General features: G+C 66.3%; 113 protein-coding genes and 1 tRNA gene (2 of these 114 running past the window's edge). 35 read left to right on the plus strand and 79 right to left on the minus strand.

The annotated features are described in order from the left end of the window. The 7 genes from phnC to ACGRVM_RS06415 all read right to left on the minus strand — a co-directional run. Positions 1-63, minus strand: partial view of a phosphonate ABC transporter ATP-binding protein gene (phnC, locus tag ACGRVM_RS06385; RefSeq protein ID WP_377167373.1) — the 5' portion only. 774 nt of this gene lie to the left of the window's left edge; 63 of the gene's 837 nt are visible here — the first part of the coding sequence; the start codon lies at positions 61-63; its stop codon lies off the left edge, out of view. Between the two features lie 107 nt (positions 64-170). Continuing rightward, complete coding sequence (gene arsJ, locus ACGRVM_RS06390) at positions 171-1436, minus strand: organoarsenical effux MFS transporter ArsJ (protein WP_377167370.1); 1266 nt, start codon at positions 1434-1436, stop codon at positions 171-173. Next, positions 1433-2431 (minus strand): ArsJ-associated glyceraldehyde-3-phosphate dehydrogenase, encoded by a 999-nt coding sequence (locus ACGRVM_RS06395; protein ID WP_377167367.1) that lies wholly within the window; start codon positions 2429-2431, stop codon positions 1433-1435. The genes arsJ and ACGRVM_RS06395 overlap by 4 nt, the downstream gene beginning before the upstream one ends. A 7-nt stretch (positions 2432-2438) precedes the next feature. Next, a complete protein-coding gene (locus ACGRVM_RS06400) occupies positions 2439-3281 on the minus strand; it encodes an arsenate reductase/protein-tyrosine-phosphatase family protein (RefSeq protein ID WP_377167364.1) in 843 nt (280 codons plus the stop codon). A 32-nt stretch (positions 3282-3313) separates the two neighbouring features. Next, the gene (locus ACGRVM_RS06405) at positions 3314-3955 is read right to left on the minus strand and encodes a ferric reductase (protein ID WP_377167361.1); all 642 of its coding nucleotides are present in this window, start codon (positions 3953-3955) and stop codon (positions 3314-3316) included. A gap of 34 nt (positions 3956-3989) precedes the next feature. Next, positions 3990-4487, minus strand: coding sequence for a peptidase associated/transthyretin-like domain-containing protein (locus ACGRVM_RS06410; protein ID WP_377167358.1), 498 nt, complete (start codon positions 4485-4487; stop codon positions 3990-3992). Positions 4488-5128: 641 nt separating this feature from the next. Continuing rightward, the gene (locus tag ACGRVM_RS06415) at positions 5129-5353 is read right to left on the minus strand and encodes a DUF1127 domain-containing protein (RefSeq protein ID WP_377167352.1); all 225 of its coding nucleotides are present in this window, start codon (positions 5351-5353) and stop codon (positions 5129-5131) included. A 149-nt stretch (positions 5354-5502) separates the two neighbouring features. On the opposite strand from ACGRVM_RS06415, the gene ACGRVM_RS06420 reads away from it, so the two are divergent. Continuing rightward, complete coding sequence (locus ACGRVM_RS06420) at positions 5503-6453, plus strand: LysR family transcriptional regulator (RefSeq protein WP_394624036.1); 951 nt, start codon at positions 5503-5505, stop codon at positions 6451-6453. On the opposite strand, the gene ACGRVM_RS06425 is transcribed toward ACGRVM_RS06420, so the two are convergent. Together ACGRVM_RS06425 and ACGRVM_RS06430 are read right to left on the minus strand one after the other, a co-directional pair. Continuing rightward, entirely contained in the window at positions 6441-8330 is a 1890-nt protein-coding gene (locus tag ACGRVM_RS06425) for a propionyl-CoA synthetase (RefSeq protein WP_377167346.1), read from the minus strand. The two genes, ACGRVM_RS06420 and ACGRVM_RS06425, sit on opposite strands and share 13 nt — an antisense overlap. A 447-nt stretch (positions 8331-8777) precedes the next feature. Continuing rightward, positions 8778-11054 carry an NADP-dependent malic enzyme gene (locus ACGRVM_RS06430; protein WP_377167343.1) on the minus strand — a complete coding sequence of 759 codons (2277 nt, stop codon included), beginning with the start codon at positions 11052-11054 and terminating at the stop codon, positions 8778-8780. 193 nt (positions 11055-11247) lie between these two features. On the opposite strand from ACGRVM_RS06430, the gene upp reads away from it, so the two are divergent. Next, complete coding sequence (upp, locus tag ACGRVM_RS06435) at positions 11248-11880, plus strand: uracil phosphoribosyltransferase (protein WP_377167340.1); 633 nt, start codon at positions 11248-11250, stop codon at positions 11878-11880. A gap of 78 nt (positions 11881-11958) precedes the next feature. Next, the gene (locus tag ACGRVM_RS06440; RefSeq protein ID WP_394624028.1) at positions 11959-13335 is read left to right on the plus strand and encodes an SPOR domain-containing protein; all 1377 of its coding nucleotides are present in this window, start codon (positions 11959-11961) and stop codon (positions 13333-13335) included. A gap of 72 nt (positions 13336-13407) precedes the next feature. Here ACGRVM_RS06440 and ACGRVM_RS06445 read toward each other — a convergent pair whose 3' ends face one another. Further along, positions 13408-14436, minus strand: a complete 1029-nt coding sequence (locus tag ACGRVM_RS06445; RefSeq protein WP_377172852.1) for a M48 family metalloprotease — start codon at positions 14434-14436, stop codon at positions 13408-13410. Between the two features lie 229 nt (positions 14437-14665). On the opposite strand from ACGRVM_RS06445, the gene ACGRVM_RS06450 reads away from it, so the two are divergent. Then, the gene (locus ACGRVM_RS06450; protein ID WP_377172851.1) at positions 14666-15685 is read left to right on the plus strand and encodes a type I glyceraldehyde-3-phosphate dehydrogenase; all 1020 of its coding nucleotides are present in this window, start codon (positions 14666-14668) and stop codon (positions 15683-15685) included. Here ACGRVM_RS06450 and ACGRVM_RS06455 read toward each other — a convergent pair. Continuing rightward, positions 15669-16352 (minus strand): tyrosine-protein phosphatase, encoded by a 684-nt coding sequence (locus tag ACGRVM_RS06455; RefSeq protein ID WP_377172850.1) that lies wholly within the window; start codon positions 16350-16352, stop codon positions 15669-15671. The two genes, ACGRVM_RS06450 and ACGRVM_RS06455, sit on opposite strands and share 17 nt — an antisense overlap. Positions 16353-16482: 130 nt before the next feature. Here ACGRVM_RS06455 and ACGRVM_RS06460 point away from each other — a divergent pair, with 130 nt between their 5' ends. Next, complete coding sequence (locus ACGRVM_RS06460; protein WP_377172859.1) at positions 16483-17700, plus strand: pyridoxal-phosphate-dependent aminotransferase family protein; 1218 nt, start codon at positions 16483-16485, stop codon at positions 17698-17700. Here ACGRVM_RS06460 and ACGRVM_RS06465 read toward each other — a convergent pair. From ACGRVM_RS06465 to ACGRVM_RS06500, 8 genes are all read right to left on the minus strand, one after another. Further along, positions 17697-18803 (minus strand): pyridoxal phosphate-dependent aminotransferase, encoded by a 1107-nt coding sequence (locus ACGRVM_RS06465; protein WP_377172849.1) that lies wholly within the window; start codon positions 18801-18803, stop codon positions 17697-17699. The two genes, ACGRVM_RS06460 and ACGRVM_RS06465, sit on opposite strands and share 4 nt — an antisense overlap. 40 nt (positions 18804-18843) lie before the next feature. Further along, positions 18844-20019: an amino acid aminotransferase gene (locus ACGRVM_RS06470; protein WP_377172848.1), complete on the minus strand. Its 1176-nt coding sequence runs from the start codon at positions 20017-20019 to the stop codon at positions 18844-18846. A gap of 3 nt (positions 20020-20022) precedes the next feature. Then, a complete protein-coding gene (sseA, locus tag ACGRVM_RS06475) occupies positions 20023-20880 on the minus strand; it encodes a 3-mercaptopyruvate sulfurtransferase (protein WP_377172847.1) in 858 nt (285 codons plus the stop codon). 67 nt (positions 20881-20947) lie between these two features. Further along, positions 20948-21202 carry a hypothetical protein gene (locus tag ACGRVM_RS06480; protein WP_377172846.1) on the minus strand — a complete coding sequence of 85 codons (255 nt, stop codon included), beginning with the start codon at positions 21200-21202 and terminating at the stop codon, positions 20948-20950. After that, on the minus strand, positions 21202-21678 hold the full coding sequence (gene smpB / locus ACGRVM_RS06485) for an SsrA-binding protein SmpB (protein ID WP_377172844.1): 477 nt from the start codon (positions 21676-21678) through the stop codon (positions 21202-21204). The genes ACGRVM_RS06480 and smpB overlap by 1 nt, the downstream gene beginning before the upstream one ends. Positions 21679-21783: 105 nt before the next feature. Beyond that, positions 21784-22605: a carbon-nitrogen hydrolase family protein gene (locus tag ACGRVM_RS06490; RefSeq protein ID WP_377172843.1), complete on the minus strand. Its 822-nt coding sequence runs from the start codon at positions 22603-22605 to the stop codon at positions 21784-21786. 81 nt (positions 22606-22686) lie between these two features. Next, a complete protein-coding gene (locus ACGRVM_RS06495) occupies positions 22687-23874 on the minus strand; it encodes a type III PLP-dependent enzyme (protein WP_377172842.1) in 1188 nt (395 codons plus the stop codon). 246 nt (positions 23875-24120) lie between these two features. Then, positions 24121-24879 (minus strand): DUF1013 domain-containing protein, encoded by a 759-nt coding sequence (locus ACGRVM_RS06500; RefSeq protein ID WP_377172841.1) that lies wholly within the window; start codon positions 24877-24879, stop codon positions 24121-24123. A gap of 153 nt (positions 24880-25032) precedes the next feature. Between ACGRVM_RS06500 and ACGRVM_RS06505 the strand changes: the two genes are divergently transcribed. After that, positions 25033-25665: a ribonuclease T2 family protein gene (locus ACGRVM_RS06505; RefSeq protein ID WP_377172840.1), complete on the plus strand. Its 633-nt coding sequence runs from the start codon at positions 25033-25035 to the stop codon at positions 25663-25665. 123 nt (positions 25666-25788) lie between these two features. On the opposite strand, the gene ACGRVM_RS06510 is transcribed toward ACGRVM_RS06505, so the two are convergent. The 10 genes from ACGRVM_RS06510 to ACGRVM_RS06555 form a co-directional block, all read right to left on the minus strand. Continuing rightward, complete coding sequence (locus tag ACGRVM_RS06510; RefSeq protein ID WP_377172839.1) at positions 25789-26865, minus strand: Hint domain-containing protein; 1077 nt, start codon at positions 26863-26865, stop codon at positions 25789-25791. A gap of 88 nt (positions 26866-26953) precedes the next feature. Continuing rightward, positions 26954-27874 carry a lipid A-modifier LpxR family protein gene (locus ACGRVM_RS06515; RefSeq protein ID WP_377172838.1) on the minus strand — a complete coding sequence of 307 codons (921 nt, stop codon included), beginning with the start codon at positions 27872-27874 and terminating at the stop codon, positions 26954-26956. 153 nt (positions 27875-28027) lie between these two features. Next, positions 28028-28657, minus strand: coding sequence for a GNAT family N-acetyltransferase (locus ACGRVM_RS06520; RefSeq protein WP_377172837.1), 630 nt, complete (start codon positions 28655-28657; stop codon positions 28028-28030). Then, positions 28636-29028, minus strand: coding sequence for a ketosteroid isomerase-related protein (locus ACGRVM_RS06525; protein WP_377172836.1), 393 nt, complete (start codon positions 29026-29028; stop codon positions 28636-28638). Before ACGRVM_RS06525 ends, ACGRVM_RS06520 begins: the two co-directional genes overlap by 22 nt. Beyond that, positions 29025-29504 (minus strand): arsenate-mycothiol transferase ArsC, encoded by a 480-nt coding sequence (locus ACGRVM_RS06530; protein ID WP_377172835.1) that lies wholly within the window; start codon positions 29502-29504, stop codon positions 29025-29027. The genes ACGRVM_RS06525 and ACGRVM_RS06530 overlap by 4 nt, the downstream gene beginning before the upstream one ends. Before the next feature lie 3 nt (positions 29505-29507). Further along, positions 29508-29987, minus strand: coding sequence for a UPF0262 family protein (locus ACGRVM_RS06535; RefSeq protein ID WP_377172834.1), 480 nt, complete (start codon positions 29985-29987; stop codon positions 29508-29510). Between the two features lie 66 nt (positions 29988-30053). Then, positions 30054-31355, minus strand: a complete 1302-nt coding sequence (gene hisD, locus ACGRVM_RS06540; protein ID WP_377172833.1) for a histidinol dehydrogenase — start codon at positions 31353-31355, stop codon at positions 30054-30056. A 42-nt stretch (positions 31356-31397) separates the two neighbouring features. Continuing rightward, positions 31398-31868: a DUF2948 family protein gene (locus ACGRVM_RS06545; RefSeq protein WP_377172832.1), complete on the minus strand. Its 471-nt coding sequence runs from the start codon at positions 31866-31868 to the stop codon at positions 31398-31400. Next, positions 31865-33133 carry a UDP-N-acetylglucosamine 1-carboxyvinyltransferase gene (gene murA, locus ACGRVM_RS06550; RefSeq protein ID WP_377172831.1) on the minus strand — a complete coding sequence of 423 codons (1269 nt, stop codon included), beginning with the start codon at positions 33131-33133 and terminating at the stop codon, positions 31865-31867. Before murA ends, ACGRVM_RS06545 begins: the two co-directional genes overlap by 4 nt. Positions 33134-33139: 6 nt before the next feature. Next, a complete protein-coding gene (locus ACGRVM_RS06555) occupies positions 33140-33316 on the minus strand; it encodes a hypothetical protein (RefSeq protein WP_377172830.1) in 177 nt (58 codons plus the stop codon). A gap of 82 nt (positions 33317-33398) precedes the next feature. Between ACGRVM_RS06555 and ACGRVM_RS06560 the strand changes: the two genes are divergently transcribed. Further along, positions 33399-33473 (plus strand) — tRNA-Thr (locus ACGRVM_RS06560). Here ACGRVM_RS06560 and ACGRVM_RS06565 read toward each other — a convergent pair. Next, positions 33463-33708, minus strand: a complete 246-nt coding sequence (locus ACGRVM_RS06565) for a hypothetical protein (RefSeq protein ID WP_377172829.1) — start codon at positions 33706-33708, stop codon at positions 33463-33465. The two genes, ACGRVM_RS06560 and ACGRVM_RS06565, sit on opposite strands and share 11 nt — an antisense overlap. 26 nt (positions 33709-33734) lie before the next feature. Further along, on the minus strand, positions 33735-34358 hold the full coding sequence (locus ACGRVM_RS06570) for a TetR/AcrR family transcriptional regulator (RefSeq protein WP_377172828.1): 624 nt from the start codon (positions 34356-34358) through the stop codon (positions 33735-33737). Between the two features lie 85 nt (positions 34359-34443). Here ACGRVM_RS06570 and ACGRVM_RS06575 point away from each other — a divergent pair, with 85 nt between their 5' ends. The 3 genes from ACGRVM_RS06575 (at position 34444) to hemN (ending at position 40227) form a co-directional block, all read left to right on the plus strand. After that, the gene (locus ACGRVM_RS06575; RefSeq protein WP_377172827.1) at positions 34444-35595 is read left to right on the plus strand and encodes an efflux RND transporter periplasmic adaptor subunit; all 1152 of its coding nucleotides are present in this window, start codon (positions 34444-34446) and stop codon (positions 35593-35595) included. Then, positions 35583-38702 carry an efflux RND transporter permease subunit gene (locus tag ACGRVM_RS06580; RefSeq protein ID WP_377172826.1) on the plus strand — a complete coding sequence of 1040 codons (3120 nt, stop codon included), beginning with the start codon at positions 35583-35585 and terminating at the stop codon, positions 38700-38702. The genes ACGRVM_RS06575 and ACGRVM_RS06580 overlap by 13 nt, the downstream gene beginning before the upstream one ends. Before the next feature lie 175 nt (positions 38703-38877). Further along, positions 38878-40227: an oxygen-independent coproporphyrinogen III oxidase gene (gene hemN, locus ACGRVM_RS06585; protein ID WP_377172825.1), complete on the plus strand. Its 1350-nt coding sequence runs from the start codon at positions 38878-38880 to the stop codon at positions 40225-40227. A 37-nt stretch (positions 40228-40264) separates the two neighbouring features. Here hemN and ACGRVM_RS06590 read toward each other — a convergent pair whose 3' ends face one another. The 4 genes from ACGRVM_RS06590 to ACGRVM_RS06605 all read right to left on the minus strand — a co-directional run bounded on the left by ACGRVM_RS06590 (position 40265) and on the right by ACGRVM_RS06605 (position 45496). Continuing rightward, complete coding sequence (locus ACGRVM_RS06590) at positions 40265-42241, minus strand: ABC transporter permease (protein ID WP_377172824.1); 1977 nt, start codon at positions 42239-42241, stop codon at positions 40265-40267. Next, positions 42241-43260 (minus strand): quaternary amine ABC transporter ATP-binding protein, encoded by a 1020-nt coding sequence (locus ACGRVM_RS06595; RefSeq protein ID WP_377172823.1) that lies wholly within the window; start codon positions 43258-43260, stop codon positions 42241-42243. The genes ACGRVM_RS06590 and ACGRVM_RS06595 overlap by 1 nt, the downstream gene beginning before the upstream one ends. A 78-nt stretch (positions 43261-43338) precedes the next feature. Continuing rightward, entirely contained in the window at positions 43339-44280 is a 942-nt protein-coding gene (locus ACGRVM_RS06600; RefSeq protein ID WP_377172822.1) for an ABC transporter substrate-binding protein, read from the minus strand. A gap of 274 nt (positions 44281-44554) precedes the next feature. Further along, positions 44555-45496, minus strand: coding sequence for an ABC transporter substrate-binding protein (locus tag ACGRVM_RS06605; RefSeq protein WP_377172821.1), 942 nt, complete (start codon positions 45494-45496; stop codon positions 44555-44557). A gap of 257 nt (positions 45497-45753) precedes the next feature. On the opposite strand from ACGRVM_RS06605, the gene ACGRVM_RS06610 reads away from it, so the two are divergent. Further along, entirely contained in the window at positions 45754-46410 is a 657-nt protein-coding gene (locus ACGRVM_RS06610) for a helix-turn-helix domain-containing protein (RefSeq protein WP_377172820.1), read from the plus strand. A gap of 43 nt (positions 46411-46453) precedes the next feature. On the opposite strand, the gene ACGRVM_RS06615 is transcribed toward ACGRVM_RS06610, so the two are convergent. From ACGRVM_RS06615 to ACGRVM_RS06640, 6 genes are all read right to left on the minus strand, one after another. After that, positions 46454-47521, minus strand: coding sequence for a heme-dependent oxidative N-demethylase family protein (locus ACGRVM_RS06615; protein ID WP_377172819.1), 1068 nt, complete (start codon positions 47519-47521; stop codon positions 46454-46456). Positions 47522-47584: 63 nt separating this feature from the next. Then, the gene (locus ACGRVM_RS06620) at positions 47585-48547 is read right to left on the minus strand and encodes a PDR/VanB family oxidoreductase (RefSeq protein ID WP_377172817.1); all 963 of its coding nucleotides are present in this window, start codon (positions 48545-48547) and stop codon (positions 47585-47587) included. After that, on the minus strand, positions 48544-49140 hold the full coding sequence (locus ACGRVM_RS06625; RefSeq protein ID WP_377172816.1) for a dimethylamine monooxygenase subunit DmmA family protein: 597 nt from the start codon (positions 49138-49140) through the stop codon (positions 48544-48546). Before ACGRVM_RS06625 ends, ACGRVM_RS06620 begins: the two co-directional genes overlap by 4 nt. Before the next feature lie 78 nt (positions 49141-49218). Next, entirely contained in the window at positions 49219-50367 is a 1149-nt protein-coding gene (locus tag ACGRVM_RS06630; RefSeq protein ID WP_377172815.1) for an aminomethyltransferase family protein, read from the minus strand. Positions 50368-50537: 170 nt separating this feature from the next. After that, positions 50538-50711, minus strand: a complete 174-nt coding sequence (locus ACGRVM_RS06635; protein ID WP_377172814.1) for a hypothetical protein — start codon at positions 50709-50711, stop codon at positions 50538-50540. A 34-nt stretch (positions 50712-50745) separates the two neighbouring features. Then, the gene (locus ACGRVM_RS06640; protein WP_377172813.1) at positions 50746-52149 is read right to left on the minus strand and encodes an ammonium transporter; all 1404 of its coding nucleotides are present in this window, start codon (positions 52147-52149) and stop codon (positions 50746-50748) included. 239 nt (positions 52150-52388) lie between these two features. On the opposite strand from ACGRVM_RS06640, the gene ACGRVM_RS06645 reads away from it, so the two are divergent. From ACGRVM_RS06645 to glnT, 4 genes are all read left to right on the plus strand, one after another. Next, entirely contained in the window at positions 52389-53318 is a 930-nt protein-coding gene (locus ACGRVM_RS06645) for a class II glutamine amidotransferase (RefSeq protein WP_377172812.1), read from the plus strand. Further along, positions 53319-53996 (plus strand): GltB/FmdC/FwdC-like GXGXG domain-containing protein, encoded by a 678-nt coding sequence (locus tag ACGRVM_RS06650; protein WP_377172811.1) that lies wholly within the window; start codon positions 53319-53321, stop codon positions 53994-53996. 10 nt (positions 53997-54006) lie between these two features. Then, positions 54007-55350, plus strand: a complete 1344-nt coding sequence (locus ACGRVM_RS06655; RefSeq protein ID WP_377172810.1) for an FMN-binding glutamate synthase family protein — start codon at positions 54007-54009, stop codon at positions 55348-55350. An 87-nt stretch (positions 55351-55437) separates the two neighbouring features. After that, positions 55438-56769 (plus strand): type III glutamate--ammonia ligase, encoded by a 1332-nt coding sequence (gene glnT, locus ACGRVM_RS06660; RefSeq protein ID WP_377172809.1) that lies wholly within the window; start codon positions 55438-55440, stop codon positions 56767-56769. Between the two features lie 65 nt (positions 56770-56834). Here glnT and ACGRVM_RS06665 read toward each other — a convergent pair whose 3' ends face one another. Next, a complete protein-coding gene (locus ACGRVM_RS06665; RefSeq protein WP_394624029.1) occupies positions 56835-57218 on the minus strand; it encodes a rhodanese-like domain-containing protein in 384 nt (127 codons plus the stop codon). A gap of 107 nt (positions 57219-57325) precedes the next feature. On the opposite strand from ACGRVM_RS06665, the gene ACGRVM_RS06670 reads away from it, so the two are divergent. The 3 genes from ACGRVM_RS06670 (at position 57326) to ACGRVM_RS06680 (ending at position 60269) form a co-directional block, all read left to right on the plus strand. Next, positions 57326-58048: a FadR/GntR family transcriptional regulator gene (locus tag ACGRVM_RS06670; RefSeq protein ID WP_377172807.1), complete on the plus strand. Its 723-nt coding sequence runs from the start codon at positions 57326-57328 to the stop codon at positions 58046-58048. A gap of 121 nt (positions 58049-58169) precedes the next feature. After that, entirely contained in the window at positions 58170-59504 is a 1335-nt protein-coding gene (locus ACGRVM_RS06675) for an NAD(P)-binding domain-containing protein (RefSeq protein ID WP_377172806.1), read from the plus strand. 33 nt (positions 59505-59537) lie between these two features. Then, a complete protein-coding gene (locus tag ACGRVM_RS06680) occupies positions 59538-60269 on the plus strand; it encodes a type 1 glutamine amidotransferase (protein WP_377172805.1) in 732 nt (243 codons plus the stop codon). Here ACGRVM_RS06680 and ACGRVM_RS06685 read toward each other — a convergent pair. Beyond that, positions 60258-60683 (minus strand): group II truncated hemoglobin, encoded by a 426-nt coding sequence (locus ACGRVM_RS06685; RefSeq protein WP_377172804.1) that lies wholly within the window; start codon positions 60681-60683, stop codon positions 60258-60260. The genes ACGRVM_RS06680 and ACGRVM_RS06685 overlap by 12 nt on opposite strands. After that, positions 60680-63049 (minus strand): DUF1989 domain-containing protein, encoded by a 2370-nt coding sequence (locus tag ACGRVM_RS06690; RefSeq protein ID WP_377172803.1) that lies wholly within the window; start codon positions 63047-63049, stop codon positions 60680-60682. The genes ACGRVM_RS06685 and ACGRVM_RS06690 overlap by 4 nt, the downstream gene beginning before the upstream one ends. Positions 63050-63101: 52 nt before the next feature. Here ACGRVM_RS06690 and ACGRVM_RS06695 point away from each other — a divergent pair, with 52 nt between their 5' ends. From ACGRVM_RS06695 to ACGRVM_RS06705, 3 genes are all read left to right on the plus strand, one after another. Next, the gene (locus tag ACGRVM_RS06695; RefSeq protein WP_394624030.1) at positions 63102-63317 is read left to right on the plus strand and encodes a cytochrome oxidase subunit III; all 216 of its coding nucleotides are present in this window, start codon (positions 63102-63104) and stop codon (positions 63315-63317) included. Continuing rightward, positions 63317-64159 (plus strand): EamA family transporter, encoded by an 843-nt coding sequence (locus ACGRVM_RS06700; RefSeq protein ID WP_377172801.1) that lies wholly within the window; start codon positions 63317-63319, stop codon positions 64157-64159. Before ACGRVM_RS06695 ends, ACGRVM_RS06700 begins: the two co-directional genes overlap by 1 nt. Before the next feature lie 124 nt (positions 64160-64283). After that, positions 64284-65087 (plus strand): hypothetical protein, encoded by an 804-nt coding sequence (locus ACGRVM_RS06705; RefSeq protein ID WP_377172800.1) that lies wholly within the window; start codon positions 64284-64286, stop codon positions 65085-65087. 72 nt (positions 65088-65159) lie between these two features. Here the strand turns inward: ACGRVM_RS06705 and ACGRVM_RS06710 are convergent, their stop codons facing one another. The 11 genes from ACGRVM_RS06710 to ybgC form a co-directional block, all read right to left on the minus strand. After that, a complete protein-coding gene (locus ACGRVM_RS06710) occupies positions 65160-65750 on the minus strand; it encodes an MOSC domain-containing protein (protein ID WP_377172799.1) in 591 nt (196 codons plus the stop codon). 116 nt (positions 65751-65866) lie between these two features. Beyond that, the gene (locus ACGRVM_RS06715) at positions 65867-66574 is read right to left on the minus strand and encodes a methyltransferase domain-containing protein (protein WP_377172858.1); all 708 of its coding nucleotides are present in this window, start codon (positions 66572-66574) and stop codon (positions 65867-65869) included. A gap of 83 nt (positions 66575-66657) precedes the next feature. Beyond that, positions 66658-68577, minus strand: coding sequence for an ATP-dependent zinc metalloprotease FtsH (ftsH, locus tag ACGRVM_RS06720; protein ID WP_377172798.1), 1920 nt, complete (start codon positions 68575-68577; stop codon positions 66658-66660). 80 nt (positions 68578-68657) lie between these two features. Then, entirely contained in the window at positions 68658-69899 is a 1242-nt protein-coding gene (gene tilS, locus ACGRVM_RS06725) for a tRNA lysidine(34) synthetase TilS (protein ID WP_377172797.1), read from the minus strand. After that, a complete protein-coding gene (locus ACGRVM_RS06730) occupies positions 69896-70777 on the minus strand; it encodes a tetratricopeptide repeat protein (RefSeq protein ID WP_377172796.1) in 882 nt (293 codons plus the stop codon). Before ACGRVM_RS06730 ends, tilS begins: the two co-directional genes overlap by 4 nt. A gap of 68 nt (positions 70778-70845) precedes the next feature. Then, a complete protein-coding gene (gene pal / locus ACGRVM_RS06735; RefSeq protein ID WP_377172795.1) occupies positions 70846-71367 on the minus strand; it encodes a peptidoglycan-associated lipoprotein Pal in 522 nt (173 codons plus the stop codon). A 119-nt stretch (positions 71368-71486) separates the two neighbouring features. After that, on the minus strand, positions 71487-72809 hold the full coding sequence (tolB, locus tag ACGRVM_RS06740; protein WP_377172794.1) for a Tol-Pal system beta propeller repeat protein TolB: 1323 nt from the start codon (positions 72807-72809) through the stop codon (positions 71487-71489). A 174-nt stretch (positions 72810-72983) separates the two neighbouring features. Next, a complete protein-coding gene (locus ACGRVM_RS06745) occupies positions 72984-74123 on the minus strand; it encodes an energy transducer TonB (protein ID WP_377172793.1) in 1140 nt (379 codons plus the stop codon). Between the two features lie 58 nt (positions 74124-74181). Continuing rightward, complete coding sequence (gene tolR / locus ACGRVM_RS06750) at positions 74182-74658, minus strand: protein TolR (RefSeq protein WP_377172792.1); 477 nt, start codon at positions 74656-74658, stop codon at positions 74182-74184. Positions 74659-74661: 3 nt separating this feature from the next. Then, positions 74662-75357 (minus strand): protein TolQ, encoded by a 696-nt coding sequence (gene tolQ, locus ACGRVM_RS06755; RefSeq protein ID WP_377172791.1) that lies wholly within the window; start codon positions 75355-75357, stop codon positions 74662-74664. A 120-nt stretch (positions 75358-75477) separates the two neighbouring features. Beyond that, the gene (gene ybgC, locus ACGRVM_RS06760) at positions 75478-75900 is read right to left on the minus strand and encodes a tol-pal system-associated acyl-CoA thioesterase (protein WP_377172857.1); all 423 of its coding nucleotides are present in this window, start codon (positions 75898-75900) and stop codon (positions 75478-75480) included. Between the two features lie 181 nt (positions 75901-76081). On the opposite strand from ybgC, the gene ACGRVM_RS06765 reads away from it, so the two are divergent. Further along, positions 76082-77317 carry a metal-dependent hydrolase family protein gene (locus tag ACGRVM_RS06765; protein ID WP_377172790.1) on the plus strand — a complete coding sequence of 412 codons (1236 nt, stop codon included), beginning with the start codon at positions 76082-76084 and terminating at the stop codon, positions 77315-77317. A 193-nt stretch (positions 77318-77510) separates the two neighbouring features. Here ACGRVM_RS06765 and ACGRVM_RS06770 read toward each other — a convergent pair whose 3' ends face one another. After that, positions 77511-77861: an ArsR/SmtB family transcription factor gene (locus ACGRVM_RS06770; protein WP_377172789.1), complete on the minus strand. Its 351-nt coding sequence runs from the start codon at positions 77859-77861 to the stop codon at positions 77511-77513. 39 nt (positions 77862-77900) lie between these two features. Here ACGRVM_RS06770 and ACGRVM_RS06775 point away from each other — a divergent pair, with 39 nt between their 5' ends. Continuing rightward, positions 77901-79319 (plus strand): pyridoxal phosphate-dependent decarboxylase family protein, encoded by a 1419-nt coding sequence (locus tag ACGRVM_RS06775; protein ID WP_377172788.1) that lies wholly within the window; start codon positions 77901-77903, stop codon positions 79317-79319. Positions 79320-79321: 2 nt separating this feature from the next. After that, on the plus strand, positions 79322-79939 hold the full coding sequence (locus ACGRVM_RS06780) for a LysE family translocator (RefSeq protein ID WP_377172787.1): 618 nt from the start codon (positions 79322-79324) through the stop codon (positions 79937-79939). Positions 79940-80190: 251 nt separating this feature from the next. Here ACGRVM_RS06780 and ACGRVM_RS06785 read toward each other — a convergent pair whose 3' ends face one another. The 12 genes from ACGRVM_RS06785 to ruvC all read right to left on the minus strand — a co-directional run bounded on the left by ACGRVM_RS06785 (position 80191) and on the right by ruvC (position 90059). Beyond that, positions 80191-80835, minus strand: a complete 645-nt coding sequence (locus ACGRVM_RS06785; protein WP_377172786.1) for an isochorismatase family protein — start codon at positions 80833-80835, stop codon at positions 80191-80193. Positions 80836-80852: 17 nt separating this feature from the next. Then, positions 80853-82163, minus strand: a complete 1311-nt coding sequence (locus ACGRVM_RS06790; protein ID WP_377172785.1) for a TRAP transporter large permease — start codon at positions 82161-82163, stop codon at positions 80853-80855. A gap of 13 nt (positions 82164-82176) precedes the next feature. Beyond that, positions 82177-82704 (minus strand): TRAP transporter small permease, encoded by a 528-nt coding sequence (locus ACGRVM_RS06795; RefSeq protein WP_377172784.1) that lies wholly within the window; start codon positions 82702-82704, stop codon positions 82177-82179. Further along, positions 82701-83372: a TetR/AcrR family transcriptional regulator gene (locus ACGRVM_RS06800; protein WP_377172783.1), complete on the minus strand. Its 672-nt coding sequence runs from the start codon at positions 83370-83372 to the stop codon at positions 82701-82703. Before ACGRVM_RS06800 ends, ACGRVM_RS06795 begins: the two co-directional genes overlap by 4 nt. 5 nt (positions 83373-83377) lie before the next feature. Further along, positions 83378-84517, minus strand: a complete 1140-nt coding sequence (locus tag ACGRVM_RS06805) for a C4-dicarboxylate TRAP transporter substrate-binding protein (protein WP_377172782.1) — start codon at positions 84515-84517, stop codon at positions 83378-83380. A 115-nt stretch (positions 84518-84632) separates the two neighbouring features. Further along, positions 84633-84980, minus strand: a complete 348-nt coding sequence (locus ACGRVM_RS06810; protein ID WP_377172781.1) for a RidA family protein — start codon at positions 84978-84980, stop codon at positions 84633-84635. 27 nt (positions 84981-85007) lie between these two features. Next, positions 85008-86024 (minus strand): ABC transporter substrate-binding protein, encoded by a 1017-nt coding sequence (locus ACGRVM_RS06815; RefSeq protein ID WP_377172780.1) that lies wholly within the window; start codon positions 86022-86024, stop codon positions 85008-85010. Then, a complete protein-coding gene (locus ACGRVM_RS06820) occupies positions 86021-87058 on the minus strand; it encodes a LysM peptidoglycan-binding domain-containing protein (protein ID WP_377172779.1) in 1038 nt (345 codons plus the stop codon). Before ACGRVM_RS06820 ends, ACGRVM_RS06815 begins: the two co-directional genes overlap by 4 nt. 69 nt (positions 87059-87127) lie before the next feature. Beyond that, complete coding sequence (locus ACGRVM_RS06825; protein ID WP_377172778.1) at positions 87128-87760, minus strand: hypothetical protein; 633 nt, start codon at positions 87758-87760, stop codon at positions 87128-87130. Positions 87761-87878: 118 nt separating this feature from the next. After that, a complete protein-coding gene (ruvB, locus tag ACGRVM_RS06830) occupies positions 87879-88901 on the minus strand; it encodes a Holliday junction branch migration DNA helicase RuvB (RefSeq protein ID WP_377172777.1) in 1023 nt (340 codons plus the stop codon). A gap of 4 nt (positions 88902-88905) precedes the next feature. Beyond that, the gene (ruvA, locus tag ACGRVM_RS06835) at positions 88906-89568 is read right to left on the minus strand and encodes a Holliday junction branch migration protein RuvA (RefSeq protein WP_377172776.1); all 663 of its coding nucleotides are present in this window, start codon (positions 89566-89568) and stop codon (positions 88906-88908) included. Then, positions 89565-90059, minus strand: a complete 495-nt coding sequence (gene ruvC / locus ACGRVM_RS06840; RefSeq protein WP_377172775.1) for a crossover junction endodeoxyribonuclease RuvC — start codon at positions 90057-90059, stop codon at positions 89565-89567. Before ruvC ends, ruvA begins: the two co-directional genes overlap by 4 nt. 385 nt (positions 90060-90444) lie before the next feature. Between ruvC and ACGRVM_RS06845 the strand changes: the two genes are divergently transcribed. After that, positions 90445-90642, plus strand: coding sequence for a DUF1127 domain-containing protein (locus ACGRVM_RS06845; protein ID WP_377172774.1), 198 nt, complete (start codon positions 90445-90447; stop codon positions 90640-90642). Between the two features lie 226 nt (positions 90643-90868). On the opposite strand, the gene ACGRVM_RS06850 is transcribed toward ACGRVM_RS06845, so the two are convergent. From ACGRVM_RS06850 to ACGRVM_RS06860, 3 genes are all read right to left on the minus strand, one after another. Next, positions 90869-91225, minus strand: a complete 357-nt coding sequence (locus ACGRVM_RS06850) for a hypothetical protein (RefSeq protein WP_377172773.1) — start codon at positions 91223-91225, stop codon at positions 90869-90871. A 109-nt stretch (positions 91226-91334) separates the two neighbouring features. Next, positions 91335-92207, minus strand: a complete 873-nt coding sequence (locus ACGRVM_RS06855; RefSeq protein ID WP_377172772.1) for a 50S ribosomal protein L11 methyltransferase — start codon at positions 92205-92207, stop codon at positions 91335-91337. 17 nt (positions 92208-92224) lie between these two features. After that, positions 92225-93457, minus strand: a complete 1233-nt coding sequence (locus ACGRVM_RS06860) for an MFS transporter (RefSeq protein ID WP_377172771.1) — start codon at positions 93455-93457, stop codon at positions 92225-92227. A 185-nt stretch (positions 93458-93642) separates the two neighbouring features. On the opposite strand from ACGRVM_RS06860, the gene ACGRVM_RS06865 reads away from it, so the two are divergent. Beyond that, a complete protein-coding gene (locus tag ACGRVM_RS06865; protein ID WP_377172770.1) occupies positions 93643-94245 on the plus strand; it encodes a CatB-related O-acetyltransferase in 603 nt (200 codons plus the stop codon). A 7-nt stretch (positions 94246-94252) separates the two neighbouring features. Here the strand turns inward: ACGRVM_RS06865 and ACGRVM_RS06870 are convergent, their stop codons facing one another. After that, positions 94253-96451 carry a primosomal protein N' gene (locus tag ACGRVM_RS06870; RefSeq protein ID WP_377172769.1) on the minus strand — a complete coding sequence of 733 codons (2199 nt, stop codon included), beginning with the start codon at positions 96449-96451 and terminating at the stop codon, positions 94253-94255. A 93-nt stretch (positions 96452-96544) separates the two neighbouring features. Between ACGRVM_RS06870 and fsa the strand changes: the two genes are divergently transcribed. The 6 genes from fsa to ACGRVM_RS06900 all read left to right on the plus strand — a co-directional run bounded on the left by fsa (position 96545) and on the right by ACGRVM_RS06900 (position 101017). Further along, entirely contained in the window at positions 96545-97198 is a 654-nt protein-coding gene (fsa, locus tag ACGRVM_RS06875; RefSeq protein ID WP_377172768.1) for a fructose-6-phosphate aldolase, read from the plus strand. A gap of 150 nt (positions 97199-97348) precedes the next feature. Continuing rightward, the gene (locus tag ACGRVM_RS06880) at positions 97349-97471 is read left to right on the plus strand and encodes a hypothetical protein (protein WP_377172767.1); all 123 of its coding nucleotides are present in this window, start codon (positions 97349-97351) and stop codon (positions 97469-97471) included. A gap of 142 nt (positions 97472-97613) precedes the next feature. Next, positions 97614-98537 (plus strand): HNH endonuclease, encoded by a 924-nt coding sequence (locus ACGRVM_RS06885; RefSeq protein WP_377172766.1) that lies wholly within the window; start codon positions 97614-97616, stop codon positions 98535-98537. A gap of 115 nt (positions 98538-98652) precedes the next feature. Then, positions 98653-99357, plus strand: a complete 705-nt coding sequence (locus tag ACGRVM_RS06890) for a DUF484 family protein (RefSeq protein WP_377172856.1) — start codon at positions 98653-98655, stop codon at positions 99355-99357. Further along, positions 99354-100268, plus strand: a complete 915-nt coding sequence (locus ACGRVM_RS06895) for a tyrosine recombinase XerC (protein WP_377172765.1) — start codon at positions 99354-99356, stop codon at positions 100266-100268. The genes ACGRVM_RS06890 and ACGRVM_RS06895 overlap by 4 nt, the downstream gene beginning before the upstream one ends. 50 nt (positions 100269-100318) lie before the next feature. Continuing rightward, the gene (locus ACGRVM_RS06900; RefSeq protein WP_377172764.1) at positions 100319-101017 is read left to right on the plus strand and encodes a CDP-alcohol phosphatidyltransferase family protein; all 699 of its coding nucleotides are present in this window, start codon (positions 100319-100321) and stop codon (positions 101015-101017) included. Between the two features lie 83 nt (positions 101018-101100). Here the strand turns inward: ACGRVM_RS06900 and ACGRVM_RS06905 are convergent, their stop codons facing one another. The 4 genes from ACGRVM_RS06905 to trpA all read right to left on the minus strand — a co-directional run bounded on the left by ACGRVM_RS06905 (position 101101) and on the right by trpA (position 104257). Next, complete coding sequence (locus tag ACGRVM_RS06905; RefSeq protein WP_377172763.1) at positions 101101-101895, minus strand: aminoglycoside N(3)-acetyltransferase; 795 nt, start codon at positions 101893-101895, stop codon at positions 101101-101103. Between the two features lie 85 nt (positions 101896-101980). Beyond that, the gene (locus ACGRVM_RS06910) at positions 101981-102784 is read right to left on the minus strand and encodes a sterol desaturase family protein (protein ID WP_377172762.1); all 804 of its coding nucleotides are present in this window, start codon (positions 102782-102784) and stop codon (positions 101981-101983) included. Between the two features lie 222 nt (positions 102785-103006). Beyond that, a complete protein-coding gene (locus ACGRVM_RS06915) occupies positions 103007-103462 on the minus strand; it encodes a methylated-DNA--[protein]-cysteine S-methyltransferase (protein WP_377172761.1) in 456 nt (151 codons plus the stop codon). Positions 103463-103465: 3 nt separating this feature from the next. Beyond that, positions 103466-104257: a tryptophan synthase subunit alpha gene (gene trpA / locus ACGRVM_RS06920; RefSeq protein WP_377172760.1), complete on the minus strand. Its 792-nt coding sequence runs from the start codon at positions 104255-104257 to the stop codon at positions 103466-103468. 121 nt (positions 104258-104378) lie between these two features. Here trpA and ychF point away from each other — a divergent pair, with 121 nt between their 5' ends. The 3 genes from ychF to ACGRVM_RS06935 all read left to right on the plus strand — a co-directional run bounded on the left by ychF (position 104379) and on the right by ACGRVM_RS06935 (position 107768). Further along, a complete protein-coding gene (gene ychF, locus ACGRVM_RS06925) occupies positions 104379-105476 on the plus strand; it encodes a redox-regulated ATPase YchF (RefSeq protein ID WP_377172759.1) in 1098 nt (365 codons plus the stop codon). Positions 105477-105566: 90 nt separating this feature from the next. Then, the gene (locus ACGRVM_RS06930; protein WP_377172758.1) at positions 105567-106499 is read left to right on the plus strand and encodes a glutaminase; all 933 of its coding nucleotides are present in this window, start codon (positions 105567-105569) and stop codon (positions 106497-106499) included. Positions 106500-106559: 60 nt separating this feature from the next. Then, a complete protein-coding gene (locus tag ACGRVM_RS06935) occupies positions 106560-107768 on the plus strand; it encodes a pyridoxal phosphate-dependent aminotransferase (protein WP_377172757.1) in 1209 nt (402 codons plus the stop codon). A 1-nt stretch (position 107769) separates the two neighbouring features. Here ACGRVM_RS06935 and ACGRVM_RS06940 read toward each other — a convergent pair whose 3' ends face one another. The 3 genes in view from ACGRVM_RS06940 to ACGRVM_RS06950 are tightly spaced (at most 57 nt apart) and all read right to left on the minus strand, a layout consistent with a single transcriptional unit that may run on beyond the window. Continuing rightward, a complete protein-coding gene (locus tag ACGRVM_RS06940; RefSeq protein ID WP_377172756.1) occupies positions 107770-108456 on the minus strand; it encodes an SDR family NAD(P)-dependent oxidoreductase in 687 nt (228 codons plus the stop codon). 57 nt (positions 108457-108513) lie between these two features. Beyond that, positions 108514-109992, minus strand: coding sequence for an aldehyde dehydrogenase (locus ACGRVM_RS06945; protein ID WP_377172755.1), 1479 nt, complete (start codon positions 109990-109992; stop codon positions 108514-108516). 8 nt (positions 109993-110000) lie between these two features. Next, positions 110001-110925 carry the 3' portion of an LLM class flavin-dependent oxidoreductase gene (locus ACGRVM_RS06950; protein ID WP_377172754.1) on the minus strand. It continues 110 nt past the right edge of the window, so the window shows 925 of its 1035 coding nt (coding positions 111-1035); its start codon lies off the right edge, out of view — the gene reads right to left on this strand; it ends in the stop codon at positions 110001-110003.

Raw genomic sequence — 110925 nt, forward strand, 5'->3', positions numbered from 1 at the left:
CGTGACGTCATCGACGGCCACATTCCCGCCGAACCGGCGCGTGAGTTTCTCGATCTGAAGCATATCACCCCCATGGTGCGTTGGGGGCGGGTCTAAGGATGGTTCGTGACGCGTAGGCGACGGTTAGGTGAAGAAATTGTAACGCCGCGCCCGAGGGGCGCGGCGCCGGGTCAGACCGGCGCGGGCGCGGGGTCCCCGGCGCTCAGCCGCGTCGCCGCGAGCCAGCTCAGTGCGATCAGGGCCGCCGCCGTGCCGAGGCAGAGCGCGAGGCCGCCGAGCTGATAGGTCAGCCCCGAAAGGAGCGTCCCGACAAGGCGCCCGGCGGCGTTGGCCATGTAGTAGAAGCCCACGTCGAGCGTGACGCGCCGCGCATCGGTGAAGCTGAGAATGAGATACGAATGAAGCGACGAATTGACGGCGAAGATCGCCCCGAAGATCAAAAGGCCCGCCACCACGGCGCCCGTCAGCGCGTCCGACGGCCCCGGCGCCGCCCAGACCAGCGCGGCGAGGGCGGTGGGCGCGATCAGCAATAGCGCCACCCAGCGCCGCGCCTGCCCCGTGAGCTCCGCGGCCGAGCGACCCCGCGCGCGCAGGATGCGCGGCGCCGCGGCCTGCACCGCACCGTAGAGGATGGTCCAGCCCGCCATGAAACTGCCGATCATGAAGAAGGCCGCGCGGTTGCCCGCCTCGCTTCCATCCGAGAGGACCGCGTAGAAATAGATCGGAATGCCGACGACGAACCACACGTCGCGCGCGCCGAAAAGGCAGAGCCGCGCCGCACTCAACCAGTTGATATTCGCGTTTTTCGAGAAGACTTCGGTGAATTTCGCGCCCTTGCGCCCCATCGGCAACCCCGCCGGCATGAAGAGAAGCGCGCCGACGAGGATGAGCGCCAGAAGCCCCGCCATGCCGAGCACCGAAGGCGTGAAACCGACAAGGCCCAGCAGCGCCGCGCCCAGAAGAAAGCCGAAGCCCTTGACCGCATTCTTCGATCCGGTCAGCACCGCGACCCAGCGAAAGAGCGCGCCGCCCTCCTCGGGGGCCAGCACCTTGACCGCGCTTTTCGCGCTCATCTTGGACAGATCCTTGGCCACCCCCGACGCGCCCTGCACCAGCATCACGAAGACGACCGAGGCCGCGACGGTCCAAGCGGGATCGAGCTGCGCCAGCGCGACGAGCGCCGCGACCTGAAGCGCCAGCCCCGCATAGAGCGTCGAGGCAAGCCCGAATCGCGCGGCGATCCAGCCGGCGGACAGGTTCGTCACGACGCCCGCGATCTCGTAGAGCACGAAGAGATAGGCAAGCTGCACCGGCGAGAAGCCGAGCGTGTGAAAATGCAAGAGGACCAGCATCCGCAAGGCGCCGTCGGTCAGCATGAAGGCCCAGTAGGCCGCCGTGACGGTGGCGTAGGCGGCGAAACCCGGAGCGCGCGTCACAGCTTGGCGCCCACCATCAGCGCCACATCGACCAGCCGGTGCGCATAGCCCATCTCGTTGTCATACCACGCATAGACCTTGAGCTGCGTGCCGTTGATCACCATCGTCGACGGCGCATCGACGATCCCGCTGCGCGTGTCGTTGGTATAGTCCGACGACACGAGTGGGCGCGTCTCATAGCCCAGAATGCCCTTGAGCGGGCCGTTCGCGGCGGCCTCGAAGAGCGCGTTGACTTCCTCGGCGCTCGTCTCGCGCGCCATCTCGAAGACGCAATCGGTGATCGACGCGTTCAGGAGCGGCGCGCGCACGGCATGGCCGTTCAGCTTGCCCTTGAGTTCGGGATAGATCAGCGTGATTGCCGTGGCCGAGCCGGTGGTCGTCGGGATGAGATTGGTGAGGGCCGAGCGCGCGCGCCGCAGGTCCTTGGCCGGGCGGTCCACGATCGTCTGAGTGTTGGTCACGTCATGGATCGTCGTGATCGAGCCGTGGCGGATGCCGATCCCCTCCATCAGCACCTTGACCACGGGCGCAAGGCAATTGGTGGTGCAGCTCGCGGCGGTGATGATGCGCTGCGTTTCGGCATCGTAGGTCTCCTGGTTGACGCCGTAGACGATATTGGCCGCGTTGCCGTCCTTCACGGGCGCCGAGACCACGACCTTCTTCACGCCCGCGTCGAAATAGGGGGCGAGCTTCGCCTCGGTCTTGAAGGCGCCGGTGCAGTCGATCACCACATCTACCCCATCGAGCGGCAGCGCCGACAGGTCGCGCTCCGAAATCACGGGAATGCGGCGCCCGTCGATGGTGATCGCACCCTCCTCGGCGGTGATCTCGGCATCCCAGTGCCCGTGAACCGAATCGAATTCGAGCAGGTGGGCATGCATCTGCGCGTCGCCCACCGCGTCGTTGAGAAAGGCGATATCCGCCCCGCGCTCGAGCAGGGGTTTCAGCACGAGCTTGCCGATGCGGCCGAGGCCGTTGATGGCGTAGGTGGTCATTGGGGGGTCATCCTTCGATTGCGGTGTCCATGCCGATCGCGTCGATGCGGCGTTGCAGGGCGGCCCGGCTCAGCTGGTCGAGCGGCAAGGCCGTGAAGGCGGCGATGCGGTTGCGCAGCGCGCCATAGGTCTGCTGAAAGGCGAGGCGCCGCTCGGCCTCGGTGCCGGTCGCGCGCACGGGATCGGGCAGACCCCAATGCCCCGAGACGGGCTGACCCGGCCAGGGCGGGCAATCCTCGTTCGCCGCGCGGTCGCAGACCGTGAAGACGAAATCCATCTGCGGCGCGCCGGGGGTCTGAAATTCCGTGACGTTCTTCGAGCGCAGCGGCGTGATGTCATGTCCCTTCATGTGCAACATCTCGACCGCGAAAGGATCGAGCATCGAGCGCGGCGCGGTGCCCGCCGAGTAGGCGTTGAAGCGGTCCGCGCCAAATTCGCGCAGGATGGTCTCGGCCATGATCGAGCGCGCGGAATTGCCCGAGCAGATGAAGAGCACGTTGAAGCGCGTGTCGCTGCGGGCATCTGCCTTGGGCTCCAATGCGTCCAAGGACGGCGGGCACAGGTCCGCGCGGCCCCGGCAGCAATCCTCGAAAAGCCCTGCGACGACGGCCCGCGCCGCGCCGAGATCCACGGAATAAAGAAGCCGCGTGCCGCTGCGCCGCTGCGCGATAAGACCCGCCTGCGTCAGCGCCGAGAGATAGACGGAGGCGGTGCTGGGCTTGAGCGCCAACACGTTCGCGATCTCGCCAGCAGGCAACGCATCCGGGCAGCGCCGCATGAGAAGGCGGAACACCGCCATCCGCTGAGGATGACTGAGACAGGCGAGACGATCTGTGAGTATATTTTCCATATTTCATGAAATACGGAAATATCAACGTTCGGTCAACCGGTTTTTTGACTTTCGTCCTGAACGTTGGCGCCACGCTGCGAACCCCTTCGCCAGACCCCGAGATCCGCGAAGGCGGCCACCGTCACCACGACGGCCAAAGCGCAGAGCGCGGCCTTCGATATGCTCTCCATTGTGCCGTCGATCAGCATGGCATGGGCCGCGCTCGCGCCGACGGTGAGGCCCGCCAGCGCCGCGTGGACTGGTCGCCAGACCCGGCGCTGCATGCCGAGGCGGCGGCGCAGCGCGACGAGTAGCGCCGCTGCAAGCGCAGCCCACATGGCGATTACGCCCCAGTCGGAAAAGGGCGTGGGCGAGCTGAAGGTGAGCGCGTCCACGACATCCGGCGGGCTCGTGAGCCAGAGCCCGCCCACATGCACCGCGATGGCGGCGATCAGAAGCGCGCCGACGATTCCATGCACCCGGCGCATCCTGTAACGCGAGAGTCCGGGAAGGTATCCGGCGGCCAGAAGCGGCTGGACGGCAAGCAGGCACATCGCGACCACGCCCGCGAAACCGGCGGCGATGTAGATGCCGCTGCGCCATTGCAAGAGCGGGCTGGTGAGCGATAGCCCCGCACTGACGGGGATCACGCAGACAGCAAGCACCCAGAGCGCATTGCGGAAGGCCGGTCTCACCGCCGCTCCGCCTCCTCGCTCGGGCGCGCCATGCTCAAACCGGTTTCAGAACGAAATGGGCTTCGAGGCTCGTCTCGGACGGGCTGGCCATGACGGGTCGCAGAAACACCGTCTCGAACGCATCGTCGTCATAGGCGAGATGGCCATGCGCCTGCCCGAAGGCCGGGACGATCTGCGGCATCTCGAGGCGGAAGACGCCGTTCTCGTCGGTCAGCGTGGCGCCGTGGCTTTGCGGATCGCGCTCATGCCCCTCGGTCGTGTGCGCCCAGATCTGGATGCGCTGGCCCGCGAGGGGCGCGCCGTCCCCGGCGCGGCGGACGGTGCCGCTCATCCAGAAGCCGCCGCCGCCGATCCGCTCGACGATGGGCGCGCCGGGGCGGTAGTTGTTCGCGCCGCCCGGCATCGTGGGCGTCGGCGCGACGGTCGCCGCGCGAAGGGGCGAGGCGAGACCGCCAAGCCCGGTGGCCAGAAGCGCGCCGCCCGTGGCGATCAGGCCGCGGCGCGTGAGTGAGGAATTGACGATTTTCGACATGAATGTTCCTCCAAAAGGGGTGTGCGCTGTCTGCTTGCGGATCGTACATACTCAAAATGACAGAGCCAGCGCACCGATCAAGCAATCCCACGCATTCGTGATGCTGCGCGACACGATCTCGGCAAAAGGCCGTCTCCCAAGTATTCGGGAGGGGCACGAGCAGTGATGTTTAGAGCGCTGCATTCAATGATGAAGTTGATTTAGGCCGGCACCCTCGGGAGGAGGTGAAGGTGCCGGCCCCTGCGCGGGCACGCCGTAGGCCTGCCTGCGCCATGCATGCCGACATCTCCGGGAGGAGGAGAAGACGCTGTCAGCACGTATGTTCAGCGGAGACGGCGGCCAATCGCCGCCCCGCAATTAATGGAGGGCGTCAGACCTGCGGGCCATCTTGCGTGAACAGGCTCGCGGCATATTGCGGGATCTCGGCACGGGTGATCCCGATGCGGGCCAGCTGCGTGTCATTCATCTGGTAAAGGATGGCTGTCACGCGACTAAGCTGCACGGCCTGAATGACAGACGCCGTTCGCTGCCAGACGCGTATCCCGGTTCGTGATGCGATTGCTCCGGCGGACTGGCCCCAAGCGGGCATGGGAAGACGGGGAAGGGCCGAGAGGCGGATCCCATGTGCGAATTCTCTGATGCTAGCGGCCATATGCTGTCTCCCATGCAAGGCGGGTAATGTGGCTGCGCGGAATGCCCAGCTCGGTGAGGTCTCGGTCGGAAAGGTTAGACAGCTCCTTACGGATACGAGTGAAAAGCCTGCGACGTTCGATGGCGATCTTCAAACCGCCTAATTTTTGATCGACGCGAGCGAAAGCGCCTCTCACTCCACCGCTGAAACTCGGAGATATGGTGGTGAATGCCATGATCACTCCTTCGATGTTGCCGCAGCGCGGAATAAATGCTGCAACGCAGAAGTAACCCGCGCTGATAGCGCTCACAACTGGGCGTTCGCGCATAGACGCTATGACGAAATGGCATAGAAGGATCACAACGCATGGACCTTGCCTCGCAGATGATGCTTTTCGTGAAGGTGGTCGATAGCGGCAGCATATCCGCCGCGTCGCGCGCAATGGGCCAAACGCCCTCAGCGGTCTCCAAGCAGATCGGGCTATTGGAAGACCATGTGCGTTTCAGGCTGCTTAGCCGCTCCCGCGCCGGGGTCTCTCCGACCGTGGAGGGGCGCGACTTCTACACTCGGTGCAAGGCCGTGGCCGCCGCGTTCGAGGAAGCCGCCGCCCATATCCAAAATCTGGACGGCATCCCGCGCGGCAAGCTGCGCGTCGCCTCGAGCGTAGCCTTCGGCAAATCGCAATTGATCCCCGCGCTGCCCATGTTTCTCGATCAGAACCCCGAGGTCCAGATCTCGCTCGACCTGACCGACCGCGATATCGACATCGAAGCCGAAGGCTACGACGCGGCGATCTGCTTTGCGGAGCAGCGTCAGGACCCTGACGCCGTGCTGCGCAAATTTCTCAAAAGCCACCGTATTCTCTGCGCCGCCCCCGCGTATCTCGCGCGCGCCGGCACGCCCGAGACATTTGGCGACCTGCCCCGGCACAATTGTTTGCGGATCGCGGGCAACAACGATCGCAATGATTGGATAGGGCCCAACGGCGGACACGGCGAAGCGGCCTGCACGTTCGAGGGTAACAGCACGGATGTCGTCTTTCGCGCCACGCTGGCGGGGATCGGGATCGCCCGCCTGCCTTTTTACCTCGTCGCGTCCAAGCTACGGTCGGGCGAACTGGTGCATCTGCTTCCCGATTACTCGCAAAAGAATGCGGAACTGGCCGTGGTATTCGCCGACAAGCGCAATATGGCCCCACGAACGCGCGCTTTCGTGGATTTTCTGGTCCGGACTTTCCGTGGCGGTCCCGAAGGCTGTACGGAAATGGCCCAAGGGACGGGCGCCGGGGTGGCGGAGCGTGGCAACGCGCCCCGCCCCATAGATCACTTCGGATAGCCGATGGTCTTCAGCGCCGCCGCGATCTCGTCGAGGATCGCGGGATCGTCGATGGTCGCGGGCGGCTTGAACGCCTCGCCGTCCGCGAGGCTCGACATGGTGCGGCGCAGGATCTTGCCCGAGCGGGTCTTGGGCAGGCGGTCCACCACCACGGCCAGCTTGAAGGCGGCGACCGGGCCGATCTTCTCGCGCACGAGCGCGACGCATTCCTTGGCGATGTCGTCGGCGGGGCGGTCAACGCCCTTGGTGAGGCACACGAAACCGATGGGCACCTGGCCCTTCAGATCGTCCTTCGCGCCGAGAACAGCGCATTCGGCGACATCCGGATGGCTCGCCAGCACCTCCTCCATCAGGCCGGTGCTGAGCCTGTGGCCCGCGACGTTGATGACGTCATCGGTGCGCGCCATGATGTAGAGATACCCGTCCTCGTCGATCATGCCCGCATCGCCCGTCTCGTAGTAGCCGGGGAAGGTCGTGAGATAGGATTTGCGAAACCGCGCGTCGCCGTTCCAAAGGCCCGGAAGCGTGCCCGGCGGCAGGGGCAGCTTGACCGCGATTGCCCCCAGCTCGCCCGGCGCCTTGGGGGTGCCGTCCTCGCCGAGGATCTGGATATCATAGCCCGGCATCGCGACGGTGGGCGAGCCGATCTTGACCGGGAGCGTCTCGAGCCCTGCCGGATTGGCGGCGATGGCGCTGCCCGTCTCGGTCTGCCACCAATGGTCGTAGACCGGCTTTTTCAGCATGTCCTGCGCCCAGATGATCGTGTCGGGGTCCGCCCGCTCGCCCGCGAGATAGAGCGCCTTGAGCCGCGACAGATCGTATTTCTTGAGGAACTCGCCATGCGGGTCCTCGCGCTTGACCGCGCGGATGGCGGTGGGCGCGGTGAAGAAGCAGCGCACGTCATGCTCCGCGATCACGCGCCAGAAGGTGCCCGCATCGGGCGTGCCCACGGGCTTGCCCTCGAAGACGACGGTGGTGTTGCCGTGAATGAGGGGCGCGTAGCAGATATAGCTGTGCCCCACGACCCAGCCCACATCCGACGCGGCCCAGAACACATCGCCGGGATCGACGTCATAGATGTTCTTCATCGTCCAGTTGAGCGCGACGAGATGCCCGGCCGTGGCACGGATGACGCCCTTGGGCGCGCCCGTGGTGCCGGAGGTATAAAGGATATAGGCCGGATGATTGCCCTCGACGGGCAGGCACTCGGCCGGCTCGACCCCGTATTGAAAGCCGTGCCAGCTCACGTCGCGGCCCTCGATCAGCTTGGCAACTTCCTGCTCGCGCTGGAAGATGACGCAGAAGTCGGGCTTGTGCGACGCCTGCTCGATCGCGCCGTCGAGAAGCGGCTTGTAATGCACGATGCGGTTCGGCTCGATCCCGCAGGAGGCGGCGATGATCGCCTTCGGGGTGCAATCGTCGATCCGCACCGCCAGCTCGTTGGCAGAAAAGCCGCCGAAGACGACCGAATGGATCGCGCCGATGCGCGTGCAGGCCAGCATGGCCTCGATCGCTTCGGGCACCATCGGCATGTAGATGATGACGCGGTCGCCCTTCTCGATGCCCTTGGCGCGCAGCGCCCCGGCCAGGCTGGCGACGCGTTTCTGAAGCTCGGCATAGGTGATCGTGTGCTTGGTGCCGGTCACCGGGCTGTCGTGGATGATGGCCGCCTGCGCGCCGCGCCCCGCCTTCACGTGCCGGTCGACCGCGTTGTAGCAGGTGTTCACCTTCGCGTCGGCATACCATTCGTAGATGTGGTCGCCCCGATCGAAAAGCGCGCGTGTCGGCGCCTCGTCCCAGTCGATGGACTTGGCCTCGTTCAGCCAATAAGCCTCGGGGTCGGATTTCCATCGTTGATATGTATCGGCGTAGCCCATTCCTGCCCTCCCTTGCAGTCTTTGCCCCTTTTTAGGCCGCAGCCGTACACGGGGGCAAGGTGCCGGCGCATGCCGCGCGCGCAATCTCGGGCAAGATGCACCGGATTCGGCGGCACTTCCTTGCTCCAAGGGCGCTCAAAGCGAAATCTTTGGATCGCAGGCCAGTCTTGGCCGATGGCGCGCACGGATCGGCGCGCTTTGGCCGATGCCTCGTGCCGGGCGCTTAGGGGCGCTGAAAATCCTTGGCAGACTCAGCCCCCGGCATGAGATGCTGAGGGCAGGCCCGGCATGGTGCCGGGCCGACAGAGCGAGGTCTGCCAGATGGCGAACGCACCCAAACCCCAGCCCAAGGAAGCCGGCGGAAAAGCCGGCGGCAAGAAGAAATAATTTGCCGCAAGGCCATGTGAGCATGACGCCGCCCCGGCCCACCGGGACGGCGTTTTCGTCTCAGCCGTAGGTGGCGACGGGCGTGCCCGCGATGGCGGCCATGTTCAGCAGACCCCGCGCCGTGATGGACGGCGAGACGATATGCGCGCGGTTGCCCATCCCCATGAGGATCGGCCCCACCTCGAGCCCGCCGCCCTTCATCTTGAGGATGTTGCGCACGCCCGAGGCGGCGTCGGCATTCGAGAAGATCAGCACGTTCGCCGCCCCCTCCATCCGGTTGTCCGGCAGAAGGCGCGCGCGCAATTCCTCGTCGAGCGCGGTATCGATGTTCATCTCGCCCTCGTAGCAGAAATCGCGCGGCGCCGCGTCCAGAAGCGCGATGGCCGCGCGCAGGCGCTTGCCCGAATCCTCGCCCTGATTGCCGAATTGCGATTGCGAGCAGAAGGCGATCTTGGGCTCGATGCCGAAGCGGCGCACATGGCGCGCGGCGCCCATCGCGGTTTCGGCCAGATCCTCGGGCGAGGGATAGACGCGCACATGCGTGTCCGCGATGAAGAGCGGCCCGTCCTCTAGGATCATCATGCTGAGCGCGCCGTGCGGGTGGTGGTTCTTGTCGCTCAGCACCTGGCTGACATAGTTCAGATGCCAGCGATATTCACCGAACGTGCCGCACAGCAGGCTGTCCGCCTCGCCGCGATGCACCATGACGGCGCCAATGGCCGTGGTGTTGGTGCGCATCACCGCCTTGGCCAGATCGGGCGTGACGCCGCGCCGCTTCATGATCTCGTGATAGCTGCCCCAGTAATCGCGGTAGCGCGGATCGTCCTCGGGATTGACCAGCCGGAAATCGCGGCCGGGGCGGATGTCGAGGCCCATCCGCTCGCAGCGCGCCTCGATCACCGAAGGACGGCCGATGAGGATGGGCTGCTCGCTCGTCTCCTCGAGCACCGCCTGGGCCGCGCGCAGGACGCGTTCGTCCTCGCCCTCGGCGAAGACGATGCGGCGCGCATCCTTCTTCGACGCCTCGAAAACGGGGCGCATGAGCAGCGCGGACTTGAAGACCGACGCGTCGAGCTTGGCCTTGTAGGTGTCCAGGTCCTCGATCGGGCGGGCGGCGACGCCGCTCTCCATCGCGGCGCGGGCGACGGCGGTCGACACGATGCCCGACAGGCGCGGATCGAAGGGTTTCGGGATGAGGTAATCGGCGCCGAAGGTCATCGGCTCGCCCTGATAGGCCGCCGCCGCCTCGGCCGAGGTCGTTGCGCGCGCCAGCTCGGCGATACCGTCGACGCAGGCGATCTGCATGGCATCGTTGATCTGCGTCGCGCCCACATCGAGCGCCCCTCGGAAGATGAAGGGAAAGCAGAGCACGTTATTGACCTGATTGGGAAAGTCGCTGCGCCCCGTGGCGATGATCGCATCCGGCACGGCCTCGCGGGCGAGGTCGGGCATGATCTCGGGCGTGGGGTTGGCGAGGGCGAAGACGATGGGACGCGGCGCCATCTTCTTGACCTGCTCGACGCTGAGCACGCCCGGCCCCGACAGCCCGAGAAAGAGGTCCGCTCCCTCGATCACCTCGTCGAGCGTGCGCAAGTCCGTCTTCTGCGCGAATTCGGCCTTTTGCGGGTTCATGTCCTCGGCCCGGCCCTCGTAGACCAGCCCGTTGATGTCGCAAAGCCAGATGTTGCTGCGCCGCACGCCCAGCTTGACCAGCATGTTGAGGCAGGCGATGCCCGCCGCGCCGCCGCCGGTCGAGACGATCTTGATGTCCTCCCAGCGCTTGCCCGCGACATGGAGCGCGTTCTTGGCCGCCGCGCCGACGACGATGGCGGTACCGTGCTGGTCGTCGTGGAAGACGGGAATGTCCATGCGCTCGCGGCAGATGCGCTCGACGATAAAGCAATCGGGCGCCTTGATGTCCTCGAGGTTGATCGCGCCGAAGGTGGGGCCCATCGCGCAGACGATAGCGGCCAGCTTCTCGGGGTCGGGCTCGTCGAGCTCGATATCGAAACAGTCGATATTGGCGAATTTCTTGAAGAGCACCGCCTTGCCCTCCATCACCGGCTTGGAGGCCAGCGCGCCGATATTGCCGAGGCCCAGAACGGCGGTGCCGTTGGTAACGACGGCGACGAGGTTGCCCCGGCTGGTATAGCGGCTGGCATTGGCCGGATCGGCCTTGATCTCGAGACAGGCCTCGGCCACGCCGGGCGAATAGGCGCGGGCGAGATCGCGGCCATTGGCGAGCGGCTTGGTCGCGCGGATCTCGAGTTTGCCCGGCTTGGGAAATTCGTGGTAATTCAGCGCCGCCATTCTCAGCGTTTCATTCGGATCGCTCATCTCGCGCCTTCTTTCCGGTTGGATAGTTCAATACTAAACCATTTTCCGAGGGCCCTGCCCCGCTCGCCGCAGAGTGCCTCTTTGTCGCGCCCTGCGCAACTCGGCTGTGAGCCCGCGACCCTCGCGCCATCACCATTGCCCTCCGCGCCGCCATCTGAAACATAGAAAGCCAGCCCAATCGCCGGAGGATTCCATGCAGCAGCACCTGACCGTCGTCAAACACCCGCTCGTCCAGCACAAGCTGACCCTCATGCGCGAGAAAAGCACCTCGACCGCCGTGTTCCGCCAACTCCTGCGCGAGATTTCGCAGCTTCTGGCCTATGAGGTCACACGCGAATTGCCGATGACAACGCGCGAGATCGAAACGCCGATGCAGGAGATGGACGCGCCGGTGCTGGCGGGCCGCAAACTGGCGCTGATATCGATCCTGCGCGCCGGGAACGGCCTGCTCGACGGCATGCTCGAGCTGATCCCCTCGGCCCGCGTCGGTTTCGTCGGGCTCTACCGGGACGAGGCGACGCTCAAGCCCGTGCAATACTACTTCAAGGTGCCCGACCAGATGGACAAGCGGCTGGTGATCGCCGTCGATCCGATGCTGGCGACCGGCAATTCCTCGGCCGCCGCGATCGATCTGCTGAAGCAGGCGGGCGCGACGGATATTCGTTTCCTCTGCCTTCTGGCCGCGCCCGAGGGCGTCGCGCGCATGAAGGAAGCGCATCCCGACGTGCCGGTCGTGACCGCCTCGCTCGACGAGCGGCTGAACGACAAGGGCTATATCCTGCCTGGTCTGGGCGATGCCGGAGATCGCATGTTCGGCACGAAATAAGCCTCGACGCCCCGAAGCTTGCCTGTTGCCTCGCTCCCTTAATTGGGGCAAGAATATGGCACATCTTGTGGGGGCACCATGAAACTGACACGCGTGATAGCGATTGCCGTCATCGCCGCATCGGGGGGGCTCGGCATCGCACAGGCCCAATCGCTGAACGATGCGAGCCAGCCGGCCGAATTTCCGCCAAGCTCGTTCACCGGACGCCAATATGTCGATAGCGCGGGCTGCGTCTTCGTTCGCGCCGGCATCGACGGCAACATCACCTGGGTGCCGCGCGTGACGCGCTCGCGCGAGACCATGTGCGGCCAGACGCCGTCGCTGCCCGGCATCGCGCGCGTCGATGACGCCGAGCCTGAAATCATCGCGGCGCCTGCTCAGGCCCCGGCCCCAGCGCCCGCCGCGCGCCCGGCGCCGCAGCCCCAGCCGAGCGCGGTCGCTGCCGCGCCCGCTCCGGCGACGCCGCGCGTGGTGCGCCGCGCGCCGCAGCCCGCTCCGCAACCCGTGCCGCAGCGCGTCGCCACCACGGCGCCCACGCCCGTCACCGTCGCGCCCGTCGCCGTGCCGAAGCCCGCGCCCAAAGCGCAGCCCGTGCGCCGCACCGCGCGCGCTGCCGTCACCGCCTGCCCCGGCGTCACGGGAATTTCCGCGCAATATCTGACCTCGGCGAGCGGTCATGCCGTGCGCTGCGGACCGCAGGCCGAGGATCACGTCACCCGCGTGCAGGGCACCCGCGCGCTGCGCAGCGCCCCGGGCCTCGCCCCGGCGCCCGTCCTCGCCGCGCCGCGCCCGCGCGCCGTGCCCGCCTATGACGACGCCGGAACGCCCACGGTCGTCCAGAAAGGCGGCACGCAGATCGTGCGCGTCGATCCCTACACGACCCGCGTCGCACCCCGCCATGTGGTCAAGAACCAGCAGATCGCGACACGCGGCGTCACCATCCCCGATGGCTACAAGCGCGTCTGGATGGATGGCCGCCTCAATCCGCAGCGCGCGCATCAGACCTTCGCCGGCAAGGCGCAGATGGAAATGATGTGGACCAAGACACTGCCGCGCGAGCTTATCCTGACCGATACCGGGCAGGCGGTGACGCGCGACTATCCGGGCCTCATCTACCCCTATACCAGCTATGAGCAGCAGCGCGCCGCCATGTCCGCCAAGCCGGTCGCGGCGGCGGGCACGCTCTCGACCCGCTCGCGCCAGCCCGAAGCGCAGACATCGGGCGCCACGCGCGGCAGCTACGTGCAGGCGGGCGTCTTCTCGAGCCGTGCACAGGCCGAGGCGGCGGCGCGGCGCCTTGCCGGGACGGGCATGCCCGCACGGCTCGGGACGATGACGCGCGGCGGCACGCGCTACAGCCTCGTGCTGAGCGGCCCCTTCGCCAGCCGCCAGGACGCGCAAGGCGCGCTCCAGCGCGTGCGCGGCGCGGGCTTCGGTAACGCGCGACTGCGCTGACGCCGCATCGACGGAAGGAATTAGGCGCCGGGCTCCGAAAGGGCCCAGCGCTTCGGCTTTTGTAGGCAGGTCTCAGCCGCCGCAGATGCCTTGCAGTCGCAGCCAATCGCCGTCGCTCAGCACCGCGGGCGGCGCTTCGGCAGCGAAGGGATCGGCCTCGATCAGGCCGACCGTGCTCTCGCCCGTCACGTCGAGCGCGTAGGCATAGGGCGCAGAGCGGATCGACCACGTCCTGAACCCCTCGAGCAGCACCTCGTCCGAGACCGGCTGTTGCGGCGCGTCGGCCAGAAGATACTCGGCATAGCTGCGCAGCGCGGCCTCGCCCGGATCGCCCGTCGTGAGCAGCCGGAAGGCCGCACCGAGCCCCGCATGATCGAGCAGCCGGCCGAGCGGATCATGCGCGCGGGCGCGCAGACGCTCGGCCACGACATAACCCGCCACCACGTCCGGCTCCTCGTAATCCTCGACGAGGGAGCGATGGATGAGAATGGTGCCGCCCGGCAGCGTCGCTGTGCCGTCCACCCCGTCCCGCACGACGCTGAGGCCGCCCGTGCCGCGCGTCGAGGGCAGGCGCTGCGCCAGCTTGGCGAGCGATTGCACGCCCCCCGGCGCGCGGCAGGGCGGGCCGGTGACGCTCTGCATCTCGCGCTCGAGCGCGGCGCCGATCTGCGCGCGCTTCACGGGCGGCACGACCCGCAGCGCGTGATCGCGCACCGCCCCCGGCAGCCAGAAGATCGCGAGGCCGCCGATGATGGCCACCGAAGCCAGCAGCATGCCGAGCCGCAGCCGTCCGGGACGGGGGCGATGGCGCGCGATCCCGGTGCGCAGCTTCTCGATCGCGTCGATCATCTGCGCCTCCGAGGCATCGAGTTCGAGCGTCTCACCCTCGTCGCCATCGGGATGGTAGATCGCCGGCATCTCGCCCGGGTTGGCGCGCGTGACGGCCGGAATGGACCAATGGGTCAGAACGCGCTCGCGCAGATCGGTGATGACGATGGTGGCATCGCCCACCGAGACGATCACTTCGGCGCGCTGATCGCCCGGCGCCGCGCGCCAGAGACCCGACGCCTCGAGGCGCTGATATTCGCTGAGTGCCGTCATGCCTGCCGATGCCCCTTTTTCGCGGACAATAGCATGCGCCGCGCGGCGGCGGCAACGCTTGGCGGGCCGCCTCGCGCGCGCCCCGCACCGAGGCTTGCCGCGGAATAAATCTCCGGTTTCGCAGCCTCCCGCCGAAGTATTGTCGGAAAGCTGAAAGGTCCCGCGGCGGGGGGTGGTGCGCCCTTCGGCGATCGGGTAGCGATTGTGCGACGCAAGGCAGGAGCGCGCCATGGATCAGCCGCCAGTCAGGATCGCCATCAACGGGTTCGGCCGCATCGGGCGGGCGATCCTGCGCATCGTTCTCGCAGGGCGCGCGGATGTGGAGCTGGTGCTCATCAACGAGATCGAGCCGCTCGAGACTTGCGCCTATCTCTTCGAATACGACAGCGTCTACGGCACCTATCCCGGCGCGGTCGAGACGCGGCCCGGCGCGCTGGTCGTCGCGGGGCGCACCGTGCCGTTTCACGCGGCCCGCGATCTGCGCGAGCTTGATCTCTCGGGCGTCGATCTGGTGCTGGAATGCACCGGGATGGCCGGCAAGCGCGCGATGGCCGAGCGCGGGATCGAGGCGGGCGCGCGCGCCGTGCTCGTTTCGGGGCCTTCGGCGGAGGCGGATGTGACTCTGGTGCTGGGCGCGAACGAGGAGGCGCTCGCCGGGCAGAGCATCATCTCGAACGCCTCCTGCACGACCAACGCGCTCGCGCCGCTGGCGAAACTTCTCGACGAGGCGTTCGGCATCGTCTCGGGGCAGATGACGACGGTGCACTGCTATACCGGCAGCCAGCCCACGGTGGACAAGCCGCGCGGCGGTCTCGAGCGCAGCCGCGCGGCGGCGCTCTCGATGGTGCCGACGACGACGAGCGCGCATGGACAGATGGCGCGCGTTTTGCCGCATCTGGCGGGCCGGATCGAGGCGCGGGCGATCCGTGTGCCGACGGCGAGCGTCTCCTGCATCGATCTGTCGGTGAGCCTGCGCGATGCGCCGACGCGCGAGGAGGTCAACGCCCTCTTGCGCGGCGCGTCCGAGCGCGGGCCCTACACCTCCGTCTTCGGCTGGACCGAGCGTCCGCTCGTCTCCTCCGATCTGCGGGCGCGGCCCGAGTCGATCATCATGTGCGGGCGCGAGACATCGCGCGCAGAAGGCGGCCTCGTGCGGGTCTTCGGCTGGTACGACAACGAGTGGGGCTTCAGTTGCCGGATGCTCGACATGGCGGCACGGATCGGCGCCGGGCTCAGAACCAGGGCCTGAACTTCGCCTCGAACTCGGCCTGCACGGCGTCGTTGTCGTATTCGTTCATCACCCAATCCTCGAAGCCGATGCCGGTCACGGCGTGGCGCGCTTCGTAGAGATCGAGGATATAGTCGAGCACGCCCGTCCGCGAGCGGCGCACATGCAGATAGCGCAGCCCGAGCATGCGGCGCGCCTCCGAGACGGGGCGCCCCTCCATGACCATGAGATAGATGGCCGAGGCGAAGCCCGCGCGATCCGCGCCCGATTTGCAATGCATGACGAAGGGCCGCTCGATCGTGCGGAAGGCGTGAAGAAGCGCCGCGATATCGCTGCGCGGCGCGGCATAGCGCGCATGCAGCGTCACATCGACCAGCGTCAGGCCGAGGGCCGCGCAGCTTTCCTTTTCGGTCAGGTAATGGGCCGCGCCCGCCGCGCCACGCAGGTTGAGGATCGACTTGATCCCGCGCGCCTTCATCGCGGCAAAGCGCTTGTGCGTCGGATGGTTCGAGCGCCAGACGCCTTTCGCCACCTCGAATTCGTTCGTCCAGATGCCGCGCAGGATCGCGTGGTCGAACCACAGATTGTAGATCCGCGCGCGGCGCCGGTTCTCGGGCGTCGAGAGGTCGGTATTGTAGGATTGGCGCAGGTCACGCTCCCAGGCGGCCAATCGTTTGAACAGGGACATGCGGGCCTCTGGCACTGCGTCGGGAAATCCGGGTGTATCGGCGCGCGCCGCGCATGGCAAGCCGGCCGGTGGATTGACGCCGCGCGCGGGCCCGGTAAAGGTGCGCCGAGTGCAGACCGGGAGGGACATCATGGGCGCATCGGACATTCAGGGCGCGCTGGCGGGCGGGCGATCCTACCTCGCGATTCCCGGCCCCTCGGTGGTGCCGGACCGCGTACAGAACGCGATGCACCGCGCCTCGCCCAATATCTATGCCGGCCCGCTGATCGACATGGTCGAGACGCTGATCCCGGACCTCAAGCGCGTCGCGCGCACGCAGGCGCATGTGGCGATCTACATCGCCAATGGCCACGGCGCGTGGGAGGCGGCCTTCGCCAACACGCTGGCGCCGGGCGACACGGTTCTGGCGCTCATCACCGGGCGCTTCGGCCTCGGCTGGGCCGAAATGGCGCGCGCCATGGGGATCGAGGTCGAGGTGATCGATTTCGGGCGCGCGGCGCCCATCGATCCTTCCCGCGTCGAAGAGGCGCTGCGTGCCGATACGGGGCGCAGGATCAAGGCGGTTCTGGCGACGCATGTGGATACCTCTACCTCGGCCTTGAGCGACATGCCCGCCCTGCGCGCGGCCATCGACGCGGCGGGGCATCCCGCGCTTTTGATGGCCGATTGCATCGCCTCCTTCGCCTGCGACCGGATGGAGATGGATGCCTGGGGCGTCGATATCATCGTGACCGGCAGCCAAAAGGGCCTGATGATGCCGCCGGGCCTCGGCTTCGTCTTCTTCTCGGACAAGGCCGCCGAGGCGCGGCGCCGCCTTGCCCGCGTCAGCCCCTATTGGGACTGGACGCTGCGCGCGAAACCGGGCGAGTTCTACCAGTATTTCTTTGGCACCGCGCCGACGCATCACCTGCACGGTCTGCGCGCCGCGCTCGACATGATCCACGAGGAAGGGATCGAGGCGGTCTGGGCGCGGCACGATCTTCTGGCGCGCGCCATCTGGGCCGCCTGCGACAAATGGGCCGAAGGCGGCGCGCTGCGCATCAACATGCCCGATCCCCGGCACCGCAGCCGCGCCGTCACCGCCCTGTCGGTGCCCGCACCGGGCGCGAGCGATCTGCGCGCCTGGCTCGAGGCGCATGCGGGCGTGACGCTGGGCGTCGGGCTCGGCATGGCCGAGCCGAGCGATCCGGCGTGGCACGGCTTTTTCCGCATCGGGCATATGGGCCACGTCAACGCGCATATGGTCCTGGGCGTTCTGGGCAGCATCGAAGCGGGCATGGCCGCACTCGATATCCCGCGCGGCACGGGCGCCATCGGCGCTGCCGCGGCGGTCATCGCGAAGGGCTAGCCGCGCGCGTCTTGCAGAGCGCCGGGCAGCGCCTCGGCGAAGCGCGCAAGCTCGGCCGGGCGCCCACAGCTCACGCGGATGCAGCGATCCTGCGGCGCGACGAAAGGCATGCGCGCGAAGATTCCGCGCGCGGTGAGGCCCGCCAGCACGGCACGGGCGAAATCGCCGTCCCGGCCGCAATCGATCGTCACGAAATTTGTCGCCGATGGCAGCGGCTCGAGCCCGTTTTCGCGCGCGATACGGGCGATCTCGCCGCGCGCGGCGGCGACCTGCTCCTGCACATGCGCGAGCCAAGCATCGTCCTGAAGCGCCGCCAGCGCGCCCGCCTGCGCGGCGCGGTTCATGCCGAAATGATTGCGGATCTTCTCGAACTCGGCGATCAGCGCCGCGGCGCCCAGCGCATAGCCCACGCGCGCGCCCGCCATACCGTAAGCCTTCGAAAACGTGCGCATCCTTATGACGCGCGGATCCTCGATCTCGACCGGCGCGGCAGTGCCGTCCGGCGCCAGCTCCACATAGGCCTCGTCGAGCATCATCAGACAGCCTTCCGGCAGATCGTCCAGAGCGGCGACGATCTCCTCGCCGCGTGCCCAGCTTCCCATCGGGTTGTCGGGGTTGGAATAATAGAGCAGCTTGGCATCCACCTCGCCCGCGCGGGCCATGAGCGCGGGCAGGTCTTCGAAATCGCCCTTGTAGGGCACCTTGTGCAACGTGCCGCCGAAGCCGGTGACATGGTAGTTGAAGGTGGGATAGGCGCCGTCCGAGGTGACCACCGCATCGCCCGGTGCCACCATCAGGCGCACGAGATAGCCCAAAAGCCCGTCGATCCCCTCGCCCACGACGATATTCTCCATCGCGATGCCGTGCCGCGCGGCGAGCGCGCTGCGCAGATCATGGCTGGCCGAGTCGCCGTATTGCCAGATCTCGGCGGCCCCTTCGCGCATCGCCTCGATGGCCTTCGGCGACGGGCCGAAGACGTTCTCGTTCGCGCCGAGCCGAGCGGTGAAATGCGTGCCGATCCTGCGCTCCTGCACCTCGGGGCCGACGAAGGGGACGGTGCTGGGAAGCGAGCGGATCAGCGGGGTTGGGCGTGCATGTGACATGGCGCCAGATAACGGCATGGCGCGCGCGCTTGCAAGGCCGTCAGAGACCTGCCTCGACCATCGCCGCCGCAAGACGCGGCACGTCGCGCGCGCCGAGACCCGCGATGTTGATGCGGCTGTCGCGCGTCATGTAGATGCCATGCGTCTCGCGCATCTGCGTGACCTGCGCGGGGCTGGCCCCCAGCATCGAGAACATGCCACGATGGCGCGTGATATAATCGAAGCGGCCCGAACTCGTGCGCGCGCGCAACTCCTCCACCAGCGCGGTGCGCAGGCCCTTTACCTGCGCGCGCATCTCGCCCAGCTCGGTCAGCCACTCGGCGCGGAGCGCGGGATCGTCCAGAACCATCGCGGCGAGGCGCGCGCCGTGATCGGGCGGAAAGGAATAGGCCTGACGGTTGAGATGCGTCATCGCGCCCTGCGCAAGCTCCGCCGCCATGTCGTCCGCAGCACTCACAATCAGCGCGCCGACGCGCTCGCGGTAGAGGCCGAAATTCTTGGAGCAGGAGAGCGCGACCAACGCCTCGGGGCAGGCCGAGACGAGCGCGCGCGTTCCCGCCGCATCCTCCTCGATCCCGTCTCCGAGACCGAGATAGGCCAGATCGATCATCGGGATCGCCCCCGCGGCGCGGATGATCCGCGCCACCTCCTCCCAGAGGTCGGTATCCGGATCCGCACCGGTCGGGTTGTGGCAGCACCCATGCAGGAGCACCACATCGCCCTCGCGCAGCGCGGCAAGATCGCCGCGTAGCCCGTCCCGGTCCACGTCCTGCGTGCCCGCGTCGAAATAGCGGAACGGAACGGCCTCCATGCCCAGATGCGCGAGGATGCTCAGATGGTTCGGCCATGTCGGATCGCTGACGAAGACGCGCGCCTCGGGATTGGCCATGCGCACCAGCTCGAGCCCCAGCCGGACCGCGCCCGTGCCGCCGGGCGTGGCGATGGCGGCGGTCTCGGGCGCGTCGCCCAGCACCAACGCACGCACCGCCGCGAGAAAGGCGGCATCCCCCGCCAGCGCGGTGTAGGTCTTGGTCGTTTCCGCCTCCCAGAGGCGCCGGCCCGCCTGCCGCACCGCGCGCATGATCGGGGTGGCCCCGGTCGCATCGCGGTAAACGCCGACACCCAGATCGACCTTCTCGGCGCGCGGATCGGCCCGCAACTGCTCCATCAGGTGCAAGATGCCGTCGGGCGCCTGCTTCGGCAGGTTTTCCAGCATGGGTCAGGCGTCGCCGGTCGCCACGGGCACGGTCGGAAAGGCACCCCATTCGGCCCATGAGCCGTCATAGAGCGCGCCGCCCTCATGCCCGATCCGCACCAGCGCGAGGTTGATGACCGCCGCCGTAATGCCCGACCCGCAGGTGGTGATGACCGGCTTCGTCAGATCCGCGCCCGCCGCATCGAAAACGGCGCGCAGCGCGTCCGGCGCCTTCATCGTGCCGTCCTCGCTCAGAAGTTCGGTATAGGGCACATTGCGCGAGCCGGGGATATGGCCCGAGCGCAGACCCGGGCGCGGCTCGGGCGCCTCGCCACGAAAACGCGCGGCGGCGCGCGCGTCGAGAATGGTATGATCGCCCAGCTTGGAGGCGGCGGCGACTTGCGTGACGTCCTTCACCATGTGGTTCTGGCGCCGCGCGGTCATGTGCCGGTCGCGCACGATGGGGGGCATGTCCTCGATCTCGCGGCCCTCGGCCCGCCATTTCGGCAGACCGCCGTCCAGCACCGCCACATCCGCCTTGCCCATCAGCCGGAAGAGCCACCAGACCCGCGCCGCCGAGAAGAGCCCATGCGTGTCGTAGACGACGACCTGATGCCCATCGCCCACGCCCATCTCGCGCATGCGCGACATAAACTTCTCGGGCGCGGGTGCCATATGCGGCAACTCCGAGCGGTGGTCGCTGATCTCGTCGATATCGAAGAACCGCGCGCCGGGGATATGCGCCTCGGCATATTCGGCGCGGGCATCGCGCCCGGTGCCGGGCAGAAAGCTCGTGCCGTCGAGGATGCGCAGATCGGGATCCTTGAGATGCGCGGCCAGCCACTCGGTTGAGACCAGGTTTTTCGGATCGTCGCCAGACATGTCGGCCCCCTCGCCTTTCATTGCGCTGACCTGAGTATAACCGCCTCGCCCGCAAGGCAAGCATGGCTCACCCGGCGCGGCGCGCCAGCATCAGCCCCAGCGAAGCGAGCGCGGCACCGGCGAGTGCACCCGCACCCATGTGCCATGTCATCAGCGGTCCGGCCTTGGGCGCGGGGCCGATCGCCCCGAGCACCCACCAAGCGGCCCCGCCGCCGAGAATGCCCAGCAACGTCGCAACCCAAAGACCGCGCTTGCGATGCACGATCCGGCGCGCCAGCACACCGCCGACCGCGCCCGACATCATCGCGGCCAGCATCTCCATCAGCGATGCTCTTTCAGCAGGCGCTGTTTCTGGCGGCTCCAGTCGCGCTTGGCCTCGGTTTCGCGCTTGTCGTGGTTTTTCTTGCCCTTGGCGATGCCGATCTTCAGCTTGGCGATGCCGCGATGGTTGAAATAGAGCACCAGCGGCACGAGCGTCATGCCCTTGCGCTGCGTGTCGTTCCAGAGCCGTGCCATCTCGCGCTTCGAGACCAGAAGCTTGCGCCGCCGCTTTTCCTCGTGGCCGAAGGTCTTGGCCTGCGCATAGGGCGCGACATAGCTGTTGATGAGCCAGAGCTCATGCTCATCCACGGCGGCATAGCTCTCGGCGATGTTCGCGCCGCCCTCGCGGAGCGATTTCACCTCCGATCCCTCGAGGATGATGCCGCATTCGAGATCGTCCTCGATCGCATAGTCGAACCGCGCACGCCGGTTCTCGGCGATCACCTTGTAATTCTTGTTCTCATCGGTCTTGGCCATGCGAGCGATCTAATCACGCCCCGCGCCCATGTCCAGCCAAAGCCGGGACGCGCCAAGCCTTTCATCTTGCCGACAATCCTGCCGCGCGCGGCGGCGGGCGCGCGCTCAGGGGCGCGTGAAGGCGGCGTCGTTCATCAGGCTCGGGATGCGTGCCTCGGTCTGCGCGATCAGGTCCAGATCGAGCCGCGCCGCGATGACGCCCGGCCCCTCGCCCCCATCGGCCAGCACCTCGCCCCAGGGATCGACGACAAGTGAATGGCCGTAGGTCGCGCCGCCCCCCGGCACCGGGCCGGTCATGGCGGCCGAGACGACGAAGCGCGTCGTCTCGATCGCGCGCGCGCGGCTCAGCACATGCCAATGCGCGGCGCCCGTCCTAGCGGTGAAGGCGGCCGGACAGGCGAGGATCTCGGCGCCCTTCTGCGCGAGGCTTCGGAACAGATGGGCGAACCGCAGGTCATAGCAGATCGTATGGCCGATCCGTGCGAGGGGCGTGTCGTGGATCGCCGCGCGGCTGCCGGGGTCCACCCGATCGCTCTCGCGATAGACCTCGCCATCCGAAAGCTGAATGTCGAAAAGATGGATCTTGTCATAGCGCCCCGTGATGTCGCCCTCGGGGCCCAGCATGAAACCGCGATTGACGATGCGCCCGTCCGGACCGTCGACCGCGATCGAGCCGAGATTGATCCAGACGCCGCTCTCGCGCGCGAAGGCGCGCATCGCACCCAGGAACGGATGCTCGGCTTCGGGCGCCGAAGGCGGCGCGACGGCCGCGCCCTCGGCCCGCAATCCGCCGCAATATTCGGGCAAGAAGAGCATGCGCGCGCCGCCCGAGACCGCCTCGCGCGCCAGCGGCAGCGCTTCGTCCAGCGCCTCCTCCATGCTCGGCACGGGGCGCAATTGCAGGCAGGCGATATCGAGAGGGCGCATGGCTCCGGGCTCCGTCGGGTGCGATGCCCGCAGCCTAGAGGCAATCCGCCGCCGGGGGCAACCCGGCGGCGGCAAAGGCGTTCAGATCACGACGACGTCGAGCGGCGGGAAGCCGTTGAAGCCGACCGAGGAATAGCTGCTCGTATAGGCGCCGCAATGGCGGATCACCACGCGATTCCCGCAGGCCAGCGCCAGCGGCAGCATGACGGGGCGCTGCTCGTAAAGGATATCCGCGCTGTCGCAGGACGGGCCGGCAAGGATGCAGGCGCCCGTCTCGCCGCCATCATGCGGCGTCTCGATGCGGTAGCGGATCGCCTCGCCCATCGTCTCGGCAAGGCCCGAGAACATGCCGATATCGAGATAGACCCAGCGGTGCAGATCGTCCGCCGACTTGCGCGAGACCAGCAGGACCTCGGCCACGATGTGACCCGCCTCGGCGACGAGGCCGCGGCCCGGCTCGGCCATGATGTAGGGCACCGCGCCGAAACGCTGGATCACGGCCTCCATGACAGCGGCGGCATAGCTTTCGGCGCCCATCACTTCGTCCTCGTAGGTGGCCGGGAAGCCGCCGCCGAGGTTCAGCACGTTCAGATCAAAGCCCGCCGCGCGGCCCGCGTCCCAGAGCGCCGCGATCTGGTCGAGCACGGGGTTCCACGAGGCGGGATTGCGGGTCTGGCTGCCGACATGGAACGACAGGCCCACCACCTCGACGCCGCGCTCGCGCGCATAGCTCATGAGCGGCAGCACCGCCGAGCGGGCGCAGCCGAACTTGCGGCTGAGCGGCCAGTCGGCCTCGGAATTCTCGACGATGACGCGCAGATAGACGCGCGCGCCCGGCGCATGCGCGGCCAGCTTGTCGATCTCGGCCTCGCTGTCGGCGGCGAAAAGCGTGATGCCATGCGCATGCGCATAGGCGATGTCCGCCGGCTTCTTGATCGTGTTGCCGAAGGAGATGTCGGCGCCGGTCGCGCCCTGGGCGAGGCAAAGCTCGATCTCGCCGCGGCTCGCCGCATCGAAGCGCGCGCCGCGCTCGACGAGGGCGCGGATGATCTCGGGCGCCGGGTTCGCCTTGACCGCATAATGAACGCGCGCCTCGCCGAGGCCCGCGATCAGCGCGTCATACTGCGCGATCACACGGTCGCGGCTCACGACCAGCGTCGGGCGGTCGAACTGGCGCGATGCGATGAACGCGGCGACCGGATCGGCAGCGGCGGGCATGACAGGAGTTGCGGCGCGCAGGGCGCCGGGGATCGTAGCGTTCATGGTCATCTCCAAAAGGATCCCCCGGATCATCGCCGGGTTGGGTCAGCAGTCAGAGACGTTACCGTCGCTACATAAACGCGGGTCAGTCAGTATCGGGACTGACCGGCCAGAGGCGCGTGCGTTGGCGTCTGGAAAGCGCATTTAAACGCTTTGCGAAATCGCACAAGAGATTTTTGCGCCCGGGCCGAAAAAAATCCCGGCGCGCGGTATCGCGGCCGGGATCCGTGGTCTCTGGCGCGGCCGCGAAGGGCCTCAGCGGCGCCCGCCGCTCTCCTCGTCCTCGTCGTCATCCTCGCCCTCGGGCAGGTTGAAGAGGCTGTCGGCATCGTATTGCTTTTCGGTGACCTCGGGATCGGCCTCGCCCAGCGTGAAGGTCTCGAGACCCTCGATCGCGGTGGGCATCTTGTGCTCTTCCTCGTCGCCGAGGCTCTGCTCGGTGCTCAGAAGCTTGCGGCGCTCCTCGTCGCTCATTGCCTGGCCCTCGCGCGCCTTCTTGGCGGCGGCCTTCTGGACGGCGGCGTCGAGCTCGGACTGCTTGCACAGGCCCAGCGCGACCGGGTCGATCGGCTGGATGTTGGCGATGTTCCAATGCGTGCGCTCGCGGATCGCCTGAATGGTCGGCTTGGTCGTGCCCACGAGTTTCGAGATCTGGCTGTCGGCCAGCTCGGGGTGGAACTTGACCAGCCACAGGATCGAGGCCGGACGGTCCTGCCGCTTGCTGAGGGGCGTATAGCGCGGGCCACGGCGCTTCTCCTCGCCCTCGGCGGCGGCGTTGTGCTTGAGCTTCAGCTTGTGCAGCGGATCCTTCTCGGCCGCGTCGATCTCTTCCTGCGTGAGCTGGTTGTTGGCGATGGGATCGAAGCCCTTGACGCCGGCAGCCACATCGCCATCCGCGATGCCCTGCACTTCCAACTCGTGCATCTCGGTGAAATCCGCGATCTGCTTGAAGCTGAGCGTGGTGTTGTCCACCAGCCAGACGGCGGTGGCCTTGGCCATGAGTGGTTTCGCCATGATCTAATCTCCTACAGCGTGTACGTCCCGCGCGCATGCCTTCCTCGTCTCCTGTCTCCAGGAGGCTCCGGGTCTTGTCCGGAGCGGGTCGCCATTGTCGGGAAACTTGGGGGTCCGTATACTGCGGCGCAAGCCGTTTGGAAAGCCGGAATTATGCGCGCCTGTCTCATCGCCCTTCTGCTGGTCGCCGGCATGGCCCGCGCCGAGGGCGACCGGGCGGGCGTCTTCGACTATTACGTGCTCGCGATCAGCTGGGCGCCGACCTGGTGCGCGTTGACCGGCGACGCGCGCGGCGCGCCCGAATGCGAGGACGCGGCGGACAGCGCATGGACGCTGCACGGGCTCTGGCCGCAATACCATCGCGGCTGGCCCAGCCATTGCACCACCACCGAGCGTCCGCCCTCGCGCGCCATGACCGCCGCCATGGCCGATATCATGGGCAGCGGCGGCCTTGCCTGGCATCAATGGAAAAAGCACGGACGCTGCACGGGTCTGAGCGCGCCCGCCTATTTCGCAAAGAGCCGCGCGGCGTTGGAGCGCCTCGCCCGGCCCGATGTCTTCGCCCGCCTGCCCCGCGCGGCGCGCCTTCCCGCCCGCGTGGTGGAGGAGGCGTTTCTGAAGGAGAATCCGGGCCTCGAGCCGGACATGCTCACCGTCACCTGCCGCGAGGGGCGCATCCAGGAGGTGCGCCTTTGCCTCTCGCGCGATCTCGATCCCGTGCCCTGCGGCCAGGATGTGGTGCGCGACTGCACGCTCAGGGACGCACTGATGGACCCGGTGCGCTAGGCGGGCGAGACGCGCGTCTCCCGGTAAAAACCTGAAGGGGCGCGCCCCATTAGGCCCGCCCCCTCATTCTTCTTGCCGAAAATATCCCCGCCGGAGGCCGGAAAATTCACCGGAATTTTCCGATCACGCCGTCTCGTGCGCGAGGATGGCCGCCTCGGGTGTGCTGAGGCTGCGGCGCGCGAAACCGCCATAGGTATGCGGCTCGAATTCGAGCGCCGGGTAGCGCGCCAGAAGGCGCAGCCGGTCCGCCTGCCCGAGCGTCGAGAGCGCGGTGCTCGCCGGATGAAAGCTCTCGGTCTCGACGCCGTTCGCCCAGAGGATCTGATGGCTCGGCAAAAGCAGGTGAATATACGTCACCTCCCGCAGCGCCATGTCGACGCTGACCGAGCCGGAGTTGAGCAGATCCTTGGCCGCGACCAGCACCTCGGGCGTGTTGAAGAGCGCGCGGGCCGTGTCGCCCTCGATCAGCATCCGGTGCTCGGGCGAGACAAGAAGATCCTCGTCGGGGCGGGTGTGATCGCGCGTGACGCCCAGCGCGCCCGCGCGGATGCGGATGGGGCGCAGGCGCGGCATCGCGAAAAGGCGCGCGCCGGTCATGTGACGGCTGCCGATCCATTCGATCGCCTGCGCGCCGTTATCCTTGGTCTGAACCCGGTCGCCCTCGCGCAGCTCCTCGACAAGGCGCGGCCCGTCGGGCGTCTCGATGCGGGTGCCGGGCGTGAAGCAGATGACGCCGCCCGTCGCGGGCCCGGTCGAGGCCGTCTGCGCACCCTCGAGCGTGTGATGCACGACCCACATGTCGGTGTCCTGCGGCGGCAGCGTGTCGATGAACATCAAAAGCGGCGGCGCCCCGCCGCCCAGCTCGATCACGCTGACGGTGTAGCTTTGCGCGCCGTTGGTGACGACGAAACTGCTGTCCGGCAGCGTGTCGTCCACCTCGACCGCATCGAGATCGCGCGTGCCGACCAGCGCCGCGCCGACGAGGCGGCGCACCATCCGCGCCGCGCTCTTGCGATTCACCCCATGTCCGTCCGTATTTTCCAGTCGCAACAGCTCGGGCGGGCCATCGACGCGCACGGGAGTCCCGTGCCAACGCCATGTCGCGCCAACTGCAATCTGCTCGACCGCGTCCGGCGTGAAGCCGTCCACTTCCGTCTGCGACCAGGAAATGACGAACGTGCCTCGAAAGCCCGTTCCCATACCTGTATTTCCTGCCTCGATCTTTTTTTATTAATACGAGGTTAGCGGCGGACGTTAATGTTGGGAAGGCCCGTCAAGGGAAACCTGCTCAGAATTCCAGGCGGAGTCGCACAGATCCCACAATCTGGCCATTTTCCTGCCCCTTGAACTCGCGGTCGAGCCAGGTCAGGCCATAGAATGCCTGGGTTCCCGAGGGGGCGGCGTAATGCATGCCCGCCCGCACGCGATTGCGCGCGTCGCTGAGGCGCAGGCCGCGATTTTCGGGCAGATAGACGCTGTCGTCCACATAGGCGGTATCGGCACCCAGAACAAAAGCATAGCCGGCCAGCCCGTTGTCCACGGTGCGATAGCGCTGGCCCGAGACCGGCTCGCGCAGGGCGAGGCCGCCATCGAGCACGCCGCCGATGGTGAGGTCCGCGCCGACCCGCACCAGCGTCTCGGCACCGGCGCGCGCTTCCATGAAGGGGCGCAGGTTGAGCGGGCCGATGCCCGTGGGGCGGCCCATCTCGAGGACGGCGGTCGGCTTGATATCGTCGCCGATCTGCGTGCGGCGCACCTGCGAGCCGAGCCCCTGCCCGCCGATATTGTCATGAAAGAAGTCCTGAAACCCGTCGAGGCCCGTTTGCGGGCCGACGAAGACGAGATCGCCGCCCACCGAAATCTCGGTCCCGCGCGTTTCGTAATGCGTGTGCAGGCCCAGCGCGATCGACCCGGCATAGGGCCGGTCCCCGGGCGCGGGCGCGTTCAAATCCTGTGGCGCGATGATCTGCGCGTTCAGCCGCAGCTCGAGAAGGCGGCCCGGCTCGCCGGGCAGCGCGCCGTCCCATTCAGGGCCCCAGACCCGGCTCGACGCGACCGAGCCGGTGCGCCAGCGGTCATGGCCGTCGCCGATGTAATCGTTCGTGATCAGTCGCCCATACCCGAGCTTGATGCGCCCCTCGGGCGAGGCCGGCCCGGCAAGGCCGAGCAGAAGGGCAAGGGAAAGGCTGGCGGCGGCGAGTGAACGCATGACGAAATCCTGGCTCTGTTTACCCCCCGGCCAATGCACCTAACGTGCCAATTGTGGCCAAGGCCAGTCCGGGAGGGGCAATTTCGGTGACATGACCGGATTTTAGCGCCGATAGGGGCTTTTCAGCACCGCATCGCCCCGCCGCGAGCCCATTCAGAAACGGCGCATCCAGAATTGCAGGTCGTGATCCGTTTCGGCCTCGGCGCCGATATCCTTCCACGCGATCCGCGCCGTGGCGCCCGGCACCGGCGCATAGCCGCGACCGCGCCAGAACTTGTCGAGCGGGCGGTAGGCCTCGGGCCGGCGGGGGTGATCCTCGGGACGGATGACGCTGCAAAAGACGCAGACATCGTGGCCGAGCGCGCGGGCATGGGCCTCGCGCGCATCGAAAAAGCGATGCCCGACGCCGCGCCCGCGATAGGCGGGCAAGAGGACGGACTCGGCGCAATAGAAGATGCGGCCCAAATCGAAGCCCATTTCTTCGAGCGCCGCGCCGAAGCCCGCCTCCTGCTCGCGCATCGGCGTGCCGGTCGCCGCACCTACGAGGTGCGTGCCGTCATAGGCCCCGACGAGGATCGCGCCGGGACTGTCGCGGTAGGTTTGCAGATAATCGCGCTCGTAGGCGGCATCGCCCTCGTAGAGATAGGGGAAGGCGCGAAAGATCTCGATACGCAGACGCGCCACGTCATCCAGGGCCGCGTCGAGCGCCGCGCCGGTGAGGCGGCGCAGCGCGAGCGGCGCGCCGGTCCCGCCCTGCCCGTTCACGAGACCTGATTGCGCCAATCGGCGAGGTTGTAATAGGTCGTGATGCGCGTGATCAGCCCGTCCTCGAGCGTGAAGAACGAGCCGGCGGGCAGCCGGTAGGTCTGGCCGTCCGCCTCGGGCAGGCCGTCATCGGTCTTGAGATAGGTGCCGTTCACCACGTATTCCGCCGCCGCGCGCTTGCGATCCTCGGTGATGAAGAGGGTCATGTCGGTCAGCTCCTCGCGGTAGCATTCCTCCATATGTTCGCAGAAGTCGCGGAACATGTCCTTGCCGTGACGCACACCGCCCTCGTTGACGTGATGGGCGATATCCGGCGACAGGCACGAGAGCATGCCTTCGATATCGCCGATGTTGAACGAGTCGAAATAGTGCCTGATGGTCTCGATCATGTCTCGTCTCCCGAAGCTGCGCCGGTGCGGGGATCGCCCCAGCGATCGATCATATGCGCCAGTATCTGGTCGCGCGATTGGCGGTATGCGGCCATCTTGGCCTCGCGCGTCTCGCCGAGGCCCGTGGGGTCCATGATCGGCCAATAGAGCACGTCGAGATGATAGATGCGCGTGAGGTCCAGCGCGCGGCGCTGGCTGGCCGGGCTGAGCGCGATCACCAGATCGAACGATCCCAGATCATCCCCCCATTGCTCCATCTCGTCGAAGCTGCGCACGCGGTGGCGCGACAGCTCGGCCCCGATTTCCTCGCAGACGGCGATGGAGAAGCCGTCGATATCCTGATCGGACTTGACCCCGGCGGATTGCACATAGGTGCCGGTGCCGTAGAGCTTTTTCATGATGGCTTCCGCCATCGGCGAGCGCACCGCGTTGTAGTCGCAGCAGAACAGCACCGATTGGGGGAGCTCTTCCACCATGCGTTATCCGCCGAAATGGAGCACGCAGATCAGCGTGAAGAGGCGCCGCGCGGTGTCGCTGTCGATATCGGCCTTGCCGTCGAGCCGCTCCTCGAGGATTCGCGCACCCTCGTTGTGGATGCCGCGCCGGGCCATGTCGATCGTCTCGATCTGGCTGGGCGGCATGTTCTTGACCGCGTCGAAATAGCTCTCGCAGATCGCGTAGTAATCCTTGACCACCTGCCGGAACGGGCTGAGCGACAGGTGAAATTCCGCCGCCGGGGCCTCGTCTTCGGCGCGCACTGTGAACACCAGACGCTTGTCGCGGATCGAAAGGCCCACGCGATAGGGGCCTTCGGGAACCTCGCGCCCCTCGCGGCTGGGCAGCCGGAAGGTGTTGTCCTCCATCAGATCGAACATGGCGACCTTGCGCTCCTGCTCGATCTCGGGCGTGGGCGCAGGCAGGTTCGCGTCATCGAGTTCGATATGGCTGATGCGGCTCATGGGCGGTCTTTCGCACGGATTTTCGTGGCCCCAGCAGTAGCGCGCGGGGGCGAAGGGGGCAATGGGCTAGCCGTTCAGCTTGTCGAGGCGGGCGCGCACCGACAGGCCATGCGCCTCGAGGCTCTCGGACTGCGCCAGCGTCTCGGCGGCGGGGCCGACGGCGCGCAATGCGCCGGGCGTCATGCGCGCCAGCGTGGTGCGCTTGAGGAAGTCGAGCACTCCCAACCCCGACGAGAACCGCGCCGAGCGCGCGGTGGGCAGGACGTGGTTCGGCCCGCCCACATAGTCGCCGATCGCCTCGGGCGTCCATTGGCCGAGGAAGATAGCGCCCGCATGGGTGATCTGCGCGCTGAGCGCGTCCACATCGGCCACGCAAAGCTCGAGATGCTCGGGCGCGATACGGTTCGACAGCTTCGCCGCGACGTCGAGATCGGGCACCGTGACGATGGCCCCGAAATCCCGCCAGCTCGCACCCGCGACCGCGCGCCGCTCGAGCGTCTGAAGGCGCGCGTCGATGGCGTCGGCCACGCGGCGACCGAAATCCGCGTCCGTGGTGATGAGAATGGACTGCGCACTCTCGTCATGTTCGGCCTGGCTCAGCATGTCGAGCGCGATCCAGTCGGGATCGTTGTCGCCATCCGCGATCACGAGGATTTCCGACGGGCCCGCGATCATGTCGATGCCGACCTTGCCGAAGACGCGCCGCTTGGCGGCGGCGACATAGGCATTGCCGGGTCCGGTGATCTTGTCCACGGGGGCGACGGTCTCGGTTCCGTAGGCGAGCGCGGCCACCGCCTGCGCGCCGCCGATGCGGTAGATCTCGTCGACGCCCGCGATCCGCGCGGCGGCCAGAACGGCGGGGTTTAGCGCGCCGCCCGGCGTCGGCACGACCATCGCAAGGCGCCCCACGCCCGCCACCTTGGCCGGGATCGCGTTCATCAGCACCGAGCTGGGATAGGTCGCGATGCCGCCCGGCACGTAGAGTCCCGCCGCGTCCACCGGCGTCCAGCGCCAGCCGAGCGTCGCGCCCGCCGCGTCGGTCCAGCTTGCATCCTCGGGCATCTGGCGCTCGTGATAGGCGCGGATGCGGTCCGCCGCCAGCTCGAGCGCGCGGCGCACCTCGGGCGAGACCTGCGCCGCGGCCGCCTCCACCTCCTCGGCGCCGAGGCGCATCGTGGCGGGCGTGAGCGTGATCCGGTCGAACCGCTCGGTCAGTTCGATCACCGCCGCATCGCCCCGGCGGCGCACATCCGCGATGATGCCCGCGACGGCGTCGTCCACATCCGGGCTGTCCTCGCGCTTGGCGTTCAGAAGGGCGTCGAACTCGGCCTCGAAATCGGGGCTGGCATGGTCGATGAAACGGGGCATGAAATGGTCCTGTGCGGCGAAGAGGAGGAGCGGGGCCGGGCCTCAGTCGGGATGATGCGGCGCCTTGCCCGAAGGGGCCACATAGGGCCGCGTCACATCCTTCAAGGTCACGTCCAGCGCCTCGACCTCGAGCCGGATCGCGCCGTCGCCCGCAAGGGTCAGCAGCACATTGCCCGCCGCGTCCTCGCCCGGCTCGAAGGTGATCGTCAGCAGCGACAGGATGACGTCCGGATCGCTTCGGTCGATGCCCTGGCTGGCCACGCCCATCACGTTGTCCACCACGAGCAGAGATTGCACCCGCTCGGGCGCATGACGGCCGGCGCCGGTATCTTCCCAGCGGAAGCGGTTGAGCAGCAGCGCGAAGCGGCGCGCGCCCTTTTGCCACTTCATTTCGGTGATGGGAAAGATCGCATCCTGCGCCAGCCCGGAGATGACCGTCAGATCATCGAGATCGAAGGCCCCCAAGTTGAGCGCCGCCTCCGCCGCGTCCTCGAACCGTGCATCTTCGGTCATCGGCCCGTCACCCGCTCGATCCTGGCGCCCACGGCGCTCAGCTTGTCCTCGACATGCTCATAGCCGCGATCGAGATGATAGACCCGGTTCACGATCGTCTCGCCCTCGGCGGCCAGCCCGGCGAGGATCAGCGACACCGACGCGCGCAGATCGGTCGCCATCACGGGCGCGCCCTTGAGGCGGCTCACGCCCTCGACGGTCGCGGTGCCGCCATGCACGTCGATCCGGGCGCCCATGCGGACGAGCTCGGGCGCATGCATGAAGCGGTTCTCGAAGATGTTCTCTTCCAACACCGATTTGCCCTTGGCGATGCACATGAGCGCCATGAACTGCGCCTGAAGATCGGTGGGAAAGCCGGGGAAAGGCTCGGTCGCGACGTCGACGGCGCGGATGTCGCCCTCACCGCGCGCCACGCTCAGGCCCTTGTCGGTCTCGGTCACGGTCATGCCCGCGGCCTCGAGCTTGTCGCAGAAGGCGGCCAGAAGGTCGCGCCGCCCGCCGAGACAGGTCACCTCGCCACCGCAGATCGCGGGGGCGAGCATGTAGGTCCCCAACTCGATCCGGTCGGTGACGACGGGATGGGTCGCGCCGTGCAGACGCTCGACGCCCTCGATGGTGATCGTGCTTGTGCCGTCCCCTTCGATCTGCGCGCCCATGCGGCGCAGGCAGGTGGCGAGGTCCACGATCTCCGGCTCGCGCGCCGCGTTCTTCAGCACGGTCGTGCCCTTGGCCAGCGTCGCCGCCATCAGCGCGTTCTCCGTCGCGCCGACAGAGACGAGCGGGAATTCGTAAGTGCCGCCCTTCAGACCGCCCGGCGCGGTCGCGTGCACATAGCCCTCGCGCAGGTCGAGCTCGGCGCCCATCGCCTCGAGCGCGCGCAGGTGCAGATCCACTGGCCGCGCCCCGATCGCACAGCCGCCCGGCAGCGACACCTCGGCGCGCCCGAACCGCGCCAGAAGCGGCCCCAGAACGAGGATGGACGCGCGCATCTTGCGCACGATGTCGTATTCGGCGCGCTGGCTCGTGAGCGCGTGGGACGACATGGCGATCACCTGCCCGCCCTGAAGCGTCGAGACCTCGGCCCCGAGCGAGCCCAGAAGCTGCGACATGGTGCGGATGTCGCTGAGGCGCGGCGCGTTGGTCAGCGTCAGCGGCTCATCGCTCAGAAGCGTCGCCGGCATCAGCGTCAGGCACGCGTTCTTGGCCCCCGCGATGGGAATCTCTCCCTTGAGCGGGCCGTTCCCCGTGACGATAATGCTGTCCATCTGCCCCTAGCCTTCCTGCTCGCCGCCCTTGCCGGGCGCGCTGTCCTTGCCTGCCTTGCCTCCGCCGCGCACCCGCGCCTGAGCCTTGCGCCGCGCGAGGTTCGCCTTGAGCGCCTGCTTGAGCCGCTCCTCACGGATGCGGGCCGCGCTCTGCTGCTTTTCGGAGGTATCCTTGCCGCTCATGCATCGTCTTTACATGAGCTGTCCGGGCGGGTCCAGATTAGGGTTGCAAGGCCCGCAAGAAGCGTCTAATCAGCGCCCGATTGCTGTGGTAGCTCAGTGGCAGAGCACACCCTTGGTAAGGGTGAGGTCGAGAGTTCAATCCTCTCTCACAGCACCATCCCACCCCATTGAAATTGTTCTTGACGATGAGTCCCGTGTTCGATCGAATCCGGATTGATACGCCTGAACTGATCTCGGTGAGGCCGATCCGGTCGACGCTGGTCTGAAATCACGAAACGGGCGGGGATCGAGCTGAGATGCCACGCGCCGCCATTTTCGCCGACTTCGCGGCTTGCCTTCGGAAGCGCTTTTTCAGCCAGTGGCCCTATTGAAATTCTTGCCTCCAGCGTCACTAAACCAGCCCTACCCCGCGCCGCCTCTAGCGCGGGTCGGGCGGCAGCATCGCGTCGCCGACGGTGCGCAGGAGCGCCGCCTCGTCGATGCTGGACATATCGCGCGGCAGCTTGGAGTCGAGGCAGAGGAAACTGTGCCCGTGCACGAAGCACCAAAGCGCATAGGCCCGCAGCTTGGCCTCGGGATCGCTCGGCGCGAGGCCGAGATGGTCTGCGACGACTTGCTCGACGATGGCGCAGGTCTCGTCGCCCGCGCGGGTCAGCTCGGCATCGTCCTCGTGGCCTTCGGTGAGGCCGAACATGGTGCGGAAAATTCCCGGCTCGGTGCGGGCGAAATCGACATAGGACTGCCCGAGCGCGGCGATCCGGCGCGGATCGCGGGCCGGATAGGCTTCGGCGGTGGCCTGCATGGCGCGGCGCATGCGGTCCATCGCCAGAAGCACGACCCCGCGCAGGATGTCGCTCCGGTCCGCGAAATGCTTGTAGGGCGCGGCGCTGCTGACCCCGGCAAGGCGGCAGGCCTCGGCGACGGAAAAGGCGTCGGCACCATGCCGCTCGATCAGCACGCGCACGGCCTCGAGAAGCTGCTCGCGCAGATCGCCGTGATGATATTTCTTCTTGCCCTGCATCGCCGGTCTCGCCTCGGACATTTTCGCGCCTCGCAGATTTTCCTTGCCAAAGTTAGCGTCGCTTACATATGTAAGCAATGCTAACTTTGAAAGGGCCGTCGTTCCGATGCCGTCATCATTTTCCAAAACGCTGCGCCCCGTCGCCAAAGTGTCGGGCCGGGTCCTCCTGACCGGCATCGTGCTCTGCGTGGCCGCCGCCTTGCTCATCGGCGGGCGCGGCCTGCTGGCAGCGCGGGCCGAAGCGGTGGAGACGCCCGACGCCGCTCCGGCGAGCCCCGTCGCGGTGGCACGGATCGTGATGGAGGACGGCCACGAGATCATGCGGCGCTTTTCGGGGCAAATCGAAGCACGGCAGCGCACGGGACTCTCCTTCGAGCAGGCGGGCACGATCGCGGAGGTTCTGGTGCGCGAGGGCGAGGCCGTGACGGCAGGTCAGGTGGTCGCGCGGCTCGACACGAGGCTGCCCGAGGCCGAGCGCGACCGGCTGCTCGCGATGCGCGAGAGCATGGCCGCGCAGGTCGAACTGGCGCGCCGCACGAACGAGCGTCAGGCCGAACTGCGCACGCGCGGCTTCGCCAGCGATCAGCGGGTGGACGATACCGGGCTTACGCTGGCGCGGCTCGAGGCCGAGCGCACAAGCATCGACGCGGCGCTCGCCGCGAACGAGATCGTGCTGGCGAAGGCCGAACTGCGCGCGCCTTTCGCCGGCACGATCCTGACCCGCACGCTCGACGCGGGCGCCATCGCGGCGCCCGGCGCGCCCGTGGTCACCCTGACCGAGGCGGCGCCGCCGCGCTTTCATGTCGGGCTCGATCCCGCGCTCGCGGCGCGGCTCGCGCCGGGGCAGAAGGCCGTCATCGATGTCTCGGGGTCACGCCTCGGCGGCGTGCTCGCGGGGCTTGCCCCCTCGCTCGATCCGGTGACACGCAGCCGCATGGCCTTTTTCGAGATCGAAGCGGGCGACATGCCGCCCGATGGCAGCACAGGCGAGCTTCTCATCGCCGAGCGCGTGGCCGACGCCGGAGCATGGGTTCCGCTCTCGGCGCTGCGGCAGGGGCCGAAGGGCACCTGGTCGCTCCTGACCGTCCGCGACGGGACGGTCGGCATCGAGGCCGCCGAGATCCTCCATCTCGACGCGGATCGCGCCTATGTTCAGGGCACGTTCGAGGATGGCGCCGTGTATCTGCCGACCGGCACGCACCGCGTCGTGCCCGGCCAGGCGGTCACGGCGGAAGAGAGCACCGCATGGGCACGCTGACCTTCCGCCGCCCCCGGCTCGTCGCGCTCTTCCTCCTGGTGGTGCTGTCGGCAGGGGCCTCGGCGCTCCTGGCCATCGGGCGGCAGGAAGATCCGACCATCACCAACACGTTCGCCACCGTCACCACCGCCTATCCCGGCGCGGATCCTGCCCGCGTCGAAAGCCTCGTCACCGCCGAGATCGAAGAGGCGCTGCGCGAGGTGGCCGAGGTCGACGTGCTGCAATCCACGAGCGCGACAGGCATCTCGATCGTGCAGATCGAATTGCAGGAGACCTTGCCGGATGACGCGATCGAGCAGGTCTGGTCCGAGCTGCGCGACAAGCTGGGCGATGTGGAGGCGGGTTTTCCGCCCGGCGTGGGCGCGCCGGCGCTCGATGCGGACGGGGTCAATACCTATGGCGCCATCGTCGCGCTGACCGCGCGCCATGACGGCGTGCCCATGACGCTGGCCGCGCGCTACGGCTCGGCCCTTGCGGACCGGCTGCGCAGCGTGCCCGGCACCAAGGTGGCCGAGCGTTTCGGCCAGCCCGAGGAAGAGATCACCGTGACGCTGGACCGCGCGCGGGCGGCGGGGCTGGGCCTCACGGCGGACGAGGTGGCGCAGGCGGTTCGCGGCGCCGATGCCAAGGTGAGCGCGGGCCGTGTGACCGGGGGCGGCGACGATCTGGTGCTGGAGGTCTCGGGCGAGATCGAAACGCTGGACCGTCTTCGCGGCATCCTTTTGCGCGAGGGCGCCGAGGGCGCGGCGCTGCGGCTCGCGGATGTGGCGACGGTGACGCGCGGGCCGCGCGCGCCCGTCTCCGAGGCCGCGCTGCATGGCGGGCGCCCGGCGATCCTCGTCGCCGCCGCGCTCGAGGACGGCCTTCAGGTCGATATCTGGGCCGAGAGCATCCGGGCCGAGCTCGCCGCCTTCGCGCCGCTCCTGCCGGGCGGGCTCGAGATGGAGCTCGTCTTCGATCAATCCACCTACACGGCCGACCGGCTGGCGGAAGTCGGCACCAACATGGCCATCGGGATCGCGCTGGTTCTGGCGGTGCTGCTGCTGACGCTGGGCCTACGCGCCGCGCTGATCGTGGCGACGGTGCTGCCGGTCGTGTCGCTGGCGACGTTCTTCACCATGAACCTCATCGGGCTGCCCATCCACCAGATGTCGGTGACCGGCCTCATCGTGGCGCTGGGGCTGCTGGTCGATGCGGGGATCGTCATGACAGACGAGGTGGGGAGGCGGATACGCGAGGGCGCGGAGCGGCTCGCCGCCGTGGGCGCTTCGGTGTCGCGCCTCACCATGCCGCTCTTCGCCTCGACGGCGACGACCGCGCTCGGCTTCACGCCCATGATCCTGCTGCCCGGCCCGGCGGGCGATTTCGTCGGCTCCATCGCCATCGCCGTGGTCATCATGCTCGGCTGGTCCTTCGTGGTGGCGGTCACAATCACCCCCGCGCTCGCGGGCTGGGTGATGCCCGCCGGCGCCCGCTCGGGCTGGCTGGCGAGCGGTCTGCCCTCGGGCGCGGCGGGGCGGGCCTTCGCGGCGAGCCTGCGCCTTTCGGCGCGCAATCCGCTGCGCTCCATCGCCTTCGCCCTCGTGCTGCCGGTCCTCGGCTTCCTGTCGATGCCGCTCCTCACGGCGCAATTCTTTCCGGGTGTCGACCGCGATCAGTTCACCGTCGAGATCGACCTGCCGGACGGCACCGGCATCGAGCGCACGCGCGAGACGGTCGCGCGGCTCGACGCCGCCTTGCGCGGGACGGAAGGGATCGAGAGCGTGAGCTGGACCATCGGACGCTCGGCGCCTGCCTTCTATTACAATATCATCGGCGGGCGCGAGGCGGCGCCGGGCCATGCGCATGCGCTGATCCGCACCGCCTCGGCCGAGGCGACGGAGGCGATCCTGCCCGTGCTGCAACGCGACCTGCCGGCAACAGCGCCGGAGGCGCAGGTGCTGGTGCGCGGCCTCGTGCAGGGTCCGCCCGTGGGCGCGCCGGTCGAGCTGCGGCTCGTCGGCGACGATCTGGGCGCGCTGCGCACGGCGGGCGAAGAGCTTCGCCGCATCATGGACGCGGCGCCGATGGTGACGCTGGCGCGCGCCACGATCACGGCGGGCGCGCCCAAGCTGGGCGTCGAGGTGGACGAGGCGCGCGCGCAGCTTGTCGGCCTCGCGCCGGGCGATATCGCGCGCCAGCTCGAGACCGCGCTCGTCGGCACGACGGGCGGTAGCATGATCGAAAGCTCGGAGGAGTTGCCCGTGCGCATCCGGCTCGGGGACGATCTGCGCGCCGACCCCGCCGCGATCCGCGACATGCCCCTCATCGTGCCGGGCGCCACGGGCTTTCCCGCGACGCCCCTGTCGGCGGTGGCCGATGTCCGCCTCATCCCGGGCGAAGGCGCGATCACCCGGCGGAACGCCGAGCGCGCGAACACGGTTCAGGCCTTCCTTCAGCGTAGCGTGCTGCCCGAGGAGGCGCTGACGGATATCCGCGCGCGCATCGACGCGGCGGGGTTCGAGCTGCCGCAGGGCGTGCGGCTCGAGATCGGCGGCGATTCGGATGCGCGCGCCTCGACGCTCAACAACCTGTTGGCCTCGCTCGGGCTGATCGTGACGCTCTCGATCGCGGTGATCGTGCTCACGTTCCGTAGCTTCCGCCTCGCGGGCGTCGCGCTGGTCGTCTCGGGGCTGTCGGCGGGCCTGTCGATGCTGGCGCTCGCGATCTTCGCCTATCCTTTCGGGATCAATGCGATCATCGGCCTCATCGGCTCGATCGGGGTGTCGATCAACGCGGCGATCATCATCATGACGGCCTTGCAAGAGGACGAGGCCGCGGCGACGGGCGATCCCGATGCGATGACCGATGTCGTCATGGCCTCGTCGCGCCATATCGTCTCGACCACGATCACCACGGTGGGCGGCTTCTTGCCCCTCATCCTCGCCGGGGGTGGCTTCTGGCCGCCCTTCGCGATGGCCATCGCGGGCGGTGTCGCGCTCTCGACCGTGGTCAGCTTCTACTTCACGCCGCCCGCCTTCCGGCTGGTCTATGCCCGGCGGCAGAAACCATCGGCGGGCGCGGGCGACAAGGACGCACGCGCGGGCCTGGCGCTGGCGGCGGAATAGAACGCCGCCAGCTTTTCCGCAGTTTTCAACGCCGGTTTGATCTCGCGCAACTTCGGCGCCGCCCCTGCGCGCTATTGAGTGGCAACCGAAGCGCCATCCGCGAAGGGCGGCGCATGGGGGTTTGCGATCCGTCGCCCTGCCCCCCCGCGTCCGCATCCACCGAAGGCCCGCCACCATGACCCAGAGCATCCAGACCTATCTCAGCCGCAGCGTGCCGCGCTACACGAGCTATCCCACGGCGCCGCATTTCTCGCCCGACATAGAGGCCGAAACCTATGCCGCCTGGCTCGCCGCGCTCGATCCGGCGCAGGCGATCTCGCTCTATCTTCACGTGCCTTTCTGCCGCGAGCTTTGCTGGTATTGCGGCTGCAACATGAAGCTGGCGCGCAAGGACGCGCCCATCGCGCGCTATGCGCAGACGCTGCTTCGGGAAATCGACCTCGTTGCGCGGCACCTGCCCGCGCGCATGGACATCTCGCATCTGCACTGGGGCGGCGGCACGCCGAACGCGCTCGTGCCGGACGATCTGGAGCGCGCGATGGACAAGGTGCGCGCGCGTTTCAACGTGACCGAGGATGCGGAGCTTGCCATCGAGAGCGATCCGCGCACGCTGACGCCCGAGATGATCACGCGCATCGGCGCGCTCGGCTTCAACCGGGCGAGCTTCGGTGTGCAGGAGTTCGATCCTTCGGTGCAGAAGGCCATCAACCGGGTGCAGCCGCCCGAGATGGTGCGCGCTTCGGTCGAAGGGCTGCGCGCGGCGGGCGTGGCCAGCATCAATTTCGATCTGATCTACGGCCTGCCCCACCAGACGACCGAGACCCTCCTGAACACCGTCGAGATATGCGCCGGAATGCGGCCCAGCCGGATCGCGCTATTCGGCTATGCGCATGTGCCGTGGATGGCCAAGAAGCAGCGCCTGATCGATGAGGCGGCCTTGCCGGGCGCGGCGGCGCGGCTCGAGCAATCCGAAGAGGCGTCGAAGGCCCTCGTCGCCGCTGGATATGTGCCGATCGGCCTCGATCATTTCGCCCTGCCCGAGGATTCCATGGCCGTGGCCGCAGCGAAGGGCACGCTGCGCCGCAATTTCCAAGGCTACACGACCGATCCGGCCGAGACGATGCTGGGCGTCGGCACCACCTCCATCGGTCGCACGCCCTCGGGATATGTCCAGAATCTCGGCGAGACGGGTGCCTGGGCGCGCGCGGTGGAGGCGGGCACACTGCCGGTCGCCAAGGGCGTCGCGTTCAGCGCGGATGACAGCCTGCGCAGCCATGTCATCGAGCGGATCATGTGCGCGGGGGAGATCGATCTCGACGCCGCCGGCGCGCGCCATGGCGCCGCGCCCTTCTGGTATGCGGGGGAGCTTCCTGCGCTGGCGCAGATGGAGGCGGACGGCCTCGTGGCGCGGCAGGCCGGGCGCCTTTCGGTCACGCCCAAGGGCGCGCCGGTGATCCGCGTGATCGCCTCGGTTTTCGACGCGTACCTTCCGGGTGGCGCGGCGCGCCATTCGGTCGCCGTCTGACAAGCGGGCCAAGGAAACTCCCCCCCGGCCCGCCTCGTCAGCTTCCCAGACCCAGATTGCGCTTCCGTTCGGTCGCCCATTTCAGGATCGTCAGATCGAAGGTGAGCGCCATGAGCGACACGCAGATCCCGAGCACGAAATTCTTGCCCATGTCCGTCCCGGCAAGCGTGCGCTGAAGCTCCTGCCCCAGATCCTGCGTGCCGATGAAGGCCGCGATGATGACCATGAAGAAGGCGAACATGATCGCCTGGTTGAAGCCCACGGCCATCGTCGGCAAAGCCAGCGGCAATTGCACCTTCCACAGCTTCTGATGGCGCGTGGCGCCCGACATGTCGGCGGCCTCGAGCATCTCGGGCGGCACGGTGCGCAGCCCCTCGATCGTGTAGCGCGTGAGCGGCACCATCGCGAAGATGAGGATCGAGAAGATCACGGCGACGTCGGTGATGCCGAAGAGCATGATCGCCGGAATGAGATAGACGAAGCTGGGAAAGGTCTGCGCCGTGTCGCAGGCCAGCAGCACCCGGCGCGACCATGTCTCGCTTCGCGCGGCGGCGATGCCGAGCGGCAGGCCGAAGAGCATTGCGAGCGCCACCGCCGAGATGACCGAATAGAGCGTGATGACCGAGCGGTCCCACCAGCCCGACCACGCGACAAGCCCGAAGAAGAGCGCCGCGATCACCGCCTCGCGGCGCCCGGCCAGCACGAGCGCGAAGGCCGAGATGAGCAGGATGAAGGCGGGCGTCGGTATGCTCAGCAGGAAGTTTCGGAAGGGGATGAGCACCTGCACGTTGAGGAACGCGCGGATGCCGTCCGTGATCGCGTTGACCCAGCCCAGCGCGAGGAAATTCTTCATCAGATCGTCGATTTCCTTGCCCTGGCTGAAATTCTGCGTGCGCCCGATATCGGTCGCCACCTCGACGAACTGGCCGAGGATGCAGAAGAACACGAAGGCGCCGAGGCCGGTCAGCAGCAGGATATGGCGCTTCCCCCAGGGCGTGCCGCGCTCGAAATGCTCGGGCTGCTTGACGACCCATGCCTTCGACATGCGGTCGAGCATCACGGCGATCAGCACGATCGTCACGCCGATCTCGAAGGAGCGGCCCAGCTTGAAGCTGCCCATCATCGCCAGAAGCTTGGCGCCGAGGCCCGGCATGCCGATGAAGGCCGTCAGAACGACCATCGCGAGGCTCAGCATGATGACCTGGTTCACGCCCACGAGGATCTCGGTCCGTGCCGAGGGCAGATAGACATGGCGCAAAAGCTGCCAGCGGGTGCAGCCGCTCATATGGCCCGATTCCACCACCTCGGCGGGCACCTTCTGAAGGCCGAGCGTCGTCATCAGGATCATGGGCGGAATGGCGTAGATCGTCGTGGCGACCGCGCCGGCGGTCGGGCCGACCTTGAAGAAGATGACGGCAGGCAGAAGATAGGTGAAGAAGGGCAGCGTTTGCAGCACCGACAGGACCGGCTTGATCGCCCGGTCGAGCCACGCATAACGCCACGCGGCGATGCCGAGGCAGAGGCCGATGACGAAGGCGAGCGGCGCCGCGACGACGAGAACCGACATGGTCTGCATCGCGATCTTCCACTGGCCGATCAGCGCCGTCCAGACGAAGACGCCCCCCGCCAGGAGCGCCATGCGCCAGCCACCGAGATAGTAGCCCAGCACGGCGGCTGCCGCCGCGATGGCCGTCCACGGGATCGGCCCGAGATAGGGCCAGCGGCGCTGACCGAAGAGCAGGTTGGCCGTGACGTCGAGCAGCCATTCGAGCCCCTCGGTCAGGAACCGCGTCAACGCCAGAAGCCCCAGATCGTCCTTTATGAAATTGAAACCCGTATCGAGCCAGAGCGCGAAGGGCGGAATCCACGCCTCGGGCAGGCGGTGCAGCGTGGCGGGCAATAGCCCGGAATATTGGAGCAAAGTCAGCAGGATCGCGACACCGACGAGGATCAGCGCCGTGCGCGGGCGGGTGAAGGCGGGCCGCTCGGCGATCGTGTCGCTGGCCGAGACCATCAGCTCGATCCCACGAGGATTTCGAGCGCGTCGGTCCGCCGGAACGCGCCCAGCGTCCTGCCGCCCTCCACCACCGGGATCGCCTCGCGCGTGTCCTGCACCAGGATCTGCGCCATCTGGTGAACCGTCATGCCCGCATCGACCGGCGCGCCGGTGCCCGTGAGGTCCGGCTTGGCCAGAACGCTGGCATGCACGACGCGGGACTTGTCGATATCCTCGGTGAACTTGCGCACATATTCGGTGGCCGGATGCAGCACGATCTGGTCGGGCGTGTCGCATTGCTCGACCGCGCCGTCCTTCATGATGGCGATGCGGTCCGCAAGGCGCAGCGCCTCGTCGAAATCATGCGTGATGAAGACGATCGTCTTGTGCAGAAGGGCCTGAAGGCGCAGGAACTCGTCCTGCATCTCGCGGCGGATCAGCGGATCGAGCGCGGAGAAGGGCTCGTCCAGAAACCAGATATCAGGCTCGATGGCGAGTGAGCGCGCGATGCCCACGCGCTGTTGCTGCCCGCCCGAGAGCTCGCGCGGGAAGTAGTCCTCGCGGCCCTCCAGCCCGACCAGCTTGACCACTTCGAGCGCGCGCTCGCGTCGCTTGTGGCGGTCCTGACCGCGCATTTCCAACGGAAAGGCCACATTCTCGAGCACGGTGCGATGCGGCAGAAGGCCGAAGGACTGGAACACCATTCCCATCTTGGAGCGGCGCAGCTCGATCAACTCGCGCTCGCTCAGCTTCATCACGTCCTGTCCCTCGACGGTGATGGTGCCGCCGGTGATGTCGTGCAGGCGCGAGAAACAGCGCACCAGCGTGGACTTGCCGGACCCCGACAAGCCCATGATGACCAGCATTTCCCCGCGATGCACTTCGATGCTGACATCCTTGACGCCGGCGATATAGCCGTCCGCCCGGATTTCCTCGAAGCCGCGTCCGGCGGGCATGGTGGCGAGATAGGTTTCAGGGTCTCGGCCGAAAAGCTTCCAGACGTTCTGGCACGAAATGACGGGTGTTTGCTGGTCCATGATCCATCCTGGTTGTGGCAAAGCGGCCCCGCTCGGCGGATGCGGGCGGGGCCGGTCGTCAAACGCTGAGGTGAGAGATCAGTTGATCCAGTCGGACCACAGGTCTTCGTTCTCTTCCAGCCAGACGGCCGCGGCCTCTTCGGGCTCGAGCTCCTCGACATCCACCAGCTTGGCCATTTCGGCGATCTGGGGATTGGTGAAGGAAATCTTCTCGAGCGTAGCGTAGGCGGCGGGCCACTTCTCTTCCATGCCCTCCCAAGCGGCTTTCTTCAGATAGCCGTCGGCGGGGTTGCCGCAGTCATAGAGCGCATCGGGGTTGGGGCCGACCGCCGGATCCTTGTCGCAGCCGTCCACCCATTCCGGGAACTCGACGAACTCGCCCGGCCAGACGGCCTCGGCGAAGTTGGGCGTCCAGTTGAAGACGACGATCGGCTTCTTCTCGGCCTCGGCGGCACCGATCTCGGCCCAAAGGGCCGCGGCGGAGCCCGCGTTGATCACGACGAAATCCATGCCGAGCGCCTCGACGCGCTCCTTGCCGTGCTTGAGCCAGTCGACCGGGCCGTCGAGATACCGGCCCTTGTCGCCGGTTTCTGCCGTGGCGAAGATCTCGGCGCAATCGTTGAGCGCCTCCCAGCTCGGCAGGCCCGGGCAGGCTTCCTTGGTCCACATCGGGTACCACCAATCCTCGCGCGTGACCGCATCATGGTCGCCCACATCGACGATGCCGCCCTTTTCCATCGCGGCGCGGAAGGATGCGCCGAACGCGCCTTCCCAGACTTCCATCTCGAGCGTCACGTCGCCAAGACGGATCGACTCGTACACGGCCTGGCTGTCGGTGGTGACGTATTCGACATTCGCGCCCTGCTTCTGGAGAAGCTGGCCGACGACGTTCGACATCACGATCTGCGAGGACCAGTTGTGGATCGGAATGACGATCGGGTCGCTGCTGTCCTCGGCCATAGCGGCCATCGGAGCGAATGCGGCAAGAGCGGCCAGAATGGCCGTTTTCGATGTGTTCATGTTTTTCTCCCGGTTGGCGCGACAGTCGGCCGGCCATTCTGTTGTACCCGGCCAGGCCGGCTTTTTTTGAAGTGCTGCGGAACTCTTGTGGCCCGCTTGCGTTACCTTCAGTTTCCATTCTTGCACGTCTTCACTGTGGGTCAAGAATTATTCTTCATGGCGCGAGTGCCGCAGCGCCGTTTCGCCTCACTTGCGCAAGAAATGATCGCCGGATGTGCCTTGCTTCGGAACGCCCGCGCCCGGATCGTTTCGGGCTCGGGCTGCCGGACCCGGCCTACTCGACCCAGCCTTCCCAAATATCGCGATTGGATTCGAGCCATTCCGTCGCCGCTTCCTCCGGCTCGAGCTCCTCGACATCGACGAGCCGGGCCATCTCGGCGATCTGCGCATTGGTGAAAGAGGCCTTGGTCAGCACGCCGTAGGCGGCGGGCCATTTTTCTTCCATGCCCTCCCACGCGGCTTTTTTCAGATACCCGTCGGCGGGGTTGCCGCAATCGTAGAGCGCGTCCGGATTCGGCCCGACCGCAGGGTCCGTATCGCAGCCCGGTTCGGCCTCGGGAAAGGCGACGAACTCACCCGGCCAGACCGCCTCGGCGAAATTGGGCGTCCAATTGAACAAGACGATGGGCCGCTTCTCCGCTTCGGCGGCGCCGATTTCGGCCCAGAGCGCCGCGGCGCTGCCGGCATTGATGACGACGAAATCCATGCCGAGCGCCTCGACACGCTCGTTCGCGTGCTTGTTCCAGTCGGCGGGCCCGTCGAGATAGCGGCCTTTCTCGCCCGTCTCGGGCGTTGCGAAAACGGCGGCGCAGGCGTTCAAAGCCTCCCAATCAGGCAGACCGGGGCAGGCTTCCTTGGTCCACATGGGATACCACCAGTCCTCCCGCGTGACGGCCTCGTGATCGCCCGCATCGACGATCCCGCCCTTCTCGAGCGCCGCCTCGAGAGACAGTTTGTGCGTGCCTTCCCAAACTTCCATCTGAAGTGTCACGTCGCCGAGGCGGATCGATTCATAGACCGCCTGCGCATCGACGGTGACATATTCCACGCTGTTGCCCATCGACTGGAATATCTGACCCATCACGTTCGACATGACGATCTGCGACGACCAGTTGTTGATCGGGATGACGATCGGATCGGGGCTGTCGGCCGCGAAAAGCGCCGTGGGCGCGAGAGCGCTCAAGGCGGCCAGAAGGGCGGTATGCGTTCGTTTCATTGTCGGTCTCCCGGTTGGCGCGCGCCCTGAAGGGCTGCGCGAGGTTCGGCCCGACTTGCCTCGTCCTGATGTCCGAGAAGGTCTCTGCCGCGCTCGAAGGCGCCGGATCGAAGACGATCCTCGCAAATCCTTACCTTACGTCAAGATGTTTTGCGGCCAACGATTTCACCCTCAAGTCATAATTCTTGTCCTGAGAGTGAAACTTCATCATATTCCGGGCATTGCGCCGATGCCCGGCCCCATATGCAGGAAGATGAATGACCGTTGAGAGACTGACGCGCAGCGAAGCCGCGCGCCTGACCCAGGATCCCCACCGCCCGCAGCGCGAGGACCGCGAGAACGTCCTCGAGATCGCCATCGGGCGCGAGCTGCGCGCGCATCGTCGCAAGCAGGAAATCACCGTGGCCGAACTCGCGGCGCGCACCGGTCTCAGCATCGGGATGCTTTCGAAGATCGAGAACGGCAACACCTCGCCCTCGCTGACGACGCTTCAGACGCTCGCCAACGCGCTGCGCGTGCCGATCACCAGCTTCTTCCGCCGCTTCGAGGAGGCGCGCGAATACGTTCACACCAAATCCGGCGAGGGGGTCGAGATCGAGCGCGCGGGCACGCGCGCGGGCCATCAATACAACCTTCTGGGCCATATCGGCTCGAACGGATCGGGCGTCATCGTGGAGCCCTATCTCATCACCCTCAGCACCGAGGCCGACATCTTTCCCACCTTCCAGCATGGCGGGATCGAGACGATCTACATGCTCGAGGGCGCGGTCGATTATCGCCACGGCAACGAGGTGGTGGAGCTGCGGCCGGGCGATACGCTCTTTTTCGACGCGGACGCGCCGCACGGCCCCGAGCGGCTCGTGACGCTGCCGTGCAAATACCTGTCGATCATCAGCTATCCGCAAAACACCTGAGGCGCCCCGCAGGGCGCCTCGAGCGGATCGCATCCGGGTCGGATCACTTCTGCAAGGGCGGCTCGGTCTCGAGATCCGGCCAGATGCCCGGCGAGGTGGGCAGCCCGTCATCATATTGCGACAGGTAATCGAGCATCAGCTTGTGGTTCGCCTTGAAGCCCTTGTAATCGAGCAATTCGGGCGGCAGATCGCGAATGACGCGGTGCAGGCGCCGGCCCCATTTCGGCACGGTCATGAGATCCTGGAACGCGCAGAGATAGCAGCGGATCGGAAAGACCAGCGCGTTCGAGCGCGGCAGGCGGAAGAAGGTCTGTAGCTCGACACGCAGATGCTGTTTCGCGCCGATATTCTCGGGGGTAAGCGTCGTCTTCTGCACGCCCCATTTGTGGTAATTCTCGGGGCTGGTGTCCAAAAGCGGGTTGACCGTCATCGTCCAGTTGAGACGCCGCGCCGGGCTGCCCTGCTGCACGTTCAGCAGGAATTTCAGCGCCCGCACGAAGATGCCCTTCTCATGCGCCAGCGGCACGGGCGCGTGCCATTCGAAGAAGTTCATGCCGATGTCGAAATCGAGGCTCCAGTCGGCCTGCGTCGTGACCATCCCGGCATCCATCCAGAGATTGTCGTCGCGCTGGTCCAGCACGGCGAAATCGCCCTGCGTCTGGCGGGTGATGTATTCCATCGGTCCGTAGGGCAGCGTCGTCTCGTCGAGGAAGGTGAAGCTGTCGTCGATGCCGAGCGGCTTGTTGATCCAGCGCCACTTGTCGCCGTCGCGGTGCAGCTCGAAGAGGTCGGGATAGTCCTCGGACTTGGCCACCATGATGAGCTCGAGAAGATCCCAGCCCGCCAGAGTCATATGCGGCAGGGACTGGCAGCGCAGCGGATCCTGATCGAGAACGATGGCCCGGTCGCGCATCTCGCTCACGTAATGCTCGTCCACGTCGAAACGGTTCTGAAAGACCGATCCGTCACGGCCGCCCGCGTGCGGCTCCATGTTGACGGAATACATGTAGTCGTCCTTGTCGAACGGGAACGGGAACCGCTTGATCGCCCAGGGCGAGTTGCGGAAGGAGTAATCGTCGCGGAAGGTCTCTTCGTTGAATTGGATCGTCATGTCGTTTCTCCCTGTCGGCCCGGCTGCGCGGCCCGGACGGGCCACGCGCAAGCCACTCTGTTCTTAACGGTCCAGCACCAGTGTCTTGCCTTCGAAGCGGCTGACGCAAGGCATGATCTTCTCGCCCGAGGCCTGTTCTTCGGGCTCGAGCCAGTGGTCGCGGTGGATGATCTCGCCATCCTTCTCGATCACGTTCGTCTCGCATTGCCCGCAGGCGCCGCCCCGGCAGAGATAGGGTGCATCCACCCCGGCGCGCTCGATCGCTTCCAGGAGGCTCTCATGCTCGCCCACCTGGATCACCTTGTTGCTGACCGCGAGCTTCACCTCGAAAGGCTTGCCTGGCTTCGGGGCGAGGAACTCCTCGTAATGGACCGCCTCGCGCGGCCAGCCCAGATCCCGCGCAGTGGCGCGCACCCAGTCAATCATGCCCTTCGGCCCGCAGACATAAAGATGCGTGCCGAGCGGCTGACCGTCCAGCAGATGCTCGAGGTCGATCTTCTGGCCCTGATCGTCGTGATAGATATGCACGTCGTTCGGATGCTCGGAGGTCAGCTCCTTGGCGTAGCTGGCCAGGCTCTCGCTGCGGACGGAATAATGCAGCTCCCAATTGCCGTGACTACGGTCGAGCTGCTTGATCTGGGCAAGGAACGGCGTGATGCCGATGCCGCCCGCGATCATCAGGTGCTTTTTCGCGCGCAGATCGAGGCTGAAGAGGTTGACCGGATGCGAGAGCACCATCTCGTCGCCCACCTTGACCTTCCGGTGCAGGAAGAGCGATCCGCCCCGGCCCTGATCGTCGCGGCGCACCGAGATCGTGTAGGCCGTGCGGTCGGCCGGATCGGACATCAGCGAATAGGGATTGAGGCGGGTGCGATCGCCGTCCTTCATCTCGATCACGGTATGCGCGCCCCCGGAGAAGGTGGGCAATTCGCCGCCGTCCACCGGCTCGAACCTGAAGCGCGTGACCAGCTCGTTCAGGGGCACGATTTCGGTGACGCGCACCTTGATCTTGGTTCCGCCGCTCATTCGTAGATCCCCTTCTGCTCGGGCACGTTGCCCGGATCCTCGGCATCGACGCAGACACCCTGATAGGCCGCGAGGCGGCGCGAGTAGTGATCGCGCACGAAGAGGTTCAGCCCGCAATGCGAGCAGACGAACGGGTCGACCTCGACATCCTCGGTGATGCCCTTGCAATGCACGCATTGCATCCGCCGCGCGAGCGATCCGCGATGTTCGGTCTGTATGGCGGTGTGCGGGATGCCGTGGCTCACGGCCTCCTGCATCGCCTGCCCCATCAGCCCCTCTGTGCCCGCAAGATAGATCTGAAGCCCCATATGCGCGTCCTGAAGGATGCGCCGGATACGCTGGAGAGACGCCGCATAGCTGGGCGCGACATGCAGGATGGCCGGGTTCAGATCGCGCAGCTTCTGCTCGTAATCGGTGCCCTTCGGGATGAAGATGACATGCGCGCGGCTCATCAGCTCGGGCGTCGCGATCTCGATGATCGCCTCGGCGCCTTCGGCATCGGCGATCATCAGGTGATGCTTGCCCGCGCGCGCCTCGAGACTGCCCCAGACCGGGCGGCTCTTGATCGATGGAGGGAATTCGAACTTCGACATGGGCGCGTTGATCTCCTGTTGGTCTTGTCTGTCGTTGGCCGGCGGCGCCCGTCTCTGCGCCGCCGGCGGTCTTGCGGCTCAGCCCTTGGCGGTGCGGATCTTCTTGTCCTTGTCGTAGAAGGGCATTTCGGCGGCCACCGCCGGAATCTCGGTGCCATCCGCGTTGCGCACGGTGAATTTCGTGCCGGGCTTGGCAGCCTCGACCGGCATGCGGGCGATGCCGACATTATGCTTGTTGATGCGCGAATACATACCGTAGGTAACGTGCCCCACCTTCTTGCCATCCTGCAAGAGTTCCGCGCCCTCGTCCGCGCGTGTCGTGCCCTCGAGCTTCACGCCGTAGATCTTGAACCGCTCGCGCCCCTCGAGCGCATAGTGGTTCTCGGCGCCGACGAACCCGGTCTTGCCGGGCGAGACGACGAATTCGAGGCCGAGCTCCCAGAGCGTGTCGCCCGCGGGATCGCCGTTCTCGTGCGGATAGGTTTCGGAATTGTCGCCCGGAAAGAAGAGCAGGTAGGATTCGGTGCGCAGCCGGTCGAGCGTGCTGAACTGCACCGGGCCGATGCCCATGTCCTTGCCCTTGTCGAGGATCTGGTCCCAGATATCGACCACATGCTTGCGCTGGCAGAAGATCTCGTAGCCGCGCTCGCCGGTATAGCCGGTGCGCGAGATCATGGCCGGATAGCCGAAAAGCTTGGTCTGCATGATGCCGAAATAGGCCAGATCGCGGATGCCGGGCACATGCTTCTCGAGGAAATCGACGGCGACGGGGCCCTGGAGCGAAATGTCATGCAGATCGTCGTCGAAGGTGATCGCGACGTTCTTGGCGGCGGCGGCGGCGGCCATCGATTCCATGCCGGTGCCGGTGCCGTGCACCACCATCCAGCTGTTGACGGAAAGCCGGTAGATCACGCAATCGTCGATGAACATGCCCCGGTCGTTCAGCATGGCGGCATAGACCGCGCGGCCCGGCATCAGCTTTTCGACATTGCGCGTGGTTGTGCGGTCGATGACATAGGCCGCGTCGGGGCCGGTCAGATGCACCTTCTTGAGGCCCGAGACGTCCATCAGGCCCGCCTTGGTGCGCACCCGCTCGTAATCTTCCTGCCCGCGCTCCTCGCTGTCGGAATAGAACCAGGCGGTTCCCATGCCGTTCCAGTCGCCCAGCTCGCCGCCGATCTCGGCATGGCGGTGCGCCAATGCGGAGTTTCTCCAGAGTATTGCCATGATGTGTCCCCTGTTGCTCTTGATTCAATCTCCGCATCATTGAAGCACTATCGCGCGCGTCTGCGCAACATTCGCGTGCAACTTATTTTCCTCTCAGGCAATCACCGGACATGGCGAAGGGGCCGCTTTTCTGCGGCCCCTCCCCTTAGCGTCGATGGCCCTCGGGGCCGTCAGGTGTCGAAATTGCGCATCTTCGAGGCTTCGGTGCTCTGCCCGAAGATCAGCACGGCGACGCAGACGATCATCGCGAGGACGGTGCAGATGCCCGGCAGCGCCGAGGTCCAGCCGATGAACATGGCGCCGTCCACGGCCGCCCAATCGACGTTCTCATAGGGAAATCCCATCACTTCACTCCTTCAAACTGTTGCATGTGCCCGATCATTCGCCGGGCGCGAGGTTGACGGCGGGGGCGGGAATGCCCTCGGGATAGCCGGCGGCCGGAACCTTGACCTTGTCCATCCCGACCTGCTCGGCACCCGCCGAGACGCGCAGCATCCCCAGCATCTTGAGGATGAACGAGACGACGTAGCCGGGCACGAAGCCCAGAAGGAAGAACGTCACCGCGCCCACGAGCTGACCCACGAAGGAGATGGTCGCGACCTCGCCCTCGGCGCCTTGCAGTGCCGGGTAGCCCGAGCCGAAGATGCCCAAGAGGATCACGCCGTAGAGGCCGATCGTGCCGTGCACCGTCACGGCGCCGACGGCGTCGTCGATGCCCATGCGCTCGAGCATGTCCGCCGCCGGCTTGAGGATGATCCCCGCCGAGAAGGCGATCAGGAAGGCCATCGCCGGGAAGTAGATGTCGAGACCCGACGCGACCGAGATGATCCCCGCCAGAGCGCCCGACATCATCCAGAACGGATCACGCGTCAGAACCCAGGAGCCGATGATGCCCCCGGCCACGGCCATCAGGATGTTGAAGGACAGAGCCGACAAGGTGATGGGCGTGCCGTAGATCGTCGCGGGCTTGTCCGCGAACCACGACCACGCTTCGCCCGGCACGATCACGCAGGCCATGAGGAAGCCCCAGAAGCCGACGATGATGAGCATGAGGCCGACCACCGTCATCGGCATGTTGTGCCCCGCGATGTGGTTGGCGGTGCCGTCCGGATTGAACTTGCCGATCCGCGGTCCGAGGTTGATCAGAACGCCCAGCGCGAAGAAGCCGGCGACCGCGTGGACGAGACCCGCCGCGCCGAAATCATGCACGCCCCATTGCGTGACGAGCCAGCCATCCGCGTGCCAGCCCCAGGCCGCCGCGACGACCCATGCGAAGGAGCCGAGAACGATGGCGAGGATGACGAAGCCGACGGTCTGGATGCGCTCGATGACCGCGCCCGACATGATCGAGGCCGTCGTCGCCGCGAAGAGGGCGAAGGCGCCGAAGAACACGCCCGACGCCTGGTCGGCGATGTTCGGCCCCATGTATTGCGCGCTTTCGCCCCAGCCCCAGGCGATGGAGCTCGCATAGGCCGCGCCCGAAATGCCCGCAGGGCCTTCGGACAGGGTCAGGCCCGTGGGGAAGCCCCAATAGACCCACCAGCCGAAGAAATAGAAGGTCGGGATCATGAAGGCGAAGGCGAGGATGTTCTTGACGCCCGAGCTCAGCACGTTCTTGAGCCGCGATGCGCCCATCTCATAAGCAAGAAATCCCGCGTGGATGATGATCATCAGCGGGATTGTCAGGTAGTAAAAGGTCTCGGCGAAGGTCGTGTTGGTCGTCCCCGCCGCCGACTGGAGCGCGGCGACCTGCGCCGTCAGTTCTGCAATTTGGTCTTCCACTATTCATACCCCTGTTCTGGTCGTTTCTATTTGTAGTTCTCGTTGGTTTGGCGCGTGGACCGCCAAAGGAACCAATTATTAGACCGCATGAGACCGCTCTGGCCCCATTCTGGCAACCTTTTTTTGCATGCAGGTAAAATTTTTTTATTTGCATGGTAGGAAATATAGTTTCACGCTAGTTGAGCGGTCTGAAAATAGCTGATAGCGTCAGAATCAAGTTCACAGAAGGATGACAGCCCATGTGCGGGATCGTAGGACTTTTTCTCAAGGACACATCGCTCGAGCCCAAGCTGGGGCAGATGTTGACCGACATGCTCATCACCATGACCGATCGCGGCCCGGACAGCGCGGGGATCGCGATCTACGGCTCGGACAATCCCGGCAAGGTCAAGCTGACCGTGCAGTCCGACACGCCCGATCGCGATTTCGCGGGTCTGGACAAGGACATGCAGACCGCCTTGGGCGGCGACGTGACGATGCGCGTCAAAGACACCCATGCCGTGATCGAGATCGACGCCGCATGGGCCGCCGCCGCGCGCACCGTTCTGGCCGATATCCGCCCCGATGTGCGCATCATGAGCACGGGCGAGAAGCTCGAGATCTACAAGGAGGTCGGCCTGCCCAAGAACGTCGCGGCGCGGTTCGACATCTCCTCGATGACCGGAAGCCACGGCATCGGCCATACCCGCATGGCGACCGAGTCGGCCGTGACCACGATGGGCGCGCACCCGTTCAACACCGGGCGCGACCAGTGCCTCGTGCATAACGGCTCGCTCTCCAACCACGCGAGCCTGCGCCGCAAGCTGCGCAAGGCCGGCATGCATATCGAGACCGAAAACGACACCGAGGTGGGCGCCGCCTATCTCACATGGCGGATGAGCCAGGGCGCCACCCTGGGCCAGGCGCTCGAGTCGAGCCTCGACGATCTCGACGGCTTCTTCACCTTCGTGGTCGGCACCAAGGACGGCTTCGGCGTGGTGCGCGACCCCATCGCCTGCAAGCCCGCCGTGATGGCCGAGACCGACCAGTATGTCGCCTTCGGCAGCGAGTATCGCGCGCTGGTCAACCTGCCCGGCATCGAGCATGCGCGCGTCTGGGAGCCCGAGCCCTCGACCGTCTATTTCTGGAGCCACAACGCCGCACCCACCGCAACCGAGAAGGCCGCGTAAATGCAAGTTTTCGACCTCGAAGCGCAGGGCCTGCGCAATCTCAACGCCGCGCTTCAGGCGCAGACGAAAGACACGAACCAGACCGCCTGGGAGATCGTCAACGCCAAGGGCAGCCATGCCATCGCGGTGGGTCTCGACGCGCCGATCGAAGTGATCGTCAAGGGCTCGACGGGCTATTACTGCGCCGGCATGAACAAGCAGGCCACCATCCGCGTGCATGGCTCGGCCGGCCCCGGCGTGGCCGAGAACATGATGTCGGGCACCGTCATCGTCGATGGGGACGCAAGCCAGTATGCGGGCGCCACCGGGCGCGGCGGCACGCTCGTCATCAAGGGCAATGCAAGCTCGCGCTGCGGCATATCGATGAAGGGCATCGACATCATCGTGCACGGCAATATCGGCCATATGAGCGCCTTCATGGGCCAGTCGGGCAATCTGGTCGTCTGCGGCGATGCGGGCGACGCGCTAGGCGACAGCCTTTACGAGGCGCGCCTCTTCGTGCGCGGCAAGGTCAAGAGCCTCGGCGCGGACTGCATCGAAAAGGAAATGCGCCCCGAGCATCTGGAAATCCTCGCCGATCTGCTCGAGCGCGGCGAATGCGACGCCAAGCCCGAGGAATTCCGCCGCTACGGCTCGGCCCGCAAGCTCTATAATTTCAACATCGACAACGCGTATTGAGGGTCAGGCAATGAAAGACGATCACAAGGGCGCACCGCGCACGGTGCCGATCCAGTCGGCCACCTTCTCGAACCCCACGAATGCCGAGATCCGCCGCGCCGCGGCGACCGGCATCTACGACATTCGCGGCGGCGGCTCCAAGCGCAAGCTGCCGCATTTCGACGATCTGCTGTTCCTGGGCGCCTCGATCTCGCGCTACCCGCTCGAGGGCTACCGCGAGAAATGCGACACCAAGGTCGTGCTCGGCACGCGCTATGCGAAAAAGCCCATCGAGCTCGACATTCCGGTGACCATCGCGGGCATGTCCTTCGGCGCCCTGTCCGGCCCCGCCAAGGAGGCGCTCGGACGCGGCGCGACGATGGCCGGCACTTCGACCACCACGGGCGACGGCGGCATGACCGAGGAAGAGCGCGGCCATTCCAAGAAGCTGGTCTATCAATACCTGCCCTCGCGCTATGGCATGAACCCGGACGATCTGCGCCGCTGCGACGCGATCGAGATCGTCGTGGGCCAAGGCGCCAAGCCCGGCGGCGGCGGCATGCTTCTTGGTCAGAAGATCTCCGACCGCGTGGCGATGATGCGCAACCTGCCCAAGGGCATCGACCAGCGCAGCGCCTGCCGCCATCCGGACTGGACCGGGCCGGACGATCTCGAGATCAAGATTCTCGAGCTGCGCGAGATCACCGCCTGGGAGAAACCCATCTACGTCAAGATCGGCGGCGCGCGGCCCTATTTCGACACGACCCTCGCGGTCAAGGCCGGCGCGGACGTGGTCGTCCTCGACGGGATGCAGGGCGGCACGGCGGCGACGCAGGACGTCTTCATCGAGCATGTCGGCCAGCCCATCCTCGCCTGCATCGGCGAGGCGGTGCGCGCGCTTCAGGATCTCGACATGCACCGCGAAGTGCAGCTCGTCGTCTCGGGCGGCATCCGGGGCGGGGCGGACACGGCCAAGGCGCTGGCGCTCGGCGCGGATGCGGTGGCCATCGGCACCGCCGCTCTGATCGCGCTCGGCGACAACGATCCCAAATGGGAGGCCGAATACAACGCGCTCGGCACGACGGCGGGCGCCTATGACGACTGGCACGAGGGGCGCGATCCGGCGGGCATCACGACGCAGGACGCCGAGCTGATGAAACGCTTCGATCCCATCGAGGGCGGCCGGCGCCTGAACAACTTCCTGAAGGTGATGACGCTGGAGGCGCAGACCATCGCGCGCGCCTGCGGCAAGAACCACCTGCACAATCTCGAGCCCGAGGATCTGTGCGCCTTGACGATGGAAGCGGCCGCGATGGCCAAGATCCCGCTGGCCGGAACCAACTGGTACCCCGGCAAGCCGGGCAGCAGCTACTGAGGCGGATCAGAACCGGCGCGGCGCAGATTGTGCCGCGCCGGTTTTGCTTCTAGCCTCCGAAAAAACGAAACAACAGGGACACGACACATGACCACCGATCTGGCCAAGTTCGCCAAGGACAATGGCGTAAAATACTTCATGATCTCCTTCACGGACCTCTTCGGCGCGCAGCGCGCCAAGCTGGTCCCCGCGCGCGCCATCGCGGACATGCAGGAGGACGGCGCGGGTTTCGCGGGCTTCGCCACCTATCTCGACCTGACGCCGGCCCATCCCGACATGCTCGCCGTGCCGGACCCCTCCTCGGTCATCCAGCTGCCGTGGAAGCCCGAGATCGCCTGGGTCGCCTCCAACTGCGTGATGGAGGGCGAGGACGTCGCGCAGGCGCCGCGCAACGTGCTGCGCCGCCTCATCGCCGAGGCCGCCGAGGAAGGCATGCATGTCAAGACCGGCATCGAGGCCGAATTCTTCCTGCTGACGCCCGAAGGCACCGAGATCCACGATCCGCTCGATAAGAACGGCAAGCCCTGCTACGACCAGCAGGCGATGATGCGCAGCTATGAGGTGATCCGCGAGATCAGCGACTACATGCTCGAGCTGGGCTGGAACCCCTACCAGTCCGACCACGAGGACGCGAACGGCCAGTGGGAGATGAACTGGGATTTCGACGACGCGCTCAAGACCGCGGACAAGCACAGCTTCTTCAAATTCATGACCAAGACCATCGCCGAAAAGCACGGCATGCGCGCGACCTTCATGCCCAAGCCCATTCCGGGCCTCACGGGCAATGGCTGCCATGCGCATATCTCGGTCTGGGACGCGCCCGGCAAGAAGGCCAAGAAGAACGTCTTCGCCGCCAAGAAGAGCGAAGGCCCCACCGGCGAGCTCGGCCTGTCGGAGGACGGCAAGCATTTCCTCGGCGGGATCATGAAGCACGCGAGCGCGCTGGCGGCGATCACCAACCCCACCGTCAACAGCTACAAACGCATCAACGCGCCGCGCACCACCTCGGGCGCGACATGGGCGCCCAACTCGGTCACCTGGACGGGCAACAACCGCACGCACATGGTGCGCGTGCCCGGCCCCGGACGCTTCGAGCTGCGCCTGCCCGACGGGGCGGTGAACCCCTATCTTCTGCAAGCCGTCATCATCGCGGCGGGCCTCTCGGGCATGCGCTCCAAGGCCGATCCGGGCAAGCGCCACGACATCGACATGTATGCCGAGGGCCACAAGGTGAAGGGCGCGCCCAAGCTGCCGCTGAACATGCTCGACGCGATGCGCGCCTACGACCGCGACCGCGACCTCAAGAAGTCGATGGGCGAGGAATTCTCGCGCGCCTATCTCAAGATGAAGCGCGACGAGTGGAACCAGTTCGTCTCGCATTTCTCGCGCTGGGAGCGCGAGAACACGATCGACATCTGATCCGGCGGACGCGGCGGATCACAGGGGCGGGCCGGTCGGCCCGCCCTTTTTTCATTTAGGCGCCGTCATGCGTCCTGTCGCATCGGCTTGGGCGCGCCGGTGGACATATCTGTGCCGATATACTCCTGCCCGCTCTCCTTCCAAGCGGCCATGCCGCCCTCCATATGGGCGATCGGCGTGATCCCGGCGTCGAGGCACATCCGCGCCGCCTTGCCCGAGCGCATGCCCGAGCCGCAGTGCAGCACGAGGCGTTTGCCCCCCTGCCCCGGCAGACGGCCCGGCCGGAATTCCTGAAGCGGCATCAAAAGCGCGCCCTCGATCCGCTCGAGCGCGAATTCCTGCGGCGAGCGCACGTCGATCAGCACGATCTCGGCGTGCGCGCGGGCCACCTCCGCGGGCGTCCAAAGCTCGACGGGGCCATGTTCGGTCTCTTCGGTCTTCATGCTCATGCCTCCTTTCGTTCAAGCAATGCATCGGGGCGGAGCGCCGAAATTCACGGTTTGCGCCCGCCTTCCTTCGTGTAAGCTGGGCACGATAGCGCAAAAAGGAAGCCCCCATGTCGCTTGCCCAGAGCAATTCGGCCTTCGCCGCGCAGACGCAGATGAGCGCGACCGTCCAGACCGTCGTCGACAAGTTGCTGGGGCGGATCCGCTCGGGCGAATACGCGGTGGACGAGCGCCTTCCCTCCGAGCGGATGTTGTCCGCCGATCTGGGTGTCGCGCGCAACACGGTGCGCGAAGCGCTGGAGGTTCTCGAGAGCCACGGCCTGATCCGCCGCCGCGCGGGCAGCGGCAGCTATGTCAACCCAACGACCGGGGAGGCGCCCGCCGCCTCGAACAGCGAAATCGCGGCCTCCTCGAGCCCGCTCGATCTTCAGGTGATCCGCGGCATTCTCGAACCCGACATGGTGCGCCTTGCGGTGGTGAACATGCCGCCGCGCGATATCGAGGCGCTCGGCGAGATCCTGAGCGATCTCGAAGCGGTTCAGACCGATGCGGGTGCCTTCGTCCGCCACGAGGAAGCGTTCTATCGCAAGATCGCCGCCGGCACCGGAAACCCGCTGATCGCGGGGTGCTATGATCTGGTCATCGACGCCTGCCGCCAGAGCTTTCGCAGCGCACAGCTCCGCCGCCACCTGACGCCCGCCCGGATCGAGCAATACCAGAAAAGATATAACAGCCTTTTCAACGCCATAGCCTCGCGCGACACCGATGCCGCCGTCGAGTTCATCAAGCTGCACCTGATCGAGGAGCAACGCCAGCTTTTGCACGAAGGCTAGCGCGGCGCCTGCAAGCCGCGCCCTCTGGGTCAAATTTCTTGACTCGCAGGAAATCGACCGGTTCAATTGGTTCATACCAAATGAGCCGGAGTTAAACCGGTTTGAACCAACAGGAGCTTTTATGAAGAAACGCATCGCCATTCTCGGCGCCGGCCCCTCGGGCCTTGCGCAGTTGCGCGCTTTCCAGTCGGCCAAAGCCAAGGGCGAGGACATTCCCGAAATCGTCTGCTTCGAGAAGCAGGACAATTGGGGCGGCCTGTGGAATTACACCTGGCGCACCGGCGTCGATCAGTATGGCGAGCCGGTCCACGGCTCGATGTATCGCTATCTGTGGTCGAACGGACCGAAGGAAGGGCTCGAATTCGCTGACTATTCCTTCGAAGAGCATTTCGGCAAGCAGATCGCGAGCTATCCTCCCCGCGCCGTGCTGTTCGACTATATCGAGGGGCGCGTGCAGAAGGCCGGCGTGCGCGACTGGATCCGCTTCGAGACCACCGTGCGCCACGTCGAGAAGAAGGGCGACAAGTTCCACGTCACGGTCTGCCATCTGCCCGAGGATCACGAATACACCGAGGAATTCGATCACGTGATCTGCGCGACGGGCCATTTCAGCACGCCCAACGTGCCCGAGTTCAAGGGCTTCGACAAGTTTCAGGGGCGCATCCTGCATGCCCATGACTTCCGCGACGCGGTCGAGTTCAAGGATCAGGACCTGCTCATCATCGGCACCTCCTACTCGGCCGAGGATATCGGCAGCCAGTGCTGGAAATACGGCTGCAAATCCGTGACGGTCAGCCACCGCACCGCGCCGATGGGCTACGACTGGCCTGATAATTGGCAGGAAGTGCCGCTGCTCACGCATGTCGAGGGCAAGACCGCGCATTTCAAGGACGGCACCAAGAAGGATGTCGATGCGATCATCCTTTGCACGGGCTATCAGCACCATTTCCCCTTCATGGAGGACGCGCTGCGCCTGCGCACGGCCAACCGCCTCGCCACCGCCGATCTCTACAAGGGCGTGGCTTGGGTCCACGATCCGGCCCTTTTCTACCTCGGAATGCAGGACCAGTGGTTCACCTTCAACATGTTCGACGCACAGGCCTGGTGGGTGCGCGATGCGATCATGGGCAAGATCGCGATCCCCAGCAAAGCCGAGATGGAGGCCGACGTGGCCGACCGCGTGGCGCGCGAGGATGCGGGCGAGGACGATTACGACGCGATCTGGTATCAGGGCGATTACGTCAAGGAACTGATCGCGGAGACGGATTATCCCAGCTTCGACGTCGAGGGCGCCTGCAAGGCCTTCAAGGAGTGGAAAGGCCACAAGAAGGCAGGGATCATGACCTTCCGCAACAACAGCTACAAATCGGTCATCACGGGCACGATGGCGCCCAAGCACCATACCCCCTGGAAGGACGCGCTGGATGACAGCCTCGAGGTCTATCTCCAGAACTGAGGCGCCGCGCGCGCAGATCGGATCAGGGCGCCGATGCGCGTTCTGATCCTCCAGCACACGAAGGGCGAGCATCCCGCCGCCTTCGCCGATCATGTCGCGGCGGCGGGGGACGCGGCGCATGTCGTGCATCTTTACTTGGGCGAGGGCCTCCCGGACCTCGCCCCTTTTCATGCGATGATGGTCATGGGCGGCCCGATGGACGTCTGGGAAGAGGACGCGCATCCTTGGCTCGTGCCGGAAAAGCGTGCCATCGCCGCTTGGGTGCGCTCGGGGCGGCCCTATCTCGGGATTTGCCTCGGCCATCAGCTTCTGGTCGAGGCGATGGGCGGGCAATGCGCCAAAATGGCCGTGCCCGAAGTCGGCGTCATGCCGATGGATCTGACGGAGGACGGCCGCGCCGATCCGGTTCTGTCGCGCCTGCCGGGCGCGACGGACGGCCCGGTGCGCGTCATGCAATGGCACGGCGTCGAAGCGGTGCGCCTGCCTGCGGATACTGCGCCTCTCGCCCGCAATGCGAACTGCCCGGTGCAGGCGATCCGCGTGGGGCGCCGTGCCTGGGGCGTGCAGTTTCACCCCGAGATCACCGAGGATCTGTGCGCCTACTGGATGAAGGACCCCGGCAACCGCGCCACCGCGATCGACTGGCTGGGCAGCGCAGAGGCGGCGGACCGCTTCGCCGCCGACAGCGAGGCCCATGTGCCGACCGCGCTGCGGAATTCCGCCGCGCTTTACGCGGGGCTGCGCGAAGCCGCGCTAGAGGGCTGAGAGCCGCGCGCTGTGCTCGCCCACGACATCGCCATCATTGACCAGCGCCAGCGCGACACGCCGCAGCGTGGCGCGCAAACGCTCGACATGCGCGCCCGAATGGCCCAGATCGGCGAGCGCGCGGTCCATGAGGCGAAGCCAATTCTCGGCATCTTCCGCCATAATCGGGATATGCTCGTGGATGAGCTTGACGTTCATGTGCCCGTGCCGCTCCTTATAGTGCTGGCGGCCTCCCAGAAATCCACTCAGAAAAGCGAATTGCTCGGCCCGCGTCGCAGCGAGGCCATGCCCGTCCATATGCAGGCGCACGATGTTCGCACCCTCGGGGCGCGCTTCGACCAGATCGTAGAAATGCTCGACAAGGCGTTTCAACGCGGCCTCGCCGCCCATCTTGTCGAGCACGGTCTCGGTCATGATCGCGGGCGTTCCTTCTCGGGATCGTATGCCGCGAAAGGGACCACGGTGGCGGGCAGACGCTTTTGATGCCCGTCGAGTTTGCCGACTTCCACCTCGGTGCCGAACTCCGCATGCGTCACGTCGATCCGCGCTAGCGCGATGTTCTTGCCCAGAAGAGGCGAGATCATCGCAGACGTGACCTCGCCCACCTGCGCGCGTCCGATATGGATGCAATCGCCGTGGCCGACCGCGACCTTGCTGTCGATCTCGAGGCCGACCATCTTGCGCACCGGATGCTCCTTGCGCCGGATCAGCGCATCGCGGCCGATGAAATCGTCCTCCTTGGACTTGAGCGGCACGGTAAAGCCGATGCCCGCCTCGAAAGGATCGGTCTGGTCGGAAAAATCATAGCCCGCGAAAATGAGGCCCGCTTCGATGCGCACCATGTCGAGCGCCTGAAGACCCATCGGTTTCAGCCCGAATTCCTGCCCCGCCTCCCAGATCGCGGTGAAGATCTCGTCGCAATCCTTCGGATGGCACATCATCTCATAGCCGAGCTCGCCCGTATAGCCCGTGCGGCTCACGACGAACGGCGTGCCGCCCTCGCCCCGCAGCCGCGCAGGCGTGAAACGGAACCAACCGAGCTGATCGAATTCGGGGTTGTGAGGCGCGGTCCAGACCAACTTGCGCAGCAAATCGCGGCTCTTCGGCCCCTGAACGGCCACGTTGTGAAGCTGATCGGTGGACGAGCGCACCAGCACTTTCAGCCCCAGCTTCTCGGCCTGCTCGCGGATCCATTCGCCGCCGTAATCCGTGCCGCCGATCCAGCGGAAATTCTCCGGCCCGAGGCGGAAGACGGTGCCGTCGTCGATCATGCCGCCATGCTCATAGCACATCGCGGTATAGACGACGCCGCCCACGGCCAGCGTCTTCATGTTGCGGGTAAAGACATACTGGCAAAGCGCCTCGGCATCGGGGCCGGTGATCTCGAACTTGCGCAGGGGGCTGAGATCCATGATCGCGCAATCCTTGCGGCAGGCCCAGTATTCCTCGATCGGGCCGGTCTCGGCATAGCAATTGGCCAGCCAGTAGCCGTTATACTCGATGAAATTTCGGGTCAGCTTGGCGAAATTGTCGTGAAATCCGGTTTGCTTGGTCATTTTCGCCTCTGAATCGGGTGTCGGACGGTAGGCCACCGACCGGCTGAATGTCTCGGTCCCGCTATAGGTGCGGATGTGAATATCGGTCGGGTTCCAGCCATTGGCGGCGGTGGTGTCGTCCGGGCAGGCCGAGCTGACGCAAACGAGATCGGTCAGTGCGCGCAGCAGGACGTAATCGCCGGGGCGCGACCACGGCTCGTCGATATACATCACGCCATGATCGTCGAGGCCGGTGTTGAAGAAGAAGTTGATCGCCATCCAGCCCGGGCGGCCCGTCACGTTGTATTTCGACAGCGCCTTGTTGAAGTTATCCGAGCAGTTCACATGGCCGGGATAGCCGATATCGTCGTAATACTTGGCCGAGCAGGCCAGCGCGAAGGCATCGTGGCGCCCGCAGGTGTCCTGCACCACCTCGACCAGCGGCAACATTTCCTGATCGTAATATTTCGCGTGCAGGCCCGGCATCGGATAGGCATGGCCCATCAGCGTGCGCGTGGTCGTCACGTCCAGCGCATGCTCGATCCCCTTGTCGAGCTTGGCGGCGGAAAAGCACTCGAAATCCGTGCATTGCCGCCCGTCGACATCCTGGATCTGGATATAGTCGCCCGCCTTGACGAAATAGGCCTCGGCGGTGGCGTTGTGCACGCGGATGCTCTGCAAGGGATCGGCGAGCGGGTCCGGCAGCTCGAACCGGGTATGGCGCTTGAGGGTGGCGCGGGTCAGCATCACGGTGAGCGGTGTCGCCGTGTTTTGCGCCTCGAGATCCATCGCGCCGCCGGGCGCCGCGACGATCAGCACGCCGTCGCGCTCGACCTTGAACTCCTGCGCGGCCTTTGCCGGCGTCTGCGCATCCCAGAAGCGGTGCGCACGCGCGCGAGACAGATCGAGCCCCCGCGCCTCCAGCCCCATGCGCAACCCGCGCAGCGACTGGTCGGAGGCGGTCAAAAGCGCCTTGAGGCCGGACGCATCGCTGTTGGGCGCGCCGCCGATGATGCCGGGATCGATGGCGCCCTTCGCATCCGCCGCGACAACCTCGCAAGGCTGTCCGCCCTCGTCATTGGTGATGGTGAAGCGGTCCCCGGCCTCGATCCGCACGAGAATGGCGCCGCCGCCCTGCACCACGTACCGCTCGGTTCCGGGCGGCATGGAAAAAACCCGAGGCTCGATGATGCGGCTGGGGCGCGGCGGCCCGGGCCGGACCCGGGCAAAGATTTCGTCAAGCATCACCGTCTCCCCCGAAGATGCGAAGATTGCATCTGTGGAATAAATATTTAACGTGCAGAATATCAAGCCCGCCCCGTCCAAGCAACAGGAGCCTGCATCCGATATGAGCGATCATCAAATCAACTTTCTGGGCTGGGGTCTCTTTCTCGTCTCGGCTGTCGGCTTCTGCATCGCGAGCATCGGGCATTTCTGGGCGATGTTCGGCTCGGTCTTCTTTCTCGTCGCCTGCCTTGTTTTCATGATTCCCTATTTCCGGAGCCCTTCCTGATGGCATCGCTCGCATTCGGCCTCGTCGCCGCGCTCTGCTGGGGCATTCACGATATCTGCGTGCGCTACGTCTCGCAGCGCGGCGGCATCCTGCCCGCTCTGACCACGGTGCTGGCCATCGGCACCATCGTGATGGCCCCCGCTGCGATCTTCATGGGCGATTGGGGCGCGATGAGCAGCAAGGCGATGGCGCTCTCGGTGGCGAGCGGGCTTGCCTTCACGCTGGCCTATCTCGGGCTCTACAAAGCGTTCGAGATCGGGCCCGTCCGGCTCGTCGCGCCCATCATCGGCGCCTATCCAGTGCTCTCGGTGGGCTGGGCCGCGATGGCGGGTCAGGAGGTCGGCGCGGACCAATGGCTCGCCGTAGGGGCAGTCATCGCGGGCGTCGCCATCGTCGGCATGCTCACCTCCGAGTCGGCGAGCCAGGGCAACAAGCGGGCCGCGATCCTCTGGGCCGTGCTCGGCGGCGCATCCTTCGCGGCGACCTTCGCACTGGGTCAGGCCGCCGCCCATGCGGGCAGCGAGGGGCCGGCGATTCTCGTCACGCGCATCGTGGCCGTGGCGCTGGCGGTGGTCATGATGCTCGCCTCGGGCGGCATCCGCTGGCCCGCGCGCGGCGCGCTGCCGCTCCTTGGCATGATGGGCGTGCTCGACTGCATCGCGCTCGGCATCGTGATCGCGGCGGCGAGCATGGCGCGCCCGGAATTCGCGTCGGTCGCGGCCTCGACCTTCGGGATGATCACAGTGATCCTCGCCTGGGCGATCCTGCGCGAGCGTATGACGGCGGGTCAATGGGGCGGCGTCCTCCTCACCTTCTCCGCCATCGGCTATCTCGCGCTCTGAGCGATCATGGAACGCCGGGGGCGGGGTCTTCGTTGATCCTCCATCATCGCGGGCAGCGCATCGCCGCCCGTTCCAAATCACACGCCCCGCCCCTTGCGGCGCGGCAGAAGGAGGAGGACATAACATGAAACGCATCATCACCCCCGTATTCGCATCCGCCACGCTGATGGCCGCCGTCCCGGCGATCGCCGCCACCGACGCCGAGAGCGACATGATGGCCGTGTGCGACGGCGCCCTGATGGAAGCCGACAAGAACGCTGACGGCAAGATGAGCGGCGACGAGATCGACGCGCTGGCCAATGCGCGCTTTGAGCAGATCGACGGCAACGACGACGGCTCGATCAACCGCGAGGAGTTCGTCTCCTGCATGATGGGCGAGCGCAAGGCCGAGCAGGAGAAAGCAGCCGCCGGCGAGACGGACGGCACCTACGAGGTCGGCAAGTGGAGCGATCTTTCGGACAGCGACAAGATGAGCGCCGCCGAATACGGCGAAGTCGCCGAAAAGGCGTGGTCCGAGGGTGACGAGAAGATGAAGAACGCCACCGCGCGGATGGACGGAAGCGAGACCGAGAGTGCCGAGGGCTTCGCCAATGCCGCCACGCAACGCTTCAAGTCGCATGACACGAATGGCGACGGCGTCATCACGCAGGCCGAATACGAAAGGCCCGCAACCGAGGCGGAGTTCGACGAAAAAGCGCTCGAGCGCCAGTTCGACGAGAAGGATGCCGACAATTCGGGCGCTATCTCGCCGCAGGAATATCGCTCGGCCGCGACATGGGCGCATGGCGCGATGGGTGCCGACAAGGCGTCGGAAGCCGCCCAAGGCTCCGATGACAAGGCCGATGACAAGGACGGAGACGAGACGATGGAGCGTGATGCCGAGACCGACGGCGTGTCGGTGGTCCGCTACTACATCCTGACCTATTGATCGGCTTTCGCCAGAGCACCAAAATCAAGTCCATGCCCCGCCGGATGTCCGGCGGGGCATTTTTCGTGCGGTTCAGCCACCGGGCGCCCAGGCACGTTGATCGGGCACGAAAAGGCGCAGCTCGTCACCGATCGCGAGGCGGCCACCGCGCTCGACCCAGGCCGTGACGCCCCGGCGTCCGTTCGCCGCGCCCTTGAAGGGCTTGCCCTGCCCCGGCAGATCCTTCTCGATCTCGAGCGCGGGATAGACGCAAGGCCGGTTCTGCATGTCGATCACGATCGACGCACCATCCGGCCCCTGAAGCCGCGACGACGGGGGCATATGGCTGAAATCCGGGATGCCTTCGATCACCATCGACGCGCCGAGCCAGACGGGGTCGAGCGCATCCAGCCCCATCTCATCCGCGATCGCGGCCAGCTCTTCGGCGGAGAGGATGCTGAGCTGGCGCGTATTGGCGATCTCGGTGCCTTTCGGGAATTGATTGGTCACGCGGCTACAGGACGGGCGTGTGCGGCCCGAATGCACCTCGTCCGACATGCCGGCGAAATCGAGCTCGATCGCCTCGCGCGGCGCCGAGCGGATGCCCTCCCGCCCTTCAGCGGGCACGACGCTCCCGAGCCATGTGACGCGAGCGGTGTGAGAGGTCAGTTCGAGTGCGGGCATGAGAGGGGCTCCGGGGCTGAAATCAACGCGCCACCTTTGCGCGCGCATCCGAAGCTGTCAAATGCCGTTTCACGCGCGCCGCCACCTTCTGCGACACGCGCCGCCTTCGGCCCGCGTCAGACCGTCAGAGCGAAGAAGAGGCGTCGAAACGGGAAGAGTACGGTGCCATCGCCGCGGACGGGATAGGCGCTGTGCATGACCTCCTCGTATCGCGAGATCAGCGCCGCGCGCTCGTCCTCGTCCAGCGCATCGAGAACCGGGCGCGCATAGGTGCTCTCGGTGAAACGGCGCACGGGGTGGCTTCCCGCCTCGGCGGTAAGGCGCTGGTAATACTCCGTCTCCCACATGCGGAACCGGCCCTTGGGCGCCAGCATCGTGTCATATTCGACAGGCGCGAGCACGCCCGGCCCCGAGCGCGTATCGACGCGGCCGGGAAAGAGATCCTCAACGAGCGTGAGCCACACGCGATGCGAGGGCGCGTTGTTCTGATGGGGAAGCTGCACGGCGAGCGTGCCGCCCTTGCCCAGCATCGCGGCGAGCCGCGGCATGAGCGATGCGTGATCGCCGATCCAGTGCAGGACCGCGTTCGAGAAGATCAGACCGGGCGCGCGGCGCGGGTGCCAATCGCGGATATCGGCCTGGCTGAGGCTGCTGTAATGGCGCGACTGGCGCGCCTTTTCGAGCATCGCGGGCGAGGCATCGACGCCGATCACCTCGCGCCCCATCGCCCGCTCGGCCAGCGCCGCGCCCATCTGGCCCGCACCGCAGCCCAGATCGACGATATCGCCCGCGCCCATCTGGCCCACCGCGTTGAGAAGGTCCATCGCCGGGCGCAGGCGCAAGTCCTGAAACCGCGCATAGGCGCGCGGGTTCCAGTCCGATCTGGGCGGGGGGGCCGCAGTATCGCTCACGCCGTGGGTTCCGGCTCCAGACCGCCGCTCTTGCCGCGCGGCGTCTTCGGCTTGGTCTTGGGAATGGCCGTCAGCGAGGGCGCGCTTCCGGTATCCGAGCCTTCGTCGTCATCGCCCGATTGCGGCGGCTCGCCGCGCGCGACGCGCTGGATCTCTTCGCCCGTCAGCGTCTCGTATTCGAGAAGCCCCTGCGCCAGACGCTCCCACTCGTCCTTCTTTTCCATCAGGATACGGTGCGCGGTCTCGTAGGCCTCGTCGATCATGCGCTTGACCTCATCCTCGATCAGCTCCTTCGTGTGAGCCGAAATCGAGAAGCTGCCCGCGCCGTTGCCCATGTAGCCTTCATGCGCCTGCTGGTAGTCGATGTTGCCGACCTTGTCGGACATGCCCCAGCGCAGCACCATCGCCCGCGCAAGGCCGCTGGCCTGCTGGATGTCGCCCGCAGGGCCGTTCGACACATCGTCGGGCCCGTATTTGATGATCTCGGCAGCCTTGCCCGCCATCGTCATCGCGAGCTTCTGCTCGCATTCGGACTTGTGCCAGTTGAGACGGTCGATCTCGGGCAGGCTGACCACCATGCCGAGCGCGCCGCCGCGCGGAATGATGGTGGCCTTGTAGACCGGATCGCATTTCGGCAGCGCGAGGCCGACGATGGCGTGACCGGCCTCGTGATAGGCGGTCTTTTCCTTCTGGTCCTGCGTCAGAACCATCGAGCGGCGCTCGGCGCCCATCATGACCTTGTCCTTGGCCATCTCGAAATCTTCCATCGCCACGAAGCGGCGACCGATCCGGGCGGCCATCAGCGCGGCCTCGTTAACGAGGTTGGCGAGATCCGCACCCGAAAAGCCGGGCGTGCCGCGCGCGATGATGCGCAGATCGACATCGGGGCCGAGCGGGGTCTTGCGGGCATGCACGCCGAGGATCTTCTCGCGGCCCTTGATGTCGGGGTTGGGCACCGTCACCTGGCGGTCGAAACGGCCCGGACGCAGCAGCGCGGGGTCGAGCACGTCCTTGCGGTTCGTCGCCGCGACGATGATGACGCCCTCGTTCGCCTCGAAGCCGTCCATTTCCACCAGAAGCTGGTTAAGCGTCTGCTCGCGCTCGTCATTCCCGCCGCCATAGCCGGCGCCACGGTGGCGGCCCACGGCGTCGATCTCGTCGATGAAGACGATGCAGGGCGCGTTCTTCTTGGCCTGTTCGAACATGTCGCGCACACGGCTTGCGCCGACGCCCACGAACATCTCGACGAAGTCGGAGCCGGAAATCGTGAAGAAGGGCACGCCCGCCTCGCCCGCGATGGCGCGCGCCAGCAGCGTCTTGCCGGTGCCCGGAGGGCCGACGAGCAGCGCGCCCTTGGGGATCTGACCGCCGAGGCGGCTGAATTTCTGCGGATTGCGCAGGAACTCGACGATTTCCTCGAGCTCTTCCTTGGCCTCGTCGATGCCCGCGACGTCATCGAAGGTCACGCGGCCCGATTTTTCGGTCAGCATCTTGGCCTTCGACTTGCCGAAGCCCATCGCGCCGCCTTTGCCGCCACCCTGCATGCGGTTCATGAAGTAGATCCACACGCCGATCAGCAGCACGAAGGGCAGAAGCGACAGAAGGAAGGTCTGGAAGCCGGATTCCTGCTGCGCCTTGGCGTTCACGGGAATGTTCTTGTCGATCAGCGTCTGGGTGATCTCGGCATCGGTCGGCTTGATCGCGACATAGTCGCGCCCGTCCGTCTTGCGGAACTGCACGTTCTCGCCATCGAGCGTCACGCTCGTCACCGCGTCTTCGTTCACGGCGGCCACGAATTCGGAATATTTCACCGACTGGCTCTGGAGCGATCCGCCGGAGCCGCTGAAGAGGTTGAACAGCGCCAGAACCAGAAGGAACAGGACCAGCCAGAAGGCGATATTGCGTGCGTTGCCCAAGAAAACTCTCCTAAACATTCGATTGCCAGCGGACATAGCACGCGGGCCATGCCTCTTAAATAGAGATCATGCCCCGCTCTTCAATGCGATAATAGGGATGCGGTCAAATCACGCAGGGTCCGGCAGGGTGTCGCCGCATAGCCATCGGCCCGCCCGGCGAGCGGCGCAGAGAGAAGCGCGCCCGCGTGCCAGAGCGCGGGCGAGGCGTCGATCGATGCGGCTGGAAGGCCCGATGCGCGCCAGTCGGGGCAGAGCGCGCGTCCTTCGGCGCCGAGCGCGGCGATGTAGGCGCCCTCGGGCGCGGGCGGTCCCACAAGGGTCCAGCGCCCGTCCCAGATCGTGCCAGGATCCGCCCTGATCCCCGCAAGCGCGCCGCCTTCGCGCGCGAGGCGGATGCTGCCCTTCGAATGCGTGATGCGGCATCCGGCGAGGGTCGTGCCCCGCCCCTCCTTCAGCCGCGCCAGGGCGCGCGTCACCTCCGGCCCGCGCGCGACGCCTCCCGCGATCCAGCCGAGCCCCGCCGCAAGGATGCGCCGCGCGATATCGGGGCGCAGCGCGGCGAAGCCGTCCGCATCGAGCAGCAGATCTCCCAGCTCGGCGCGGGCGATGCGCCCGGCCTCTTCGGCGGCGTAATGGCCGAGCGTCGCGCGGGCTTCGGCCAGATGCGCCGCGACATCGGCGAGGCTCGCGGCGCCGAGGCCCAGCGGCGCGAGATGCACCAGCGCCCGGCGCGCAGCGGTGCGGCGATAGGCCGGATCGTCGTTGGACGGATCCTCGATCCAGCCGATGCCCCGCGCCGCGAGCCATGCGCGCAGATCTTCGCGAAAGGCGCCGAGCAGAGGGCGGTGCAACACCGTGCCATACGCGCTCCGGCGCGGCTGCATCGCGGCGAGACCGTCGACGCCCGCCCGACGCGCCATCCGCATCAGAAGCGTCTCGGCCACATCGTCGGCCGTGTGCCCCAGCGCGACGCCCGCAAGCCCATGACGCGCGGCCCAATCGCCGATCAGCGCATAGCGCGCGGCGCGTGCGGCGGCGGAAAGGTTCCCCTGCCCGTCCCAGTTGTCCCACACGAGGATATCATGCGCGATGCCCAAAGCCTCGCACTGCCGCGCGACGCCCTCGGCCTCCGCGGCGGCCTCGGGCCGAAGGCGGTGATCGACCGTGACGCAGCGCAGCGGCGCCCCGCCCCAATCGGCCATGAGATGCAAAAGCGCGACCGAGTCGCTGCCGCCCGAGACCGCGATGCCGAGCGGGCGGTTCTCGGCGCCGAAATGGGCGGAGATATGCTCTTCGAGAGCCGCGCTGCCGCCTTGTGTCACTGGCAGGCGAGCGTTTGCATCTCGCCGCGCGCATCGGTGGCGGATTGGCTCGCCGCGAAGCGCGTCTCGACCTCGCGGAGCGTCTGGCAGGCCGCATCCTGCTGGCCGAGGGCACCGAGGGCGCGGCCGAGACGATAGAGGGATTCGGCGGCTTCCGGGCCTTCCTTGTCGGCGGAGAAGCCGTCGAGATAGGCCTTGGCGGCGTCCTTCACATTGCCCTGCTGCTCGAGCGCCTTGCCGCGCGCGAGAAAGGCCTGCGGGGCCAGCGGGCTGCCGGGATAGGTCGTGAGGAACGTGCCGTACATCTCGGCGGCGCGGGCGGCGTCGCCCGATGCCATCGCCTCGGCGGCGGCGTCGAAATCATCCTGCTCGCCCACCGCGAGCGCGCCGGTCGCCGTGCCCGTGCTTGTGCTCGTGCTCAGGCCGGTCTCGGTGCCTGTGCCGCCGCCCTGGTTCGAGGATTCGATCATCGAGCCGCCAGAGGTCTCTGGCATCGCGCCGCCGCCCAGCGTCGTCGTCTCGCCCAGTTGCGAGGTATCGCCGCCCTCGAGTTCGACGAGGCGGAACTCGAGATCGCCGATGCGGTTCGTGCCGTCCGACACCACGCGGTCGATACGCAGCTGCATGTCCTCGGTCCGCGCGGTCAGGCGCTGAAGCTCGCTTTCGATCGCGCCGACGCGGTCGAGCACCGAGCCCGAGGTGTTGAGCTGCCCCGCCGCGCCGGTCGTGCTCAGCTCGCGCTTGAGCTTCTGAACCTCGACATAGAGCACCGCCAACTCCTGCCGGATATCGGCGAGGGTGGCCTCGCGGTCCTGCGCGGCGGCGGACACGGGAAGGGCGAGTGTGGCGATCGCGATCAGGGCGAGGAAGCGGCGCATAATCGGGGCTCCGGTCGGGTTGAAAGGAAGATGTGGCGCGCCCCGCCACCGTGCGGGGCGCCGCGCGATCAGCTGCTGGCGCCGCCGACCGAGATTACCGTCACGGCGCGGCGGTTCTGCGCATAGCACGACTCGGCCGAGCAGATCTCGATCGGGCGCTCCTTGCCGTAGCTTACCGTCTTGAGCCGCGAGACGGGCACGCCCTGGCTGATGAGATACTCCTGAACCGAATTGGCGCGGCGCGCGCCGAGCGCGAGGTTGTACTCGCGCGTGCCCTGCTCGTCCGCGTGGCCTTCGATGATCGCGCTGTAGTCGCGGTTGGTGAGCAGCCATTGCGCCTGACCGTCCAGCGTGCGCTGCGCGTCGGGCGTCAGGTTGAACGTATCGACCAGAAAGAGAACGCGGTCGCCGACCGTCTGCTGGAAATAGGCGGGCGAGGTCGGATCGCTGGCCGAGCCCGCGACGATGCCGCCATTCGCGCCCGCCGCGCCGAGGCCGGCGCCCGCGTCGTCGCCGAAACGGCCCGGGTCGGTGCAGGCGGCCAGGGTCAGCCCGGCGCCCAGAAGGATCATCGTCTTGAGAAGGGTCATGGTGTTGCCTCGTGGAATGTTATGGATGCGCGAACAATGCGTGGTCTTTAGCCTGTTTGTAGCACGTCGCGCGATGCAATGGAAACGCCGCGCGACGCGGTTTTGCGGGGGCCGCGGCCCTATTGGAGGGGCGACCAAGAAGGATCGCTCGCGCCCGTGGCGGTGGGCACGCGGCGCAGGTTCCGTCCGGTGATATCGACCGAATAGAGCCCCGCGGCCCCATCGGCGCCTTGCGTCTCGCGCGTGAACATGATGACGCGGCCGTTCGGTGCCCAAGTCGGCCCCTCGTCGAGGAAGGACGCGGTCAGAAGCCGCTCCTCGCTGCCGTCGGTGCGCATGACGCCGATATGGAAGCGCCCGCCCGTCTGCTTGGTGAAGGCGATCAGATCGCCGCGCGGCGACCAGACGGGCGTGCCGTAATTGCCCTCGCCATTCGAGATGCGCCGCGCCTCGCCGCCGCCGGCGCTCATGATGTAGAGATGGTTGCGCCCGGTCCGGTCGCTCTCGAACACGATCTGGCGGCCATCGGGGCTGTAGCTGGGCGCGGTCTCGATCGAGGGCGCGTTGGTCAGCCGCGACGAGGCGCCGGAATTGATGTTCATCGTGAAAAGGTCGGTATTGCCGCCGCTTTCGAGCGAATAGACCACCGTCTGCCCATCAGGGGCGAAGCGCGGCGCGAAGCTCATCGTGGCGTCCTGCGTGGGCAATTGCCGACGGTTCACGCTGGCCACGTCGAGCACGTAGATGCGGGGAAAGCCGCTCTCGTAGCTGGTGTAGAGGATGCGGTCGCCCGAGGGCGAGAAACGCGGCGCCAGCACGAGCGAAGAGGAATCGGTCAGATAGGTCACGTTCGCGCCGTCGTAATCCATGATCGCCAGGCGCTTGGCGCGCTGATCCTTCGGACCGCTCTCGGCGACGAAGACGACGCGGCTGTCGAAATAGCCGCCTTCGCCGGTGATGCGGCTATAGACCTGATCGGCGATCTTGTGCGCGATGCGCCGCCAGCCCTGCACGGTGCCGACGAATTGCTGACCGCTGCCCAGCTCCTGATCCGCGAAGACGTCCCAGACGCGGAATTGCACCGTGAGGCGCCCCGACGCGTCCACATCGACCGAGCCGGTCACCAGCGCCTGTGCGTTAATCGCTTTCCAATCCGCGAATTGCACCGGGCTCGAAAAGCTGGTGATGCGGCTGATATGCGCGCTGGCCGGGATCTCGCGGAAGAGGCCCGTGCCGCTCAGATCGGCGGCGATGAGGCTCGAGATGTCCTGCGCCGCCTGCGCCCCGCCGCCCGTCGAGACGAAGGTGGGCACGGCGAAAGGCAGCGGCTCGATCACGCCTTCGGTGATTTCCAGCCTCAGCGGCCCCTGCTGCGCAGCGGCGGGCAGCGCGGTGAGCGCCGTGAGAAGAAGGGCCAGAAGGGCCGTGAAACGTGCCATCATTCTATCCTCTTGGGTTCGGGTTTCGGTTGCGGCCGGACATGACGCCAGCTTGCATGGGATCGGGCCGGAAGGTCAAAGCCTGCGCCGACGAGGCGCGGGACTGCGCGGCGCGCCGCCTTCCGGGGTGGATGGCGGCGCCTCTGGACCGCATGATAGGGGGCATCACGCGCACCATCACTTGATCCTCATGTTCTCGGGATTGAACACAAGTTCGACATTCTGCCAGCTTGCGAACTTGTCCGCCGGCAGCGGAAAGCCTCGCGCGCCGCAGCGCAAGATCGCCCGGCGGGCGGCCTCGTAGGCCTGCTGCGCCGATCCGGCGGTGCCGCCACTGCTGTCGAGCATGCGCAGGCTCGATTCGATCGGGCGCGCGTCCTGGGACATCTCGAAGGCGACGGTCACGGTGGTGCGCAGGGCATCGCTGCTGAGCGAGCCGGTATTCCAGCAATTCTGCACCGCGATGCGCAGCCCGTCCTTCTCGCCCGCCGTGAGCGGCGGGCCGGCATTGATGCCGGGCGCGGCATCGGCACTCGTGGCGCCGCCCAGCGCGGCGGCCAGAGCGTCGTTGACGCTCGAGCTGTCGGTCTGGGGCGCTGGCGCGGGTTCGGCCTCCGGCTCGGGCTCCGGTGCGGGCTCCGGTGAGGGTTCCGCGGCGGCGGTCTGCGTTTCGGGCTCCGGCGTCGGTGCCGGAGTGGCCGGGCGCAGGTCCTGCGGCCGCGTGCGGGGGCGCACGGAATTCAAGGGCGCGGGCGGCTCGTCGCTTTCCTCGGCCTCGGTCACGATCTCGGTCGCGGCGGCCTCGGGCGCGGTCGCCTCGGCTTCTTCCTGCACCACCTCAGCGGGCTCATCACTCGGGACGGCTTCCTCGCGGACGACATCGTCGATGGCGGTGTCGGGCTCGGGCGCCTCGACGGCCTGCGGCGCGATCCGCTCGGCGGGGCGCTGCTGCGGGCGCGGCGAGCTTTCGGGGATGAGCGCGGCCATGTCCTCGGCGGGCGGCTCGATCGCGGGGGCCTCGTCGCTCACCTCGGCCTGCGGCGTCTCGGCGGGCGGCTCGGGGACGGGATCGGGCGCGACTTCAGGTGCGGGCGCGGGCGCGGGCGCCTCGGGCGCGACATCGGCCTCGCTCGAGAGGTCGGGCGCATCCTGCGGCACGTCGGGCGCCTCGGGCGGCGCGATGTCGCTCGTCTGTTCGGGCGCGGCGCTGCGCGAGAGGATCTCGGCATATTCCTCGGAGCTGACGGCGGTGACCTGCACCGCGTCGAACTCGAAATCCCGGTCCGGGATCATGCCGCCGAACACGACCCAGGCCATCAGGCCGAGATGACATGCCCCCGATATGATCTGACCAGTGTTCACGCGGGCCGCCGCCTCAATTCGCCGGCGCGTCCAGCGCCGGACCGCCGACATCCGTCACGAGGCCGATATTCTCGAACCCGCCCCGATTGAGCGCACCCATCACCTGAACCACGTCCGCATAGGGCACCGCGCCGTCCGCGCGCAGGAAGATGCGGTTGCTCTCCCGCTCGGCGGCGATGGCACGAAGGCGCCCGATGAGGTCTTCGCGCGGCACTTCGGTGGTCTGGATCGACACGACCCCCTCGGCGGTGATGGTGATCGTCAGCGGCTCTTCCTGCTCGCTCGGCAGGGAGTTGGCCGCCGTCTTGGGCAGCTCCACCGGCACGCCCACGGTCATGAGCGGCGCGGCCACCATGAAGATGATGAGCAACACCATCATGACGTCCACGAAGGGCGTCACGTTGATTTCGGACATGGCGCGCGAGCGGCCGCGCGACCGTCTGCGCCGCTTGCCCCCGCCGCCTGAATTCTGAGTGACGCCCGCACCCATGGCCTAGCTGTCCAACTGGCGGCTGAGGATCGTGGCGAATTCGTCCGCGAAGGCCTCGTAGCCGGCGACGATGCGGTCGCTGTCAGCGCTCAGCTTGTTGTAGTAGATGACAGCGGGAATAGCCGCGAGAAGGCCGAGCGCGGTGGCCAGAAGCGCCTCGGCGATGCCGGGCGCCACGACGGCGAGGCTGGTGTTCTGCGAGGCCGCGATGCCCACAAAGGCCTGCATGATGCCCCAGACCGTGCCGAAGAGGCCGACGAAAGGCGCGGTCGAGCCGACGGTCGCCAGCACCGGCAGGCCCGCTTGCAGCGCCTCGGATTCCTTGGCGATCGCGACATCCATGCTGCGGTCGATGCGCGCCGTCGCGCCCGCGATCATGCCGCCGTCCTGCCGATGGCTGCGCCGCCACTCCATCATGCCCGAGGCGAAGATGCGCTGCGACTGCCCGTCCGGATCGGTGCCGATCTGCTCGAAAAGCTCGTCGAGCGGCTCGCCCGACCAGAATTGACGGTCGAAGGCGTCGGCCTCGGCACGGGCCTTGCGATACATGATGATCTTCTGGATGATGATGGCCCACGCCCAGAAGGACGCGAAGATCAGCATCAGCATGACCACTTTGACGATGAAAGTGGCCTGCATGAACATGCCCCACATCGAGAAATCGATCTGGTGCGCGACTGCGAGTGTTTCTGCTTCCATTCTGCCTGCTCATTCTTATTGCGCGGCTGCCCGTTCCGGGCCGCGATCATTGGGCGCAAATTACCCGATCGCTCGAGCGATTGCCAATAACATCGCCGCTATTCCGGCGAAATCGCGCGCTCAGTGCAAAATCAGGCGGATATTCGCCGGAAGCCGTGCGGGATGGCCGGTATCGGTCAGGCAAACCACGGTGACGGTCGCCGTGAAGACCGGCTCGGCGCCGCGCAGAACCTGCTGGCGCAGCACGAGGCGCGCGCCCGAAACCGATTGCACCTCGGTCAGCACCTCGAGCCGGTCGTCGAAGCGCGCGGCCAGCAGATAATCGCACTCGATGCGGCGGACGGCGAAGACGAGGTGATCGCGCTCCTTCATCTCGCGCTGATCGATGCCCATCCCCGCCACCCAGTCGCTGCGGGCGCGCTCGATGAACTTGAGGTAGTTGGCATGGTAGACGATGCCGCCCATGTCCGTGTCCTCGTAATAGACCCGCACGTCGAAGCGGTGCGGCGGGCGGGCGTCCCGGGACTGCGTGTCGCTTGCCATGATCGCGGCCTTTCCTGTCTCGTCGGGCATCGGGGCGCATTAAGCATCTTCGGCCGGCACGGCGCAATGCGTGGGGCGCGGGCTTTACCCCTGCGCGCTTGTGTGCTGTTATCCAACTTACCGGCAGGGGTGTCGGCAAGTGCCGCCCGCCCCGCCAGCATATCCGCAAGGGGATTGGACCATGACGTCACTGCTGATCAAGAACGCGCGCATCGTGGATGGCACCTCGGACCGCCCCGGCGATCCGGTGGACATCGCCATCGAGGACGGGCGCTTCAAGGAGGTCGGCGCGGGCGTCACGTTCGCCGCGGAGGAGACGCTCGATCTCAGGAACGGGATCGTGATGCCGGGCCTGATCGACTGCCATGTGCATGTGATCGCCACCACGGCCAATCTCGGCCTCAACGCCGACTTGCCGAATTCCTGGATCGCGCTCAAATCGGCGCAGATGATGAAGGCGATGCTGATGCGCGGCTTCACCACCGTGCGAGATCTGGGCGGTGCGGATCGCGGATTGCAGAAGGCCCAAGAGGACGGGCTGATGGATGCGCCGCGCCTCGTGATCTGCGGCAAGGCGCTCAGCCAGACCGGCGGGCATACCGATTATCGCGGCCCGAACCAGAGCCGCGACGTGAGTTGGTACAAGGACAAGCTCGGCTCGATGGGCCGCGTTCTGGACGGGGTGGACGCGATGCGCGCCGCCTGCCGGGACGAGCTGAAGAACGGCGCGCAGTTCATCAAGATCATGGCCGATGGGGGCGTGTCGTCGCCTTCCGATCCGGTGGGATACCTCGTTTTTTCCGTGGACGAGCTGAAGGCCGCCGTCGAGGTCGCCAAGGGCTTCGGCACCTATGTCACCGGCCATCTTTATGACGACCGCGCGATCAACCGCGCGCTGGATTGCGGCTTCGAGTGCGTCGAGCACGGCAACCTGATGAGCGACGAGACCATCCAGCGCATCGCCCGCGAGGGCCAATGCGTCGTGCCCACGAACATCACCTATGACCGTCTCGCCAAGACGGGCGCGGAATACGGGCTGCCGCCCGAGTCGGTCGCCAAGATCGCGGATGTCCGCGAGGCGGGGCTCGAGCGGCTGGCCAAGATGCACGAAGCGGGCGTGACCGTCGGCTACGGCTCGGACCTTCTGGGGGGCATGCAGCCGCACCAGTCGGGCGAATTTCCCCTGCGCGGCCAGTTCATCCCCGCCGATGCCGTGATCCGCTCGGCCACCGTGGATGCGGCACGCGTGCTGCGCATGGAGGGGGAGCTGGGCAGCATCACACCGGGCGCGCATGCCGACCTGATCGCCGTCGATGGCAACCCGCTGGAGGATCTGACCCTTCTGACCGAGCAGGGCGCGCATATGCCGCTGATCCTGCAGGGCGGCGTGGCCAAGAAGAAGGCGGCTGGGCTGTAAAGCGAGTGGGTGGGCTTCGGCCCACCGAATGCTGACACTTTGAGTTACGCTGTGTCCGCTATGCGGGACGAAGCTGCCGTTCGCTGTGATTGCGCCAATGTCTGCTTACGGAAATCGGGACGTGCCAAAAACGGGCGTTACTGCCGGTTACAGAAACGTCGAATTCTGTCTGGGAGCCTTCGCCCGGCTGATGTTATCGATCCTCGGCACTTTGCGATCCCAGTGACTGACCGAGCGCGTGGATCGCAGCGTCAAGAGCTTTACGGTCTGGCTTGTAAAAAACCCAATTCTTGATCTTCTTCGACGTCACTAACCCGACAGCGGCGAGCGCTTGCATGTGAACGGTAACGGTCGGTTGGCTCAGACCGATCTTCTGCGTTATGAACCCGACGCAAACCCCGTCATCCACCAAATCGCCGTCCCGTTGCTTGGGAAAGTGCGCGCGTGGATCGACCAGCCATTCCATGATGGTTAGCCGATGCTCGTTACCGAGTGCTCGCAGAACAGCGGCCATATCGGTGTCGATTGACGGCTCATCAGTCACGGTATAGCAATATCACTATATAGATTATGGACGATACAGATGAGTAATGACACATCCGCCCGCACGGAAGCAATCGGATTTGAAACCGATACGAACCCGCTTGTTCGGTCTCTTAAACCCTTGCAGGCCGCGCATCATCGCGCGCTGTCCTACATAGAGACCGCGCACCGCCGCCCTGTAGCTCCAAAACAGGAAGCCATTGCGGGCTTGGGTGGTTTCGACGGCCCATTGCCGGAACAGGGTAACGATCCGAACGATACCATCGCTTTACTCGACCGAATTGGATCACCAGCGACCGTCACCTCGACCGGAGGACGGTTTTTCGGCTTGGTTGTCGGCGGAACGCTTCCGGCGGCTCTGGCCGCGAGGACGCTGACTTCCGCTTGGGACCAGGTCGTATTTTCGGAAGCAACCAGTCCCGTGGGGGTCCATCTGGAACAGGTAGCCTCCGCATGGCTCCTGGATTTATTGGGACTGCCCGGGGATGCCTCGGTCGGCTTCGTCACCGGCGCGACGATGGCAAATGTCACCTGCCTCGCGGCGGCCCGCCACCATCTGCTGGAACAAGCCGGATGGGATGTGGAAACAAAAGGGCTCTGGGACGCGCCGCGCTTGCGGTTCGTTGCCGGTGAACAGCTTCATGTCACTGTGAGAAAAGCCCTGTCGCTGCTGGGCTGTGGCACCGAAAGTATCGAGACAGTTCCTTGTGACGAACAGGGCCGGCTAATCCCCGACGCTCTGCCCGCGCTGGACGGCCGCACAATCATTCTGGCACAGGCGGGAAATGTGAATTCCGGGGCTTCCGACCCGATTGGCGAGATCGCTCGACGCGCGAACGCAGCCGGAGCCTGGACCCATGTAGACGGTGCATTCGGTCTCTGGGCGGCGGCCAGCGCCCGCACGCGTGACCAGCTCGACGGTTATGAGGCGGCACAATCATGGGTGGTTGACGGACACAAATGGCTCAACACTCCCTATGATTGCGGCGTCGCGATCTGTGCCCACCCGCAAGCGCTTCACGAGGCGATGCGGACGCAGGCCCCTTATCTCAAGGTCGGCGGCAGTGTCGCGCCGAAGGACATGGTGCCGGAGTTTTCCCGATCGGCGCGCGGCGTCGAAGTATGGGCGGCCCTTCACTCCCTTGGACGGGTGGGAGTTGCCGATCTGATCGACAGGTGCTGTCGCCACGCCCGCGCTCTTGCCGAAGGCCTTGAACGTTTAGGCTTCGAAATTTTGAACGATGTGGTTCTCAATCAGGTCGTCGCGACGATGCCGGAACGTGAACACGAAATGGCGGGTCTTGCCGCCCGTGTGCAGGCTTCCGGAGAGGCGTGGTTCGGTCCGACACAATGGCGGGGCCGCGCGGGCCTGAGGTTCTCAATCGCGTCGTGGGCGACAACTGACGACGACATCACGCGCACCCTTGACGCAATCGAGAGCAAGCTGGAAACATCATGAACTTGGAAATAATCGACCTTGTCGCGGCAGGCGCATTTACACTCGCCGCGATAGGACTGCTCGGCTCTCCTGGGCCTGCCATTGCCGCGCTGCTCGCTGTCGGCAAAACACACGGGCTTGGCGGCGGCCTGCGTTTTTACGGAGGTCTTCAAATTGGCTTGGCTACCGCGGCGGCCATTAGCGCTGCCGGGTTTGTCTCATTGATCGTAGCGGTTCCGGCAACGCGGGTCGTGATGATCGTGGTTGCGACGGCCTACCTGTTGTATCTGGCTTACAAGATCGCCACCGCCCCGGTCAGAGCTGAACCTTCGGATGCAGAGGCTGCTGCACCGAAAGGAGGATTTGCGCTCGCAGGCGCTGTGGTGGGGATCACTAATCCAAAGGCTTATGTCGCCTTCGCCTCGCTGATGGCTCCTGTCACGCTCGTAGCGTCTACGGCACTTGGTGATGGTATTCTGAAATGGTTGCTGGTGGTGCTGGTGATGATCGTTGTCGATATCCTCTGGCTGCTTGCTGGCGTAGCCCTCGGGAGGGCAAGTCTTCCGCCTAGTATTGAACGCGGCCTGAACTACATACTTGCCGCGATGATCGTTGCCGCAGCAGGGCTGGCGTTCCTGTAGCGGACATAAACGCATCCCCACAATTTTCGTGTCGAAAACGGTCGTTTTAGTCACTTACGGCCTGACTTCCCAAATCACAGGGAATCCTGTTGCCTCAAACCCTTGGCAAAATTCTGTTTAGTTTTTACACGTTTTTGACCGGGTCTTGAAAACCGGACATACGTGCAAAGCGCAGCATCGGGCACATTGGGCTCAAACCCGATCTTCGCCGCAAAATAGATTTGCTCTGACCGCCCCTTCCAATCACCCTCTCACGAATTCAGCCGCCCCACCTCCTCGATATACCCGATCATCTCGTCACAACTCGAGATATCCGCATATCTTCGGCCCAGATCGCGCAGGTTGTCCTTGTGCGGCTGCTCGTCATGGTCGCCCACGCAATCCTCGGGCACGATGGTGCGGTAGCCCCATTGGAAGCTGTCGATGGAGGATGCGCGGATGCAGCCGCTGGTGATGCAGCCGGTGACGATCACCGTATCGACGCTGTGCTTGGTGAAGAACGGCACGACCGGCGTCTGGAAGAAGATCGAGGGGCCGGTCTTGCAGATCTTCACGTCGTAATCCGGCTCGTAGATGCGCGGGTCGAGCTCGGTGGAGGGATGGCCGTGGATGAACTCGCGGCGGACCACGTCGATCTTCCAATGCGGCATGTCCTCCTCGTCCTTGTAGGCGGTGTAGCAATTGGCGACGGGGATGTTGTGCGCCCGCGCGACCTTCAGCAGGCGCGCGGTATTCTCGAGGCCCCGCATCACCATCGGCGCGCCGCCCAATGCGTATCGCTCCTCGGTAAAGGCCTTCTGGTAGTCGATCACGACGATGCCGGGGCGGCGCCCGCGCCCCACGGGGATCGTGCCATAGCTGCGCGTCTCGTAATCGGCGTTGGTGTAGTCGGTCATGTAACTTCCTCCCTAGATCAGTTGAAGGCCAGCGACGGCAGCCAGAGCGACATGGCCGGGATCATGATGATGAGAAAGAGCGTCACGACATCCATCGCGATGAACCAAGCGACGCCCTTGAAGACCTGCGGCAAGGTCACGAGATTTCCCAGCGCGCCCTTGATGACGTAGACGTTGAGGCCGATGGGCGGCGTGACGAGGCCGACCTCCAGAAGCTTGATCACGATGATGCCGAACCACACCAGATCGAGCCCCGCGCCCTGCACGAGCGGCAGGACCAGCGGCAGGGTCAGCAGCAAGAGGCCGATGGAATCGATCAGCATTCCCAGCACGATATAGAGCAGCGCGACGGCGAAGAGGATCCACCACACGTTGTCCGAGACCCCGAGGATGACGTCCGCGAACGCCTGGGGCAGACCGCTCAGCGCGAGGAAGCGCGTGAAGAAGACCGAGCCGACGAGGATGATGAAGATGCCCGTGGTGCTGATGGCGGTCTGGATCAGCGCATCGCGCAGCGCGGCCCAGCTGAACGAGCCGCGCAGGACCGCGATCAGGAGCGCGACGGCCGCGCCGATCGCACCCGCCTCGGTCGGGGAGAAGACACCGGCGAAGATGCCGCCCAGCACCGAGAAGATGAGCAGCGGCAGCGGCCAGATGTCCTTGATCGCCGCGATCTTCTCCTCGCGGCTGATCTCCTCCTGCACCTCGCCGGCGAGAGACGGATTCAGCTTCACGCGTGTGACGATCATCGCCATGTAGATCAGCGCCGAGACAACGCCGGGGATGAAGCCTGCAAGGAAAAGCTGGCCCACCGAGACCTGCGCATAGACCCCGTAGAGGATGAGCAGCACCGAAGGCGGGATGAGCGAGCCGAGCGTGCCGGAGGCCGCGATGGTGCCGGTGGCCAGCCCCTTCTCGTATTTCGCCTTCAGCATTTCCGGCACCGCGATGCGCGACATGGCCGCCGCCGTCGCCACGCTCGAGCCGGAGGCGGCCGCGAAGAAGGCGCAGGCCGCGACGCTCGCCACGGCGAGACCGCCCGGCAGGCGCACCAGCACGATCTTGAGCGAGGTGAAGAGGCTGCGCGTCATGTCCGTCGTGGTGCAGATATAGCCCATGAGCAGGAACATCGGCGCCGCCGTCAGCTCCCACTGGCCGACGAAATCGAAGGGCGTCGCGCTGATCATGCCCCAGGCGACATTCATCGAGATCATCGCCCCGATGCCGAAGATCGATACGAGGCCGAGCGTCAGGCCGATGGGCACCCTGAGCGCGATCATCGCCAGCGCGATCAACGTGCCGATGATGCCGATATCGAGATTGCTCATGACCGGACGTCCTTCACAGGGCCTGGCGGCGCTGGATCGCGCGCAGGAGGTTAGACAGGATCGCAAGGCACATGCCCGCGAACCCGATGGGCAGCGCCCAGCGGGCGGGCCAGATGTAGAAGAGGAAATTCGACATGATCGTTTCGGCCCGCTGGGTCGAGCGGATCGCGTCCAGACCGCTCTGCCAGGTCAGCATCCCGAAAAAGACGAGCCCCGCGAGGCAGGCGAGGACATAAAGCGCGAGCTGCGCCCAGCTCGGCATCATCTGGGCGAAGAGATCGACGCGGATATGCTCGGATTTCAGCTCGACATAGCCGAGCGGCAGGAACACGGCGAGTACGATGTAATAGAAGGACACCGTCTCGAGCGTGCCCACCATCGAGCCGTTGAAGACGTAGCGCACGATCACGTCCACGGTGATATGCGCCATCATGAGCACGAGAAAGAGGCACCCGAGCGCCAGCAGCGCGAGATTGACATAGCGGATCGCGGCGTGGAGCGCGCCGCCGTCTTCGGTCGTCTCTGCGCGTTGCTCGCTCATGGTCGCTCCTCGTCTTCGGGGCCGGGCAGCATGTTGCCCAGCGAGGTCTTCCAGAAATCCAGCATGTCCCGGAAAAGTTGCGGGTCGTCACGCCAGATGGATTGCGTCGCCATCCCGCGCAGCAGGCAGAGCGTGGTATTGAGCGCGATGCGCCGCGTGTCGCGCGCGCTGCCCGTGTCCGAGAAAAGGCTTTCCCAGATCTCGTCGAGCTGGCGGTTGTAGTCCCACGCGACCGGCACCAGCGCGTCGCGCATGGCCGGGTCGGTCCGGGCGGCGGTCAGGAATTCGATCGTCACCATGAAGAGATCGCCCGAAAAGCGCCGCCACATCTCGGCGAGAAAGCCGTCCACATCCATGCGGCCCGCGCGGATCTCGCCCGCGATCACCTCGATCTCCTCGATCTCGCGGGTCAGCAGGTGGCGCAGCGCCTCCTGCATCAGGAACTGGCGGCTGGGATAATGGTGGAGCAAGGCCCCGCGCGAGACGCCCGCGGCCTCGGCGATATCGACGGTCGAGGCCTCTTTCAGACCCTTGGCGAGGATCAGCTCGATCGTGACCGTGAGGATTTTCAATTGCGTCGCCGCAGAGCGTTCGGCCTGCGTGCGGCGGCGCGGCGCGGACCCCGCCGCCGGGCGGTGTCCGGCGCCGCGCGGGGCGGCGCCGTCCATGTCCATCACTCGACGCCGTAGGTGGCAGGGTCGATATCGGCGTAGATCTCGCGCATGGCGATCTCGGCCAGCGCATCGGGATCGGTGCGGTCGACATCGGCCAGAAGCTTCTCCCACTTGTCCCAGGTCGCCCGGAAATCGTCGATCACTTCCTTGCCGTTGCTCAGCCCGTATTTCTCCTCGGCGGTCTTGTAGACATCGGCCAGCGCCTTCTCGCGGTAGTCGATGATGGACTGCATGAGGTCTTCCTCGGGCTCGTAGACCGTATGACCCTTTTCCTGCGCTTCGGTCAGCGCATCCTCTGCGCGCTGGATGTAATTGACGTTCATCCGCGCCATCCCGAGGGCGGAGGCATCCATCATGACCTTGCGCTGCTCGGGCGTGAGCGAGGCCCAGAAGCCCGGGTTCACGCCCCATTGCGGCCCGGACCAGTACATGCCGGTCGGCAGAAGCGTCGTGTGCTCGGCCACTTCCCAGAGCGAGCGGTCGATGAGATCGTTGCCCGCGTTCGATGCGCAATCGAGCGTGCCGCGCTCGAGGCCGGTATACATCTCGGAGGAGGGAACGTTGACGGGAATGCCTCCCGCCGCCTCGACCCAGAGCGAGACCGTGGATCCCGCCGTCCGAATACGCTTGCCCTTGAGTTCGGCGAGGTTGCGAATGGGCTCGCGGCAGAAGAGCAGATAGGGCGGCGTGGCATATGCCCCGAGATAGACGACCCCCTTGTCCTTCCACTCGGCGAGCTGCGTCTCGTTATGCATGCTGAAATCGGCGACGGCGAAGATCGCGACCAGCGGGTCGGAGTAGTTGAAGCCCAGCTCCTGCACGGCATTGGCGACGGGCAGCTCGGAGGGCGTGTAGACGGCGGCATGGTGCGCGACCTGAACCACGTTGTCGCGGATGCCCTGAAGATTGGCGCGCGGCGCCAGCAGAACCGAGCCGGTGAAGACTTCGGGCACCAGCTCGCCGCCCGACATCTCCTTCACGTTCTCGGCCCAATCGACATAGCCCCATTTGGTGAAGGGCGTCTCGGAGCCGTAGAAGGAATTGGCGATGAAGTTGATCTCGGCGCTCGCGGCCAGCGGCGCCAGTGTGGTGGCACCGGCAAGCGCGGCACCCTTAATGATGTAGCGAATCGTTTTCATCCTGATCTCCCTGTTGGAAGGCGTGCACCAAACGGCATGGGCCGCGCGCCACCCTCATGAGGTCAAGACTGCGCTCCAAGGCAACAAACCGTCAAGACTGTTTGTAAATGAAATTTCAGAGCAGCGCGGCCGTCGCGACGATCTCGATCAATGTGCCATCGGCGCGCACGCGCGCCTCGCAGGTGGCGCGCGCGGGTGGGTTTTCGGTGTCGAGCCACGCCTCGTAGATCCGGTTCATGGCGTCGAAATCGGCCAGGTCCGCCAGCCAGATCTCCATCTTGATGATATGCGTCTTGGCCGATCCGGCCTGCTCCAGCAGCGCCTCGACCTTGGCGAGACACTCGCGCGTCTGCGCCTCGAGATCGCCCTCGGGCGCGCCGATCTGGCCCGAGAGCCAGACGATGCCGCCATGGCTGACGGCCTGACTCATGCGCGGGCCGGGCGCGATGCGGGTGGGTTTCATAAGTACTCCTCTCATTCGAGGCGCGTCTCAGCGCAGCCGTTCGGCCAGTCGGCGCATGTGCTGCGCCACGATATCGTCCCGCTGCCCCGACGCGCGAAGCCGCTCCAGCCCCGCATTCAGCCGCCAGATGAGGGTCGTGCCGCGCCAGTTGCCGCGCGGCACGGCGGCGCGCAGCGTCTCGCGCGAGAGCGGCGGCTCGAGCGGCGCGACGCGGCCCTGAAGCCCCATCGCGGCGATGCGTGCGGCGCCGAGATAGAGATCGAGGCCCGCCGCGTCCGCCGCGCCTTCGACCACCATCTCGAGACAGGCCTCGGCGCTCGGCGCGCGCAGGAGCGTGATACGCCCCTCGCTGATCCAGCGCCGGCCGGCGCGGTCAAGATCATCGACCGGCGCACCCTCGGGCCGGCAGATGCGCCGCCCGTCGATCTCCTCCGCTCCGACCTGAGCGAGCGCGCCTCCGGTCGCCGCGAAGAGCATCATCGGCAACTCGAAGACCGGATCGGAAAAATGCCACGCATCGCAAATCTCGCGCGCGCCCTCGGCGCTGCAATCGGGCGCGATCACCGGAAAGCGGATGTCGCCCGCGCCGTCCAGCGCGCCCGCCCCCGCCTCCGCCCACCGCATGCGGTGGCTCAGCGGATCGGGCGCCACCGCGAGCGCCGAGACGAGGAGTGCCGTCCCCATGCCGCCACCCGGCCAAGTGCGGTCCGCGAGCGGGCCATGCCCGTCCGCGACGACGAGGGTGATATCCGCCTCTCCCGGTTCCAGCACCTTGGGCGAGGCGGGCGCCGCGCCCGGCGGGCAGGGAATGTAAAGCTCGGTGCCCGCCGCGATCTCGGCGGCGCCGTCCGTCGGCGGCAAGGCGGCGAGATTGGCGTAGTAGAGCGGCGCCCAGTCCGCGCCGGCGCCGAAATGGCGCGCGGCGACGCTCTCGAGCGTGTCGCCCGCCTGCACACGGTACGTCGCGCCGCAAGGCCCCTCCGCCAGCGCCGGGACGGCGGCCCACGCGGCGAGCAGCGCGAGGACCGTGCCGCGCGCGCTCAATGCCCTGCCCCCCAGAACCGTCCCAGATGCGCATCGAGGATCTGCTGATAGCGGCCATCCGTACGGATACGGTCAAGACCGGCATCGAAGGCCGCTATCAACCCCTCCGCGCCGGGAGCGCCGCGTGCCGCGACGAGGTGCAGACGCTCGATCGACAGGGGCCGGTCCGTCAGCGCGGAGACTTGCCCAGCCAGCCCGGCCTCGCGCAGCGCCGCGCGGCCCGAAAATTCATCGACCGCGACGGCATCCACTTCGCCCTGCAAGAGGTGGCGAAAACAGGCGGCGAGCGAGCCGGGTTGGCGCAGGACGATGCGCCCCTCCGCGATCCAGCGCCGGTCCGGGCGGTCGAGATCATGCGTGCCGAAGCCGCGCGGGCGGCAAAGCACCATTCCACCCGGCTCGCCGCGAAAGCGTTCGGCCTCTCCCTCGCGCACGAAAAGCACCATCAGCATCTCGAAAAGCGGCTTGGAAAAGAGGAAATCCGCGCAGATCGCCGCGCCCGGATCCGCATTGCAATCGGGGCGCGTCCAGCCGAGGCCGAGATCCATCAGCCCCCCGGAGAGGAGCGGGTCAAGATGCGCGGCGCGGTCCTCGATCCAGATTATGTCCGCCGCCCGATCGGGCGCGCCCGCGCCGAGCGCGCTCAGCGCGATCTCGGTCAGCATGCCGCCGCCGGGCAGATCGCGCCCGGTGAAGGGCGCGAAATCGCCCGCGCCCAGAAGGGAAATCGCGCCGTCCCCGGCGGGCGCGGCGCGCGGGGCCTCTCCGGCGCAGGGCAGGACCAGCGTCATGCCCACCGCGATATCCGCGCCGCCGCCCAGCTCCGGATTGGCCGCGTCGATCTGCGACCAGCGGCTCGCCTCGCCGTAGACCCGCTCGGCGATGAGCGAGAGCGTATCGCCCGGACGCACCTCGTAGAGCGCATCCCCGCCCGCGCAGAGATCCGCCGCGCCCTCGGCGCGCGCGGCCCCGCTCCACGTCAGAAGCGCGGCGGCGATCAGCAGCCGGCACATGCCATGACTGGTATGGCGCATGAAATCCCCCCCAAGATATGGAGATTTAACGCGCGAAGTGCGGCAGCGGCAAGCCCTTTGCGCCTCCCGTTACGAGCTGCGCACGGCCATCCGCGCCGAGAGACGCAGCGCATGGGCGGGATCGCTGGCCGCGCGCGGCAGGACCGGGTCATAGGCGGCCCGCACGAGTTGCCCGATCTCGACGCGGAGCATCGCCCCCTCCTGCCCCGGCAGCAGCGCGAGCGGGGAGCGCTCCTGAAAGGCCGTGTCGGACCACAGAAGGATCGTCTGCACCGCCTGGCTCAGCGCCAGCGTTTCGGCGGGCACGTCGCTCAGATGCGCGTCCATGCGCAGAAAGACGAAGGCCGCCTTGATCGCGCCATCGGGCTCGAAGCGGAAAACGCGGTACTGATTGGCCTCCGCCGCCACGAGACGCGCGACCAGAGGCTCGAGATCGGGGATCATCCGCCCCAGATCGGGCAGCTCCAGCAGCTCTTCCCATTCGCGGAAGAAGAAGACCATGAGGTTCGCGCCCAGCTCGGGGTCGGTCTCGACCATTTCGTGACCGGCCATCTGCGCTACCGCCTCGAAGGCGCCCTTGACGACCGAGAGCGTCGCGTCGTCGACGCCGAACACCACCGGCGTGATGGGCCGCCCCCAGCGCGCGCAAAGATAGCTGCCGTCCGACCGGGTGAAATGCGCTTCGATCTCTTCGGGTGTCATTACTGCCTCCGGCCTCGATCCGGCGCCGTTCTAGCCCAGCCTTCGCGCGCCCGGAACCCTCGCCGGCGGGGCGATCGGGTATTTTTACCAAGAAAAAGCCCCGGCCCGCGCGGTACGTTCAGAAGAGATCGCCCTGTCCGGGCGCGCGCGGCGGCGCGAGGCCCAGATGCGACCAAGCGCCTTGCGTCAGCATCCGCCCGCGCGGTGTCCGCTGGATGAGGCCGCGCTGAAGCAGATAGGGCTCGATTACCTCTTCGAGCGCATCGCGCGATTCCGACAGCGCCGCGCTCAGCGTCTCGATACCGACGGGGCCGCCCTGATAGGCCTCGGCGATGAGCGTGAGATAGCGCCGGTCGGCGGCATCGAGGCCCAGGTGATCGACGCCGAGCCGGGTCAGCGCGCTGTCGGCCAGATCGCGGGTGATCGTGCCGTCGCCGTCGATGAGCGCGAAATCCACCACGCGCCTGAGAAGCCGCCCCGCGATGCGCGGCGTGCCGCGCGCGCGGCGCGCGATCTCGCGGGCGCCGTCCGGCACGCAGGGGATGTTCAGCAGCTTGGCATTGCGCGCGACGATCTCGTGCAATTCGTCCTCGGTGTAGAATTGCAGCCGCGTCGGAATGCCGAAGCGGTCGCGCAGCGGCGTCGTCAAAAGGCCGAGCCGCGTTGTGGCCCCAACCAGCGTGAAGGGCTGAAGCTCGATCCGGACGGTGCGCGCGGCGGGGCCTTCGCCGATGACGAGATCGAGCTCGAAATCCTCGAGCGCGGGATAGAGCACTTCCTCGACCGCCGGGTTGAGGCGGTGGATCTCGTCGATGAACAGAACGTCACGCGCCTCGAGATTGGTGAGGATCGCGGCAAGATCGCCCGCCTTGGCGAGCACCGGCCCCGAGGTCATGCGAAAGCCCACACCCAGCTCGCGCGCCATGATCTGCGCGAGCGTCGTCTTGCCGAGGCCGGGCGGCCCATGAAAGAGCGTGTGGTCCATCGCCTCGCCGCGCTGTCGCGCGGAGGCGATGAAGACGCGCAGGTTGGCGCGCGCCTCGGCCTGTCCGATGAATTCGCCCAGCGCCTGCGGGCGCAGGCTGCGGCCCTCGTCCTCGGCCAGTTTCTCGGGGCGCAATGTGGGGTCGGGCTCGCTCATCCGCTCAGCCCTTGGGTGCCAGCAGCTTCAGAGCGGCGCGGATGAGATCGGCGGTGCCCGCGCCTTCGCTCTCGCCTGCCGCCTGCGCGACGGCGCCCGCTGCCTCGCCCGGCGCGTAGCCCAGATTGGTGAGCGCCGAGAGCGCCTCGGCCTGCGGGCCGGGGCCCGCGGGCGCGGGCGTGGCCGCGGCGGGGGCGGCGGCCTCGATCACCTCGCCGTCCATCTCGGCGGGCGTGGGCGCGGGGCCGGCGCCCATCGCCATCACCTCGGGCGCCTTGTCCTTCAGCTCGTTCACGACGCGCTGCGCCGTCTTGGGGCCGATGCCCCTGGCTGCCTTGACCGCATTCCAGTCCCCGAGCGCGATGGCCCGCCCGATGCCGTCGGGCCCGAGCGCGCCGAGGATGGCGAGCGACGCCTTGGCGCCGACACCCTGAACGCTCATCAACAGGCGATGCCATTCCTTCTCGACCAGCGTGGTGAAGCCGAAAAGCTGAAGGATGTCCTCGCGCACCAGAAGGTCGGTGTAGAGCGCCGCATGCTCGCCCACGCGCGGCAGCGCCTGCATCGTGCGCTCCGAGCAGAAGACGAGATAGCCCACCCCGCGCACGTCGATCAGAACGTGATCGGCGGCGCGATAGTCGATGCGGCCCGCGATGCGCCCGATCATGCCAGCGCCTTCTCGATGCGGGTGCGGCTGGTGGCGTGATGCGCGTGGCATATCGCGATGGCCAATGCGTCGGCCGCGTCGGGGCCGGTCAGCACAGCGCCCGGAAGCTGCATCTTCACCATATGCGCGATCTGGTCCTTGCTCGCGTGGCCGACACCGACCACCGTCTTCTTGACCTTGTTGGGTGCGTATTCGCCCACCTCGATCCCGAACTCGGCGGGGGCGAGCACCGCGATGCCGCGCGCCTGCCCGAGCTTGAGGGTGCCCGCGCCGTCCTTGTTCACGAAGGTCTGCTCGACCGCCGCCGTGTCGGGCACATAGAGCCTGAGGATTTCGCGCAATTGCTCGAAAAGAGACAGAAGGCGGCGCGGCATGTCCTCTCCGATGGAGTGCAAGGTGCCGTTGGCGACATGGCTCAGCCGGCTGCCGTCCACGTCGATGACGCCCCAGCCGAGGTTTCGAAGCCCCGGATCGATTCCAAGAACCCGCATGATATCCTGCCCCTGCCTGCCGTGCCTCTGCGGCGTGTCGCTGCCGCCTTCTGGCGGGTTTTCCGAGCCATAGCACGAAACGGGAACGCGGGCCAAGCGTTTTGGGCGGGATGCCGCTCCGGCGGGTCCCGGCATCACGCGGATGCTGCGCCGCAGCACCATTTCACGCGAAAGTCGTCGATCCGTCACCGAACCTTTGCAACAAGGGGCTAGGAAGCGCCCATGGACCTATGCGCGGAGCGCATGGGGACTATGCAAGAGCCGATATTGCCAGAGGAGACGGGCGTCTCTATCTGCAGCGCAGCATCCGGGGCCATACGGCTTCGGGCACCAGTCACAAGATCCGCGCAATATGCGGGGTCACATAATTCTTGAGGAAATCGACATGTCCGTCATCGACACCACCCGCGCCACCCATCTCGGCACCAACGCGTTCGGCCTCGGCGTCGCCCGCCTCGTCGCCGGCTTCACCGCATGGAACGACGCCCGCATCACCCGCAAGGCCCTGTCGGCCCTGTCGGACCGCGAGCTGGAAGACATCGGCCTGACCCGCGGCGACGTCGCGAATTTCAAGCTGCGCTGAGGCACAGCCCGCACGAAAGGCTTCTGAACGAAGCCCGGTCGCGCGTCCTTGGAAGAGGGCGCGCTTTTTCTTACCGGATGCGCGCGTTTCGATAGAAAAACCCCCGCGCCGTGCTGGCCGGGGGGCTTTTCGAGAGAGAAACCAAAGCACTCGTTACGAATGAGAGAAACGCGGAGGGATTGCGGCTGCGCGGGCGGGGTTCCGCCGCGCGCGCCCGGATGATGCCTCAGATCAGCGGGGCGATCTGCTGCGCGATCAGGCGCGTGAAGGGATCGATCTGCATGAGCCATGCGCCCGCCTGCTCGACGGCGGTGCCGGCGGCGAGTTCGGCCGCGCGCGCCTGATAGCTCGGCTCGCCCAAATTGAGCAGAACGAGAACCTTGAAGGCGAAGAAGGCCGCGATGGTCAGCGCGATGCCCCGCAGCGGAAGTCCCCGGCGGCGCGGACGCGGGCGGAAGACGATCAGCCCGTCACGTCCGACGGTCGCGTTGTAGCCGCGCGCCATGCGGGTGTGGGACTTGCGGAGCTTCTTGAGACGGGCGTTGAACCCGTCCTGAGAATTGAATTGCGAAGTGCTCGACATTGGCAGCATCCAAGTTTTCCGGCCCCCGCCAGATCACATGGTCAAACTAGGGGCGAATTGTGGCAATTCTGGGGCAACCGCCTCATTTCCGCTGTTATTGAGCGCCTTTTCAGACAATTTTCTGCAAGGTGAGCGTTGTCCAGTCACCAATGACCTCGCGGTGCACAAGACTGTTTCCGCAGCGCTGATAAACCTCGATCACCTCCTCCGCCTGCTCGTTCAGGATGCCCGAGAGAATCGCATGGCCGCCCGGCGCCATCGCCGCTGTCATCCCGGGGGCGAGGTCGATCAGCGGGCCCTTGAGGATATTGGCGAAGACCAGATCGAACGGCGCCGCCGCCGCGAGATCGGGATGGTCGAGCCCGGTGGCCACGATGCAGCGCACCCGCCCCTCGAGATCGTTCGCCGCGACATTGACCCGCGCCACGTCCACTGCCACCGGATCGATATCGCTGGCCAGCATGGTGCCCGGCCAGACGCGCGCGGCGCCCATGGCAAGCACCGCCGTGCCGCATCCGATATCGACGACCGAGCGGTGCGGCGCGCCCGCCTCGGCCAGACGGTCGAGCGCGCGCAGGCATCCCTGGGTGGTGCCGTGATGCCCGGTGCCGAAGGCCATCGCGGCCTCGATGAGGAGCGGCTCGGCCTTTTCGGGTACCTTGTCGGCATCATGACTGCCGTAGACGAAGAAGCGGCCCGCGACGACAGGCGTCAGCTCGCGCTTCACATGGGCGACCCAGTCGGTTTCCGGCACTTCGGAGATGGCGAAGGGACGCGCGCCATGCACCTCGGCCAGAAGCGCGAGGCCGATCACATCGGGCGCCTCCTCGAAATAACCGCCGACCTCCCAGGTGCCGCTGCCATCCTCGACCTCGAACGTGCCGACTCCCATCGGCGCGGGATCGAGATCGTCGAGCGCATCGGCAAGGGCCTCGGCGCTGGTCTGTCCGGTGAGGGTGGTGAGGGCGGTATAGGTCGGCATGGGGGCCTCTCGGTGGGTTATTCGGCCGGCGCCGCCACGAGCCGCGTCAGCACCGTCTCGTGTCCGGGCGCGGGATGGCGCGGGATCAGGAGCGCCAATAGCAGCGATATGCCCGCCATGCCAGCGGCCAGCCCGAAGACCGCCGCGGGCGAGATCAGCCAGAGCGCGCCCAGAAGCGCGGGCAGGAACACCGCCGCGATGTGGTTGATCGTGAAGGCGACGGCGGCGGTGGGCGCGATATCGCCCGGATCGGCGATCTTCTGGAAATAGGTCTTGAGCGCCAGCGCGAGCGCGAAAAGGATGTGATCCACAACATAGAGCGTCGCGGCCAGCACCACGCCCCAGCCGAACATGTAGATGCCGCCATAGGCGAGAAAGACCATCATCAGCCCGGCATATTCGAAAATCAGGGTGCGCCGCTCGCCATAGCGCGACACGGCGGCGCCCATCATCGGCGCGAAGATCATGTTCGCCACGAGATTGATGAGAAAGAGCGCGGTCACCTCGTGCACGGCGAAGCCGAACTTCTCGACCATCATGAACCCCGCGAAGACGACGAAGATCTGACGCCGCGCGCCCGACATGAATTGCAGCGCGTAATAGAGCCAGTAGCGCTTGCGCAGGATCATCTTCTTGATCTGCGGATTGGGGGCCTCGAACTGCGGATAGGCGACGAGCGCGAAGAGCGCGATGGCCGCCGTGATCCCGCCAGAGAGCATGTAGACAATCGTATAGGTCAGGCCCAGCGGCTCCCAGAGCAGTACGATGAGGCCATAGCAGACGAGCGTCGCACCCGAGCCCGCCGCCAGCAGCCAGCCCAGCATCTGCGGCGCGCGCAGCCGGTCGAGCCATTGCAGTTGCAGCGACTGGTTCACCGTCTCGTAATAGTGAAAGCCGATGGAGCTGAGCATCGTGACGGTCAGGATGCCGCCCATCGTCGGAAAATGGGCCGTGATCGCGGTGGCGACGCCCAGAAGGATCAGCGAGACGAGCGCCAACACCTGCTCGCGCATGAAGATGATGATGGCGATAACCCCGATGGCGAAAAAGCCCGGTATCTCGCGCACCGTGTGCAGCCAGCCGATATCCTGGCCGTCGAACTGCGCGACCTCGACCACGAAGTTGTTGAGCAGCGCCGACCATGTCGCGAAGGCGATCGGCATCGCCGCCGCCATGAGGAAGAGGAGCGTGATCGGACGCCGCCAGAAGGGCAGGTCACGGGCATCGGCAAGGCGAACGAGGCGTGTCATGAAAGGGGTTTACGCCCGGCCGCGTGGCTTGGCGAGGGGAATATGCAAGCGCTGGGGAGGTCGCGGCGCGGTGCGGGCCGGGATGGCACTCCGGGGATAATCGCCTAGAGTGCCATGGGGCGGCGGCCGGACGCGCTCAGGCGCCGGGCCGGTGCATGCGGCCGGGATACCCGAAAGGACAGGTGGTGAAGACCTACATTCCCAAGAAGACGTTCATCGAGGCCGACGCGGTTCTGGAGGCACCGGTCCGCTTTTTCGGTGCCTGCCGTGTGCGCGAGAAGTGCAGCATCGGCCGTTTCACCTTCATCAACGACCGCACGACGCTTTTCCCCGGCACTTCGGTGGGGCGCTACTGCTCCATCGGCAAGGGCTGCGAGATCGGCGCGCCGACGCATCCCGACGACTGGCTGACCTCGAGCCCGGTGGCCTTCGCCATCGAGCGGCACTTCCCGAACGAGCGCGATCTTTTCGCGCAACAGCCCTTCGAGCAGTATCGCCCTGTCGTCATCGGCTCGGACGTCTGGATCGGATCGCTCGCCATCGTGTTCGGAGGCGTCTCCATCGGTCATGGCGCCATCATCGGCGGCGGCGCCGTGGTGACCGAGGATGTGCCGCCCTACGCCGTCGTCGTCGGCGCGCCCGCGCGCCTGCATCGCTACCGCTTCGACGAGGCGACCGTCGCCCGACTGCTCGCCGCAGAGTGGTGGACGCGCGATCCCGAAGAAATCGGAGCGCTCGATTTCCGCGATGTCGAAGGCGCCTTGAACCGGCTCGAAGCGGCGCGATAATCCGCCCCTAGTAAAAGCTCTGCGGGTCGATATCGACGCTGAGGCGGAGCGAGTTCGGCAGTTTCAGCGCGCCGATCCATTGCGCGAGCGCGGGTTGGAGCGCGGCGCCCTTCGGCGCCTTGACCAGAAGGCGCACGCGGTGGCGGCCCCGCACGCGGGCGATGGGCGCGGGCGCGGGGCCGAAAACCTGCGCGCCGATCTGGCGCAAGGGCGCATCGGTGCGCGCCAGATGCGTGCCCACGTCGAAGGCCTCCTGCATGTCGGGCGAGCTGAGGATGATCCCCGCCATGCGCCCGAAGGGCGGCACGCCCGCGTGGCGGCGCTCCTCGGCCTCGGCGCGCCAGAAGCCTTCCTCGTCCCCCGTGAGGATCGCGCGGATCACCGGATGCTCGGGCTGGAACGTCTGGAGCATCGCCGTGCCGGGTTTCTCGGCGCGCCCCGCCCGGCCCGCGACCTGCCGCATGAGCTGAAAGGTGCGCTCCGCCGCGCGCAGGTCCGAGCCTTGCAGGCCGAGATCCGCGTCGATCACGCCGACCAGCGTCAGCAGCGGGAAATTGTGCCCCTTGGCGACAAGCTGCGTGCCGATGATGATATCGGCCTCGCCCGCCGCGATGGCGCGGATCTGTTCTTTCAAAGCCCGCGCGCTGGCGAACATGTCGCTGCTGAGCGTGGCGACGCGCGCCTCGGGGAAGAGCGCCGCCGCCTCCTCGCCCAGCCGCTCCACACCGGGGCCGACGGGGGCCATCTTGCCCTCCACCTCGCAGGCGGGGCATTTCTCGGGCATCGGCTTCGTCCCGCCGCATTGATGGCAAATCAGGCGTTTCTGAAACCGGTGCTCGACCATGCGCGCGTCGCAATGATCGCAGCCCACTTGATGACCGCAGGCCCGGCAGATGGTAACGGGCGCATAGCCGCGCCGGTTGATGAACAGGAGCGACTGCTCCCCCCGCTCGATCCGCTGCGCCACCGCCGCCTGCATCGTGGGCGAGATCCAGCGATTGCCGGGCAGGTCTTCGCCGCGCATGTCGATGGCACGCAGCTCCGGCATGACGGCGGCGCCGAAGCGGGCCCCGAGATCGAGCCGCGTGTACTTGCCCGCCTCGGCATTCACCCATGTCTCGAGGCTGGGCGTGGCGGAGGCCAGCACGACCTGCGCGCCGCAGATGGAGGCGCGCAGCACCGCCATGTCGCGGGCATTGTAGAGAACGCCGTCCTCCTGCTTGTAGGAGCTGTCATGCTCCTCGTCGACGACGATCAAACCAAGGTCGCGGAAGGGCAAGAAGAGGGCCGAGCGCGCGCCGACAACCAGTTGCGCGCCGCCCTCGCCCACCATGCGCCAGCAGCGGCGCCGCTCGGTCATGGTCACGCCCGAATGCCACTCGGCGGGCTTGGCGCCGAAGCGCGCCTGAACGCGGGTGAGAAACTCGGCCGTCAGCGCGATCTCCGGCAAGAGCACCAGCGCCTGCCGCCCCGCGCGCAAGGTGCTGGCCACGGCCTCGAGATAGACCTCGGTCTTGCCCGATCCGGTGACGCCCCGCAAAAGCGTCGTGCCGTAGCCGCCCGCGCGGATCGCGGTATCGAGCGCGGCGGCGCAGGCGCACTGATCCTCGGTCAGCTCCTTCGCGGCGTGGCCGGGATCGAGGCGGCGATAGGGCGTATCGCGCGGCATGTCGACCTCGTCCACGGCGCCCTGCTTCACCAGCCCCTTGACGACCGAGGACGTCACGCCCGCCTCGTCCGATAGCTCCTTGAGTGTGAACGCCTGATCGGCCTGCCCCTCCAGCACGTCGAGCACGCGCTGGCGCGCCTCGGTCAGGCGGCTCGGCTCGGAATAGCCCAAACGATAGACCTTGCGCATCGACGGAGGATCGCCCAGCCCCGGCGCGCGGGTGGCGAGGCGCAGCATCGCGCTCATCGGCGTCAGGGTGTAATCGCCGGCCTTTTGCAGGAACGTCCGCATCTCGGGCGCCATCGGCGCCACATCGAGCACGCGGATCACGCTGCGCACCTTGGCGAGATCATACCCCCCCTCGCCCGGCCCCATCACGGCGCCCAGAACCTTGCGCGGCCCCAGCGGCACCTCGACGAAGGCGCCGACATGGCAGCCGCCCTCGGGCGCGCGGTAATCCAGCACGCGGTCCAGAGGCTGCGCCGTCAGCACGCCGACCAGCGCGCCCGCATCGAAGAAATCAGGACCGGCGGTCACACGCGCGGGGCTCCTTTGAGGGGTTTCACGGGGGTCATGCATGGGATAGACGATGGTCCCAGAAACTCCAATCCATCAGATAGGGCTGCCGCCATGAAATTTTTCGTCGATACCGCCGAAGTCGATCAGATCGCCGAGCTCAATGACCTCGGTATGGTCGACGGCGTCACCACCAACCCGTCGCTGATCCTGAATTCGGGCCGCGACATTCTGGAAGTCACCAAGGAGATCGCCGAGATGGTCTCGGGCCCCGTGAGCGCCGAAGTCGTCGCGCTGGAAGCCGACGAGATGATCGCCGAGGGCCGCAAGCTGGCGCAGATCGCGGGCAATATCGCGGTCAAGGTGCCGCTGACCTGGGCGGGCCTCAAGGCGTGCAAGGTGCTCTCGGACGAGGGCAACATGGTCAACGTGACGCTCTGCTTCTCGGCCAATCAGGCGCTGCTCGCCGCCAAGGCGGGCGCGACCTTCATCTCGCCCTTCATCGGGCGGCTCGACGACATCAACCTCGACGGGATGGAGCTGATCTCGGACATCCGCCAGGTCTACGACAATTACGGCTACGAGACGCAGATCCTCGCGGCGTCGATCCGCACGGTGAATCACGCCTACCAATCGGCGATGATCGGCGCCGATGTGATGACCGCACCGCCCGCCGTCATCAAGAAGATGGCCGACCACCCGCTGACCGACGCGGGCCTCGACCAGTTCATGAAGGATTGGGCCAAGACGGGTCAGAAGATCGTCTGAGATGGAGAGCGCCGGGGGCTGTCGGCCCCCGGACCCCCCGAGGATATTTTTCGGCAAGAAGAAGGGGGGGCGTCCGCCGCAGGGCGATCCACGGATCTTTATGGGCCGCGCAGCCGTTGTCTTGTCTGGCGCGATAAAAAGGGGAGCACCATGAAAAAGATCGACGTCGAAGACGACCTGAAACGCTCGAAATTCCTCATCAAGGCCATGGTCGCCCAGATCGTGATCGTTCTTGTCCTCATGTTCTGCTACTGGGCATATCTGGCGGCGTAGGGTACATGTGTAATGGCGGACGAAACGTTGTATCCACCATTTACGTATCTACCCATAGCCGATCGTTGTTACAATTTTTCTTATTTGGCGTCCCACAGAAAAAGTGGCTTGCCTTACCATAGGAAACAGATTTCCTGCCACCATGACTAAGCTGGTTCTCTTGCACAAAGCAGACTCAATTTATGAGGATGAACCTGATTTGGTTTACGATTTTCCATCAATTTACCTGAAAGCAATGAACGAAGCGGTTGGTGACTGGATCGTGTATTACGAACCGGTAAAGGCCGGTCCGCGCGGATATTTCGCAGTTGCCAAGATTGAGCAGATTATACCGAAACCGAAATCCGCGGGACGTTTTCTTGCTCTGATATCGCCCGGTAGCTTTCTTGCATTCGACACTTTTGTTCCCAGGCTCTCAAACGGTACGCCATTTGAGACATCTCTAATAGCACCTGATGGAACCCCCAAAAAAGGCGGAATCGTTCAACAGGCCGTAAGAAGGTTATCGGAAGCCGATTTTGCGCGTATTGTTAACATTGGCCTCCCGCCGAACTTGGAACAACAGGAGGAGAACCGGTACAGTCCTTCTCTACCAGGCTTCAAGGAGGAGATGCTTACATTCGAGCGCCCCGTGTTAGAACGTCTAACGAGACGTCCTTACCGCGACATTGCTTTTCGGCGCTCAGTCCGAGAAGCATATGACAATCGGTGTGCCATGTCAGGCTTAAAGCTCAAGAACGGAGGTGGTCGACCTGAGGTCCAAGCCGCGCACATTCGCCCAGTCGAAGAGAAAGGGACAGATTCCGTCAGGAATGGCTTGGCACTCTCTGGAACGCTGCACTGGATGTTCGACAGAGGTCTTGTGTCGATTGCAGATGATTGTGAAACGATACTCGTGTCGCACAACAAGGTTCCGGCCGATGTGGTCCAGCGCCTGCTAAGGCATAATGGCAAACTTTTGAAGCCATCTAATCCCCTACATGCACCGCACCCTGAAAATTTGCGCTGGCATAGAGAAAACAGGTTCGGTCAAGTCGTGGGTGACGTGCCAATCTCTTGGAACTAAAAATCTGCCCCATGAGGCCACGCGCCCGGATTTTTCCGCGGCGTTCCGAAATCAGGTGAAGATTTCTCGCGAACCCCATGTTACAAGTCCCCAAAACCAAGAAACGAGCATGAGCATGAGCAGCAATCCCAAGATGGACGATCACCTGCGCGAGCGGATCATCAGCCAACCCGACGTCATTCTCGAGGACAAGGATCTGATGCATGCGCTGATCGCCGCGAACGAGCGGGCGATGGGCGGCAATATCGTCGATCTGCGGGGCATCGCGATGGACCGGCTCGAGGCGCGGCTCGACCGGCTGGAGGACACGCATCGCAGCGTGATCGCCGCCGCCTACGACAATCTCGCCGGGACCAACCAGGTGCACCGCGCCATCCTGCGCATGCTCGATCCGACCGAATTCGAGGATTTCCTCCATAATCTCGGCGGCGAAGTGGCCGATATCCTGCGTGTCTCCTCGGTGCGGCTCATCCTCGAATCCGTGCAGGAGGGCGACGATCCCGCCGTGCAGCGCCTCGGCGACGTTCTTTCGGTGGCCGAGCCGGGATTCGTGGCGCGCTACATCTCGAACGGCCGCAGCGGCGAGCGCCCCGTCACCTTGCGCCAGCTCAGCGGCGGCGAGAGCGATCTGCATGGCGAGGCGGCGGCGCATATCCGCTCCGAAGCGTGCCTGAGGCTCGATTTCGGCTCGGGCCGGCTGCCGGGCATGCTCGTGCTCGGCGCCGAGGATCCGCATCAGTTCACGCCGCAGCAGGGCACCGACCTTCTGGCCTTCTTCGCGGGCGTGTTCGAGCGGGCCATGCGGCGCTGGCTGTCGTGATCTCCCCGGCCGCGCGCGACGCGCTTGCGCTGTGGCTGGATCACCAGCGCAGCCTGCGCGGCGCGGCCGACAACACGGTCTCAGCCTATCGGGGCGACGTCGCCGAGTTCCTCGCCTTCCTCACCGAGCACAAGGGCGCGCCGCAAGGTCTGGGCGCGCTCGCCGTTGTCACCACCTCCGACATGCGGGCCTGGATGGCGCATATGCGCGGGCAGGACGTGGGCGCGCGGAGCCTTGCGCGGAAGCTTTCGGCGGTGAAATCCTTCTACCGCTGGCTGTCGGAGGGCGAGGGCTTCGAGCCGACCGCCGTCCTGGCCACGCGCAGCCCCAAGTTCCAGCGCAAGCTGCCGCGCCCGCTCAGCGTCGATGCCGCGCGGCAGGTGATCGACACGGCAGAGCTGCAATCGCTGACGCCCTGGATCGCGCTGCGCGATCAGGCGGTCATCACGCTCCTCTACGGCTGCGGGCTGCGCATCTCGGAGGCACTGTCTCTGAGGGGCGCGGACGCGCCCTTGGGAACATCGCTGCGTATCACCGGCAAGGGTGGCAAGGAGCGCATCGTGCCCGTCCTGCCCGCCGCGGTCGCGGCGGTGGAGGCCTATGCGCGCTCCTGCCCCCTGCCGATCGAGGCGGACGGCCCGCTCTTTCTGGGCGCGCGCGGCGGCGCGCTGGCGCCCCGTGCGATCCAGGGCACGATGGCGCGGGTGCGCGCGCAGCTCGGCCTGCCCGCCTCGGCCACGCCGCACGCGATGCGTCACAGCTTCGCCACGCATCTTCTGAATGCCGGGGGCGATCTGCGCAGCATCCAGGAGCTTCTGGGCCATGCGAGCCTTTCGACCACCCAGGCCTATACCGGCGTCGATACCGCGCGCCTGATGGAAGTCTATGCCCGTGCGCATCCGAGGGCCTGAACGGCCGAAGCCGGATTGCCCGCCCGGCCCTTTGCGCCTATAGGGACGCCATGACACGCGAACTCAAAGCCCTCTCCGTTCATCTCTTCACCGCGACCGGCATCGTTTTCGCGATGCTCGCAATGCTCGCGGCGGCGAACGAGCAGTGGGGCATGATGTTCGTCTGGCTCGTCGTGGCCTTCGCCGTCGACGGTGCGGACGGGCCTCTGGCGCGCAAATACGAGGTCGACACATACGCGCCGCGCTTCGATGGCAACCTTCTGGACATGATCATCGACTTCATCACCTACGCCTTCATCCCGGCCTTCGCCCTCTTCCAATCGGGGCTGCTGCCGGGCTGGACGGGCTGGGCCGCGATCATCGTCATCACCTTCGCCAGCGCGATGTATTTCTGCGACCGGAGCATGAAGACCGAGGACAAGTCCTTCCGCGGCTTTCCGGGCTGCTGGAACATGCTGGTGCTCGTCCTCTTCGCGACCGAGCCGCCCTTCTGGATCACGCTCGGGATCGTGTCGATCCTCGCCGTCGCGATGTTCCTGCCGCTGAAATTCGTGCACCCCGTGCGCACCAAGCGCTGGCGCGCCGTGTCGCTGCCGATGATCTTCATCTGGACCTTCTTCGCCGGCTGGGCCGCATGGGTGGATTTCCATCCCGAGAACTGGGCCTATTGGGGCCTCGTGCTCAGCTCGCTCTACCTGCTGAGCGCCGGGATCGTCCAGCAGATCGTGCCGGAGCGCAAAGCGGGCTAGAGGCGGCGCGGCGGGCGACGCTGAATAAGGGCTGGGCTTGCCATCACTTCAGCTCGGAGGCGACACGCGATCTGCCGCCACCCTCAGGTAAGCTCACCGCTCGTCCTATTCGCCGTGTCGATCCATTCGGTCCCGAATTCGACGAGGCTTTTGTACTCGCATATGATGCACGTGGCATCGCCGATGGCTCCGCGTGAGGCGAGCCCCGCGTCCTCGAACGCGGCTCCGACTTTAGGAAAGAGGCGGTTCATGTCGTCGGCGACATCCGGTGTCTCGATCCATGCTCCCTCGGACTTGAAGCGCCGCGTCTTCGTTCTTCGATGATCCGCGAGGGTCTCTGCCGTGTGAAGCGCCGAGCATCGGTTCCAGCCGACACCGATCAGAAGTATCTTCATCCTCGGAAAGTCGCGCAACTTTCCCAACGGTGTTTGCGGCCCGGTCGCCCAAGCCAGACTATGTTCGGCCAAGAGACGCTCCGCATCCGGTCCGTTCAGACATATGGATACGGTGGGATGGCTGCTTCGACGCGTGCCGGGCCAGGTGCGGAAGGTCTCTGCGATCACCCCCATGCCGGCTGTCGGAGACTTCAGTTCATGGTAATCCGGAACGGCGGCTTCGATCCGGGCAATCTGCTCGGGGCTCGCGTTCGATCGGTCCATATCGGCCGGGAAAGATGCATCGGAGGAAAAACCGGGCATTCCGACGAGCCCGTCCTCTCCGACCGACGACAGGATTGCCTCGACGACGACGCGCGGGCCGCCGATGACGGAGCCGATGGCGCGCATTGAGCCATGGACGAAGAGCCCGTCGCCTCGCCGGACGCCCAGAGACTTCAAGTCACGGCAAAGGCACGACCGGGTATGAAACGGTGATGTCATGCGCTTCGATACCATTACTTTTGCCGGTGCGTCATCACTCCTGCTGGCCTTAGCGCGATCCGCCGGATCACCCCTCCGCCCCGCGTCATTCCGCCGGCGTCACGTTCCGGCTCGGCGCCTTGCCCCAGAGCCGTTTGTAGGCTTTCGGGCGGAAGGCGTAGCTGAACTGCGACCAGAGTGTGCGGCCGATGTCGTCCGACACGCCAAGGGGGCCGTCGCAGGGTCCGGGCACGTAATGCGTGCCGAAGATCCAGTCCCACAGACCGAAGACGGTGGCGAAGTTGCTGTCATAGGCGACCTCGTCCGCGGAATGGTGCCAGCGATGCATGGCGGGCGACACGAAGAGGATATTCCACTTGCCGTAGGTCCAGGGCAGATCGGCATGGATGAAATAGCCGTAATAGTGACGCACGAGCGAATTGGCGACGACCGCATAGGGCGGCAGGCCGAGGATCAGAAGCGCGCTCGAATCGATGGCGAAGGTGGTCAGACGATTGACCGGGTGGAACCGCTCGAGCGAGAGCCATGTCATCTCGGTATCGGAATGGTGCACTGCGTGGGCGGGCCACATGAAGGAGTTATGCTCGAACCGGTGGCGCCAGTAGCCGACGAAATCCCCGACCACGATGGCGACGAGAACGACCAGAGCGACCGGCCATCCCTCCCACTCTTCGGGCGAGAAAAGCACCAGCCCCGTGGAATGCCAGAAATTCGACAGAAACGTCGCGGAGAGGACGATGACCGGCAATGTGAAGACGAGGTTGAACAGCAGGATCTGGATGTTCAGGCCGGTTTCCGGCAGCGCACGGCGCATGTCGGAGAAAAGCTCGCCGCGCTTGACCATGTATCCGAGGCACAAGAAGAACGCCGCCGGGGTCAGAAGCCCCATACCGGCGGCCAAGACCGCATTCCAAGATTGAGAAAGAAACCCGACAAGCCAATCCATCGTCGCCATCCACCGTTTCAAATGTTCGAGGGACGGTCTGGCAGCGAAATGCGGCCAAAATTAGATCGCCAAAGGAAACAATCGTGATGCACGCGAGGCATTGTTCCGAAGCCACATAGGCACCGCGACCGGGAATAGCGGCTCGGGAATCGATGCGCGGGGCCCCTAGATGAGAAGCCCGCCCGCGCCCTCGTGCCTGAGCAGCCAGACCTTCGTCTCGACCCCGCCCTTGCCGGAGAAGCCGCCGAGGCCGTTCGTGCCCAGCACGCGGTGGCAGGGGATGATGATCGGGATCGGATTGCCGCCGCAGCCGGTGCCGATGGCCTGCGCGGGCGCCTTGAGGGCGCGGGCGAGATCGCCGTAGCTGCGCGTCTCGCCATGCGGAATGGCGGCGATGGCGGCGCAGACCTCGCGTTGAAAGGCGCTGCCGCTCACGCGGGTCGGCAGGTCGAACACCGTCAGCTCGCCCGCGAAATAGGCGCGGAGCTGCTCGAGCGCGCGGCGCAGGAGGGGCGTCTGCTCGGGCAGAAAGGCGTCATGCCAGGCAAGCGAGGTGATCGCGCCATGCTCCTCGGTCACGCAGAGCGTGCCGAGCGGCGAGGTCATCGCGGCGGAGGGCATGTGTCAGGCCGAATGCGCGCCATCGGCGAGGCCCTTGACGAAGCTCAGCACCTCAGCGGGGCTGTCGCCAGCCGCGAGCTTGGCCACGATCGCGGACCCGACGACGGCGCCGTCCGCGACACCCGCGATGGCCTTCGATGTCTCGGGCGTGCGGATGCCGAACCCGACGATCACGGGCAGATCGGTGACGGCCTTGATGCGGGCCACCTCGGGCGCGACATCGGCCGCCTCGGCGGCGGCGGCCCCGGTGATGCCGGTGATCGAGACGTAATAGACGAAGCCCGAGGTGTTCTGCATGACCTTGGGAAGGCGCTTGTCATCGGTGGTGGGCGTCGCGAGGCGGATGAAGTTGAGCCCCGCCGCCTGCGCGGGAATGCAGAGTTCCTCGTCCTCCTCGGGGGGCAGGTCAACGACGATCAGACCGTCGATGCCCGCCTCCTTGGCGTCCACGAGAAATTTCTCCACGCCGTGATTGTAGATCGGATTGTAATAGCCCATCAGCACGATGGGCGTTGCATCGTCGCCCTTGCGGAACTCGCGCGCCATCTCGAGCGTGCGCTTCAGCGTCATGCCGCCCTTGAGCGCGCGCTGACCGGCGAGCTGGATCGTCTCGCCATCGGCCATCGGATCGGTGAAGGGCAGGCCCAGCTCGATGATGTCGACGCCCGCGCCCGGCAGACCCTTGACCACCTCGAGCGACGTGTCGAAATCGGGGTCTCCCGCCATGACATAGGCCACGAACGCCTTCTTCCCGGCGGACTTCAACTCGGCGAATTTGGCGTCGATACGGCTCATGGTGGTCCCTCTGATTGATGCATCCGGGTTTGGCGCATGAAGGCGGGGAAATCAATGGTCTGCTTGACCTCGAAGGCCGGGGTGCCATAGATGCCGTGAATTCTGGATCAGGAGCGGCGTCATGGGTTTCAAAATGGGTATCGTCGGGCTGCCCAACGTGGGCAAATCGACGCTTTTCAACGCGCTGACGCGCACGGCGGCGGCGCAGGCGGCCAACTTCCCCTTCTGTACGATCGAGCCGAATGTGGGCGACGTGGCCGTGCCGGACAAGCGCCTCGACACGCTGGCCGAGATCGCGAAATCCAAGCAGATCATCCCGACCCGCATGACCTTCGTCGATATCGCGGGCCTCGTGAAGGGCGCGAGCAAGGGCGAGGGTCTCGGCAACCAGTTCCTCGCCAATATCCGCGAGGTCGATGCCATCGCGCATGTGCTGCGCTGCTTCGAGGACGGGGACATCACCCATGTCGAGAACCGGATCGACCCGGTGGCCGATGCCGAGACCATCGAAACCGAATTGATGCTGGCCGATATCGACAGCATCGAAAAGCGCCTTCAGAACATCACCCGCAAGGTGCGCGGCGGCGACAAGGAGGCCGTCCAGCAGGAGCGCCTTCTGCGCGCCGCCCTCGCCGCGCTCGAGAGCGGCAAGCCCGCGCGCACCGTGGAGGTCGACGAGGAAGACCGCCGCGCGTGGAAGATGCTCCAGCTTCTGACGACAAAGCCGGTCCTTTATGTCTGCAACGTGGGCGAGGCGGATGCCGCCGAAGGCAACGCGCTCTCGGCCAAGGTGGCCGAGATGGCGGCCGCCGAGGGCAACAGCCATGTCGTCATCAGCGCCCAGATCGAGGAAGAGATCAGCCAGCTCGACGCCGAGGAGGCCGAGATGTTCCTGAGCGAGATGGGCCTCGACGAAGCCGGCCTCAGCCGTCTCATCAAGGCGGGCTACGCGCTTTTGCATCTCGAGACCTATTTCACCGTCGGCCCCAAGGAGGCGCGCGCCTGGACGATCCGCGAAGGCACCTCCGCGCCCAAGGCCGCGGGCGTCATCCACGGCGATTTCGAGCGCGGCTTCATCCGCGCCGAGACCATCGCCTATGACGATTTCGTGCGCCTCGGCGGCGAGCAGGCGGCCAAGGAAGCGGGCAAGATGCGCGCCGAGGGAAAATCCTATATCGTCAAGGATGGCGACGTGCTGCACTTCCTCTTCAACACCTGAGGGCACGCGCCGGGAAGGATACCGGATGACCGCCAAGAGGATCGAAAGAGCGGCGCGGCGCGCCACGGCGTCGCCTCGAAGGCAATCGTCATGAGCGAGACATTTCCCGAAGGCTTGCAGGACTTCCTGCACGCGCTCAACGAGGATATGCGCACCGCCGCCGACTGGGGCGCGCCCGCCGATTACATCCCCGAGCTCGCGGCGGTGGACCCTGCGCAATTCGCGATTTCCGTGGCGATGGCGGACGGGCGGACGATCTCGGCGGGCCAGCATGACAAGCCCTTTTCGATCCAGAGCGTGAGCAAGGTCTTCACCCTCGCCGCCGCGCTCGGGCGCATCGGCGACACGCTCTGGGGACGTGTGGGGCGCGAGCCATCGGGCACCGCCTTCAACTCCATCGCGCTTCTCGAGCAGGAAAAGGGCCGCCCGCGCAATCCCTTCATCAACGCGGGCGCGATCGTCACCACCGACGCGCTTCTCGACAAGCGCGCGCCGCGCGAGGCGCTGGCCGAGCTTTTGCAATTCATCCGCTACGCCGCCGAGGACGAGGAGATCTATATCGACCGGCATGTCGCCGCCTCGGAGGAGGCGACGGGCCACCGCAACGCGGCGCTGGCGCATTACCTCTATTCCTTCGGCAACATGCTGAACGAGCCCGACATGACCCTGGGCACCTACATGCATCAATGCGCCATCGCGATGACGACCGAACAACTCGCCCGCTCGGGCCGGATGCTCGCGGGGCTGGAGGGCGCGCCGCGCCTCATCTCGGCGGATCGCGCGCGGCGGATCAACGCGCTGATGATGACCTGCGGGCATTACGACGGCTCGGGCGATTTCGCCTTCCGCGTCGGCCTTCCGGGCAAGAGCGGCGTGGGCGGCGGCATCCTCATGATCGCGCCCGGCAAGGCCTCCATCGCGGTCTGGTCGCCCGGCCTCAATTATTACGGCAACTCCAAGGTCGGGACCGAAGCGGCGCACCGCCTGGCGAATTTCACCGGCTGGTCCGTCTTCGGCGCCTGACCCGCTTGCAGTTCGCGGGCGCCTGCCCGATGGTTCGGGCAACTCACCAAAGGCCCGCACATGACCCAGTTCCGCAAATCCACCGCCCTCTCGCGCATCCAGCCCGCCGCGACCATCGCCATCACGCAAAAGGCGCGCGATCTGCGCGGCCAAGGCCATGACATCATCTCGCTCTCGATCGGGGAGCCCGATTTCGACACGCCGGATCACGTCAAGACCGCCGCCGCCGAGGCCGTGGCGCGGGGCGAGACGAAGTACACGCCCATCCCCGGCATCCCGCAATTGCGCGAGGCCATCGCCGAGAAATTCAAGCGCGAGAACGGGCTGGACTACGCGCCCTCGCAAACCATCGTCTCGACCGGCGGCAAGCAGGTGATCGCAAACGCGCTGCTGGCGACGCTCGATCCCGGCGACGAGGTGATCGTGCCCGCGCCTTATTGGGTCAGCTACACCCAGCAGGTCGAGATGACGGGCGCCGTGCCGGTGGTTGTGCCGACGCGGGAGGAGGACGGCTTCCTGCTCACGCCCGCCGCGCTCGAGGCCGCACTCACCGGCAAGACCCGCTGGCTCATCCTCAACTCGCCGTCAAATCCCTCGGGCGCGGTCTATTCGGCCGACGACCTGCGCGGACTGGCCGAGGTGCTGGAGCGGCACCCGGATGTCTGGGTTCTGTCGGACGACATGTACGAGCATCTCATCTATGGCGGCGTGCCCTTCGCCACGATGGCCGCCGCCGCGCCCGCGATGAAGGACCGCACGCTCACCATGAACGGCGTCAGCAAGGCCTACGCCATGACCGGCTGGCGCATCGGCTATGCGGCGGGGCCGCAGGCGCTCATCGACGCGATGGGGCTGGTTCAGGGCCAACTGACCAGCGGCGCCGCGCGGCCCTGCCAATGGGCGGCTCATGCGGCGCTGACCGGCCCGCAGGAGGCGATCGCGCGCCAGCGGGAGGTGTTTCAAGGCCGCCGCGATCTGGTGGTCCGGCGCCTCAACGCCATTCCCGGCATGACCTGCCCCACCCCGCCCGGCGCCTTCTATGTGTTCCCGTCCTGCGAGGCGTTTCTCGGCAAGACGACGCCCAAGGGCCGGCGCATCGGCACGGACGAGGATTTCGTCATGGCCCTGCTCGAGGAGGGCGGCGTCGCCTGCGTGCATGGCGCGGCCTTCGGGCAGCGTCCCTTTTTCCGCGTCAGCTATGCCGCATCCGAGGCCGAGCTGACGGAGGCCATGAACCGCATCGAGACATTCTGCGAGGCGCTGATATAGCTCAGTAATTCGGCTCGGCCTTGCAGGATACGCTCATTTCGGCGACGGATGCGGTGTTGGGCAGGCTCAGCGCCAGCAGGACCATGCGCGCCACGTCTTCGGGCTGCGTCATGTCCTTCGCCGGGTAATCGGTGATCGCTTCGGCCATGTCGGTGTTGACGAAGCTGGGACAGATGGCGGTGGCGCGAATGCCCTTGTCCCACCCGGCCTGCCGGATGCCGTGGGTCAGCGCGACGGCGGCGAATTTCGACACCGAATAGGCGCCGCTCGCCGCCGAGGCGACGCGCTTGCCCGAGAGCGAGGCGAGCATGATGACCCGCCCCTCGCCCGATCGGCCGAGCGCCTCCCACGCCGCGCGCACGAGACGGCGCGGCGAATTGACGTTGACCTCCATCATCGCGGTCTGCTCGGCCTCGCCGAGCGAGATCACATCCCCCAGCTCGATGATCCCGGCGCAGCAGATCACCGCGTCGATGCGCCCGTAGTGATCGAGCGCCGCCTCGGCCCAGGCGGCCTCATTCGCCTCCATCGCATCATAGGGCGCGACGTGATGCGCGCCCCAGCGCGCCTCCGCGTCCTCGGGGCGGCGCATCCCCAGCGAGAGGCGCCAGCCCGCATCCGCCAGCTGCACGGCGATTTCCGCGCCGATCCCCCGGCTGCCACCCGAAATGAGTGCCACCTTCTCCATAACGCCCTCCTGCCTTGCGTCATGCCAAGGTGCAGACCGCGTGCCGGATTGGCAACCTCACCGCATGACGAAGGGATTGGCCATCGGCGCGTCCGATGTGCTGATCCAGGTCGTCTTGGTGCGTGTGTAGTCGTGGATCGCGTCGATCCCCGCCTCGCGGCCATAGCCGGACTTCCCGTAGCCGCCGAAAGGCGCGATGGGCGAGACGGCGCGGTAGGTGTTCACCCAGCAGATGCCGGCCTTGAGCCGCGCCGACACACGATGCGCGCGCGCGAGGTTCTGCGTGAAGACGCCCGAGCCGAGGCCGAAGGGCGTGTCATTGGCCAGCGCGATCGCCTCCTCTTCGGTGTCGAAGGGCAGGAGCGACATGACCGGGCCGAACATCTCGACCTTCAGCGTCTCGGTCTCGGGATCGGTGCATTCGACGAGCGTGGGCGGCATGTAATTGCCCGCACGCGGATCGCGCGCGCCGCCCAGATGAACCACCGCGCCCTGCCCGCGCGCCGTGGCGAGCACCTCCTCGATGCGCTCGATCTGCGCCGCGGTGCAGAGCGGGCCGACATGGGTCGAAGGCTCGAGCGGATCGCCCATCACGATGCCGCCCGCCTTCTCCATGATGCGCGCGATCAGGTCCTTCAGAACGGTCCGCTGCACCAGACCGCGCGATCCGGCGACGCAGCTTTGTCCCGACGCGCCGAAATTACCCGCGATCAGCCCGTTCGCCGCGCCGTCGAGATCGGCATCCTCGAAGACGAGCACGGGCGACTTGCCGCCCAGCTCGAGCGAGGTGACGGCGAAATTCTCGGCCGAGTTGCGCACCACGTGGCGCGCAGTGTCCGGCCCGCCTGTAAAGGCGATCCGGTCGATATCGGGATGGCGGGTGAGCGGGATGGCGCAATGCTCGGCGTCCCCGGTGATGACCGACACCACACCCGGCGGAAAGCCCGCCTCGTGGATCAGCCGCGCGAAGGCCAGAAGCGGCGCGGGCGCCACCTCGGCGGCCTTGAGGATCACCGCGCATCCGGCAGCGAGCGCCGGGCCGAGCTTGGTCGCCGTCAGAAACATCTGCGCGTTCCACGGCACGATGGCGGCGACGATGCCGATCGGCTCGCGCCGGGTGAAGACATGCATGTCGGGCTTGTCGATGGGCAGCACCGCACCCTCGATCTTGTCGGCAAGCCCCGCGTAATAGCGATAGTAATCGCCCACATAGCGCGTCTGACCGGCGGTCTCGGCCAATAGCTTGCCGCTATCCGTGGTCTCGATCCGGCCCAGTTCATCGGCGTCCCGCTCGATCAGCTCGGCGAGGCGATAGAGCAGCTTGCCGCGCTGCGTCTGGCTCATGCCCCGCCAATCGGGATCGCCCAGGGCGCGCCGCGCGGCAACCACGGCGCGGTCCACGTCAGCGGCGTCGGCGCAGGCGAAGCTGGCCCAATCCTCGCCCGTGGCGGGGTTCTGCGACGTCATCACCCGGCCGCCCGCGCCCTCGCAGAAGGCGCCGTCGATATAGAGCTGGAAATGGGGCTGATCCGTCATCTGGTCCCTCATGCGAATGCCGGCATCACATCGTCGATGAAGCGCGCAAGTGACGCGCGCTTGCGCTCGAAATCCATGCCGCTGTCGATCCAGAACGCATATTCATCGTATCCCAGATCCTCGTAGCGCTTGATCTGGTCGATCACCTCCTGCGCCGTTCCCATGGTCAGATCGCGGCGCAGGTTCTCGGGCGCCATCAGCGCGTTGCCGGCCATCTCCTCCTCGCTCAGCGCCTCGATCAGTCCCTTGCGCACCGGGCGCTTGTTCTGGAACCATGCCCCGAAATAGCAATAGAAGCGAGACAGATCGCGCGCGGCGCGGTCCACGTCCTCGGCATCGCTGCCGACATAGGTGTGATGGAGCAGCATGATCTTCGGGCGCTTGCCCTCATGCGCCGCGCAAGCCTCCTCGAAGCGGGCCATGAGGCTCTCGATCTCGGCCATGCCCTGCCAGAGGGGCGTGACCTGGATGTTGAAGCCGTTCTCGATGCCGAAAGCATGGCTGTTGGGATCGCGCGCGGCGAGCCAGATGGGCGGGCCGCCCTCCTGCACCGGGCTGGGCGAGGCGGTGGTCGCCGGGAATTGGTAGAACTCCCCCTCATGCGCGCAATCCCCTTGCCAGAGCCGCCGCAAGAGCGGCGCCGTCTCGCGCATGCGCTGGCCCGCCTCCCACGCATCGAGGCCGGGCATCATCCGCTCATATTCATAGGAATAGGCACCGCGCGCGATGCCGAGCTCGATCCGGCCTCCAGTGACGAGATCGGCCGCCGCCGCCTCTCCCGCAAGGCGGATCGGATGCCAGAAGGGCGCGATCACGGTGCCGGTGCCGAGGCGGATCTTCTTGGTCTGATGAGCGATATCGACCAAGCTGATGAAAGGGTTGGGCGCGATGGTGAATTCCATCCCGTGATGCTCGCCCGTCCAGAGCGCGCGC

Origin of the sequence: Roseovarius aquimarinus, assembly GCF_043661195.1 — a bacterium.
GTDB classification, from domain to species: Bacteria; Pseudomonadota; Alphaproteobacteria; order Rhodobacterales; family Rhodobacteraceae; genus Roseovarius; species Roseovarius aquimarinus.

Coding starts and splice junctions, on each gene's coding strand:
- ACGRVM_RS06395 (WP_377167367.1), bottom strand. CDS start 2,431: ATGACCACCTACGCCATCAACGGCCTCGGCCGCATCGGCAAGCTCGTG.
- ACGRVM_RS06400 (WP_377167364.1), bottom strand. CDS start 3,281: ATGGAAAATATACTCACAGATCGTCTCGCCTGTCTCAGTCATCCTCAG.
- ACGRVM_RS06410 (WP_377167358.1), bottom strand. CDS start 4,487: ATGTCGAAAATCGTCAATTCCTCACTCACGCGCCGCGGCCTGATCGCC.
- ACGRVM_RS06415 (WP_377167352.1), bottom strand. CDS start 5,353: ATGGCATTCACCACCATATCTCCGAGTTTCAGCGGTGGAGTGAGAGGC.
- ACGRVM_RS06420 (WP_394624036.1), top strand. CDS start 5,503: ATGATGCTTTTCGTGAAGGTGGTCGATAGCGGCAGCATATCCGCCGCG.
- ACGRVM_RS06425 (WP_377167346.1), bottom strand. CDS start 8,330: ATGGGCTACGCCGATACATATCAACGATGGAAATCCGACCCCGAGGCT.
- ACGRVM_RS06430 (WP_377167343.1), bottom strand. CDS start 11,054: ATGAGCGATCCGAATGAAACGCTGAGAATGGCGGCGCTGAATTACCAC.
- upp (WP_377167340.1), top strand. CDS start 11,248: ATGCAGCAGCACCTGACCGTCGTCAAACACCCGCTCGTCCAGCACAAG.
- ACGRVM_RS06440 (WP_394624028.1), top strand. CDS start 11,959: ATGAAACTGACACGCGTGATAGCGATTGCCGTCATCGCCGCATCGGGG.
- ACGRVM_RS06445 (WP_377172852.1), bottom strand. CDS start 14,436: ATGACGGCACTCAGCGAATATCAGCGCCTCGAGGCGTCGGGTCTCTGG.
- ACGRVM_RS06450 (WP_377172851.1), top strand. CDS start 14,666: ATGGATCAGCCGCCAGTCAGGATCGCCATCAACGGGTTCGGCCGCATC.
- ACGRVM_RS06455 (WP_377172850.1), bottom strand. CDS start 16,352: ATGTCCCTGTTCAAACGATTGGCCGCCTGGGAGCGTGACCTGCGCCAA.
- ACGRVM_RS06460 (WP_377172859.1), top strand. CDS start 16,483: ATGGGCGCATCGGACATTCAGGGCGCGCTGGCGGGCGGGCGATCCTAC.
- ACGRVM_RS06465 (WP_377172849.1), bottom strand. CDS start 18,803: ATGTCACATGCACGCCCAACCCCGCTGATCCGCTCGCTTCCCAGCACC.
- ACGRVM_RS06470 (WP_377172848.1), bottom strand. CDS start 20,019: ATGCTGGAAAACCTGCCGAAGCAGGCGCCCGACGGCATCTTGCACCTG.
- sseA (WP_377172847.1), bottom strand. CDS start 20,880: ATGTCTGGCGACGATCCGAAAAACCTGGTCTCAACCGAGTGGCTGGCC.
- ACGRVM_RS06480 (WP_377172846.1), bottom strand. CDS start 21,202: ATGGAGATGCTGGCCGCGATGATGTCGGGCGCGGTCGGCGGTGTGCTG.
- smpB (WP_377172844.1), bottom strand. CDS start 21,678: ATGGCCAAGACCGATGAGAACAAGAATTACAAGGTGATCGCCGAGAAC.
- ACGRVM_RS06490 (WP_377172843.1), bottom strand. CDS start 22,605: ATGCGCCCTCTCGATATCGCCTGCCTGCAATTGCGCCCCGTGCCGAGC.
- ACGRVM_RS06495 (WP_377172842.1), bottom strand. CDS start 23,874: ATGACCATGAACGCTACGATCCCCGGCGCCCTGCGCGCCGCAACTCCT.
- ACGRVM_RS06500 (WP_377172841.1), bottom strand. CDS start 24,879: ATGGCGAAACCACTCATGGCCAAGGCCACCGCCGTCTGGCTGGTGGAC.
- ACGRVM_RS06505 (WP_377172840.1), top strand. CDS start 25,033: ATGCGCGCCTGTCTCATCGCCCTTCTGCTGGTCGCCGGCATGGCCCGC.
- ACGRVM_RS06510 (WP_377172839.1), bottom strand. CDS start 26,865: ATGGGAACGGGCTTTCGAGGCACGTTCGTCATTTCCTGGTCGCAGACG.
- ACGRVM_RS06515 (WP_377172838.1), bottom strand. CDS start 27,874: ATGCGTTCACTCGCCGCCGCCAGCCTTTCCCTTGCCCTTCTGCTCGGC.
- ACGRVM_RS06525 (WP_377172836.1), bottom strand. CDS start 29,028: ATGATCGAGACCATCAGGCACTATTTCGACTCGTTCAACATCGGCGAT.
- ACGRVM_RS06530 (WP_377172835.1), bottom strand. CDS start 29,504: ATGGTGGAAGAGCTCCCCCAATCGGTGCTGTTCTGCTGCGACTACAAC.
- ACGRVM_RS06535 (WP_377172834.1), bottom strand. CDS start 29,987: ATGAGCCGCATCAGCCATATCGAACTCGATGACGCGAACCTGCCTGCG.
- hisD (WP_377172833.1), bottom strand. CDS start 31,355: ATGCCCCGTTTCATCGACCATGCCAGCCCCGATTTCGAGGCCGAGTTC.
- ACGRVM_RS06545 (WP_377172832.1), bottom strand. CDS start 31,868: ATGACCGAAGATGCACGGTTCGAGGACGCGGCGGAGGCGGCGCTCAAC.
- murA (WP_377172831.1), bottom strand. CDS start 33,133: ATGGACAGCATTATCGTCACGGGGAACGGCCCGCTCAAGGGAGAGATT.
- ACGRVM_RS06555 (WP_377172830.1), bottom strand. CDS start 33,316: ATGAGCGGCAAGGATACCTCCGAAAAGCAGCAGAGCGCGGCCCGCATC.
- ACGRVM_RS06570 (WP_377172828.1), bottom strand. CDS start 34,358: ATGTCCGAGGCGAGACCGGCGATGCAGGGCAAGAAGAAATATCATCAC.
- ACGRVM_RS06575 (WP_377172827.1), top strand. CDS start 34,444: ATGCCGTCATCATTTTCCAAAACGCTGCGCCCCGTCGCCAAAGTGTCG.
- ACGRVM_RS06580 (WP_377172826.1), top strand. CDS start 35,583: ATGGGCACGCTGACCTTCCGCCGCCCCCGGCTCGTCGCGCTCTTCCTC.
- hemN (WP_377172825.1), top strand. CDS start 38,878: ATGACCCAGAGCATCCAGACCTATCTCAGCCGCAGCGTGCCGCGCTAC.
- ACGRVM_RS06590 (WP_377172824.1), bottom strand. CDS start 42,241: ATGGTCTCGGCCAGCGACACGATCGCCGAGCGGCCCGCCTTCACCCGC.
- ACGRVM_RS06595 (WP_377172823.1), bottom strand. CDS start 43,260: ATGGACCAGCAAACACCCGTCATTTCGTGCCAGAACGTCTGGAAGCTT.
- ACGRVM_RS06600 (WP_377172822.1), bottom strand. CDS start 44,280: ATGAACACATCGAAAACGGCCATTCTGGCCGCTCTTGCCGCATTCGCT.
- ACGRVM_RS06605 (WP_377172821.1), bottom strand. CDS start 45,496: ATGAAACGAACGCATACCGCCCTTCTGGCCGCCTTGAGCGCTCTCGCG.
- ACGRVM_RS06610 (WP_377172820.1), top strand. CDS start 45,754: ATGACCGTTGAGAGACTGACGCGCAGCGAAGCCGCGCGCCTGACCCAG.
- ACGRVM_RS06615 (WP_377172819.1), bottom strand. CDS start 47,521: ATGACGATCCAATTCAACGAAGAGACCTTCCGCGACGATTACTCCTTC.
- ACGRVM_RS06620 (WP_377172817.1), bottom strand. CDS start 48,547: ATGAGCGGCGGAACCAAGATCAAGGTGCGCGTCACCGAAATCGTGCCC.
- ACGRVM_RS06625 (WP_377172816.1), bottom strand. CDS start 49,140: ATGTCGAAGTTCGAATTCCCTCCATCGATCAAGAGCCGCCCGGTCTGG.
- ACGRVM_RS06630 (WP_377172815.1), bottom strand. CDS start 50,367: ATGGCAATACTCTGGAGAAACTCCGCATTGGCGCACCGCCATGCCGAG.
- ACGRVM_RS06635 (WP_377172814.1), bottom strand. CDS start 50,711: ATGGGATTTCCCTATGAGAACGTCGATTGGGCGGCCGTGGACGGCGCC.
- ACGRVM_RS06645 (WP_377172812.1), top strand. CDS start 52,389: ATGTGCGGGATCGTAGGACTTTTTCTCAAGGACACATCGCTCGAGCCC.
- ACGRVM_RS06650 (WP_377172811.1), top strand. CDS start 53,319: ATGCAAGTTTTCGACCTCGAAGCGCAGGGCCTGCGCAATCTCAACGCC.
- ACGRVM_RS06655 (WP_377172810.1), top strand. CDS start 54,007: ATGAAAGACGATCACAAGGGCGCACCGCGCACGGTGCCGATCCAGTCG.
- glnT (WP_377172809.1), top strand. CDS start 55,438: ATGACCACCGATCTGGCCAAGTTCGCCAAGGACAATGGCGTAAAATAC.
- ACGRVM_RS06665 (WP_394624029.1), bottom strand. CDS start 57,218: ATGAGCATGAAGACCGAAGAGACCGAACATGGCCCCGTCGAGCTTTGG.
- ACGRVM_RS06670 (WP_377172807.1), top strand. CDS start 57,326: ATGTCGCTTGCCCAGAGCAATTCGGCCTTCGCCGCGCAGACGCAGATG.
- ACGRVM_RS06675 (WP_377172806.1), top strand. CDS start 58,170: ATGAAGAAACGCATCGCCATTCTCGGCGCCGGCCCCTCGGGCCTTGCG.
- ACGRVM_RS06680 (WP_377172805.1), top strand. CDS start 59,538: ATGCGCGTTCTGATCCTCCAGCACACGAAGGGCGAGCATCCCGCCGCC.
- ACGRVM_RS06685 (WP_377172804.1), bottom strand. CDS start 60,683: ATGACCGAGACCGTGCTCGACAAGATGGGCGGCGAGGCCGCGTTGAAA.
- ACGRVM_RS06690 (WP_377172803.1), bottom strand. CDS start 63,049: ATGCTTGACGAAATCTTTGCCCGGGTCCGGCCCGGGCCGCCGCGCCCC.
- ACGRVM_RS06700 (WP_377172801.1), top strand. CDS start 63,317: ATGGCATCGCTCGCATTCGGCCTCGTCGCCGCGCTCTGCTGGGGCATT.
- ACGRVM_RS06705 (WP_377172800.1), top strand. CDS start 64,284: ATGAAACGCATCATCACCCCCGTATTCGCATCCGCCACGCTGATGGCC.
- ACGRVM_RS06710 (WP_377172799.1), bottom strand. CDS start 65,750: ATGCCCGCACTCGAACTGACCTCTCACACCGCTCGCGTCACATGGCTC.
- ACGRVM_RS06715 (WP_377172858.1), bottom strand. CDS start 66,574: ATGGACCTTCTCAACGCGGTGGGCCAGATGGGCGCGGGCGATATCGTC.
- ACGRVM_RS06730 (WP_377172796.1), bottom strand. CDS start 70,777: ATGCGCCGCTTCCTCGCCCTGATCGCGATCGCCACACTCGCCCTTCCC.
- pal (WP_377172795.1), bottom strand. CDS start 71,367: ATGACCCTTCTCAAGACGATGATCCTTCTGGGCGCCGGGCTGACCCTG.
- tolB (WP_377172794.1), bottom strand. CDS start 72,809: ATGATGGCACGTTTCACGGCCCTTCTGGCCCTTCTTCTCACGGCGCTC.
- ACGRVM_RS06745 (WP_377172793.1), bottom strand. CDS start 74,123: ATGGCCTGGGTCGTGTTCGGCGGCATGATCCCGGACCGGGATTTCGAG.
- tolR (WP_377172792.1), bottom strand. CDS start 74,658: ATGGGTGCGGGCGTCACTCAGAATTCAGGCGGCGGGGGCAAGCGGCGC.
- tolQ (WP_377172791.1), bottom strand. CDS start 75,357: ATGGAAGCAGAAACACTCGCAGTCGCGCACCAGATCGATTTCTCGATG.
- ybgC (WP_377172857.1), bottom strand. CDS start 75,900: ATGGCAAGCGACACGCAGTCCCGGGACGCCCGCCCGCCGCACCGCTTC.
- ACGRVM_RS06765 (WP_377172790.1), top strand. CDS start 76,082: ATGACGTCACTGCTGATCAAGAACGCGCGCATCGTGGATGGCACCTCG.
- ACGRVM_RS06775 (WP_377172788.1), top strand. CDS start 77,901: ATGAGTAATGACACATCCGCCCGCACGGAAGCAATCGGATTTGAAACC.
- ACGRVM_RS06785 (WP_377172786.1), bottom strand. CDS start 80,835: ATGACCGACTACACCAACGCCGATTACGAGACGCGCAGCTATGGCACG.
- ACGRVM_RS06790 (WP_377172785.1), bottom strand. CDS start 82,163: ATGAGCAATCTCGATATCGGCATCATCGGCACGTTGATCGCGCTGGCG.
- ACGRVM_RS06795 (WP_377172784.1), bottom strand. CDS start 82,704: ATGAGCGAGCAACGCGCAGAGACGACCGAAGACGGCGGCGCGCTCCAC.
- ACGRVM_RS06800 (WP_377172783.1), bottom strand. CDS start 83,372: ATGGACGGCGCCGCCCCGCGCGGCGCCGGACACCGCCCGGCGGCGGGG.
- ACGRVM_RS06805 (WP_377172782.1), bottom strand. CDS start 84,517: ATGAAAACGATTCGCTACATCATTAAGGGTGCCGCGCTTGCCGGTGCC.
- ACGRVM_RS06810 (WP_377172781.1), bottom strand. CDS start 84,980: ATGAAACCCACCCGCATCGCGCCCGGCCCGCGCATGAGTCAGGCCGTC.
- ACGRVM_RS06820 (WP_377172779.1), bottom strand. CDS start 87,058: ATGCGCCATACCAGTCATGGCATGTGCCGGCTGCTGATCGCCGCCGCG.
- ACGRVM_RS06825 (WP_377172778.1), bottom strand. CDS start 87,760: ATGACACCCGAAGAGATCGAAGCGCATTTCACCCGGTCGGACGGCAGC.
- ruvB (WP_377172777.1), bottom strand. CDS start 88,901: ATGAGCGAGCCCGACCCCACATTGCGCCCCGAGAAACTGGCCGAGGAC.
- ruvA (WP_377172776.1), bottom strand. CDS start 89,568: ATGATCGGGCGCATCGCGGGCCGCATCGACTATCGCGCCGCCGATCAC.
- ruvC (WP_377172775.1), bottom strand. CDS start 90,059: ATGCGGGTTCTTGGAATCGATCCGGGGCTTCGAAACCTCGGCTGGGGC.
- ACGRVM_RS06845 (WP_377172774.1), top strand. CDS start 90,445: ATGTCCGTCATCGACACCACCCGCGCCACCCATCTCGGCACCAACGCG.
- ACGRVM_RS06850 (WP_377172773.1), bottom strand. CDS start 91,225: ATGTCGAGCACTTCGCAATTCAATTCTCAGGACGGGTTCAACGCCCGT.
- ACGRVM_RS06855 (WP_377172772.1), bottom strand. CDS start 92,207: ATGCCGACCTATACCGCCCTCACCACCCTCACCGGACAGACCAGCGCC.
- ACGRVM_RS06860 (WP_377172771.1), bottom strand. CDS start 93,457: ATGACACGCCTCGTTCGCCTTGCCGATGCCCGTGACCTGCCCTTCTGG.
- fsa (WP_377172768.1), top strand. CDS start 96,545: ATGAAATTTTTCGTCGATACCGCCGAAGTCGATCAGATCGCCGAGCTC.
- ACGRVM_RS06880 (WP_377172767.1), top strand. CDS start 97,349: ATGAAAAAGATCGACGTCGAAGACGACCTGAAACGCTCGAAATTCCTC.
- ACGRVM_RS06885 (WP_377172766.1), top strand. CDS start 97,614: ATGACTAAGCTGGTTCTCTTGCACAAAGCAGACTCAATTTATGAGGAT.
- ACGRVM_RS06890 (WP_377172856.1), top strand. CDS start 98,653: ATGAGCAGCAATCCCAAGATGGACGATCACCTGCGCGAGCGGATCATC.
- ACGRVM_RS06900 (WP_377172764.1), top strand. CDS start 100,319: ATGACACGCGAACTCAAAGCCCTCTCCGTTCATCTCTTCACCGCGACC.
- ACGRVM_RS06905 (WP_377172763.1), bottom strand. CDS start 101,895: ATGACATCACCGTTTCATACCCGGTCGTGCCTTTGCCGTGACTTGAAG.
- ACGRVM_RS06910 (WP_377172762.1), bottom strand. CDS start 102,784: ATGGGGCTTCTGACCCCGGCGGCGTTCTTCTTGTGCCTCGGATACATG.
- ACGRVM_RS06915 (WP_377172761.1), bottom strand. CDS start 103,462: ATGCCCTCCGCCGCGATGACCTCGCCGCTCGGCACGCTCTGCGTGACC.
- trpA (WP_377172760.1), bottom strand. CDS start 104,257: ATGAGCCGTATCGACGCCAAATTCGCCGAGTTGAAGTCCGCCGGGAAG.
- ychF (WP_377172759.1), top strand. CDS start 104,379: ATGGGTTTCAAAATGGGTATCGTCGGGCTGCCCAACGTGGGCAAATCG.
- ACGRVM_RS06930 (WP_377172758.1), top strand. CDS start 105,567: ATGAGCGAGACATTTCCCGAAGGCTTGCAGGACTTCCTGCACGCGCTC.
- ACGRVM_RS06935 (WP_377172757.1), top strand. CDS start 106,560: ATGACCCAGTTCCGCAAATCCACCGCCCTCTCGCGCATCCAGCCCGCC.
- ACGRVM_RS06940 (WP_377172756.1), bottom strand. CDS start 108,456: ATGGAGAAGGTGGCACTCATTTCGGGTGGCAGCCGGGGGATCGGCGCG.
- ACGRVM_RS06945 (WP_377172755.1), bottom strand. CDS start 109,992: ATGACGGATCAGCCCCATTTCCAGCTCTATATCGACGGCGCCTTCTGC.